The 113,332-nt window shown below is 59.8% G+C and carries 106 protein-coding genes, 4 tRNA genes, 1 pseudogene and 1 riboswitch (2 of these 112 only partly in view); of the genes and pseudogenes, 74 read left to right on the top strand and 37 right to left on the bottom strand.

Going from position 1 to position 113,332, the window contains the following annotated elements:
- Both I6L49_RS16175 and I6L49_RS16170 read right to left on the bottom strand, forming a co-directional pair.
- Positions 1-206 carry the beginning of a TonB-dependent receptor gene (locus tag I6L49_RS16175; protein ID WP_216949925.1) on the bottom strand. 1,660 nt of this gene lie to the left of the window's left edge, so only the first 206 of its 1,866 coding nucleotides appear in the window; it begins with the start codon at positions 204-206; its stop codon lies off the left edge, out of view.
- A 51-nt stretch (positions 207-257) separates the two neighbouring features.
- Positions 258-436, bottom strand: a riboswitch (cobalamin riboswitch).
- 35 nt (positions 437-471) lie between these two features.
- Entirely contained in the window at positions 472-1,374 is a 903-nt protein-coding gene (locus I6L49_RS16170; protein WP_108613328.1) for a LysR family transcriptional regulator, read from the bottom strand.
- A gap of 109 nt (positions 1,375-1,483) precedes the next feature.
- On the opposite strand from I6L49_RS16170, the gene I6L49_RS16165 reads away from it, so the two are divergent.
- The 4 genes from I6L49_RS16165 (at position 1,484) to I6L49_RS16150 (ending at position 4,411) form a co-directional block, all read left to right on the top strand.
- Complete coding sequence (locus tag I6L49_RS16165; protein WP_184237215.1) at positions 1,484-2,410, top strand: sodium-dependent bicarbonate transport family permease; 927 nt, start codon at positions 1,484-1,486, stop codon at positions 2,408-2,410.
- A gap of 4 nt (positions 2,411-2,414) precedes the next feature.
- Positions 2,415-2,717, top strand: coding sequence for a transcriptional regulator (locus I6L49_RS16160; RefSeq protein WP_069555083.1), 303 nt, complete (start codon positions 2,415-2,417; stop codon positions 2,715-2,717).
- Between the two features lie 63 nt (positions 2,718-2,780).
- Positions 2,781-3,290, top strand: a complete 510-nt coding sequence (purE, locus tag I6L49_RS16155) for a 5-(carboxyamino)imidazole ribonucleotide mutase (protein WP_201948121.1) — start codon at positions 2,781-2,783, stop codon at positions 3,288-3,290.
- A complete protein-coding gene (locus I6L49_RS16150; protein ID WP_216949924.1) occupies positions 3,287-4,411 on the top strand; it encodes a 5-(carboxyamino)imidazole ribonucleotide synthase in 1,125 nt (374 codons plus the stop codon). The genes purE and I6L49_RS16150 overlap by 4 nt, the downstream gene beginning before the upstream one ends.
- A gap of 73 nt (positions 4,412-4,484) precedes the next feature.
- On the opposite strand, the gene I6L49_RS16145 is transcribed toward I6L49_RS16150, so the two are convergent.
- The 6 genes from I6L49_RS16145 to fabV all read right to left on the bottom strand — a co-directional run bounded on the left by I6L49_RS16145 (position 4,485) and on the right by fabV (position 11,459).
- Complete coding sequence (locus I6L49_RS16145) at positions 4,485-5,681, bottom strand: MFS transporter (RefSeq protein ID WP_019446255.1); 1,197 nt, start codon at positions 5,679-5,681, stop codon at positions 4,485-4,487.
- Between the two features lie 109 nt (positions 5,682-5,790).
- Positions 5,791-6,522 (bottom strand): LytTR family DNA-binding domain-containing protein, encoded by a 732-nt coding sequence (locus tag I6L49_RS16140; protein WP_033115292.1) that lies wholly within the window; start codon positions 6,520-6,522, stop codon positions 5,791-5,793.
- Positions 6,523-6,568: 46 nt separating this feature from the next.
- Positions 6,569-8,242, bottom strand: coding sequence for a sensor histidine kinase (locus tag I6L49_RS16135; protein ID WP_071914590.1), 1,674 nt, complete (start codon positions 8,240-8,242; stop codon positions 6,569-6,571).
- Between the two features lie 77 nt (positions 8,243-8,319).
- On the bottom strand, positions 8,320-9,504 hold the full coding sequence (locus tag I6L49_RS16130) for an NAD(P)/FAD-dependent oxidoreductase (protein WP_216951671.1): 1,185 nt from the start codon (positions 9,502-9,504) through the stop codon (positions 8,320-8,322).
- Positions 9,505-9,654: 150 nt separating this feature from the next.
- A complete protein-coding gene (gene ftnA, locus I6L49_RS16125; protein ID WP_041210835.1) occupies positions 9,655-10,179 on the bottom strand; it encodes a non-heme ferritin in 525 nt (174 codons plus the stop codon).
- Positions 10,180-10,271: 92 nt separating this feature from the next.
- The gene (gene fabV / locus I6L49_RS16120) at positions 10,272-11,459 is read right to left on the bottom strand and encodes an enoyl-ACP reductase FabV (RefSeq protein ID WP_216949923.1); all 1,188 of its coding nucleotides are present in this window, start codon (positions 11,457-11,459) and stop codon (positions 10,272-10,274) included.
- Positions 11,460-11,860: 401 nt separating this feature from the next.
- Here fabV and I6L49_RS16115 point away from each other — a divergent pair, with 401 nt between their 5' ends.
- Positions 11,861-12,298 carry a universal stress protein gene (locus tag I6L49_RS16115; protein WP_005339229.1) on the top strand — a complete coding sequence of 146 codons (438 nt, stop codon included), beginning with the start codon at positions 11,861-11,863 and terminating at the stop codon, positions 12,296-12,298.
- Between the two features lie 192 nt (positions 12,299-12,490).
- Positions 12,491-13,504, top strand: coding sequence for a tryptophan--tRNA ligase (gene trpS / locus I6L49_RS16110; protein WP_103252027.1), 1,014 nt, complete (start codon positions 12,491-12,493; stop codon positions 13,502-13,504).
- On the opposite strand, the gene I6L49_RS16105 is transcribed toward trpS, so the two are convergent.
- Complete coding sequence (locus I6L49_RS16105) at positions 13,483-14,442, bottom strand: LysR family transcriptional regulator (protein WP_216949922.1); 960 nt, start codon at positions 14,440-14,442, stop codon at positions 13,483-13,485. The genes trpS and I6L49_RS16105 overlap by 22 nt on opposite strands.
- A 91-nt stretch (positions 14,443-14,533) precedes the next feature.
- Here I6L49_RS16105 and I6L49_RS16100 point away from each other — a divergent pair, with 91 nt between their 5' ends.
- Entirely contained in the window at positions 14,534-15,433 is a 900-nt protein-coding gene (locus I6L49_RS16100) for a DMT family transporter (protein ID WP_005357113.1), read from the top strand.
- Complete coding sequence (locus I6L49_RS16095; RefSeq protein WP_005339236.1) at positions 15,418-15,579, top strand: hypothetical protein; 162 nt, start codon at positions 15,418-15,420, stop codon at positions 15,577-15,579. Before I6L49_RS16100 ends, I6L49_RS16095 begins: the two co-directional genes overlap by 16 nt.
- A 124-nt stretch (positions 15,580-15,703) precedes the next feature.
- Here I6L49_RS16095 and I6L49_RS16090 read toward each other — a convergent pair whose 3' ends face one another.
- Positions 15,704-16,165, bottom strand: a complete 462-nt coding sequence (locus I6L49_RS16090) for a DUF6314 family protein (protein ID WP_216949921.1) — start codon at positions 16,163-16,165, stop codon at positions 15,704-15,706.
- A gap of 39 nt (positions 16,166-16,204) precedes the next feature.
- On the opposite strand from I6L49_RS16090, the gene I6L49_RS16085 reads away from it, so the two are divergent.
- Positions 16,205-17,059 carry a carboxylate/amino acid/amine transporter gene (locus I6L49_RS16085; protein WP_129503003.1) on the top strand — a complete coding sequence of 285 codons (855 nt, stop codon included), beginning with the start codon at positions 16,205-16,207 and terminating at the stop codon, positions 17,057-17,059.
- A gap of 6 nt (positions 17,060-17,065) precedes the next feature.
- On the opposite strand, the gene I6L49_RS16080 is transcribed toward I6L49_RS16085, so the two are convergent.
- Both I6L49_RS16080 and I6L49_RS16075 read right to left on the bottom strand, forming a co-directional pair.
- Entirely contained in the window at positions 17,066-17,929 is an 864-nt protein-coding gene (locus I6L49_RS16080; RefSeq protein WP_201959084.1) for a sensor domain-containing diguanylate cyclase, read from the bottom strand.
- A gap of 70 nt (positions 17,930-17,999) precedes the next feature.
- Positions 18,000-18,713, bottom strand: coding sequence for a 3-deoxy-D-manno-octulosonic acid kinase (locus I6L49_RS16075; RefSeq protein ID WP_216949920.1), 714 nt, complete (start codon positions 18,711-18,713; stop codon positions 18,000-18,002).
- A gap of 222 nt (positions 18,714-18,935) precedes the next feature.
- On the opposite strand from I6L49_RS16075, the gene I6L49_RS16070 reads away from it, so the two are divergent.
- The 8 genes from I6L49_RS16070 (at position 18,936) to I6L49_RS16035 (ending at position 26,902) form a co-directional block, all read left to right on the top strand.
- Complete coding sequence (locus I6L49_RS16070) at positions 18,936-19,991, top strand: glycosyltransferase family 9 protein (RefSeq protein WP_216949919.1); 1,056 nt, start codon at positions 18,936-18,938, stop codon at positions 19,989-19,991.
- A 300-nt stretch (positions 19,992-20,291) separates the two neighbouring features.
- Positions 20,292-20,918 carry a guanylate kinase gene (gmk, locus tag I6L49_RS16065; protein ID WP_005339253.1) on the top strand — a complete coding sequence of 209 codons (627 nt, stop codon included), beginning with the start codon at positions 20,292-20,294 and terminating at the stop codon, positions 20,916-20,918.
- A gap of 79 nt (positions 20,919-20,997) precedes the next feature.
- Entirely contained in the window at positions 20,998-21,273 is a 276-nt protein-coding gene (gene rpoZ / locus I6L49_RS16060) for a DNA-directed RNA polymerase subunit omega (RefSeq protein ID WP_005307060.1), read from the top strand.
- Between the two features lie 131 nt (positions 21,274-21,404).
- The gene (gene spoT / locus I6L49_RS16055; protein ID WP_005339255.1) at positions 21,405-23,522 is read left to right on the top strand and encodes a bifunctional GTP diphosphokinase/guanosine-3',5'-bis pyrophosphate 3'-pyrophosphohydrolase; all 2,118 of its coding nucleotides are present in this window, start codon (positions 21,405-21,407) and stop codon (positions 23,520-23,522) included.
- 44 nt (positions 23,523-23,566) lie between these two features.
- Entirely contained in the window at positions 23,567-24,298 is a 732-nt protein-coding gene (gene trmH, locus I6L49_RS16050) for a tRNA (guanosine(18)-2'-O)-methyltransferase TrmH (RefSeq protein WP_201996016.1), read from the top strand.
- Complete coding sequence (locus I6L49_RS16045) at positions 24,298-24,957, top strand: CatB-related O-acetyltransferase (protein ID WP_203119670.1); 660 nt, start codon at positions 24,298-24,300, stop codon at positions 24,955-24,957. Before trmH ends, I6L49_RS16045 begins: the two co-directional genes overlap by 1 nt.
- Positions 24,957-25,997, top strand: a complete 1,041-nt coding sequence (locus I6L49_RS16040; RefSeq protein ID WP_216949918.1) for an alpha/beta fold hydrolase — start codon at positions 24,957-24,959, stop codon at positions 25,995-25,997. Before I6L49_RS16045 ends, I6L49_RS16040 begins: the two co-directional genes overlap by 1 nt.
- An 89-nt stretch (positions 25,998-26,086) precedes the next feature.
- Complete coding sequence (locus tag I6L49_RS16035) at positions 26,087-26,902, top strand: Cof-type HAD-IIB family hydrolase (protein ID WP_005339262.1); 816 nt, start codon at positions 26,087-26,089, stop codon at positions 26,900-26,902.
- A gap of 34 nt (positions 26,903-26,936) precedes the next feature.
- Here I6L49_RS16035 and I6L49_RS16030 read toward each other — a convergent pair whose 3' ends face one another.
- The 5 genes from I6L49_RS16030 to I6L49_RS16010 form a co-directional block, all read right to left on the bottom strand.
- A complete protein-coding gene (locus I6L49_RS16030) occupies positions 26,937-27,452 on the bottom strand; it encodes a ricin-type beta-trefoil lectin domain protein (protein WP_216949917.1) in 516 nt (171 codons plus the stop codon).
- Between the two features lie 178 nt (positions 27,453-27,630).
- Positions 27,631-27,707, bottom strand: a tRNA-Pro gene (locus tag I6L49_RS16025).
- Between the two features lie 76 nt (positions 27,708-27,783).
- Positions 27,784-27,869, bottom strand: a tRNA-Leu gene (locus tag I6L49_RS16020).
- A 20-nt stretch (positions 27,870-27,889) separates the two neighbouring features.
- Positions 27,890-27,965: transfer RNA gene (locus I6L49_RS16015), tRNA-His, on the bottom strand.
- A 51-nt stretch (positions 27,966-28,016) separates the two neighbouring features.
- A tRNA-Arg gene (locus tag I6L49_RS16010) sits at positions 28,017-28,093 on the bottom strand.
- Between the two features lie 232 nt (positions 28,094-28,325).
- On the opposite strand from I6L49_RS16010, the gene I6L49_RS16005 reads away from it, so the two are divergent.
- The 10 genes from I6L49_RS16005 (at position 28,326) to I6L49_RS15960 (ending at position 44,945) form a co-directional block, all read left to right on the top strand.
- Complete coding sequence (locus I6L49_RS16005) at positions 28,326-28,922, top strand: TetR/AcrR family transcriptional regulator (protein WP_005339267.1); 597 nt, start codon at positions 28,326-28,328, stop codon at positions 28,920-28,922.
- Entirely contained in the window at positions 28,919-30,052 is a 1,134-nt protein-coding gene (locus I6L49_RS16000; RefSeq protein WP_005339268.1) for an efflux RND transporter periplasmic adaptor subunit, read from the top strand. The genes I6L49_RS16005 and I6L49_RS16000 overlap by 4 nt, the downstream gene beginning before the upstream one ends.
- 15 nt (positions 30,053-30,067) lie before the next feature.
- Complete coding sequence (locus tag I6L49_RS15995; RefSeq protein WP_216949916.1) at positions 30,068-33,148, top strand: multidrug efflux RND transporter permease subunit; 3,081 nt, start codon at positions 30,068-30,070, stop codon at positions 33,146-33,148.
- 118 nt (positions 33,149-33,266) lie between these two features.
- Positions 33,267-35,234 (top strand): ATP-binding protein, encoded by a 1,968-nt coding sequence (locus I6L49_RS15990; RefSeq protein WP_042054368.1) that lies wholly within the window; start codon positions 33,267-33,269, stop codon positions 35,232-35,234.
- Between the two features lie 76 nt (positions 35,235-35,310).
- Positions 35,311-36,660 (top strand): glutathione-disulfide reductase, encoded by a 1,350-nt coding sequence (gene gorA / locus I6L49_RS15985; protein WP_216949915.1) that lies wholly within the window; start codon positions 35,311-35,313, stop codon positions 36,658-36,660.
- A 562-nt stretch (positions 36,661-37,222) separates the two neighbouring features.
- Positions 37,223-38,899 carry a potassium-transporting ATPase subunit KdpA gene (gene kdpA, locus I6L49_RS15980; RefSeq protein WP_216949914.1) on the top strand — a complete coding sequence of 559 codons (1,677 nt, stop codon included), beginning with the start codon at positions 37,223-37,225 and terminating at the stop codon, positions 38,897-38,899.
- The gene (gene kdpB / locus I6L49_RS15975) at positions 38,900-40,957 is read left to right on the top strand and encodes a potassium-transporting ATPase subunit KdpB (RefSeq protein ID WP_203974136.1); all 2,058 of its coding nucleotides are present in this window, start codon (positions 38,900-38,902) and stop codon (positions 40,955-40,957) included. It begins immediately after the preceding gene.
- Between the two features lie 60 nt (positions 40,958-41,017).
- The gene (locus I6L49_RS15970; protein ID WP_201959074.1) at positions 41,018-41,545 is read left to right on the top strand and encodes a potassium-transporting ATPase subunit C; all 528 of its coding nucleotides are present in this window, start codon (positions 41,018-41,020) and stop codon (positions 41,543-41,545) included.
- A gap of 69 nt (positions 41,546-41,614) precedes the next feature.
- Complete coding sequence (locus I6L49_RS15965; RefSeq protein ID WP_216949913.1) at positions 41,615-44,203, top strand: sensor histidine kinase KdpD; 2,589 nt, start codon at positions 41,615-41,617, stop codon at positions 44,201-44,203.
- A gap of 58 nt (positions 44,204-44,261) precedes the next feature.
- Positions 44,262-44,945, top strand: a complete 684-nt coding sequence (locus I6L49_RS15960) for a response regulator (protein ID WP_033138525.1) — start codon at positions 44,262-44,264, stop codon at positions 44,943-44,945.
- Positions 44,946-44,949: 4 nt separating this feature from the next.
- Here the strand turns inward: I6L49_RS15960 and I6L49_RS15955 are convergent, their stop codons facing one another.
- Complete coding sequence (locus tag I6L49_RS15955) at positions 44,950-46,077, bottom strand: multidrug effflux MFS transporter (protein ID WP_216949912.1); 1,128 nt, start codon at positions 46,075-46,077, stop codon at positions 44,950-44,952.
- Between the two features lie 92 nt (positions 46,078-46,169).
- Here I6L49_RS15955 and I6L49_RS15950 point away from each other — a divergent pair, with 92 nt between their 5' ends.
- Positions 46,170-46,994 (top strand): helix-turn-helix domain-containing protein, encoded by an 825-nt coding sequence (locus tag I6L49_RS15950; RefSeq protein WP_216949911.1) that lies wholly within the window; start codon positions 46,170-46,172, stop codon positions 46,992-46,994.
- Here I6L49_RS15950 and I6L49_RS15945 read toward each other — a convergent pair.
- A complete protein-coding gene (locus tag I6L49_RS15945; RefSeq protein WP_005342304.1) occupies positions 46,924-47,157 on the bottom strand; it encodes a hypothetical protein in 234 nt (77 codons plus the stop codon). The two genes, I6L49_RS15950 and I6L49_RS15945, sit on opposite strands and share 71 nt — an antisense overlap.
- A gap of 293 nt (positions 47,158-47,450) precedes the next feature.
- Here I6L49_RS15945 and I6L49_RS15940 point away from each other — a divergent pair, with 293 nt between their 5' ends.
- Positions 47,451-48,701 carry a valine--pyruvate transaminase gene (locus tag I6L49_RS15940; RefSeq protein ID WP_216949910.1) on the top strand — a complete coding sequence of 417 codons (1,251 nt, stop codon included), beginning with the start codon at positions 47,451-47,453 and terminating at the stop codon, positions 48,699-48,701.
- A 72-nt stretch (positions 48,702-48,773) separates the two neighbouring features.
- On the opposite strand, the gene I6L49_RS15935 is transcribed toward I6L49_RS15940, so the two are convergent.
- Together I6L49_RS15935 and I6L49_RS15930 are read right to left on the bottom strand one after the other, a co-directional pair.
- Entirely contained in the window at positions 48,774-49,214 is a 441-nt protein-coding gene (locus tag I6L49_RS15935; RefSeq protein ID WP_216949909.1) for an Hsp20 family protein, read from the bottom strand.
- Between the two features lie 92 nt (positions 49,215-49,306).
- A complete protein-coding gene (locus I6L49_RS15930; protein WP_005339298.1) occupies positions 49,307-49,720 on the bottom strand; it encodes an Hsp20 family protein in 414 nt (137 codons plus the stop codon).
- A gap of 280 nt (positions 49,721-50,000) precedes the next feature.
- Here I6L49_RS15930 and I6L49_RS15925 point away from each other — a divergent pair, with 280 nt between their 5' ends.
- From I6L49_RS15925 to I6L49_RS15910, 4 genes and pseudogenes are all read left to right on the top strand, one after another.
- Positions 50,001-50,771: an MBL fold metallo-hydrolase gene (locus I6L49_RS15925; RefSeq protein ID WP_216949908.1), complete on the top strand. Its 771-nt coding sequence runs from the start codon at positions 50,001-50,003 to the stop codon at positions 50,769-50,771.
- A gap of 91 nt (positions 50,772-50,862) precedes the next feature.
- On the top strand, positions 50,863-51,822 hold the full coding sequence (locus I6L49_RS15920; RefSeq protein ID WP_216949907.1) for a helix-turn-helix domain-containing protein: 960 nt from the start codon (positions 50,863-50,865) through the stop codon (positions 51,820-51,822).
- Between the two features lie 65 nt (positions 51,823-51,887).
- Positions 51,888-52,592: pseudogene (locus tag I6L49_RS15915) on the top strand (helix-turn-helix transcriptional regulator).
- Between the two features lie 66 nt (positions 52,593-52,658).
- Entirely contained in the window at positions 52,659-53,036 is a 378-nt protein-coding gene (locus I6L49_RS15910) for a VOC family protein (protein ID WP_216949906.1), read from the top strand.
- A gap of 115 nt (positions 53,037-53,151) precedes the next feature.
- Here the strand turns inward: I6L49_RS15910 and gyrB are convergent, their stop codons facing one another.
- The 4 genes from gyrB to dnaA form a co-directional block, all read right to left on the bottom strand.
- On the bottom strand, positions 53,152-55,563 hold the full coding sequence (gene gyrB / locus I6L49_RS15905) for a DNA topoisomerase (ATP-hydrolyzing) subunit B (RefSeq protein ID WP_216949905.1): 2,412 nt from the start codon (positions 55,561-55,563) through the stop codon (positions 53,152-53,154).
- Positions 55,560-56,663 carry a DNA replication/repair protein RecF gene (gene recF, locus I6L49_RS15900; RefSeq protein ID WP_216949904.1) on the bottom strand — a complete coding sequence of 368 codons (1,104 nt, stop codon included), beginning with the start codon at positions 56,661-56,663 and terminating at the stop codon, positions 55,560-55,562. The genes gyrB and recF overlap by 4 nt, the downstream gene beginning before the upstream one ends.
- Before the next feature lie 2 nt (positions 56,664-56,665).
- Positions 56,666-57,769, bottom strand: a complete 1,104-nt coding sequence (gene dnaN, locus I6L49_RS15895; RefSeq protein WP_005339306.1) for a DNA polymerase III subunit beta — start codon at positions 57,767-57,769, stop codon at positions 56,666-56,668.
- Between the two features lie 83 nt (positions 57,770-57,852).
- Positions 57,853-59,223, bottom strand: coding sequence for a chromosomal replication initiator protein DnaA (gene dnaA, locus I6L49_RS15890; protein ID WP_005339307.1), 1,371 nt, complete (start codon positions 59,221-59,223; stop codon positions 57,853-57,855).
- Between the two features lie 311 nt (positions 59,224-59,534).
- Here dnaA and I6L49_RS15885 point away from each other — a divergent pair, with 311 nt between their 5' ends.
- The 8 genes from I6L49_RS15885 to mnmE all read left to right on the top strand — a co-directional run bounded on the left by I6L49_RS15885 (position 59,535) and on the right by mnmE (position 65,801).
- The gene (locus I6L49_RS15885; protein WP_216949903.1) at positions 59,535-60,293 is read left to right on the top strand and encodes an amino acid ABC transporter substrate-binding protein; all 759 of its coding nucleotides are present in this window, start codon (positions 59,535-59,537) and stop codon (positions 60,291-60,293) included.
- Complete coding sequence (locus I6L49_RS15880; RefSeq protein ID WP_158111060.1) at positions 60,294-60,962, top strand: amino acid ABC transporter permease; 669 nt, start codon at positions 60,294-60,296, stop codon at positions 60,960-60,962.
- Between the two features lie 12 nt (positions 60,963-60,974).
- Entirely contained in the window at positions 60,975-61,709 is a 735-nt protein-coding gene (locus tag I6L49_RS15875) for an amino acid ABC transporter ATP-binding protein (protein ID WP_069555114.1), read from the top strand.
- Positions 61,710-61,979: 270 nt separating this feature from the next.
- Positions 61,980-62,114, top strand: coding sequence for a 50S ribosomal protein L34 (gene rpmH / locus I6L49_RS15870; RefSeq protein WP_005307156.1), 135 nt, complete (start codon positions 61,980-61,982; stop codon positions 62,112-62,114).
- A complete protein-coding gene (gene rnpA / locus I6L49_RS15865) occupies positions 62,114-62,473 on the top strand; it encodes a ribonuclease P protein component (RefSeq protein ID WP_005339313.1) in 360 nt (119 codons plus the stop codon). Before rpmH ends, rnpA begins: the two co-directional genes overlap by 1 nt.
- Complete coding sequence (gene yidD, locus I6L49_RS15860; RefSeq protein WP_010672280.1) at positions 62,440-62,688, top strand: membrane protein insertion efficiency factor YidD; 249 nt, start codon at positions 62,440-62,442, stop codon at positions 62,686-62,688. Before rnpA ends, yidD begins: the two co-directional genes overlap by 34 nt.
- A 5-nt stretch (positions 62,689-62,693) precedes the next feature.
- The gene (gene yidC / locus I6L49_RS15855) at positions 62,694-64,340 is read left to right on the top strand and encodes a membrane protein insertase YidC (RefSeq protein ID WP_216949902.1); all 1,647 of its coding nucleotides are present in this window, start codon (positions 62,694-62,696) and stop codon (positions 64,338-64,340) included.
- A gap of 99 nt (positions 64,341-64,439) precedes the next feature.
- Positions 64,440-65,801, top strand: coding sequence for a tRNA uridine-5-carboxymethylaminomethyl(34) synthesis GTPase MnmE (gene mnmE, locus I6L49_RS15850; RefSeq protein WP_019445516.1), 1,362 nt, complete (start codon positions 64,440-64,442; stop codon positions 65,799-65,801).
- A 73-nt stretch (positions 65,802-65,874) separates the two neighbouring features.
- On the opposite strand, the gene fhuB is transcribed toward mnmE, so the two are convergent.
- From fhuB to I6L49_RS15825, 5 genes are all read right to left on the bottom strand, one after another.
- Positions 65,875-67,857 carry a Fe(3+)-hydroxamate ABC transporter permease FhuB gene (gene fhuB / locus I6L49_RS15845; protein WP_216949901.1) on the bottom strand — a complete coding sequence of 661 codons (1,983 nt, stop codon included), beginning with the start codon at positions 67,855-67,857 and terminating at the stop codon, positions 65,875-65,877.
- Complete coding sequence (locus I6L49_RS15840) at positions 67,854-68,738, bottom strand: ABC transporter substrate-binding protein (RefSeq protein WP_202004971.1); 885 nt, start codon at positions 68,736-68,738, stop codon at positions 67,854-67,856. Before I6L49_RS15840 ends, fhuB begins: the two co-directional genes overlap by 4 nt.
- A gap of 34 nt (positions 68,739-68,772) precedes the next feature.
- Positions 68,773-69,537 carry an ATP-binding cassette domain-containing protein gene (locus I6L49_RS15835; RefSeq protein ID WP_216949900.1) on the bottom strand — a complete coding sequence of 255 codons (765 nt, stop codon included), beginning with the start codon at positions 69,535-69,537 and terminating at the stop codon, positions 68,773-68,775.
- A 46-nt stretch (positions 69,538-69,583) separates the two neighbouring features.
- Positions 69,584-71,230: a multidrug ABC transporter permease/ATP-binding protein gene (locus tag I6L49_RS15830; RefSeq protein WP_216949899.1), complete on the bottom strand. Its 1,647-nt coding sequence runs from the start codon at positions 71,228-71,230 to the stop codon at positions 69,584-69,586.
- Positions 71,231-71,309: 79 nt separating this feature from the next.
- Positions 71,310-73,406, bottom strand: coding sequence for a TonB-dependent siderophore receptor (locus I6L49_RS15825; RefSeq protein ID WP_108613099.1), 2,097 nt, complete (start codon positions 73,404-73,406; stop codon positions 71,310-71,312).
- A 396-nt stretch (positions 73,407-73,802) separates the two neighbouring features.
- Between I6L49_RS15825 and mioC the strand changes: the two genes are divergently transcribed.
- The 26 genes from mioC (at position 73,803) to I6L49_RS15695 (ending at position 99,858) form a co-directional block, all read left to right on the top strand.
- Positions 73,803-74,252 carry an FMN-binding protein MioC gene (mioC, locus tag I6L49_RS15820; RefSeq protein WP_033138545.1) on the top strand — a complete coding sequence of 150 codons (450 nt, stop codon included), beginning with the start codon at positions 73,803-73,805 and terminating at the stop codon, positions 74,250-74,252.
- A gap of 508 nt (positions 74,253-74,760) precedes the next feature.
- Positions 74,761-76,650: a tRNA uridine-5-carboxymethylaminomethyl(34) synthesis enzyme MnmG gene (gene mnmG / locus I6L49_RS15815; RefSeq protein ID WP_005357220.1), complete on the top strand. Its 1,890-nt coding sequence runs from the start codon at positions 74,761-74,763 to the stop codon at positions 76,648-76,650.
- Positions 76,651-76,658: 8 nt separating this feature from the next.
- The gene (gene rsmG / locus I6L49_RS15810; protein WP_216949898.1) at positions 76,659-77,285 is read left to right on the top strand and encodes a 16S rRNA (guanine(527)-N(7))-methyltransferase RsmG; all 627 of its coding nucleotides are present in this window, start codon (positions 76,659-76,661) and stop codon (positions 77,283-77,285) included.
- 26 nt (positions 77,286-77,311) lie between these two features.
- Positions 77,312-78,115 carry a ParA family protein gene (locus I6L49_RS15805; protein ID WP_005342341.1) on the top strand — a complete coding sequence of 268 codons (804 nt, stop codon included), beginning with the start codon at positions 77,312-77,314 and terminating at the stop codon, positions 78,113-78,115.
- Positions 78,112-79,020, top strand: coding sequence for a ParB/RepB/Spo0J family partition protein (locus I6L49_RS15800; RefSeq protein WP_005342343.1), 909 nt, complete (start codon positions 78,112-78,114; stop codon positions 79,018-79,020). The genes I6L49_RS15805 and I6L49_RS15800 overlap by 4 nt, the downstream gene beginning before the upstream one ends.
- A 190-nt stretch (positions 79,021-79,210) precedes the next feature.
- Entirely contained in the window at positions 79,211-79,621 is a 411-nt protein-coding gene (locus tag I6L49_RS15795; protein ID WP_019445506.1) for an ATP synthase subunit I, read from the top strand.
- A gap of 8 nt (positions 79,622-79,629) precedes the next feature.
- Positions 79,630-80,412, top strand: coding sequence for a F0F1 ATP synthase subunit A (gene atpB, locus I6L49_RS15790; RefSeq protein ID WP_005339335.1), 783 nt, complete (start codon positions 79,630-79,632; stop codon positions 80,410-80,412).
- Between the two features lie 58 nt (positions 80,413-80,470).
- Complete coding sequence (gene atpE / locus I6L49_RS15785; protein WP_005307205.1) at positions 80,471-80,713, top strand: F0F1 ATP synthase subunit C; 243 nt, start codon at positions 80,471-80,473, stop codon at positions 80,711-80,713.
- A 54-nt stretch (positions 80,714-80,767) separates the two neighbouring features.
- Positions 80,768-81,238 (top strand): F0F1 ATP synthase subunit B, encoded by a 471-nt coding sequence (atpF, locus tag I6L49_RS15780; RefSeq protein ID WP_127008005.1) that lies wholly within the window; start codon positions 80,768-80,770, stop codon positions 81,236-81,238.
- A 13-nt stretch (positions 81,239-81,251) separates the two neighbouring features.
- On the top strand, positions 81,252-81,785 hold the full coding sequence (gene atpH, locus I6L49_RS15775; protein WP_005339341.1) for a F0F1 ATP synthase subunit delta: 534 nt from the start codon (positions 81,252-81,254) through the stop codon (positions 81,783-81,785).
- 15 nt (positions 81,786-81,800) lie between these two features.
- The gene (gene atpA / locus I6L49_RS15770; RefSeq protein WP_005339342.1) at positions 81,801-83,342 is read left to right on the top strand and encodes a F0F1 ATP synthase subunit alpha; all 1,542 of its coding nucleotides are present in this window, start codon (positions 81,801-81,803) and stop codon (positions 83,340-83,342) included.
- Positions 83,343-83,385: 43 nt separating this feature from the next.
- Positions 83,386-84,252: a F0F1 ATP synthase subunit gamma gene (gene atpG / locus I6L49_RS15765; RefSeq protein WP_005339343.1), complete on the top strand. Its 867-nt coding sequence runs from the start codon at positions 83,386-83,388 to the stop codon at positions 84,250-84,252.
- A gap of 33 nt (positions 84,253-84,285) precedes the next feature.
- Positions 84,286-85,674 (top strand): F0F1 ATP synthase subunit beta, encoded by a 1,389-nt coding sequence (gene atpD, locus I6L49_RS15760; RefSeq protein ID WP_005339344.1) that lies wholly within the window; start codon positions 84,286-84,288, stop codon positions 85,672-85,674.
- An 18-nt stretch (positions 85,675-85,692) separates the two neighbouring features.
- The gene (locus I6L49_RS15755) at positions 85,693-86,121 is read left to right on the top strand and encodes a F0F1 ATP synthase subunit epsilon (protein ID WP_005339345.1); all 429 of its coding nucleotides are present in this window, start codon (positions 85,693-85,695) and stop codon (positions 86,119-86,121) included.
- A 94-nt stretch (positions 86,122-86,215) separates the two neighbouring features.
- Positions 86,216-87,583, top strand: a complete 1,368-nt coding sequence (gene glmU / locus I6L49_RS15750; RefSeq protein ID WP_216949897.1) for a bifunctional UDP-N-acetylglucosamine diphosphorylase/glucosamine-1-phosphate N-acetyltransferase GlmU — start codon at positions 86,216-86,218, stop codon at positions 87,581-87,583.
- Between the two features lie 20 nt (positions 87,584-87,603).
- Complete coding sequence (locus I6L49_RS15745) at positions 87,604-89,007, top strand: undecaprenyl-phosphate glucose phosphotransferase (protein ID WP_100652124.1); 1,404 nt, start codon at positions 87,604-87,606, stop codon at positions 89,005-89,007.
- Positions 88,991-90,346, top strand: coding sequence for an outer membrane beta-barrel protein (locus I6L49_RS15740; RefSeq protein ID WP_216949896.1), 1,356 nt, complete (start codon positions 88,991-88,993; stop codon positions 90,344-90,346). Before I6L49_RS15745 ends, I6L49_RS15740 begins: the two co-directional genes overlap by 17 nt.
- Position 90,347: 1 nt before the next feature.
- Complete coding sequence (locus I6L49_RS15735; RefSeq protein ID WP_210403392.1) at positions 90,348-90,887, top strand: polysaccharide biosynthesis/export family protein; 540 nt, start codon at positions 90,348-90,350, stop codon at positions 90,885-90,887.
- 15 nt (positions 90,888-90,902) lie between these two features.
- On the top strand, positions 90,903-93,044 hold the full coding sequence (locus I6L49_RS15730; RefSeq protein WP_216949895.1) for a polysaccharide biosynthesis tyrosine autokinase: 2,142 nt from the start codon (positions 90,903-90,905) through the stop codon (positions 93,042-93,044).
- Complete coding sequence (locus I6L49_RS15725; protein WP_216949894.1) at positions 93,041-94,255, top strand: lipopolysaccharide biosynthesis protein; 1,215 nt, start codon at positions 93,041-93,043, stop codon at positions 94,253-94,255. Before I6L49_RS15730 ends, I6L49_RS15725 begins: the two co-directional genes overlap by 4 nt.
- A complete protein-coding gene (locus tag I6L49_RS15720; protein WP_254127485.1) occupies positions 94,252-95,631 on the top strand; it encodes a capsular biosynthesis protein in 1,380 nt (459 codons plus the stop codon). Before I6L49_RS15725 ends, I6L49_RS15720 begins: the two co-directional genes overlap by 4 nt.
- Positions 95,628-96,638: a glycosyltransferase family A protein gene (locus I6L49_RS15715; protein ID WP_216949893.1), complete on the top strand. Its 1,011-nt coding sequence runs from the start codon at positions 95,628-95,630 to the stop codon at positions 96,636-96,638. The genes I6L49_RS15720 and I6L49_RS15715 overlap by 4 nt, the downstream gene beginning before the upstream one ends.
- Positions 96,635-97,852, top strand: coding sequence for a glycosyltransferase family 4 protein (locus I6L49_RS15710; protein WP_216949892.1), 1,218 nt, complete (start codon positions 96,635-96,637; stop codon positions 97,850-97,852). Before I6L49_RS15715 ends, I6L49_RS15710 begins: the two co-directional genes overlap by 4 nt.
- Entirely contained in the window at positions 97,849-98,340 is a 492-nt protein-coding gene (locus I6L49_RS15705) for a serine acetyltransferase (protein WP_216949891.1), read from the top strand. Before I6L49_RS15710 ends, I6L49_RS15705 begins: the two co-directional genes overlap by 4 nt.
- On the top strand, positions 98,327-99,454 hold the full coding sequence (locus tag I6L49_RS15700) for a glycosyltransferase family 4 protein (RefSeq protein WP_216949890.1): 1,128 nt from the start codon (positions 98,327-98,329) through the stop codon (positions 99,452-99,454). Before I6L49_RS15705 ends, I6L49_RS15700 begins: the two co-directional genes overlap by 14 nt.
- Positions 99,451-99,858, top strand: coding sequence for a hypothetical protein (locus I6L49_RS15695; protein ID WP_216949889.1), 408 nt, complete (start codon positions 99,451-99,453; stop codon positions 99,856-99,858). The genes I6L49_RS15700 and I6L49_RS15695 overlap by 4 nt, the downstream gene beginning before the upstream one ends.
- Positions 99,859-99,890: 32 nt before the next feature.
- Here the strand turns inward: I6L49_RS15695 and I6L49_RS15690 are convergent, their stop codons facing one another.
- From I6L49_RS15690 to blrA, 6 genes are all read right to left on the bottom strand, one after another.
- Complete coding sequence (locus I6L49_RS15690) at positions 99,891-101,288, bottom strand: DUF4832 domain-containing protein (RefSeq protein WP_216949888.1); 1,398 nt, start codon at positions 101,286-101,288, stop codon at positions 99,891-99,893.
- Positions 101,289-101,422: 134 nt separating this feature from the next.
- Complete coding sequence (gene creD, locus I6L49_RS15685) at positions 101,423-102,778, bottom strand: cell envelope integrity protein CreD (protein WP_216949887.1); 1,356 nt, start codon at positions 102,776-102,778, stop codon at positions 101,423-101,425.
- Between the two features lie 117 nt (positions 102,779-102,895).
- Positions 102,896-103,375 (bottom strand): DUF1566 domain-containing protein, encoded by a 480-nt coding sequence (locus I6L49_RS15680; protein ID WP_216949886.1) that lies wholly within the window; start codon positions 103,373-103,375, stop codon positions 102,896-102,898.
- An 83-nt stretch (positions 103,376-103,458) separates the two neighbouring features.
- Positions 103,459-104,253 carry an OXA-12 family class D beta-lactamase gene (gene blaOXA / locus I6L49_RS15675; protein ID WP_216949885.1) on the bottom strand — a complete coding sequence of 265 codons (795 nt, stop codon included), beginning with the start codon at positions 104,251-104,253 and terminating at the stop codon, positions 103,459-103,461.
- An 80-nt stretch (positions 104,254-104,333) separates the two neighbouring features.
- Positions 104,334-105,755 carry a beta-lactam sensor histidine kinase BlrB gene (blrB, locus tag I6L49_RS15670; protein ID WP_216949884.1) on the bottom strand — a complete coding sequence of 474 codons (1,422 nt, stop codon included), beginning with the start codon at positions 105,753-105,755 and terminating at the stop codon, positions 104,334-104,336.
- Positions 105,752-106,426 carry a beta-lactam response regulator transcription factor BlrA gene (gene blrA, locus I6L49_RS15665; protein WP_216949883.1) on the bottom strand — a complete coding sequence of 225 codons (675 nt, stop codon included), beginning with the start codon at positions 106,424-106,426 and terminating at the stop codon, positions 105,752-105,754. The genes blrB and blrA overlap by 4 nt, the downstream gene beginning before the upstream one ends.
- A 122-nt stretch (positions 106,427-106,548) precedes the next feature.
- Between blrA and I6L49_RS15660 the strand changes: the two genes are divergently transcribed.
- Both I6L49_RS15660 and glmS read left to right on the top strand, forming a co-directional pair.
- Positions 106,549-107,322, top strand: a complete 774-nt coding sequence (locus tag I6L49_RS15660) for a DeoR/GlpR family DNA-binding transcription regulator (protein WP_005355851.1) — start codon at positions 106,549-106,551, stop codon at positions 107,320-107,322.
- Positions 107,323-107,378: 56 nt separating this feature from the next.
- Positions 107,379-109,211 (top strand): glutamine--fructose-6-phosphate transaminase (isomerizing), encoded by a 1,833-nt coding sequence (gene glmS / locus I6L49_RS15655; protein WP_005355853.1) that lies wholly within the window; start codon positions 107,379-107,381, stop codon positions 109,209-109,211.
- Positions 109,212-109,272: 61 nt separating this feature from the next.
- On the opposite strand, the gene I6L49_RS15650 is transcribed toward glmS, so the two are convergent.
- Positions 109,273-110,049 (bottom strand): LuxR family transcriptional regulator, encoded by a 777-nt coding sequence (locus I6L49_RS15650; protein WP_005357256.1) that lies wholly within the window; start codon positions 110,047-110,049, stop codon positions 109,273-109,275.
- Positions 110,050-110,259: 210 nt separating this feature from the next.
- Here I6L49_RS15650 and I6L49_RS15645 point away from each other — a divergent pair, with 210 nt between their 5' ends.
- The 5 genes in view from I6L49_RS15645 to I6L49_RS15625 are tightly spaced (each overlapping or abutting the next) and all read left to right on the top strand, a layout consistent with a single transcriptional unit that may run on beyond the window.
- A complete protein-coding gene (locus I6L49_RS15645) occupies positions 110,260-111,021 on the top strand; it encodes a DUF3450 domain-containing protein (RefSeq protein ID WP_005357258.1) in 762 nt (253 codons plus the stop codon).
- Positions 111,018-112,322, top strand: a complete 1,305-nt coding sequence (locus I6L49_RS15640) for a MotA/TolQ/ExbB proton channel family protein (RefSeq protein WP_216949882.1) — start codon at positions 111,018-111,020, stop codon at positions 112,320-112,322. The genes I6L49_RS15645 and I6L49_RS15640 overlap by 4 nt, the downstream gene beginning before the upstream one ends.
- Positions 112,319-112,849, top strand: coding sequence for a MotA/TolQ/ExbB proton channel family protein (locus tag I6L49_RS15635; RefSeq protein WP_216949881.1), 531 nt, complete (start codon positions 112,319-112,321; stop codon positions 112,847-112,849). Before I6L49_RS15640 ends, I6L49_RS15635 begins: the two co-directional genes overlap by 4 nt.
- Positions 112,846-113,247: a biopolymer transporter ExbD gene (locus tag I6L49_RS15630; RefSeq protein WP_005339369.1), complete on the top strand. Its 402-nt coding sequence runs from the start codon at positions 112,846-112,848 to the stop codon at positions 113,245-113,247. Before I6L49_RS15635 ends, I6L49_RS15630 begins: the two co-directional genes overlap by 4 nt.
- Positions 113,244-113,332, top strand: the 5' end (the start) of a protein-coding gene (locus I6L49_RS15625) for an energy transducer TonB (RefSeq protein ID WP_108611844.1). Its footprint extends 574 nt past the window's final position; the window shows 89 of its 663 coding nt (coding positions 1-89); its start codon is at positions 113,244-113,246; its stop codon lies beyond the right edge, outside the window. Before I6L49_RS15630 ends, I6L49_RS15625 begins: the two co-directional genes overlap by 4 nt.

Raw genomic sequence — 113,332 nt, 5'->3', positions numbered from 1 at the left:
AGGGTCTTGACCACATCGGTCACGGTCTGGGCTTGCAGGCGATCGATCTCGTCCCGGGTCACCACATTGACCGGGGCAAGCACGCTGGAGGCAGGTTGGGCGACGCGGGTAGCGGTCACCACCATGGTGGGATTGACGGGAATGGTCAGCTGCTGGGCAAACGCCGCCGTCGGCAACAGGGCAGCCGCCAGAAATTTCTTCGACATGAGAGATCCTTAAGTTCGCGTAAGTATCTACTTCGTGGCCGGTTTCTCTCGGCCCGAAATACGAACTCTGGCAGGTCTTCGGGCTCGGGGGCTGATAGCCTACGGCGACGGCTTCCCGCCTGATGGCAGTGCCCTGATGTCGCTTCGTTCCCCCTTACCGCTGCGCGCCAGCTCCGGATTCTCACCGGATTCCCTATTAAGCATGATGCGCCAAAGCGGGAGGATTATAGGCAGAGCAAAGCTGGATGTATAGCCATCCAGATTTCTATTTATTGCCAGCCAGCACCGCCAGCCGCTGTTGGGCTCCCTCCATCACCGCCTGTACCCCGGGATGGGAGAGATGGCGCCCTGCCGAGACCAGATAATAAGAGAGGGTAACGTCGGTGAGGGTCGCAATCCGCTCCACTCCGTAGAGGCGACCAATCTCGTCGGCCATCGCCAGCGGCGCCGGGAAGATCCCCATCCCCGCCTTGCCGAACGACTTCATCAGGGTGGAGTCATCAAACTGCCCCACCAGATGGGGATGAATGCCCTGCTGGCGATACCACGCCAGCAGCCGATCGTGGGTAGCCGACTTCTCCCCGGGGATCAGCAACGGCAGCCCCTCCAGCGAGGCGGGAAAGCCGTCCCGCGCCCGCGCCGCCAGCTCCGGGCTGGCAAACAGCGCCAGCGGGCTGCGCCCCAGCTCGTGGTTATAGCCACGCACGCCGCTGTCGGGAGGGAGCGGGCGATCGATCAGCACCATATCCAGCTTGTGACGGGCCAGTTCGCTGAACAGCTGCTCGGCCCGCTCCTCGTGGCACACCAGCCGTAGCGGCGTCGCCAGCGCCATGGCGGGAGCCAGCAGCTCGAACGCCAGGGTGCGAGGTACCGAATCGGCGATCCCCACCTGCATGGTCAGCTCCTGACTGGCGTGGCGCAGGGTGTGCTCCAGCTCAGCGCCGAGCGAGAAAATCGCCCCCGCCTGCTCCTGCGCCTGCCGTCCGGCGGCGGTCAGCACCAGACGCCGCCCCACCCGGTTGAACAGCGCCACCCCGAGGGACTGCTCCAGCTCTGCAACCTGACCGCTGATGGTCTGCGGCGTGAGATGCAGCTGTTCGGCGGCCTGCGTCACGCTGCCGCTGCGTGCCACATGCCAGAAGTAGTAGAGCTGTTTGTAGTTGAGCATGCCGTTCCCTATCAGTTTTTTCCGAACAACCATCAGCGAGAATCTGATTTTATCGAAACATTGCGAGCTCTAGCATGCAACCATTATCTGAACTGCCCTGCGAGCCATCATGCTGGACGTCGTTGTTCTCTTCTTTCTGTTTGGTCTGCTGGCCGGTCTGGTACGCTCCGAGCTCAAGCTGCCGCCTGCCCTCTACGACACTCTCTCCCTCTTTTTGCTGCTGGCCATCGGCCTCAAGGGCGGCGTCGGTCTGGCCCAGCAATCCCTGCAGCCTCTGCTGCCGCAACTGGCGCTGGTGATCCTGCTGGGCGTGGTGCAGACCCTGCTCGGCTTTGCCGTGCTGCGCCTCCAGATGAACCGGGTGGATGCCGCCGCCACCGCCGCCCACTACGGCTCGGTCAGCGTCGCCACCTTTGCGGTCGGGGTGAACTGGCTCACCGAACGGGGCATCAGCTTTGAATCCCAGCTCTCCATCTTCCTCGCGGTGATGGAGATCCCGGCCATTCTGGTGGGCATAGTGCTGGCCCGCGGCATCAGTCGCGAGACCCGCTGGCGCATGCTGGCCCACGAGACCTTCCTCGGCAAAGGGGTAACCCTGCTGCTCGGCGGCATGGCCATCGGCTATCTGGCCGGGCCGGACGGAATTGCCCCGCTCAAACCGCTGTTTGTCGACCTGTTCAAGGGGGCGCTGGCGCTGTTCCTGCTGGAGATGGGCCTCATCGTCGCCCGCCAGTGTCAGGATCTGCGCCGCCACGGCCTGTTCCTGCTCGGCTTCGCCCTGTTGATGCCGCTCGCCTCAGCGGGACTGGGATTGGCTGCTGGCCAGCTGATGGGGCTCTCCCTCGGCGGCCTGACCCTGCTGGCCACCCTGGCGGCCAGCGCCTCCTATATTGCCGTGCCGGCCACCATGCGCATCGCCGTGCCCCAGGCCAACCCGGGGCTCTCTCTCAGCGCCGTGCTGGGGGTCACCTTCCCGTTCAACATCATGCTGGGGATCCCGCTCTACCACAGCTGGGCCCGCCACTTCACGGAGTAGCCACATGCAGACCGAGACCCGCACCCTGCTGACCATCATCACGGAAGCCAATCTGGAGCCCACCCTGCTGCGCACCCTCACCCGAGAGGGGCTGCGCGGCTACACCATCACGGATGCCCGTGGCCGGGGGGATCATGGCGAGCGCAACGCCAGCTGGAGCGAGAGCGGCAACATCAGGCTGGAGGCGATCTGCAACCGGGAGCAGGCGGAGCGGCTGCTGGCCCACCTGCAGAGTCGTTACTACCCCGATTACGCCATGATCGCCTTTCTGCAACCGGTCGAAATCGTGCGACCCGAGAAATTCTGAGCCGGCTTGCCGGCTCTTTTTGTTTACCAAAAGCAAACGTTTAACAACAAGGATTCAGAGAAAATGAACACCCCTCCCCTGATCAGCCTGGTAATGGGCTCCGACTCCGACTGGCCCGTGCTGCAGGCTGCAGCCCGCATCCTCAAGGAGCACGGCGTACCCTACGAGGCGCAGGTGGTCTCGGCCCATCGCACCCCGGATCTGCTGTTCGAGTATGCCGCCACTGCCCGCGAGCGCGGCCTGCGCGCCATCATCGCCGGAGCCGGTGGCGCCGCTCACCTGCCGGGTATGGTCGCCGCCAAGACCACATTGCCGGTGCTGGGGGTGCCCATCCCCTCCCGCCATCTCAAGGGAATGGACTCCCTGCTCTCCATCGTGCAGATGCCCAAAGGGGTACCGGTCGCCACCTTCGCCATCGGCGAGGCGGGGGCTGCCAACGCAGCCCTGTTTGCGGTCTCTCTGCTCTCCGTTGCACAAGACGGCGACGCCCCCCGCTACCGGCAGCAGCTCGACGACTTCCGCACCCGCGAGCGAGATCGGGTGCTGGCACTGCAACTGGAGGAGCCGACATGATCCTGCCACCCGCCACCCTCGGCATGCTGGGGGGCGGCCAGCTCGGCCGCTACTTCGTGATGGCCGCCCATCGGCTCGGCTACAAGGTGGTGGTGCTGGATCCCGATCCAGCCAGCATCGCCGGTGCCGCCGCCGATCACCATATTGTCGCCCCCTATGACGACCAGACCGCTCTGCACGAACTGGCCAGCCGCTGCGAGGCCATCAGCTGCGAGTTCGAGAACGTGCCCGCCGCCACCCTCGCCCTGCTCGAAAAACACAAGCCGGTACGCCCGGCCGCCAGCGCGATGCGTATCTGTCAGGATCGCCGCGAGGAGAAAGCCTTTCTGCGTGGAGCTGACATCCCGGTCGCCCCCTATCTGGCGCTACTGCCGGAAACGCCCATCCCCGCACAGGCCAGCGAACTCCTCCCCGCCATTCTCAAGACGGCCCGCGAGGGGTACGACGGCAAGGGGCAGTGGCAAGTGAACAATCTAGATGAGCTGGCGACGGCGCTGGCAGCCAGTGGCGTGCCCTGTGTGCTGGAAAAACGGCTGGCGCTGGAGGGGGAGTTTGCCCTGACCCTGGCCCGCAGCCCGAGCGGCGCCATCAGCGCCCTGCCACTGGTGCAGAACTGGCACAGCGGCGGCATTCTCGATCAGACTCGCTCCCCGGCCAAGGTGCCGGCGCAGGAGCGCGAAGCCAAAGCAATAGCCGAGCGGCTGATCACCGCCCTCGACTACATCGGTGTGCTGACGGTGGAGTTCTTTCTGGTGGAAGGCCGACTGCTGGTCAACGAGCTGGCGCCCCGCCCCCACAATTCGGGTCACCCCAGTCTCGACAACGCTGCATGCAGCCAGTTCGAACTGCAGGTGCGGGCCCTGTGCGATCTGCCGCTGCCGGAGCAGATCGCCGTGCACCCCGCCCTGTTAATCAACCTTCTGGGGGCTCTCTGGCAAAACGGCACCCCCGACTGGGCAGCTCTGCTGGCACTGCCCGGCCTGCATCTGCACCTCTACGGCAAGGGCGAACCCCGCTCCGGCCGCAAGATGGGCCATATCACGGTGACCGGTGACGACTGGCCAATGGTGGAGGAGAGCTGCCGCAAGGCCCGCCAGCTGCTGGGGCTGGCGCCACGCTGATCGAGCATCGGAAATGCAAAGACCCGGGCATGGCCCGGGTCTCTGCTTTTGCTTGCTGTGGCAGGGATCCTTGTCAGGCCCGTTCGGTGGTCAGCGCCACGGGAGCCGGCAGACGGATAGTGAGGGAGAGCACCAGCGCCACCACCAGCAACACCAGGATCAGGTGGAAGGTCGCCATAAAGCCGCCAAACAGGGAGGCCACGATGGAGCCGATGATGCTGCCCAGACCAAAGCCCAGATAGATAACGCCGTAGTTCTTGGTCAGGTTGTTGAGACCGAAGAAGTCGCTCACCAGCGAGGGGTAGACGGTGATGGTGCCGCCGAAGCTGAAGGCCACACAGGCAACCGCCACGAAGAACAGATTGGCATTGAGCGGTACGAACAGCAGCAGCGCCATGCCCGCCAGGGTAATCAGCTGAGCGATGGTGATGACCCGGATGCGGGACATCTTGTCAGAGAGAATGCCCAGTACCAGACGGCCACCCAGGTTGGCCATGGCGATGATGGCAACGGCGTTGGCGGCGACCACGGCCGGCAGACCCACCATCTTCTCGCCGATATCCTTGGCCACGCCGATGACGTAGAGGCCGCTCATGCAGGCGGTGAGGAACATCAGCGCCAGCATCCAGTACTGCGGCTTGCGCATCGCCTCGGCCAGAGTGAAGTCACGGCTCTCGCTCTGCTGCACAGAGGCGGCCTGCTTGGGCGCATCCTTCATCAGCATGCCGCCCACCAGCACCATGGACATGGCGATCAGCCCCCACAGCTGGAAGGTGGTCTCAAGGCCGGAGCTGGAGAGCAGCAGCAGGTTGATGTATTTGAAACCGAGACTGCCGAGGCCATAGGCACCGATGGAACAGGCGGAGATCAGCCCCTTGCGCTCCGGGAACCACTTCACGCAGTTGGAGAGGGTCATCAGGTAGCCGGTGCCGTCGGCAAAACCGACCAGAATACCCGCGCAGAGGTAGAGCATCGCCAGATTGCTGGCATGAGCGGTGAGGAAGAAACCGATGCCGAGCAGCACGCCGGCGCCCAGGGTCACGTTGCGCACACCGAACCGCTCCTGCAGCTTGCCCGCCATGGAGGAGGCGACCGCCAGCGACAGGCTGAGCAGGCCGAAGGCGAAAGCGACCTGACTCACCGGCTCGTCCAGCTTGTCGGAGAGCTGGGCGTTGAACAGGCTCCAGGTATAGACAGAACCCAGTGCAAACTGGGTGATGATGGTACCGATCAGTGTCAGGTACCGGGTGCGATTCATCTCTTTGGTCATGATGCGTCTCGGTCGATGGCCTTAAGGAAATTGAGGCCACTATAGGCAAGACGCAGCTCGCGCCGATCGATTAAGGCATGAAATGCAGATCGGCGGGAATGAATGACAATCAGAGCCGCATCAGCTGACGGAACGCCTTGATGTTGCTGCGACTGACCGGCACCTCGAACGGCAGATCATGGAGCCGGATGAGATAGGTGCTGTTAAACCAGGGGACGATTTCGCGGATTTTGTTGATGTTGACGCAGTAGGAGCGGTGACAACGGAAGAAGCCCTCGGCAGGCAGCCGGCTGACAAACTCGCTGATGGTCATGGTCATCACGTAGCGGTCATCGCGGGTATAGACATAGGTGAGCTTCTCGTCGGCTTCCGCGTAGTAGATCTGCTCGCAGGGGGTGACGATGATGCGCTCCCCCTTCACCAGATTGACGGTGCGATTCTGCGCTGCCCCCGGCTCGCTCCCCTGCCCCGCCTGCGACTTGCCCGCCTGCTCCAGCTTTTGCAGCAGGCTGATGAGGCGCGGCTCGTTGTAGGGCTTGAGGATGTAATCGAATGCCTCCAGCTCGAACGCCTCCACCGCAAACTCCTTGTAGGCGGTGACGAAGACGATGTGGGGCGGGTGACTCGACTTGTGCAGGTTCTTGGCCAGCAGCAGACCGTCGATGGAGGGGATCTGGATATCCAGAAACACCACGTCCACCTCGTGATCCTGCAGATATTTGAACGCCTCCAGCCCATCCTCGAAGCTCGCCACTATCTCGATCTGGCTGTGCTGATTCACCAGATAGATGAGCTCCTCGCGAGCCAGATACTCGTCTTCCACAATGATCGCTTTCAGCATGACAACACCTCTCGCAGCACACACTTATCCTCAACCATGATGGCTCTCAGCATGGCATCGACTCCTGATCCGGCAGATAGAAACTCACTTCGGTACCCGGTTCCAGCCGTTTGAGGTGCAGGCCGTCGCCATAGAGCAGCTTGACCCGCTGATGCACGTTCATCAGGCCGATGCTGCGGCTCTCCACCCGCCCGGCGGCCACCCCGTCGATCACCTCCTGACTGATGCCGTAGCCGGTGTCCCGCACCGCTACCCGGATGCCGCCCGCCAGCTGCTTCACCTCGATGGTGACCCGACCCGGCGCACTGCGGGGCTGGATGCCGTGCAGGATGGCGTTTTCCACCAGCGGCTGCAACAACAGGCTCGGCACCTCGATATGCACATCATCCACATCGAACACCACCTCCAGCTTGTCGCCAAAGCGGGCCTGCTCGATGGCCACGTAGTCGCGTACCTGCTGCAACTCCTCCTTGATGTCGATGAGGGTGTCACCCTTGTTGAGGTTGTAGCGCAGGTAATCCGCCAGATTGGCGATGAGCTGGCGCGCCTGCTGGGGCCGGATGCGGATCAGCGACGAGATGGCGTTGAGGGCATTGAACAGGAAGTGCGGGTTGATCTTGCTCTGCAGGGCGGTGAACTCCGCCTTGCGGGTCATCTCTTTCAACTGCTCGATGCGCGACACCTCCATCTGGGTGGAGATGAGCTGGGAGAGGCCAACCGCCATCTCCCGCAGCGAACTGGTGATGCTGTGGGTGCGGCGGTAGTAGATCTTGAGGGTGCCGCTCACCGAGCCGTTTTCCCGCAGCGGAATAATGATGACCGAGTGGAAGTCGGCCAGATGGTACTGGCGCAGATCGTTGTTGATGATGATCTGGTCGAGCAGCACCGCCTGCTGGGTCATGCCGCTGATGGCGTGGTGCTCCTCCAGCTCGTAGTAATCCTTGCCCACCCCGACATAGGCCAGCACGTCGCGGGTGTCGGTGATGGCTACCGCGTCGGCACTGATCTCGCTGCGAATGATGGCGCAGACCTGACTCAGGGAGTGGCGGTCGATGTTCTGGAAGAAGGGCAGCGTCTTGTTGGCGATATCCAGCGCCAGCTTGGCCTGCTTGGCGGCAATCAGCTCCTTCTCGTCATCCAGATCCTGCACCAGCTTGATGATGAGACCAATGCAGAGCGCCCCGGCGATCATCGGGTAAGCGATATGGCTGACGATCTCGACCCCCACCTCGTGCGGCTCGGTCAGCAGCCAGATCAGCAGCATGGTGAGCCCTTCACAGAGCATTCCCGCCAGAATGCCGTAGAGCCATAGCCGCGACTTGCGGCAGCGCAGGTGCAGCCAGGTGGCGAGCAGGCCGGCGATGATGCTGGCGATGAGGCACGGGATCGAGGTGTGGCCATCCATGTCGATGAGATAGCGATGCAAACCGGAGATAACCCCGGCCGGAATGCCGACCCAGGGGCCAAACAGAATGCCGCCGGAGATAATGGCGATGATCCGCACGTTGACCAGCGCCCCCTCCACCGGAATGCCGGTGTAGGTACTGAACACCGCAAACAGACAGAAGATGGTGGCAACCAGCACCCGCTCTGCCGGGGTGTGATCCTGTTTCTGGAACAGCCGCTGGAACGGCCGGGTACGGGTCAGGAAGAAGAGGGTCATCAGCATCAGCGCCGCCCGTTCGAACACCGCCAGCAGCATCATCTGATTTTCAAGCATCCAGACCCCCTATTGTCACTCGTTCAATCCGCAACCATCACCAAAAACCGGGGCCGGATAAACCAGCCCCAGCGACATCAACAATATTGGCCAGCTACCCAGCCGGAGGACCAGGCCCACTGGAAGTTGTAGCCACCGAGCCAGCCGGTCACATCCACTACCTCGCCGATGAAGTAGAGGCCGGGCACCTTGCGCGCCTCCATGGTCTTGGAGGAGAGCTCGTTGGTATCGACGCCGCCCAGGGTCACTTCGGCGGTGCGATACCCCTCGGTGCCGTTGGGCAGGATCTGCCAGTCACCCAGCAGGTTGGCGATCGCCTCAAGTTCCCGTTCGTTGTACTGGCGCATCGGCTTGCTAACCAGCTGACCCAACTCCACCAGCTTGTCGACGAAGCGCTTGGGCAGCTCGCGCCCCAGCACGGTTTTCAGCTCCTGCGCCGGATGCGCCAGCGCCCATTCGCGCAGGGCAGCCGGAATATCCAGCTCAGGCAGCAGGTTGATGTGGATCTTCTCGCCGGCGTGCCAGTAGGAGGAGATCTGCAGGATGACGGGGCCGGAGAGGCCGCGATGGGTGAACAGCATCGCCTCCTTGAAGCGGGTGCCATCCTCGGCGGTCACCGCGACCGGCAGGCTGATGCCCGCCAGATCGGCGAAGGCCTCTTTCTCCGCCTGATGGAGGGTAAAGGGCACCAGACCGGCGCGGGTCGGAATGACCTTGAGGCCAAACTGCTCCGCCAGCTTGAAGCCGTATGGGGTCGCCCCCAGCTTGGGCATGGAGAGGCCGCCGGTGGCGATGACCAGCGAGTGACAGCCGATCTCCCCCTTGCTGGTCGTCAGCACGAAGCACTCGTCCTGCTTGCTGACGGTGAGGATCTCGGTCTGGAACTGCAGGGTCACCCCGGCCCAGTCGCACTCGGTAAGCAGCGCATCAACGATCTCCTTGGCGCTCTCGAGACAGAACAGCTGCCCCAGGGTGCGCTCGTGATAGTTGACCCCGTGGCGATCCACCAGATCGATGAAATCCTGCTGGGTGTAGCGAGCCAGTGCCGACTTGCTGAAGTGGGGATTCTCCGACAGGTAGGCGTGAGCGCCAGCCTGATGGTTGGTGAAGTTGCAGCGACCACCGCCACTGATGAGGATCTTGCGGCCCGGTTTCTTGGCATTGTCGAGCGCCAGCACCGAGCGACCCCGATAGCCCGCCTGCGCCGCACACATCAATCCGGCCGCACCGGCCCCGATCACCACCACATCGACCTGCTTCATCATCACTCACTTATCCAAATAGAAACGGCACCTGGCCAGAACCAAGATTGCCTCTGGCGGAACACAACCATAGTGGCTGCCCACCAGAATAAACAACGGCCCTTAAAAGGGCCGTTATTGTACTGGCTGAACACTAAGTGTCCACGACTATCAGGCGTTGCTGTCCATGATGCTGGCCGGGGCGCCCTTGGCCAGTTCGGCCAGCTCCTTGTCGATGAAGTAGAGGCCCTTGCCATCTTCCCCCACCAGACCGAGACGGTCGACGATGCTCTTGAACAGCTTCTCCTCTTCATGCTGCTCGGCCACATACCACTGCAGGAAGTTGAAGGTGGAGTAGTCCTGAGTGGTGAAGGCTACGTGAGCCAGACCATTGATGCACTTGGTGATGTGGTACTCGTGCTCCAGGGTGGTACGGAACACGTCGCCCAGCGACTTGAACTCGTGGGGAGGGGCATCGATGGCACCCAGCTTGGGCATGGCACCGGTCTCGCTCACATAGGTGAACAGGCGCTCCATATGCTGGCGCTCCTCGACGGCGTGCTGGCGCAGGAAGGTGGCAGCCCCCTCGAAACCCTTGTCTTCACACCAGGCGCTCATCTGCAGATAGAGATTGGAGGAGTAGAACTCCAGGTTAATCTGCTCGTTCAACTTCTCGATCATGGCTTTGGCCAACATCTTGTTTCTCCTCAGTGATTTGGTATCGATTGTCGCCACACTCCGGCCATGAATCAACCCGCCAGAGAGAGGGGGATCCCGTTCCTGCCGACTCAAGGTGTCAGCTCGCCAAGGGAGGCGACATCCACCGGCGCACCGTAATCGACGCCCGGCAACTCGAAGCCGTTGAGCTGCATGAAATCCTGTCGCAGCCCGGCAAAATCCCCCAGCCCGTGGAAGTTGTCCGGTGTCACCTTGGGCCAGAGCGCCGAAACGGCGGCCTGAATGGCCGGGTCGAGCTCGTGGTCATCCATCCGGATCAGCCGGTTACCATCGGCCACCACCCCATTGGGCCCGTACATCTTGGCGGCGAACAGTCGCTGCATCTGCTCAATGCAGCCTTCGTGCACACCGCGCTCCTTCATTACCCCCATCAGCAGGCCCAGATAGACCGGCAGCACCGGGATATAGGCGCTCGCCTTGGTCACCAGCGCCTTGCAGACCGACACCCAGGCGTGACCACCAATCTCGGCCAGCTGCAGGTTGATGGTCTCGGCGGTGGCGTGCAGATGCTCCTTGGCATAACCGATGGTGCCATCCCGATAGAGGGGATAGGTGGATTCCGGGCCGATATAGGAGTAAGCGACGGTTTGCGCACCGGGGGCAAGACAATCGGTCTGCTGCAACGCCTGCATCCAGAGCTGCCAATCCTCGCCCCCCATCACGGTGACGGTGTCGCGGATCTCCTCCGGCGTTGCTGGTGCCAGCGACTGCTGCACCAGGGTATCGCGCTCCAGATCCAACCCCCAACCGCTGAACGGCTGGCCGGTGGTCTTGAGCACCGAACGCACCTGCGTGCCATCGGGCAGCACCCGGATGCCGCTCGCGAGCGAATAGATCACCAGATCCACCTGCCCAAGCTGCTGGCGGATGGTGTCGATGGCCTGCTGGCGCATGCCGTCGGAGAAGGCATCACCGATCAGGTTGATGGCGATACGCCCCTCCTGCTCCGCCTCCTTGCGAAACCAGATGTTGTTGTACCAACCGGCGCTGCCCAATCCTTTGTCGGAAGAGCCACGCTCGAAGGAGATGCCGATGGTGTCGGCACCGGCACCGAAGGCGAGTGCAATGCGCGACGCCAGTCCAAACCCGGAGGAGGCACCCAGCACCAGCACCCGCTTGGGGCCGTTGAACGGGCCAGCAGCCTTGATCCGTTCGATCTGCTGCTGCACTGCGGCGCGACAGCCGATAGGGTGACAGTTGCGGGCAACACAACCTTGAATCTGGGGATGAATGATCATGGGAAGGCCTCCAAAGAAACTGGCTACAGCATAACCAAATCGAAGGAGATTAACTTGATGCCGGATCGCTATCAGTCAGAAAAGCGGCAAGAAATGAGGCAGAAAAACAAAAGGGAGCACGTGGCTCCCCAAAGCGGTATTCAGATGCTTTTTGTTGTTTTGTGTTCATTGCGAAGCACGGGCCCATCCTATGCCTCTCCCCCCAGATCGGCAAGCCGAGGGGTGTGACCGGCGTCAAACTATTGTTTAATTTATAGGCGAATAGTGGTTAATAACTGAGTGGCTGACCCTGTGTCACACGTCATTAAACTCATTTAAATCCCAAAACTGTGCCTGAGGCACCATTTTAGTTTCAGCAGAGATTGGTATAGTGGGCTGAAGGATCGGTAAGGAGAACCCCCATGAGTGGAACAACCTATTACAAGCATATTCTGGCTGCGATCGACCTCTCTGAAGATAACCGCAAGGTGATCGACAAGGCGGTGGACAGAGCCCGCTCCAACGGCGCCAAGCTGTCGGTTATCCATGTCGATGTGGACCTCAAGGATCTCTACACCGAGATGATCGATATCGACATCGACAACGTGCAGGATCAGGTGATCGCCGAAGCGAAAGAGAAGCTGGAGGCATTTCTGGCCTCGGTGGACTATCCCATCGAGAAGAAGCTGGTGATCTGCGGCGATCTGAGCGAGCGGGTCAATCAGGCAGTCAAGGAGTACGAGATCGACCTGCTGGTGTGCGGCCATCGCCAGAGCTTCTGGAGCCTGCTCACCTCCAGCGCCCGTCAGCTGATGAATACGGTGCCCTGCGATCTGCTGGTCGTCCCCTTGCAGAAGTAATGAAACCGGCGTAGTTTGATTTGCTATGAACATGACCGCATTCAATCACAACTACTGGTGGTGCTGCTCCTAAACAGGCGGCACCGCGTTTCCATTCAAGATTTCCCAAAGAAAACACCGTGACCGCCGAGAGGCGGTCAACTGTTTTTATCCCTTTGTCGCCTCCCGGCTCACCCAACTGGAGAGAGTGACATGCACAACCCCGTAATCCTTACTGGCGATCGTCCCACCGGCAAACTGCACATCGGCCACTATGTCGGCTCCCTGCGCCAGCGCGTCGAAGCTCAGCACCACTACCGTCAATTCGTGATGATCGCCGACCTGCAGGCGCTGACCGACAACGGCCACAACCCGGCCAAGGTGACAGACAACGTGCTGGAGGTGATGGCAGATTATCTGGCGGTCGGCCTCGACCCGGCCAAGACCACCTTCTGTTTGCAGAGCGCCCTGCCCGCCCTCGCCGAACTCACCTGCTACTACCTCAATCTGGTCAGCGTCGCGCGGCTGGAGCGCAACCCCACCGTCAAGGCGGAGATCCAGCAGAAAGGGTTCGAGCGCACGCTGCCGGCCGGTTTTCTGGTCTATCCGGTGAGTCAGGCCGCCGACATCACCGCCTTTCGCGCCAGCCATGTGCCGGTCGGGGAAGATCAGCTGCCGATGCTGGAGCAGACCAACGAGATCGTCCGCCGCTTCAACTCTCTGGTAGGCAAAGAGGTGCTGACCGAATGCCAACCGATCCTGAGTGACACCGGCCGCCTGCCCGGCATCGACGGCAAGGCCAAGATGTCCAAATCCCTCGGCAACACCATAGAGCTCGGCATGTCGGCGGAAGAGGTCAAACAGGCGGTGTTCGCCATGTATACCGACCCCAACCACCTCAAAGTGAGCGATCCGGGTCAGGTGGAGGGCAATACGGTGTTCGCCTATCTCGATGCCTTTCACCCCGACAAGGCGCTGGTCGCCGAGATGAAGGCGCACTACCGACGCGGTGGACTGGGGGACATGCGCTGCAAACAGGTGCTCAACGACTGCCTGCAGACCCTGCTCGCCCCGATGCGGGAGCGCCGTGCCGCGGCCATCGCCGACAAGAAGATGCTGCTGGAGCTGCTCTATCAAGGCACCGAGCAGGCTCGCATCATCACCGATGAGGTATTGGCGGAGGTGAAAAGCGCCATGGGGCTGGATTACTTCGCCAACATCCGCTGAGCGGGGGTCCCGAGCGCATCGTCGCCGTAGAGGTCGAACACCAGCTGGTGCAACAGGCTCTTGAACCAGCCTATCGCCTCGTCGTGGGCGGTGAGCGGGTGCCCCGCCATCAGGTAGACGATGGGGATTGCGGGGTCGAGCTGGTGCATCCGCAGCGGGTAGTAGCGGCAGAAGTGGCGCCCGATCATCTCGGGCACCACCACCAGATAGCGGCCGGTCGCCATCAGTGGCGGCACCGCCATAAAGCTCGGCAACCGCACGCCCAGCTCCCGCTCCACCCCGAAACGGGCCAGCCAGAGCTCCACCATCGCCTGACTGTGACCCCAGCTGGAGGTGTGGATGTGGGGGCGGCTCACCAGCTCGACCGGAGTCAGCACATCGGGCAATTCGCTGCCGAGCGGCGACAGGCAGACCAGCGGGTTGTTGAACCACTCCTCCCGCCACAAGCGGGGTGAGAGATGATTCGCCCCGGCGAAACCGATCACCAGATCCAGCTCACCCTTTTCCAACTCCCGCTCGTAGTCGCTGTCCGCCAGCTCGCACACCTCAAGCCGACAGTGAGGGGCCTGCCGATGGAGCCTCTCCACCAGCACCGGCACCAATCCATGCTCCACCGAGCCCGGGGTGGCGATACGTAAAATCCGCCGTGCAGTGGCGGGATCAAACCCCTTGGCCTGCCGCAATCCCTGCTCCAGCATCGCCAGCGCCTGGCGCACCGGCCCAGCCAGCGCCTTGGCCCGCTCGGTCGGCATCATCTCGCGCCGACTCATCACGAACAGCGGGTCATCCAGCGCCCCCCGCAGCCGCCCCAAGGCGTGACTGACGGTGGACTGGGAGAGATGCAGCCGTTCGGCGGCACGAGTGACATTGCGCTCCTGCATCAGCATGTCGAATACAGCGAGCAGGTTGAGGTCGAGACGGGCGAGCGAGCTATCCATCGATATTAGCCATAGTTAAATGCCAACAATTCATTTTTACCATAGTAACAGATTGCCTAGAATGCGCTGGCTTAATACATCGGAGATTCAAATGCGTAGCTATCTGTTATTGCTGGCCATTGGCCTGCTGTGGGGTTCCCAGTTCATTTTCATGCACCAGGCCGTCGCCGAGTTGCCCCCCATTCTGGTGGCTGCCGGTCGTGCCCTGTGCGGCAGCCTGACCCTGGGTCTGCTCTGCCTGTTCATGCGGCTCAAGAGTGAGCACACCCCGTGGCGCACCTATATGCTGATCGCCCTGCTGGATGCCACCATCCCCTTCATCATGGTCGCCTGGGGCCAACAGTATGTGGATAGCGCCATCGCCGCCGTGGTCATGGGTTGTATCCCGTTTGTGACCATTCTGGCTGCACCGCTGTTTATTTCTGGTGAAAGAATCACCAAAACCGGTCTGCTTTCCGTGATCATCGGCTTTGCCGGTGTACTCACCCTGTTCTGGCCGAAACTCTCCCAGGGCATGAACGCCGGTCTGCTCGGTGCCATGGCCATCCTGCTGGGAGCCAGCTGCTTCGCCATCGGTCTGCTGATGATCAAGCGCTTCGCCAAGGACCATCCGGTCGTGGTCGCCCGCAATATCCTGATCTCCTCGGCAATCCAGTTGCTGCTGGTCGCCCCCTTCATGGTTGATCTCGGCAGCCTGACCCTGCCGAGCACCCAGGCCCTGAGCGCGATCACCGTGCTGGGTACCCTCTGCACCGGTCTGGTCTACTTCCTCTACATGGCGCTGATCCAGAAGGCCGGCCCGACGTTCGCCTCCTTCAGCAACTATCTGGTGCCGCTGTTCGGCGTGATGCTGGGTGCCCTGTTCCTCGGCGAGCAGATCCATCCCACCACAGGTGTTGCTCTGGCCCTGATCCTCGGCTCGGTCGCCATGAACCAGTGGGCGCAACAGCGTCGCATGCAGCGCGAGGTCTCCCTATGTCAGGCATCCTGACCACACTGTGCGGTGGTCTGGTACTGATTGCCGGCTGGCAATATCGCCAGCGGCTGGCCGGGATCCTGGGCCTGCTGATGGTACTGCTGCCCTGGTTCTTCGATAGCAAGCTACAAGCCATGTTGAGCTATGCCCTGAATGCCTGAAGTCCATCTCTGAATGTGTGACGAGAGTCTATCTCTCCTGTTTTTGGGACTGTTTTAAAAAACCTCCGATTTGTCCCCCGCTACCGGCGCTCTGCGCCGGTTTTTTTATGCCTGCCAACCGGCGTCAGATCAGATAGCGATAGCTGAGTCGCTCGTTCTTGCGCGGCCCAGTGATCTGCCAGCTCAGCAAGAAACCGCCGTCGATCTCGGTCAACTCGGCACTGTAGTGATCCGCCCCGCACAGATGGGGCTCGGCGGTCAGCCAGCGGCCATCCCCCTGCGGCAGCAGCTCGAACAGTTCGACCGGCGCTTGATAACGCAGATGGGAGAGACGGATCCCCCGTTCACTGCGCTGCCACCAGAAGCGGTTGTGCATGGCGAGTTCCCTTCCATAAGGCGTGGTGTAGCGACCCTGCTCGTTAAACAGCCAGCCACCATGATGATCGGTCACCTGCACACGCCCCTCGCCCCGACCATTCCAGTCGGTCGCCGACCCCTCGCCATTACTGGCGGTAAAGGAAAATGCTCCGACCTGTGGCAATCGCGCCCATAAACGCTGGATTGCCGCTTCCATCTCGGCCATCATAGCCCCCTTAAAATTGACAACTGACGATAAATCAAACACATGAACTACTTGATAGGGGTCACCCTGCTTTGGTCATTCTCCTTCAGCCTGATCGGGGTCTACCTCGCTGGCCAGGTGGATGCCTACTTCTCGGTGCTGACCCGCATCGCCCTCGCCAGTCTGGTGTTTCTGCCCTTCCTGCGCCGCCGCTGGCTGCGCCCCGATCTGGCGGCCAAGCTGATGGCGCTGGGCGCCATCCAGCTCGGCATCATGTATCTCTTCTACTACCACTCCTTCCTGCTGCTGACGGTGCCGGAAGTGCTGGTCTTTACCATCTTCACCCCCATCTACGTCACCCTGCTCCACGATCTGCTGGAGGGGCGCTTCAAGCCCACCTATCTGTGGGGCGCCCTGCTGGCGGTGCTCGGGGCTGCCGTCATCCGCTTCGACGGCCTGACCGAAAGCTATGTGCTGGGATTTCTGGTGGTGCAGGGGGCCAACCTCTGTTTCGCCCTGGGTCAGGTGGGCTACAAGGTACTGCTGGCAAGGGAGGCGGAGCAACCGCCGCAACTGGCGGTGTTCGGCTGCTTCTATCTGGGGGCACTGGTGATCGCCCTGCCCGCCTGGTGGCTGCTGGGCAAGCCGCAATATCCGACGTCAGGGTTGCAGTGGGGCATTCTGCTCTGGCTGGGGGTGGGTGCCTCCGGCCTCGGCTACTTCCTCTGGAACAAGGGGGCGACGCTGGTCACCAGCGGGGTGCTGGCCATCATGAACAATGCGCTCATTCCGGCCGGCTTGCTGGTCAATCTGCTGCTCTGGGGCAAGGATACCGACCTGACCCGACTGACCATCGGCGGCCTGCTGATGCTGGCCTCGCTCTGGGTCTGCCAGCGTGATAAACGCGGCCAACCCTGACCGCACTCAGCCGACGACGGTGTTGTGCTCCCGTCTGGCCTGACTGTGACAGCTGGCCAGCCGGGCCAGCAGATGATCGAGCTGCTCGCCAGCCTGACTCTGCACCAGCCCGATGCTGACGGTGACCGGCCGCTGTGACAGCAGGCTGGCATCGGCAATCTCGAGGCGCAGCCGCTCGGCGATCTCCAGCGCACTCATCCGCTCGGTCTGGGAGAGCATCAGGATAAAACCGTCTTCATCCCAGCGGGCGAAGGGATCTTCCCGCCGCAGTTCGTGACGTACGATACGCGCCAGCTTGGCCAGCATGGCGTCGCAAGCCGCTTCGCCAAACAATTGCTGGATTTTGGCCATGTGATCGACCGAAAACTGCAGCAGACTGAAAGTGCCACTCTCGGTCGCCAGCCGCTCCTCCAGCAGTTGCTCGAAGCGGCCACGGCTCTCCAGTCCGGTCAGCGGATCGGTGCCATGTCGCTCCTCCACCAGCACGGCAGCGGGATCGAGGTGACGGACGACCCCCAGCAGATAACCCCGCTCATCGCGACGCATCCGCTCTTCCAGCCGGATGTAATGACCGTGATGATGCAGAATGCGGTATTCGAGGCGCAGACCGCTGCTGCGGCCGCTCTGGCAGGCGAGCAGGGCATCTTCCAGCCGGGCAACATCGTCGGGATGAACCCGATCCAGCCAGCCGAGATCATCCGGCCAGCAATCTCCCAATCCCAACAGGCGCAGGCAGGAGGGATCACGCTGCAGTCCATGTTGGGCTGACCAGCTCCAGATCCCCGCCTCCAGCAGCGCCATGGCATCAGACAGCAGACCCGGATCAAGCCGGGCAGTCACATCGACCAAAGGTGTCTTGAGCATTTCCATGGGGCGCCTCGAAACAGGATCTGAATACCTGCTCAATAAGTAACATTGGCGTTCACGCCGAGCAACAGGGTCAGAGCGCTTTTCCCTGATACCCGTTCATCAAGGTCTGCCAGTTCTCCGGTACGAAGTGGAAACTGGTATGCAGTTGAGACTCTTTATTGAATGAACGGAGCAAGCGTTCCAGATTGGCCTTCTGCCATTCGCCGGGGGAGCGGATCGCCCCCTTGTCAAAATCGATCACCCACACCTTGCCCTCTTTATCGAGCAACAGGTTATGGCTGTTGAGATCGGCGTGATAGACCCCGGCATCGTGCAACTGGCGCACCGTCTGGCCTATCTTGTGCCATACCTCGGTCGCCACCGGCCCCTGCTTGAGCAGCACCACCATATCCTTGGCACCGCGAATTCGCTCGATCAGGATATCGGCACGATAGAATGGGCCCTGTTTGACCATGCGGGCACCAAACGGACGTGGCACCGGCAGCCCCAACTCGCACAGCTTGGCCAGCAGGGTGTACTCGGCCATGGCGCGGCTCGACTCGACCCCTTCGAACCAGAAACGATCCCGCACCACCTTGCCCACCATGCCGCCACGATAGTAGTGGCGCAGCACCAGATGGCGGGACTCATCCTTGACGAACCAGGTCACTCCCCGTCCGATGGAGGTTCCCACCACCTGACGGTTGTTCTGCCACCAGGCAGGATCGAATAACTGGGGAGAAGGGTCGCGAAAGGCCCCTTCGGCATACCAGCAGATCTGGTTGTGTTCGGTCTGTACTCGCATCGTGGAGATCCCGCTCGGTGGGTCATGGATCGCAATTTTTCAATTGGCGATGAGGCTGCCGCTCTGGCATGCCCGCAATAGTGGCCTTTAATCAACAACGTGCAGAGACAGGTCATGGCGCTGGGCCCGGCCTATCCCGGCTGACGATTGTGCGCAATTTTACAATCCAGAGGGGAGTTTGCATAATGCCATCCACCCTTTTTGCCAGCCGTGCGCCACAACATGCCGCTATTTCAAACGCCCCCCTCCTCCATCTGCATCCTGCGGCTCTCCGCCATCGGGGATTGCTGCCACGCACTGGCGCTGGTGCGCGTCATCCAGCGGGAGTGGCCACAAACCCGCATCACCTGGATCACCGGCAAAATCGAGGCAACCCTGTTTGCTGATCTGCCCGGCGTCGAAGTAATCCCCTTCGACAAGAGCAAGGGGTGGCGCGGCTATCGCGATCTCTGGCATACCCTCAAGGGGCGCAAATTCGATGCCCTGCTCCACCTGCAGGCAGCGATGCGAGCCAGCATCGCCACCCTCGGCATCAGCGCCAAGGTCAAACTCGGGTTTGATCGGGAACGGGCCAACGACGGCCAGTGGCTGTTCACCAACCACAAGGTGCCTTCGCCTGCCTCTCCCCATGTGCTGGACGGTTTCCTCGCTTTCGCCAAAGAACTCGGCATCAAGGATCTGACCCCGGACTGGCAACTGCCCATCAGCGCCGAACATCAGGCGTGGGCAAGGGAGAAGATTGGCGGTAAACCGACCCTGCTGATCTGCGCTGCCGCCAGCAAGGCCTTCAAGAACTGGACGGCCGCAGGCTATGCCGCGCTGGCGGATCACGCCGCCAGCAAGGGCTTTCAGGTCTATCTCTGTGGCGGGCCGGCCAAGCTGGAGCGGGATCTGGCTGCCGAGATCCAGCGCTTAAGCCAGAGCAAGCCGGTCGATCTGGTGGGGCAGACCAACCTCAAGCAGTTATTGGCACTGATTGGCGAGGCGATTCTGGTACTGGCCCCCGACACAGGCCCCACCCATATGGCCACCATTGTCGGCACGCCGGTGATCGGCCTCTATGCCCACCACAATCCGGCGCGTACCGGCCCATATCTCTGCCGCGACTACGTGGTCAGCGTCTATCGGGAGCTGGTCGAGCAGGAGACCGGCAAGCCGCTGGCCGAATTGAGCTGGCGCACCCGTCTCAAAGACCCGGAGGCCATGCGAAAAATCACCAGCGAGCAGGTGATCGCCGTGTTCGAGCGGCTCTGTGCAGATCGCCAGCTGCCGCAGTGACAGGGCTCCTCGGGAATTCCGAGCCATCAGGCAGGGATAACCTGATAGCCTCTGCCCTCAGCCAAAGGCACAATGCAGGCTGATGTGGGTTACGCTCCCGCAGCAAGCTACGAATACTTTGATCGGCTGGAATATGATTCCGGCCGTTTTTTTATTCGCCGCATTCTGGTAAAATTCGCCGCCTTTACATCCTCCTGACTCAAGAATTTTCCGCGTTTTGCGTTTGGCTGTCTCCCTTTCGGGCACAAGACGGCGGTCTCTGCTACAACCAAAACAGCGGTTTCGATTAAAGGTAATAATATGGCGCAACAAGGCACTCTCTATATCATCTCTTCTCCGAGCGGCGCGGGTAAATCCAGTCTGCTCAATGCCTTGCTGACCAACCACAATCAAGCTGGCAAGATGCAGCTATCGGTTTCCCACACCACTCGCGCCACCCGCCCGGGCGAAGAGCATGGCGTCCACTACCACTTCGTTCAGGTGGAAGAGTTCAAGGCGCTGATCGAGCGTGGTGATTTTCTGGAGTGGGCCGAAGTGTTCGGCAACTACTACGGCACCTCCCGCGCCGCCATCGAAGCCTGTCTGGCCAAGGGGATCGACGTATTCCTCGACATCGACTGGCAAGGTGCCCGCCAGATCCGCGAGCAGATGCCGACCAAATCCATCTTCATCCTGCCCCCCAGCCGCGAAGAGCTGGAGCGCCGCCTGATTGGGCGCGGTCAGGACAGCGCCGAAGTGATTGCCGGCCGGATGGCGAAAGCCATTGCCGAAATGGTGCACTACGACGAGTATGACTATGTCATTATCAATGAAGACTTCGAGCAGGCGCTGTTCCAGCTCAGGTCCATTATTGAGTGCCAACGGCTGGAGATGCGTCACCAGCAACAGGCTCAAAAAAACTTGCTGCAACAGCTACTGGCAGAGTAAGCCAAAAACAAGTAAACTTTTGCGTCATTTTTAAACACTGCTTTTCTAAATACAGAAAGCCCAAACACTGGAGTCCTGCATGGCACGCGTTACTGTAGAAGATGCTGTAAAACAGGTAGGTAACCGTTTTGACCTGGTGCTGGTCGCCGCGCGCCGCGCTCGTCAAATCGCGGTACAAGGCAAAGATCCCCTGGTCGACGAAGAGAACGACAAGCCGACTGTGATCGCCCTGCGTGAGATCGAGCTGGGTCTGGTGAACAATCAAGTGATGGACACCCAGGACCGCTACGAACAGCAAGAGCAGGAAGCCGCCGAGCTGGCTGCCGTTGCTGCCATCGCCGAAGGCCGCGGTTAAGTTATTCCTCCGGTTGGCACCCGCCCGGGTGCCGACTGTTCATCCCCATTTACAACCGCTCGAAAACCTCGCAAACTCAGGGCTATACCCTCAATTCCACGAATTGCCGTTTCACCGCTGCGGGGACTGTCTTGTATTTATTTGAAAACCTTAAAGAAATAGCCAGTTCCTACCTGCCGCCAGAGCAGGTTGAGAAGCTCAAGCAAGCCTATGTGGTGGCCCGTGATGCCCACCAGGGTCAGATGCGTTCCAGTGGCGAACCCTACATCACCCACCCTGTTGCCGTTGCCCGGATCCTGGGTGACATGCGCCTCGATCATGAAACCCTGATGGCCGCCGTGCTGCACGACGTCATTGAAGACACCTCTGTCACCAAGGCCGATCTGGCCGAACAGTTTGGCAATGCGGTTGCAGAACTGGTGGCCGGGGTCTCCAAGCTCGACAAGCTGAAATTTCGCGATCGCAAAGAGGCGCAGGCCGAGAACTTCCGCAAGATGGTGATGGCAATGACCCAGGACATCAGGGTCATTCTGATCAAGCTGGCCGACCGCACCCACAATATGCGTACCTTGGGTTCCCTACGACCGGACAAACGCCGCCGCATCGCCCGGGAAACCCTCGAAATCTTTGCACCCATCGCCAACCGCCTCGGTATTCACACCATGAAGAACGAGCTGGAAGAGCTGGGCTTCGAGGCGCTCTATCCGATGCGATCCCGCGTGCTGCGCGAATCGGTGCGCCGCGCCCGTGGCAATCGCCGCGAGATCATCGACTCCATCCAGAGCGAAATCAGCGGTCGCCTGAAAGAAGCGGGGATCGAGCATCAGGTCAGTGGCCGCGAGAAGAATCTGTTCTCCATCTACAACAAGATGGAGAAAAAAGAGCTGCAATTTCATGAGGTAATGGATATCTACGCCTTTCGGGTCAAGGTGAAGGACATAGATACCTGCTACCGGGTGCTGGGGCAGATGCACAGCCTCTACAAGCCGCGCCCCGGCCGCTTCAAGGATTACATCGCCATCCCCAAGACCAACGGTTACCAGTCGCTGCACACCTCGCTGGTGGGGCCGCACGGGGTACCGGTAGAGGTGCAGATCCGCACCGAATTCATGGATCAGATGGCCGACAAAGGGGTTGCCGCCCACTGGGCCTACAAGCAGGATGGCGACAGTTCGGGTACTACCGCCCAGATCCGCGCCCAGCGCTGGATGCAGAGCCTGCTGGAATTGCAGCAGAGCGCCGGCAGCTCCTTTGAATTTATCGAAGGGGTCAAAACCGACCTCTTCCCCGACGAAATCTACGTCTTTACCCCGGAAGGACGCATCATGGAGCTGCCCGCCGGCGCCACGCCGGTGGACTTCGCCTACACGGTGCACACCGACATCGGCCACGCCTGCGTCGGTTCACGGGTCGACCGCCACCCCTACCCGCTCAGCAGCCCGCTGCACTCGGGTCAAACGGTGGAGATCATCACGGCACCGGGCGCCCGTCCCAACGCGGCCTGGCTCAACTTCGTGGTGACCACCAAGGCACGCTCCAAGATCCGTCAGTTCCTCAAGAACTTGCGCACCGAAGAGTCGGTGGTGCTGGGTCGCCGCCTGCTCAACCATGCGCTGGGTGCCAAAAATATCGAAGACATCCCCGAGCCGCGCATCAAGCAGGTGCTGGCCGATACCAAGCATGAGAACCTGCAGGGGCTGCTGGCCGATGTGGGCCTCGGCAACGCCATGAGTGTCATGGTGGCGCGCCGCATGCTGGGGGATGAACTGCCGCCGGAAGAGCAGCCCAAAACCAGCAGCAAGAAGATGCCGATCAAGGGTGCCGACGGCATGCTGGTCACCTTCGCCAACTGCTGCCGTCCGATCCCGGGGGATGCCATTATCGCCCATATCAGTCCGGGCAAGGGTCTGGTGATCCATCAGGAAGCCTGCCGCAACATCAAGGGCTACAGCAAGGAGCCGGACAAGTATCTGCCGGTGCAGTGGGAAGTGGACAAGGAGCAGGAACAGGAGTTCCGCACCGGCATCAGCATTGAAATCGTCAACCATCAGGGTGCGCTGGCCGAGCTGGCCAACGTGATTGCCGCCACCGGCGCCAACATTCACGCCATCAGCACCGAAGAGAAGGATGGCCGGGTCTATCAGGTCAGCCTGCTCATCACCACCAAGAGCCGCATCCACCTAGCCAACATCATGCGCAAGATCCGCGTGATGCCCAACGTGCTCAAGGTGAGCCGACAGAAGAACTGAACACAGGCGGCGCAAGCCGCCTGCTGCTTTTATAGAGACAAGCCATGACCCCCGAACGCTTCAAGCGCATCACCGATATGCTGGCCCAGCGTCAGCTCGATTTGACCGTCTGTATGGAAGAGGTACACAAACCTCACAATCTGGCCGCCATCGTGCGTACCGCCGATGCCATCGGCATCCACCGGGTACACGCCGTCTGGCCCAAAACCTGGATCCACAAGCGCAAGGGCACCGCCCGCGGCAGCCAGAACTGGGTGGATGTAAAACTGCACCCGGATATCGGCACAGCCGTTGCCGAGCTGAAAGCCTCCGGCATGCAGATCCTGGCGACTCACCTCTCAGACAGCTCGGTCGATTTTCGCGCTATCGACTACACCAAACCGACCGCCATTCTGGTGGGTCAGGAGAAGCACGGCATCGGTGAAGAGGCGCTGGCACTGGCCGATCACCATATCGTCATTCCCATGGTGGGCATGGTGCAGTCCCTCAACGTCTCGGTCGCCGCAGCCGCTATCCTCTACGAGGCGCAGCGCCAGCGCGAACTGGCCGGTTGCTATCAACGCGGCTGCCCGCTCACGCTGGAAGAGCAGAACAGCATCCTGTTCGAGGGGGGTTATCCTGTCTATGCCCAGCTCTGTAAAGAGAAAGAGATGCCCTACCCCCAGCTCGGCCCGGCCGGTGAAATTCTGGCGGACGAAGAGTGGTGGCAACGGATGCAGCTGACCCGCAAAGGGTGGGCGCAGCAAAGCGAGCAGGACGATCCGCAGGAGGAGTGATGGAGAACCCTTTTGGCAGCTGGCTGGAATCGCAAATCATTCGGGATCACCTGACCAACCCGAATATAGAGGCCGGCGACTACAGCTACTACTCCGGCTACTACCACGGCAAGCCGTTCGAGGATCACTGCGTCCGTTACCTGCTCGGCGATGGCTCGACCCGCGACACCTGGGAGAGCGGCCTCTGGGGCGAGGTGGATCGGCTGATCATTGGCAAATTCTGCTCCATCGGCTCGGGCGCCACCTTCATGCTGGCAGGCAATCAGGGCCACCGGCTGGATTGGGTCTCCACCTTCCCGTTCAACCCCGACACCTTTGGCGAAGGGGCCCGCAGCGGCTTTCAGCGCAAGGGAGACACCCGGATTGGCAATGACGTCTGGATCGGCTCGGAAGCGATGATCATGCCCGGCATCACCATAGGTGATGGCGCCGTCATCGCCACCCGCGCCGTGGTGACCAAAGATGTGGCCCCTTACACCATAGTCGGCGGCAACCCGGCCCAACCGATCCGCCGTCGCTTCAGCGATGAGCAGATCCTCATGCTGCAAGAGATGCAGTGGTGGGACTGGCCCTTGCCCCGCTTGCAAGCCAGCATGGCGCTACTCTGCTCGGGGGATATCGCCGCCCTTTATCACCATTGGCAACAGGAGTGTGCCTGATGAACCCCCTCTCTCTTTCCCTGTTGGCCCTGACCCTGTTTTCTGCCGGAGCCCTTGCCGTGACCAATACCTATCAGCTCACCAGCGAAGCCGATGTACCCAGCCTCTACCAGCAAACCCTACCCGACTTCTGGCGCCAGCATGCGGTTGAAGGAGAGTTCAAGGGCAAGGACGGGGTGACCATCCGCTATGCCGCGCTGCGGCAGGAGAAGGTTGATCGCGCCATCCTCATCGTCAATGGCCGGGTCGAAAGCTACCTCAAGTATCAGGAGCTGGCGTGGGATCTCTGGCGTCAGGGCTACAGCCTCTATCTCATCGACCATCGTGGTCAAGGGATGTCCGACCGGATGCTGGATGACCCGCAGAAGGGATATGTCGACCAGTTCGACGATTATGTGGTCGATCTCAAGCAGTTTCACGACCAGATAATCATGGCGGACCAGCCTGCAAAGCTGTTCCTGCTGGCCCACTCCATGGGCGGCGCCATCTCGGCCCGCTATCTGGAACGCTGGCCCGATGATATCAAGGCGGCCGTGCTCTCCTCCCCCATGCTGGGCATCAATCTCGGCGGTCTGCCCAAGTGGCTGGCCAAGGGATTGGCGAGCACCATAGGCACGGTCGGCGGTTGGATTGGTGAGCCTCCCTACGGCCCCGGTCAGGGAGCCTATCAGGATCACGGCTTTGCCGATAACGAGCTGACTCACAGCCAGCCCCGCTATCAAGCCTTCCGCCAACTCTACGAACAGCACCCGCAGATCAAGCTGGGTGGCGCGACCGCCCACTGGATTTATCAGGGGATCACTGGTGCCGATGCCGCCATCGCCGATGCGGGCGCCATCAAAACCCCGCTGCTGGTGCTGCAAGCTGGCAGCGACAGCGTGGTGGACAATGCCGCACAGGATCGCTTCTGCACCATTGCCAAGTGCGAAGGGGGCAAACCACTGCGCATCGAGGGTGCCTGGCACGAGCTGTTTATCGAATCCGATGACAAGCGCCAACCCGCCCTGACCGCGATGGTCGACTTTTTCGCCCGCTTCTGAGCCGGCTATTTTTTGTAACCCTAAATAAATGGGGTGACAATGCGGGCTAAGGTAAACTGCCCCTGTTTTCAATCGATGCCGAGGTAATGATGTTCAAGGTAGTTGTATCCGATCTCGATGGCACTCTGCTCAACAAGCAGCACCAGATCTCTCCCCGTACCCGGGATACCCTGCACCGCCTGGTAGAACAAGGTGTGAAATTCGTGGTCGCCACCGGCCGTCATCACGTTGACGTACGCAGCTTCCGCGATGCGCTGGGGATGGACATCTACCTCATTACTTCCAATGGCGCCGTGGTCCATGACAAACAGGATCAGCTGATTTTCAACCAGCCGCTGCCGACTGAGATTGCCGCCGAGCTGATTGCGCTGGAGCGCGACCCCTCTATCCACCTCAATGTCTATCAGGGTGATGACTGGGTGGTGGAAGAGGAGCTGCCCTGGCTGCTGCAGTTCCACGACGAGTCAGGGTTCACCTACCGTCTGGTCGATGACCTGAAACAGGAACCGAAAGAGCAGATCAACAAGGTGTTCTACATCGGTGACCACGAGAAGCTGCTGAAGATCGAGGCGCACCTCAACCAGCGCTACGGCGACCAGCTCAACGTCACCTTCTCATTGCCGGACTGCCTCGAAGTGATGCACGCCGGGGTGCATAAGGGCAATGCTGTGCGAGCCGTGCTGGAGCAGAACGGGTTCGACATGTCGGAGGCGATCGCCTTCGGCGATGGCATGAACGACTTCGAGATGTTGACCATGGTGGGACGCGGCATCGTGATGGGCAACGCCCATGATCGCCTGAAAATGGCACTGCCGGAGTATGAGCAGACCCTCACCTCTGACGAAGATGGCGTTGCCGTCTATCTGGAGAAACTGTTCGAGCTGGAGAGCGTCAGCGCCGCCTGATCCTCTTCATCCCGACATCCGATTCAGCAAAGCCTCACCATGTGAGGCTTTGTTTTTTCAGGGTCTCCAGCCAGGGATTGGGCCGCTGCCAGCTGAAGCTCTGGTTCGCCCCGCCGTAGCATTCAGCCAGCCGCAGCGGCGTGCCGGGGGTATGGCGTCGCCCTGCCACATCGAGGCAGCGGGAGACCTTGCTGTTGAACAGCTTGTCTTTCTGCCACTCCCACTGCGCCTGACCGTCACAGGGTGCCAGCATCACTTCGCTGTCGTTTTTGGCTTGCAAACAGAGATCCTGCAGGCGCAACTCACCCAGATCCCACTCGAACAGTTGATCGTCTTTTCCGCTGCAAGGTTGTGTCAACACCTTCTGTTGGGACACCGCAACGCAAAAATCACCGCTGGTCAGCAAGGGGGAGAGAGAACGCTCCTCCTGCGGTTGTGATGCAATGGAGCCCATCATCACATCGGTGGATGGCGGCTTGATGGTACAGCCACCCAGCAGCAAGGCAGCCAGCAGGGCAGGAGAGCAAGCAAAGGAAATTTTGTTATTCATGGAAAAATGCCTGAAATGGGCCGATGACATCCGGTTGTCAGTGACTCGAGGCTGAAGCATAACCGAAAGGCGGGGCGCGCAGCCCAAATAGAGTGTAAACAGACGTAACAGGGAGAGAGTACTGGCCCAGCGGAGGCCAGAAAGCAAAAACCCCGCCGAAGCGAGGTTTTTCTAAATGTGGTCGGTGATAAAGGATTCGAACCTTTGACCCTCTGGTCCCAAACCAGATGCGCTACCGGACTGCGCTAATCACCGAGGCTATTTCTTTCAAAATAGTTTACTTCAAAAAAACAAAGACGACCTTATGGCCATCCTCGTCATACAGCAAGTATGGTGCGAAGAGAGGGACTCGAACCCTCACACCCGGGGGGCACTAACACCTGAAGCTAGCGCGTCTACCAATTCCGCCACCTTCGCGTACCTGACAAGCTGTAAAATGGGGTGGCTGATGGGGCTCGAACCCACGACAACCGGAATCACAATCCGGGACTCTACCAACTGAGCTACAGCCACCACAGCTGTTTTCGTTCCACAACAACGCCCGTTTAACCGACGCACTTTTTATGGTGCGCCCGACAGGATTCGAACCTGTGACCTCTGCCTCCGGAGGGCAGCGCTCTATCCAGCTGAGCTACGGGCGCTACGCTGTCGAACGGGGCGCATTATTAATGATGGTTGCTGGTTTGTCTACACTTTTCTGTCACCGAAGCACTGTTCGTTGTTTTTTCAAGCACATTGCGCACTTTTCTTCCATTATTCCCCTGCTGCCAGCCGAAAAGGGGCAGATCGCAGTCGCAAATCGCCTTGCTGCCTTGACTTGATTTGATGCCCATCTAGAATGAATGAACGTTCATTCACTCGAAAGTCACACTGATGATTCTGGATAAAAAAGAGAGCATCTTCAACGCGGCCCATGAGGTGCTGGGTGAACGGGGTTTTCATGGTCTGTCGATTGCGGAAGTCGCCAAGAAAGCCAATGTTGCCACCGGCACCATCTATCGCTACTTCGGCGACAAGGATGATCTGATCCGGCAACTGCACCAGCACACTATCTTGCAGTGTGTGCCCATGGTCATGGCCGATGTAGCAATCGATAAAGTTTCATTTCAACAATTTCGCCAATTATGGCTCAATATTCATGCCATTTTTGTTAACGAACCCAACGCTATCCGGTGCAAATTGCAGTACGAGAGCTCTCCGCTAGGGGCAGAATTGGAGACCAATCCTGTCATTCTGGCTGCCTGGGAGCCTCTGGACCGATTTTTTGAACAGGGCGTTGAACAAGGATTGTTTATTGATTTACCGATACGGGCACTCCAGGTGTTGAGTCTGGACAGTGTCATGCATCTGGCCCTGCAGTGCAGGGTGCACAACATCACGCTGACCGAATCGCAGTTGGAAACCGCGATCCGGGCCAGCTGGAATGCCATTTTATCCCCCAATCTTTCCACCTCAGGAGCCTGTTCATGAAAAAGTGGATGGCCATTATGTTGCTGATAGCGATCGCCTTGTTTGGCAGCGTCATCGGCTTCAATTTGTTCAAGCAGAAGATGATTGCCCAATACATGGCCAACCGGCCGGAACCCGAGTTCCCCGTCACTGCCATGGTGACCAAGGCGCAGGATTGGGTACCGACCATCGAAGCGATCGGCTTCATCGAGCCGAATCAGGGGGTGACCCTCTCCACCGAACTGGCCGGCACCATTGATGCCATCACCTTCGAGTCAGGCAAACCGGTCAAGGCTGACCAGCTGCTGCTGAGTCTGGACTCTACCGTGGAGCGGGCCAATCTGCGCGCCTCCCAGGCCAAGCTGCCGGCGGCAAAAGCCAAGTTCGATCGTTTCCAGAACCTCTACAAGACCAGCTCCATCTCCAAAGAGCAGCTGGATGAAGCTGAAGCGGCCTATCGCTCGCTGGAAGCGGATATCGAGAGTCTGAAGGCGACCATTGCCCGTCGTGAAGTGCGTGCGCCCTTTAGCGGCGTGGTCGGCCTGCGCAATGTGTTCCTCGGTCAGTATCTGCAACCGGGCACCGATATCGTGCGCCTGGAGGATACCAGCGTGATGCGCCTGCGCTTCACCGTGCCCCAGACCGATATCTCCAAAATCAAGCTGGGCCAGACCATCAAGATCAATGTGGATGCCTATCCGCAAACCCAGTTTGATGGTCATATCACCGCTATCGAGCCTGCGGTCAACTTTCAGAGCGGCCTGATCCAGGTACAGGCAGACATTCCGAACAACGACGGTCAGCTCCGTTCCGGTATGTTCGCCCGCGCCAGCATCATTCTGCCGACGGTGAAAGATCAGATCGTGATCCCGCAGAGCGCTATCTCCTTCACCCTTTACGGTCAGAACGTCTACGTGCTCAAAGAGGGCGAAGAGACCGACAAAGAGGGTAACAAGGTGAAAGTGCTGCGAGCCAAGCAGGTTGTGGTCAAGGCCGGTGAGCGCCGTGGCAACGATGTGCATGTGCTCTCCGGCATCCAGGCCGGTGACCAGATCGTACTGTCGGGTCAGGTTCGCCTGAGCAACGACACCAAGGTGCATGTGGTCGAGAACGACGCCCTGGCCGTTCCGGCACAAACCCCGATGCTGTAAGCGCGGAGATCTGCGATGCGATTTACTGACATATTTATAAAACGGCCTGTGCTGGCGATCTCGCTCAGCTTCCTGATCGCCTTGCTGGGCTTTCAGGCCATCTTCAAGATGCAGGTACGGGAATACCCCGAGGTGACCAACACGGTGATCACCGTCAGCACTGGCTACTATGGCGCCAGCTCTGATCTGATCCAGGGATTTATCACCCAGCCGCTGGAACAGGCGGTCGCGCAAGCCGACAACATCGACTTCATGACCTCCTCCAGCCAGCTGGGCAGCTCCACCATCACTGCGTACATGAAGCTCAACACCGACCCCAACGCCGCGCTGTCCGACATCCTGGCGAAGGTGAACTCGGTGCGCTCCCAGTTGCCGAAAGAGGCGGAAGACCCGTCGGTCACCTCCTCCACCGGTTCAACCACAGCGGTGCTCTACCTCGGCTTTACCAGCCCGGAGCTCAACTCCAGCCAGATCACCGACTATCTGGAGCGGGTTATCAAGCCGCAGCTCTTTACCGTGGGCGGGGTCTCCAAGGTTGACCTCTACGGCGGTGTCGAGTTTGCCCTGCGGGTATGGCTGGATCCGGCCAAGATGGCGGCCTTCAACCTGACTGCCAGTGACGTGATGACGGTGCTCAACAGCAACAACTATCAGTCCGCGACAGGTCAGGCGACCGGTTACTTTACCCTGTTCAACGGCAACGCCGAGACCCAGGTCAAGGATGTCGACGAACTGAAGCGTCTGGTCGTTGCTACCCGTGACGGCAAGGTGATCCGCCTTTCCGACATTGCCAAGGTGACCCTTGAGAAGAGCCACGACATCTATCGCGCCAGCGCCAACGGCCGCGAAGCCGTGGTCATGGCGGTCAACGCCGCGCCGACAGCCAACCCCATCAACATCGCCCACGATGTACTGGCGTTGCTGCCTAGCCTTGAGCGCAATATGCCGAGCACCATGCGTCTCAACGTGATGTATGACTCAACAGTGGCGATCAACGAGTCCATCCACGAGGTTATCAAGACCATCCTGGAGGCAGCCGCCATCGTTCTGGTGGTCATCACCCTGTTCCTCGGTTCGTTCCGCGCGGTCATCATCCCGATCATCACCATTCCGCTCAGTCTTATCGGCGTAGTGATGATGATGGATATGTTCGGCTTCTCGATAAACCTGATGACCCTGCTGGCGATGGTGCTGGCGATCGGTCTGGTAGTGGATGACGCCATCGTGGTGCTGGAGAACGTCGACCGCCATATCAAGGAGGGGGAAGAACCGTTCCGGGCCGCCATTATCGGTACCCGCGAGATCGCGGTACCGGTTATCGCCATGACGGTTACCCTGGCGGCGGTATACGCGCCTATCGCCCTGATGGGGGGTATCACCGGCTCCCTGTTCAAGGAGTTTGCCCTGACCCTGGCTGGCGCAGTGTTCGTCTCGGGCATCATCGCCCTGACTCTGTCACCGATGATGTGTTCCAAGATGCTCAAGGCCAACGAGCAGCCAGGCAAGTTCGAGAGCACAGTCCATCACCTGCTGGAGCGGATGACCGATCGCTACGACAGCATGCTGCACGCCGTGATGAAAAAGCGCCCCGTCATCGTAGTGTTCGCCGTCATCGTCTTCGCCAGCCTGCCGCTGCTGTTCAAGTTCATCCCGAGCGAACTGGCACCGTCAGAGGACAAGGGGGTCATGGCCGTGCTGGGTACCGCACCGTCCAACGCCAACCTGGACTACATCGAAAACACCATGGCGGATGTGAACAAGATCCTGGACGAGCAGCCCGAGATCGCCTTCTCCCAGGTCTTCTCAGGGGTGTTCAACGCCAACCAGGCGTTCGGTATCGCCTCCATGGTGCCTTGGAGCCAACGTGAAGCGAGCCAGAAAGAGGTGCTGGACCGGGTCGCCAATCTGGTGAAAGACATCCCGGGTATGGCCATCACCACCTTCCAGTTCCCGGAACTGCCGGGTGCATCGAGTGGTCTGCCGATCCAGTTCGTCATCACCACCCCGAACAGCTTCGAAAGCCTGTTCCTGGTGGCCGGGGAAATTCTGGCAGCGGCGCAGAGTAACGGTCAGTTCGTCTATTCGGATCTCGATCTGAACTACGACTCCGCCACCATGAAGATCCGCATCGACAAGGACAAGGCGGGTGCCTACGGCATCACCATGCAGGATATCGGTATCACCATGGGCACCATGATGGCGGACGGTTACGTCAACCGTATCGACCTGGATGGCCGCTCCTACGAGGTGATCCCGCAGGTCGAGCGCAAGTACCGCCTCAATCCGGAGTCCATCAAGGGCTACTACGTGCGGGCCGCAGACGGCAAGTCGATCCCGCTCGGCAGCCTGATCAGCATTGAAGTGGTTGGCGAGCCCCGCGCCCTGCCCCACTTCAACCAGTTGAACTCCGCCACCATAGGCGCCGTTCCGGCTCCGGGCGTGGCCATGGGTGATGCGATCAACTGGTTCCAGACCACCGCTGACGAGAAGCTGCCGCAAGGCTATCGTTACGACTTCATGGGTGAAGCCCGTCAGTTTGTCACCGAAGGCAATGCGCTCTATGCCACCTTCGCGCTGGCACTGGCCATCATCTTCCTGGTGCTGGCAATCCAGTTCGAGTCGGTGCGTGACCCGCTGGTAATCATGGTCTCTGTACCACTCGCCATTAGCGGGGCCTTGATTGCCCTGGCATGGGGGATGGCGACCATGAACATCTACTCCCAGGTGGGCCTCATCACCCTGGTGGGTCTGATTACCAAGCACGGTATCCTGATCTGTGAAGTAGCAAAGGAAGAGCAGTTGCTACGCGGCATGAACCGGATGGAAGCCGTGATGCAAGCCGCCAAGGTGCGTCTGCGTCCGATCCTGATGACCACCGCCGCCATGATTGCCGGTCTGATCCCGCTGCTCTACGCCGCTGGTGCCGGTGCGGCACAGCGTTTCAGCATTGGTATCGTCATCGTGGCCGGTCTTGCCATCGGTACCCTGTTCACCCTGTTCGTGCTGCCAGTGATCTACACCTATCTGGCTTCCGAGCACAAACCCTTGCCGGTATTCGATGAAACCATTCCGCACAAAGCAAACGGCGGACATTAATCATCAATGACATGCAAAGGCCCCGTATCGGGGCCTTTTTTATGCTTCGCAGGAAAGACGACATAAGTGCATGAAGCAGTTAAACTAAAAAACACCACATCCAGACCGCAAGGACGCCATGTCAGGACTCTTCTCCAAGACCGCCAGGGCCGTAGGCCGCAACGGACTCTCATATCGCCTGCTCTCCTACATTCTGGTCTGCAGTACCGTATTGGCGATGATCATTACGGCGCTGCAACTCGCGTGGGATTACCGCAAGGATGTCGCTGTCATCGAAGACAGCATCGGCCAGATCGAGGCCTCTTTCCTGCAACCCATCGCCGCCAGCTTGTGGAACCTGGATGAAGAGCAGGTCAAAGTGCAAATTGAAGGGATCATGAACCTGCCCAACATGCAGTTCGTGATGGTCAAGGAGATGCTCGGCAACTCCGAAGTCCCGCTGCTGACCCAGGGGGTCGAGCGGGAAAGCTATGATATCTCCCGCGAATTCAACCTCACCTATCAGGGTGAAATCGTCGGCAAGCTGTTCGTTGCCGCCTCTCTCGAGCAGATCTACCAGCGCCTCATCGAAAAATCGGTGCTGATCATGGTCAGCCAGACCATCAAGACCCTGGTGGTCTCATTTTGCATCCTGATCATCATTTACTATCTGGTGGTCAGGCACATCAACCGCATCGCCAACTACGCCCAGAAGTTCAACCTCGATCGGCTCGACATGGCGCTGGAGCTGGAAGGCCGCCCGCAGCCACGCAAGAAACCCGATGAGCTGGATACCTTGGTCTCCACCCTCAACCAGATGCGTACCCGACTACGTGACGAGCTGGTTGCCCGCCATCAGGCGGTCGAACAACTGCAAAAGGAGCGGGACTTCTCCGCCACCCTGATCAACTCCGCCAACATGGTCATCTGCTGCATGGAACCGGATTTGACCATCGCCAGCATCAACCCGGCAGCCATCCTGCTGACCGGCTACCACCAGCAAGAATTGTTGCAGCACAACTGGCTGGATCTCTTTGTCAGCCCGGCGCAACGGGAAGAGCTGAACGATATTCTGACGGCGGAAGGTTCACTGTCAGACAAAGAGGTCATCATGCATGACCAGCAGGCTCATGAACTGGTACTGCAATGGACCTTCGTACCCTTCTACGATGGTCCCAACCTCAAGTACCAGATCGGCTTCGGCTACGACATCACCCAGCTGAAAAAGGTCGAGCGGGAGATAATCCAGCTCAACGAACAGCTGGAAGGCAAGGTGGTGGAACGTACCCGCAGCCTGAGTGAAGCCAACAACCAGCTCGGCAAAGCGTACGACGACCTGAAACAGGCCCAGCAGACCCTGGTGGAGTCGGAGAAGATGGCCTCCCTCGGCTCGCTGGTGGCCGGGGTGGCACACGAGATCAACACTCCGATCGGCATCAGCGTGACCGCCTCCTCCTACCTGCAGGAGCGGGTCGCCGACTTCAAGTCCCATATCGACTCCAAGCAGCTGTCGCGCACCTACCTCAACGAGTTCACCGTCAACCTCGACGAATCGATGCAGCTGCTGCAGAGCAACCTGCGGCGCGCCTCCGAGCTGATCGCCAGCTTCAAACAGGTAGCGGTCGACCAGTCATCGGAAGCACGCTACAACTTCAGCCTCGCCGACAACCTCCATCAGGTAGTGGTCTCGCTTGGCCACAAACTGAAGAAGAGCCAGTGCGAAGTGGATATCCAGTGCGATCCCAAGCTGTCGATCTTCTCCTTCCCGGGCAGTTTTACCCAGATCTACTCGAACCTGATCCTCAACTCCATCAACCACGGGTTCGACAGCTGGGATAAACCGAAGAAGATCACCATCAAGGTGGAACAGCAGGGAGAGGAGCTGTTTATCGACTATTCGGACAATGGCCGCGGGATCCCGCCCGAAATATTGCCGCGAATCTTCGATCCCTTCGTCACCTCCAAGCGGGGTCAGGGTGGCAGCGGTCTGGGCACACACATCATCTACAACCTGGTGGTGCAACTGCTGAAAGGCCGTATCAGCTGTGCCAGCGAACCGGGCCAGGGCGCCCAGTTCCATATTCGCCTGCCGATCCAACATAACTGAGCGCTGGCTCTTGTGAGCCAGCCGCTTTATCCCCATCATGCTGTGATTGCATTCTTAATGAGCGGAGAACCTCGCAATGGCACAGCATTTTGACTATATCGCCATCGGCGGCGGCAGCGGCGGTATTGCTTCTGCCAACCGGGCTGCCATGTACGGTAAGAAAGTTGCCCTGATTGAAGCCAAAGAGTTGGGTGGAACCTGCGTCAACGTAGGCTGCGTACCGAAGAAGGCCATGTGGTATGCAGGCCAGATCGCCGATGCCCTGAAATATGGCGCCGACTACGGCTTTGACACCACCCTCAACCACTTCAACTGGGCCAAGCTGGTCGAGTCCCGCCAGGCCTACATCGGCCGCATTCACCAGTCCTATCAGAACGTGTTGGGCAAGAACCAGATCACCGTCATCAAGGGCTTCGCCCGCTTCGTCAGCAGCAACACCATCGAGGTTAATGGCGAGCACTACACGGCCGATCACATTCTGATCGCCACCGGTGGCCGCCCGGAAATTCCGGCTATCCCGGGTGCCGAGCTGGGTATCGACTCCGACGGTTTCTTCGAATTGCAGGCACAACCGAAGCGGGTTGCCGTAGTGGGTGCTGGCTACATCGCAGTCGAGATCGCCGGGGTGATGCAGGCGCTCGGCTCCGAGACCCATCTGGTGGTGCGCAAGCACGCGCCGCTGCGCAACTTCGACCCCATGATCCACGAGACACTGGTCGAAATCATGGCGCAGGAAGGGCCCAAGCTGCACACCCACGCCATTCCCAAAGCCGTGCTCAAGAACGCTGACAACAGCCTGACCCTGCAACTGGAAGATGGTCGCCACCTTACCGTCGACTGCCTGATCTGGGCCATCGGTCGGGTACCGGCTACCGACAACCTCAATCTGGCTGCCGCAGGCATCGCGCTGGACGAGAAGGGCTTTATCCCGACCGACAAGTTCCAGAACACCGCCGTCGCCAACATCTATGCGGTGGGTGACAACACGGGGCGCATCCAGCTCACCCCGGTGGCCGTCGCTGCGGGCCGTCGCCTCTCCGAGCGGCTGTTCAACCACAAGCCGAACGAGCACCTCAACTACGATCTGGTGCCGACCGTGGTGTTCAGCCACCCGCCCATCGGCACCATCGGCCTGACCGAACCGGAAGCCATCGCCGAATACGGCGAGGACCAGGTGAAGGTCTACCGCAGCCAGTTCACCGCCATGTACTCTGCGCTGACCCAGCATCGCCAGCCCACCCGGATGAAGCTGGTCTGCGTCGGCCCGGAAGAGAAGGTGGTCGGTCTGCATGGCATCGGCTTTGCGATGGACGAGATCCTGCAAGGTTTCGGCGTCGCCATGAAGATGGGAGCCACCAAGGCGGACTTCGACAACTGCGTGGCTATCCATCCGACCAGTGCAGAAGAGTTCGTGACAATGCGATAAGCACGTTTGAAGCAGGCCTATCATTATCAGGCCAACTTCAACAACTGCGTTCCCACGCCTCACCCCACCAGCGCTGAAGAGTTCGTGACAATGCGATAGGTACGTTTGAAGTTGGCCTGTCAAGAGCAGCCAGCTTCTACAGCCATGTAATCCCTTCATACAAACCCGGCTCAGGCCGGGTTTTTTGATCCCTCCTCGCCATTTCTCTCGCAAATCCGTCGTTCTTTACGCCGATTTTACGCCTGCCACATGGCGCTTTATGGCGCCTTTACGCCTGTTTTACATACCCTTTTCTGCGTCAATGACACCAACAGAGTCGATATGGTCTTACATCGGCTCTCGCAGCTAATTATCTCAATGGAGTCGATATGAATTGGCTATATCTGCTGCTCGTCCTCGCCTTGATGGCCTATCTGATGCGCGCACTCACGCGCAGTCACGAGTGAGGGACTACCTATATGCAGCAAGAAATTATCTACCCGGTGGCCAGCAAACTGCCGAGCCTCGTGAGCAATCCAATGCGTGCCCTGACGCACCGTGACCACGAGTGAGGAACTAGAACATGTGGCAAGAAATAATCTATCCGGTGGCCTTCGTGCTGCTGGTTCTGCTGCCGGCACCGCTGCTTGGCAATTATCTCTACCGGGTATTTGAAGGCCAGTGCCGCTGGCTGGCCCCCGTGGAGCGTGCCACCCTGTTATGTTGCGGCACGGACGGACGGGAACAGGACTGGAAGTCCTATACCCTCAGCCTGCTGGCCTTCAATGGCGCCGGCTTCGGCCTGCTGTTCCTGATCCTGATGGCGCAGGGTCTGCTGCCCCTCAACCCGCAGCAGTTGCCCGGCCTGAACTGGCAACTCGCCTTCAACACTGCGGTCAGCTTTATGACCAACACCAACTGGCAAGCCTATTCCGGTGAGGCCAGCCTCTCCTACTTCAGCCAGATGGTGGGCCTGACCACCCAGAACTTCGTCTCTGCCGCCACAGGTGCTGCCGTAGCGGTTGCGATGTTCCGCGGTATCGCCCGCCAGCAGACAACCCACCTTGGCAACTTCTGGCTGGATCTGGTGCGTTTTTGCCTCTACGTGCTGCTGCCGATGTCGCTGATCCTGGCGCTGCTGCTGGTATGGCAAGGGGTTCCACAGAGCCTGTCAGCCTATCTGCCGTTCCACACACTGGAAGGTCAGGAGCAACTGTTGCCGCTCGGCCCGGCAGCTTCGCAAATTGCCATCAAGCAGCTCGGCTCCAACGGCGGTGGCTTCTTCGGCATCAACTCCGCCCACCCGTTCGAGAACCCGACCGCCCTCTCCAACTGGCTGGAGATGGTCGCCCTGCTGACCCTGGCCGCAGCCATGGTCTTTACCCTGGGTCGCTATGTGAAGGACATGGCCCACAGCCGCGCTATCGTCATTGCCATGACCATCATGCTTGCACTGGGACTCTTCGTTTCTATCACTCAGGAGATGAAGCTGGATCCGGGCCTGACTCATCTTGCCAGCGAAGCGGGCAACTGGGAGGGCAAAGAGAGCCGCTTCGGCCCGGTGCTCTCCAGTATCTGGGAAGTGGCGACTACCGCCGCCTCCAACGGCTCGGTTAACTCAATGCACGACAGCTTCGCTCCTCTCTCCGGCATGGTCGCCATGATAAACATGCTGCTGGGTGAAGTGGTGTTCGGCGGTGTGGGTGCCGGCATCTACGGCATGATGCTGTTTGTGCTGCTCACCGTCTTCCTGTGCGGTCTGATGGTGGGTCGTACCCCGACCTATCTGGGCAAGCGCCTCGGTATCACCGAGATGAAGTGGGTCGTCGCCAGCATGCTGGTGATGCCGGTGGGGGTTTTGGTGATCGGCGGTGTCACTCTGCTGATGCCGGATGCGGCCACTATCATAGGTCACGATGGCCCGCACGGCCTGTCACGCCTCATCTATGCCTACGCCTCGGCTGCCGGTAACAACGGCTCAGCCTTCGCCGGCTTTGCTGCCGGTGACAACTGGCAGTGCGTTGCCATCGGTCTGGCCATGCTGCTCGGTCGCTTCGGCTACATCATCCCCATCATGGCCATTGCCGGCCAGCTCGCCCGCGCTCCGCGTCAGGAGATAAGCGAGGGGGATTTCCCGATCCGCGGCCCGCTCTTCATTACCCTGCTGATCATCACCGTATTGCTGATTGGCGGCCTCTCCTTCCTGCCGGTGCTGGCACTGGGCCCTGTGGCAGAACATCTGATGCTGGGAGCTTTCTAAATGAGCAAGTCCACTTCAATGAGTCCCGACACCATGCTGGTGAAGGGCAAAAAACAGCAATCGCAGATCCTGCAGGCCATGGTTGAAGCCATCTACCGCTTCAATCCCAAGGCGCTGTTTGGCAGCCCCATTCTGTTCACCCTCTGGCTGGCAGCAGTCATGGCGACGGTGGAGTCACTGCTGGGGCAGCCGTTCTCCGGCGTTGCCCCCTCGCTGGCCTGGCAGCTGACTGCCTGGCTCTGGCTCACCCTCTGGTTTGCCAACTTCGCCGAAACGCTGGCCGAAGGTCGCGGCAAGGCACGGGCCGACAGCCTCAAGGCTGGCATGAGCCAACTCAAGGCCCGTCGGGTAGCTAATGCAAAAGATGGTCAGGGCGAATGGGTACCCGCCACCAGCCTGATGAAGGGTGATCTGGTGCTGGTACGCAGCGGCGAGATGATCCCGGCCGACGGCGAGGTGATCGCCGGTATCGCCTCGGTCAACGAGGCCGCCATCACCGGCGAATCCGCCCCCGTCATCCGCGAGTCAGGTACCGATCGCAGCGGTGTAACCGGCAATACCACCGTCGTTTCAGACGAGATCTGGGTACGCGTCAGCAACAATCCGGGCGAAAGCACGCTGGATCGGATGATTGCACTGGTGGAAGGGGCCAAGCGCCAGAAAACGCCCAACGAGATGGCGCTGGATGCCCTGCTGGTCGGGCTGACCCTCATCTTCCTGCTGGTGGTCGCCACCCTGCCCTGGTTCCTCGACTACAACGGCACCCAGGTCCCGCGCCTCTACCTGATCGCGCTCTTTATCACCCTGATCCCGACCACCATCGGCGGCCTGCTCTCCGCCATCGGCATTGCCGGTATGGATCGACTGGTGAAACTGAACGTGATTGCCAAATCGGGCCGGGCCGTCGAAGCGGCCGGTGACGTACGCACCCTGCTGCTGGACAAGACCGGCACCATCACCTTCGGCAACCGGATGGCTGACGAACTGATCCCGGCACCGGGCATCGACCCAGCCCTGCTGGCACAAGCGGCCATGCTGGCCTCGCTGGGTGACAACACTCCCGAGGGTAAATCAATCCTGACTCTGGCGGGCAAGAGCCACACCAAACCGAGCCAGCTGGATGATGACAAGGTGATCCCCTTCAGCGCCGAGACCCGTCTGAGCGGGCTGGATCGCAACGGTCACCAATATCGCAAGGGGGCTGTCGATGCGGTACTGAACTACCTCTCCCTCGACCGCAAAGCGGTGCCGGAGCTGGTGCTCAAGTCAGTCGACAACATCGCTCGTCAGGGGGGGACCCCGCTGCTGGTCTGTACCCATGAACAGCTGCTGGGGGTGGTCTACCTAAAGGACATCATCAAGCCCGGCATCAAGGCCCGCTTCCAGATCCTGCGCCATATGGGGATCCGCACCGTGATGATCACCGGTGACAACCCGAAAACGGCCGCCGCCATCGCTGCCGAAGCCGGGGTGGATGACTTCATCGCCGAAGCGACGCCGGAGAAGAAACTGGCCTATATCCGGCAGGAGCAAGCCGATGGCCGTCTGGTCGCCATGTGCGGTGACGGTGCCAACGATGCACCTGCGCTGGCACAGGCTGATGTGGGTCTGGCCATGAACGAGGGTACCCAGGCCGCCAAGGAGGCGGGCAATCTGGTGGATCTCGACTCCAACCCCACCAAGCTGCTGGACGTGGTGCTGGTCGGCAAACAGCTGCTGGTGACCCGTGGCGCCCTGACCACCTTCTCCATCGCCAACGACGTGGCCAAGTACTTTGCCATCCTGCCGGCCCTGTTCATCGCCGCCTACCCGCAACTGGGGGTACTGAACCTGATGCAGCTGGGCAGTCCGCAGAGCGCCATCCTGTCGGCCATCATCTTCAACGCCCTGATCATCGTAGCGCTGGTGCCGCTGGCCCTGCGCGGTGTCGACCTGAAGGGGTCGGCCGCCAGCCTGCTGCGCCGCAACCTGCTGATCTACGGTGTCGGCGGCCTGCTGGTGCCCTTTATCGGCATCAAGCTGATCGACCTGGTCATTACCGGCCTGGGTCTGGTGTAACGGCATAACCGGGATGCGGGTCAGCCCGCATCCACACAACGAATTCGGAGCATATTCATCATGATCGCAATCAGAACCCTGCTGACCCTGACCCTGCTGCTGGGCGTGGGTTATCCGCTGGCCGTCACCGGACTGGCCCAGCTACTCTTCCCCTGGCAAGCCAACGGCAGCCAGCTCACCGACAGCAAGCAACAACTCATCGGTAGCGCCCTGCTGGCACAGAAATTCGAGCGGGCTGACTACTTCCACCCCCGCCCCTCCGCCAGTGATTTCAACACCATTGGCGGTAGTGCCAGCAATCTGGGGATGAGCTCACCACTGCGGGCGGAGTTCGCCGAACAGGCCGCCAAGGGACAGCCTGAAACCAGCTCTCCCGCCATGCTGACCCGTTCCGCCTCTGGCCTCGATCCCCACCTGCCACTCGACGCGGTGCTGGCGCAGGTGGATCGCGTCGCCAGAGAACGTGGACTGGATCCCGCCCAACTGACGGAGCAGGTCAAGTCGGCCACACAAGCTGGTATCCTTGGCCCGCAGGTGGTCAACATTCTCCAGCTGAACCTGCAACTGGATCATCAAAAGGGCGCCTGAGGGCGCTCCTTGCCGATCTGGCGTTGACCTCCATTTTCGACGCGGGCAGTTGGCTCGATAGGGATAAGCATGCGTGATGAGGTAAGGGCTGACGCCCTGCTGGCAAGTCTGGAGCAAGAGCACAAGGGCAAGCTGAAAGTCTTTCTCGGGGCCGCCCCCGGCGTGGGCAAGACCTACGCCATGTTGCAGGCGGTACGAGAACAGGCCAAAGAAGGGGTCGACATCCTTATCGGCGTGGTAGAGACCCACGGCCGGCAGGAGACGCTGGCCCTGCTCGACAAACTCGCCATCCAGCCGCGCAAGATCCACATGCACCGTCAGCAGCGGCTGGAGGAGATGGACCTCGACGGCCTGCTGGCGCGCAAACCTGCCATCGCCGTAGTGGACGAGCTGGCCCATAGCAACGCCCCCGGCAGCCGCCACGAGAAGCGCTGGCAGGATGTGGAGGAGCTGCTCAACGCCGGTATCGACGTCTACAGCACCCTCAACGTCCAGCATCTGGAGAGCCTCAACGATCTGGTGTGGCAGCTGACCGGGGTCAGGGTGAAAGAGACCCTGCCCGATCAGGTGCTGCTGGAAGCCGACAGTCTGGTGCTGATCGACCTGCCCCCCAAGGAGCTGCTCGGCCGCCTCAAGGAGGGCAAGGTCTATGTGCCCCATCAGGCCAAGGCGGCACTGCAATCCTTCTTCTCCCTCAACAACCTCACCGCATTGCGGGAGCTGGCGATGCAGACCGCCGCCAGCCATGTGGAGGGCGATCTGCAACTGCAGTGGCAGGCTGCAGGCAAGAGCACCTTGCCGCTACGGGGCAAGCTGATGGTTTGCCTCGGCGATCTGCACGGCTCGGCGCTGGTGCGCTACGGCCACCGCTTTGCCCAGCGCCGCCAGCTTCCTTGGCTGGTAGTGCATGTCGACAGCAATGGCCGCCGCTCTGCTGATGTGGAACAAGCACTGGCGCTCGCCTCTCACCTCGGTGCCAAGGTGCTTACCCTCTCCAGTCCGGCGGTCGCCAACACCCTGCTGGAGACCGCCGAACAGCAGCAGGTCTCCCAGCTGCTGCTCGGCAAACCTCACAAGGCGCCGTGGCGCCGCTCGCTAGTGCAACACCTGCTCAAACAGGCGCAGGGGCTCGAAATCACGCTGGTCGATACCGAGAAGCAGAAGCCCGAAGTGGGAATGCGCGTCCCGACCCCGAAGGATATACACCACAGCATGCTGGCAGTGGTGATCATGGGGATCACCTCGGCCGCCGCTTGGGGGCTCTCCTACTGGCTGCCACCAGCAGCGTTGCCGCTCATCTTCGTGCTGGGGGTACTGGCGACCGCCCTCACCACCAGTCTGGTGCCCGCCACGCTGGCAGCGGTGCTGGGCTTTATCGCCCACAATCTGCTCTTCACCGCCCCCTACTTCTCCCTGAGCGTCGCCAACCACAGCGATCTGCTCACCCTGTTTGTGCTGCTTATCGTCGGCATGACGGCGGGACGGCTCGCCTCCCGCCAGCGCCAGCAGCTGATCGGTCTGCGCGAGACCCAGCAGCTGGGCAATGCCCTGCTCTCCCTCAGTCAGGGGCTGGCCACCGCCAGCAGCCCGGAGGAGGTTTTGAGACAAGGTGCCCAGGCCATTTCGCTGGCGCTCGGCCAGCCAACCGTGGTGATCGACAAGGAGTTCAACGATCGGCTCGGCAACGAGAAGCACAGGCCCGGCCAGACCGACAAGGCGGCCATCGACTGGTGTCTGGCCCAGAAGCAGAGCGCCGGGGCCCACACCGCCACCCTCAATGCCGCCGAGGCCCAGTATTACCATCTCAGCGATGACCTGGTGATCGGTATAACGCTGGCCAATCCGCTCTCCTCCTCTGCCGAGCATCAGCTGCAGGCGCTGCTCACCGACATTCGCGCCGCACTGGCGCGGATCGACCTCAACGAGCGGCTGGCCGACAGCCAGTTGCAGGCTGAGACCGACCGGATGCGCGCAGCCTTGCTCTCCTCGGTCTCCCACGATTTGAAGACCCCCTTGGCGACCATCATGGGGGCTGGCAGCACCCTGCTGGAATATGGTGACCGGATCCCCGCCGAAGACCGTGACGAACTGCTCCACTCGGTACAGGACGAGGCACGCCGCCTCCACAGCTATGTGCAGAATCTGCTGGATATGACCCGCATCGGCTCCCCCGACTTCCAGCTGAAACGAGACTGGGTCGATCTGGCGGATCTGGTGGAGAGCGCCCGCAAGCGGCTCGACTCCTCCTGGCGCCAGCACAAGCTGCTGGTCCATTTCGATCAGCATGTGCCCCAGCTCTATGTCCATGGCGCCCTGATCGAGCAGGTGCTGGTCAACATCCTCGACAACGCCTCCCGCTACTCGCCAGCTGGCACCCCCATCGAGTTCAAGGTGATGGTGGCCGAACCCGACCTTATCATCGACATCATCGATATCGGGGTCGGTATCGCCGAGTCGGATCGGGAGAAGATCTTCAACCTCTTTTACACCCAGCCGGTGGGTGATTGCGGCAGCCGTGGCACCGGGCTTGGCCTCGCCATTTCCCGCGCTATGATAGAGGCCCACGGCGGCAAGATTTGGGCCTTCTCCGGCCCCAATGGCAACGGAACCTGCATGCGCATCTCCCTGCCGCTCGCCCTCAATTCACCGGAGGTCTGATGGTTGACCGCCAGATCGGGTCACTCAGCCCCTCCCACCATTCGCCTCTGGAGGTTCGATGGCGCACATTCTGGTCATAGATGATGAAGCGGCGATCCGTCGCTTTCTGCGGATCAGCCTGATTGCCGAGGGGCATCAGGTGAGTGAGGCGGTGGGGGTCAATGAAGGGCTGGAGCAGTATCGCCACCTCAACCCCGATCTGGTGATCCTCGATCTCGGTCTGCCGGATGGCGATGGCATTCAGGTGTTGCAGGCCATTCGCGAACACCACCCCAATCCTGTGCTGGTGTTGTCGGCCCGCGATTCGGAGCAGGAGAAGGTGCGGCTGCTGGATGCCGGCGCCAACGACTACATGAGCAAGCCGTTCGGCATCGGCGAGATGATGGCCCGCATTCGCGTGCTCTTGCGCCAGCGGGCTGGTGTCAGCAGTGGCGAACGGCGCCACTTCCCCCAATGCGGCCTGACGCTCGATATCAGCAGCCACAAGGTAACCATGAAAGACGAGGAGATCCCTCTCTCCCGCAAGGAGTTCGCCCTGTTGCAGGCGCTGGTGTGCCACCCCGGCAAGCTGGTGATGCAGACCCAGCTACTCAACGACATCTGGGGGCCGAGCCACAAGGAGGACACCCACTACCTGCGCATCGTCATCGCCAGCCTGCGCAAAAAGCTGGGGGATAACCCCCAGCAACCGACGCTTATCGAGACCGAATCCGGTATCGGCTACCGCTTTATCGGCAACTGACGTTTCACGTGGAACGACGCCCGCTGCAAATCAGCGCCAGCAGACCGCAGCCACTCAGCAACAGGCCGAGATCCTGCAATCCGGCCGCCACCGCCAACCCCAGACTGAGCAGCAGGTAGTAGCCAAGCCCGAACAGGGCGCCAGCGCTGCCCGCTACTTCGCGATAGGCCAGCAGCGCCTGACTCAGCACATTGGGGATAGCCAGCCCGAAGGCCACCACCACACCCATCATGGGCAACAGGAACCAGAGGCTGGACTGACTCGCCCAGACCAGCAGCCCGGCGACCAGCGCCAGAGCGCAAGCCAGTCTGACCAGAGAGGACGGCAGCCACCCCCTCCCCAGCAGATGCTTGTTGAGCAGGCTGCCAACCAGGGTCGCCAGCGCCAGCAAGATCCCCGAATAACCAAACTCGCCAGTGCTCAATCCCAATCCGGCAAACAGGAACGGCGCCAGACTGTAGTAACCAAACAGCATGGTGTTGAACAGGGCGACCAGCATGGCACTGCGCCAGAGCCCGCCATCCTTCATCATCCGGCACGCCAGCGGCCAGAGTGCGATTTGCCGGATGGTGGCCGGACGGGTTTCCGGCAGTTGCCAACAGGTAACCAGCAGCAAACCTACTGCCAGTACCAGCAGACCGCTGAACACCCCGAGATAGCCGAACCCGCTCTCCAGCTGACCGCCACTGAGCAGCCCCAGCACCGGACTGAGTGAGAGCGCAATGCCCATCACCGAGAAGACCCGCGCCAGATCGCTGCCCTGATAGCTGTCACGCAGCATGGTCTGGGTCACCACGGAACCCACTGCAGCGCCAAAGGCCGAGATGATCCGGGCCTGCAGCAGGGTCTCAAACTGATTAGCCAGCAGCGCCAGCAAGGTGCCGACGCCATAGGTAAGCAGACCTGCCAACATGGCGGGGCGCCGTCCGATCAGATCGCAGAGCCTTCCCCAGCAGACCACGCCCACCGCAAACGCCAGAAAATAGACCGACAGGGTCTGGGATGCCTGCCCTTCGCTCACCTGAAACTGGGTAGCGATGTGGGTCAGGACCGGGCTGTAGATGGTCTCCACAATTTGGGGAAACATCATCAATCCCACCACAAGCCAGAGCGGTGGCAACTTGTTGTTCATGACAAACCTCCTTCACAAGAGGTCGCCATTCTAGAGAGATGCCGTCTGTCTGATTACAATAAGAAGGACTATAAACATCAAAAATCAGACATATGGCCTTTATTCTTCCCGATCACCCTTTTGACCCCGACCAGCTGACCGGCAGCGTGATCGGCATTGCCTCCGCCCTCGGCTGGCACGACTCGGGCCTACATCAACATCAGCGCCATCAGCTGCTGTTCGCCCAATCCGGCTGCATGACCATGGAGCTGGAAGGTCGGGTCTGCCTGCTGCCGCCTACCCGCGCCGCCTGGCTGCCTGCAGGCACCGCACACCGGATCTTGATGCGCGGTGTGGTGGCCTACCGCTCCCTCTACTTCCAGCCGCACCCCGAGTTGCCCGGCACGGTCGAAGTGCTGGCGGTCAATCCGCTGCTGCACGAACTGATCGAGCGGATGGCGCTCTGGCCGTGGGACAAACCGCAAGAGCAGCAGCTACGGACGGTGGCACTGTTTATGGAGGAGTTGGGGCAGGCGCCGCGGGAGTCGTGGCAGTTACCGCTGCCGACGGATCCCAGACTGGGCGACTGGCTACAGCAGTTGAAACGGGGGGATGCCCTGCCCGATCGGCTCAACCGGCTGGCCGAGCGGGTGGGTGCCAGTGACAAGACCATTGGCCGCATCTTCATTCGGGAGACCGGCATGAGCTATCAGGCGTGGCGTCAGCAGTGGCGGCTGTTGCGGGCCATGGAGCTGCTGGCAGAAAGCGAGTCCATCAGCAGGATTGCCGCAGCGCTGGAGTTCTCCAGCGACAGCGCCTTTATCAGCTTCTTCAAACAACATACGGGACAGACCCCCCTGCGCTACCTCAGCTCTCGGGGTGAGTCGCCACAGCCTGGCTCGCCTCCACCACCAGGGTATCCAGCGCCAGCGGCTTGAGATTGTGCAGCGCATCCTGCACCACGGCATGGGATGCCTGTTGCAACTCGCTCTGCACATCCTGCTCCAGCTGGGCACTCTCCAGCTCGGGCCGCGGGTTTTCGTTGGCCATCACGTTCAGGCTCAGGGCACTCACAATCAGGGTAGCGATCAGGCTTTTCATCTGGTTTGCTCCGGTATGGTTGAGATGACCAGATAGCTATTCCAATAGTTGTGCCAATCCTCACGCAATTCATAACATAATGATTTTGTTTAAATTAACTATATCTCGATACCAAATTGAGTCGCAAAATGCATTCCGCTCGGTCATTTTTAAACCAACAGTTGGTGCTTTTAACCACGCTTGATTTTTGCACCATGTTCCACGTGGAACGTCCCATCTTTTTGATCGACACCCGCTTTTAAACTGAGCTATGGTGCTACATCCCCGTAACTCAAATCTGGATCTGTCACTGAATGGAATTTTCCTTGTTCGGCGAGAAGTTCACTCGCCACGCCGGTATTACCCAACTCATGGATGACCTCAATCAGGGGCTGACCAATCCGGACGCCATCATGCTGGGTGGCGGCAATCCGGCCCCCATCCCCGCCATGCTGGAACGCTTTCAAGCCGAGGCCAAGAGCCTGCTCGACAACGGCGAGCTGGTCAAAGCGATGGCCAACTACGACGGCCCACAGGGCAAAGACAGGTTCACCAAAGCGCTGGCCGCCCTGCTCAGCAAGGAGCTGGGATGGGATATCTCGGCCCGCAATATCGCCCTGACCAACGGCAGTCAGAATGCCTTCTTCTACCTGTTCAACCTGCTGGCCGGTGAATTTGCCGATGGCCGCAAGAAGAAGGTGCTGTTCCCGCTCGCCCCCGAATACATCGGCTATGCCGACTCGGCGCTGACCGACGACTACTTCGTGGCCTACAAACCCACCATCGAGAAGCTGCCCGATGGCCAGTTCAAATACCACGTGGATTTCGAGAGTCTTCAGGTAGGTGACGATATCGGGGTGATCTGCGTCTCCCGTCCCACCAATCCCACTGGCAACGTGCTGACCGACGAAGAGATCGAACACCTCGATCAGATCGCCCGCGACAAGGGGATTCCGCTGCTGATCGACAACGCCTACGGCGTCCCCTTCCCGGGCATCATCTTCAGCGAAGCCAAGCCGTTCTGGAACGCCAACACCATCCTCTGCATGAGCCTCTCCAAACTCGGCCTGCCAGGCACCCGCTGCGGCATCGTCATCGCCGACGAGAAGATCATCCAGGCCATCACCAACCTGAGCGGCATCATCAATCTGGCGCCGGGCAGTCTGGGGCCCGCCATCACCATCCCGATGATCGAGAGCGGCGAGATCATCGCCCTCAGCGAACAGGTGGTGAAGCCCTTCTATCAGCAGAAAGCGGAGCTGGCGGTGCAGCTGCTGCGCGAAGCGATCCCCGACCCGCGCTTCCATATCCACAAGCCGGAAGGCGCCCTCTTCCTCTGGCTCTGGTTCGAGGGTTTACCGATCCACTGTCAGGAGCTCTATGAGCGACTGAAGGCGAAGAACCTGCTGATCGTGCCGGGTCACTACTTCTTCCCCGGCATCGACGACCCAGAGTGGCGCCACAGCCAGGAGTGCATCCGCCTCAACTACTCCCAAAGCGAGGAGCTGGTTCGCCGCGGCATCGCCATTCTGGCCGATGAAATAAACGCCCTCTACGCCGGCTAAGTCAGTCCGGCCAGCCAAAAACAGAAAGGCCTGCATCTGCAGGCCTTTATTGTTTATCGCGATCCGGTTTGCTTAGCCGGGCAGCGCCAGCTGCTCGGGTTTGCCGATGGGGATGGTGCGGGGCTTGAGCGCCTCCGGCAGTTCGCGCGCCAGATCGATGGTCAACAGACCATGCTCCAGCTTGGCGCCCTGCACTTCCACGTGCTGGCTCAGCTTGAAGGCGAGCTCGAAGTCGCGCTCGGCAATCCCCTGATGGAGGAACTGACGCTCACCGGCCGCAGCCCCTTTGCACCCCTTCACCTTGAGGGTGCCGTTTTCGGTCTCCAGCTCCAGCTCTTCGCGCTCGAAGCCAGCCACGGCGACCGTGATGCGATAGCCATCCTGATCGCGCTTTTCAATGTTGTACGGAGGGTAAGCGGCGGTCTTCTGCTCGAACAGACCTTCCAGCTCGCGGGCCATCCGCTCGAAGCCGACGGCGTTGGAATAGAGATGAGAAAAATCGAGGTTACGCATAATCCTATCCTTCTAATAAGCAACAGGTTCAACTCTCCACAGGCCCGTCATCGGCACCCGGGAAATTTTATAATTTCAGTGAATTCAGGCTATCAGCCGTTGATCTCTATCTTGCGCGGCTTCATCGCCTCGGGCACTTCACGCACCAGTTCGATGTGCAGCAAGCCGTTTTTCAGGTCGGCCCCTTTCACCCGCACATAATCGGCCAACTGGAAGCGACGCTCGAAACCACGTTCGGCAATCCCCTGATAGAGATAGTTGCGCCCGGTGTCGGCCTGCTTGTTGCCCTTCACAGTCAGCAGATTTTCCTGAAAGCTCAACTCCAGCTCTTCCTGGGTAAAGCCCGCCACCGCCATGCTGATGCGGTAGTCGTTGTCACCCAGTTGCTCGATGTTGTACGGGGGATAACCGGCATTGCCATTGCTGGCCGCAGATTCGATGAGATTGGCCAGACGATCGAAACCGATGGCAGAACGATAGAGCGGAGAAAAGTCGATAGAACGCATAGTATTACCCTCTTGTGAGCGATAACGGATTGTTTGCCCTCCTTATGGACGGGCGCCTGGTCGAAACCTCTGTCGAGCGTTCCGGCCTTGTTACCTATATAGGGGCTCACTTTTTCCTTTCAAGGGGATTTTTTCAAATTTTTTAAATGGCCGCGCCGACCTGTAGAACATCAACTTGTTGGCCCGATAGTGATGATAATCGACCCGTGGGCCACTGATGGCAACTCGCTTAGCGCCCCATAATTGGTTGCATATCCACCAGCCAACATGGAGCCATCCCATGAAGATTACCCAGGTTCGCAACGCCACCTTGCTGCTCGACTATGCCGGCACCCGCTTTCTGATCGACCCCATGCTCTCGGCCAAAGGGGCCTTCCCCGGCTTTGAGGGCACCGCCAACAGCCAGCTGCGCAATCCGCTGGTCGAGCTGCCGCTACCGATCGATGAGCTGGTCGATGTGGACGCCATTATCGTCACCCACGACCATCCCGACCACTGGGATGATGCCGCCAGAGCCCGGATCCCCAAGCATCTGCCGCTCTTGGTGCAACATCAGAAAGATGCCGATGCTATTCGTGCCAGTGGCTTTGAGGATGTGCGTCTGCTGAGCGACCAGCCCGAGTTTGCCGGCATTCGCCTGCAGCAGACCGGTGGCCAGCACGGCAACGACCAGTTGATGGCGGTACTGGATGAACGCATGGGAGAAGTGTGCGGCGTGGTCTTCTCCCATCCCGACGAACAGTGCCTCTATCTGGCCGGTGATACCATCTGGCATCCCTCGGTCGAGCAAGCCCTGCAACAGCATCAACCCGAGGTCATCATCCTCAACTGTGGCGATGCACAGGTGCCCGGGCTCGGTTCCATCATCATGGGCAAGGAGGATGTCGCCGCCGTTTATCAGGCCGCACCGCAGGCCACGCTGATCGCCAGCCATATGGAGGCGGTTAACCACGCAGTGCTGTCACGCCAGGAACTGCGCGACTATCTGGCGGAACGGAGCATGATGGATCGGGTACGGGTGCCGCAAGATGGCGAGGAGATATCGCTGTGACCCGCAGGAGGGCCCATGCCAGACATGGCCCTTCGGCTTTCACAGCCTGACGTTTATGATGAGTGTCTGCGCGCAGAGAGGAGCCAACATAATGCCCACCCCGATCGTTGCCGTGGTGACCTTCGATCACTTCAGTCCTTTTCACTGCGCCGTCCCCTGCCTCATCTTCGGCGACATCCTGCCGGGCCAGCCGCTGTTCGAGCTCAAGATCTGCTGCGGCGATGGCAACCACCACGCACACTCGGCGCATGGCTTCACCATTCAGGCTCCCTATGGGCTGGAGGTGCTGGCCGAGGCGGAGATCATCGTCATCCCCTTCTGGCACGACCCGGCAGCCCGACCACCCGCAGCGCTGCTCGATGCCCTTATCGCCGCCAGAGCCAGAGGTGCCCGACTGGTCGGACTCTGCCTCGGCACCTATGTGCTCGCCTACGCCGGGCTGCTCAATGGTCGCAAAGCATCGACCCACTGGGAGTACGAACAGGATTTCTGCCGCCGCTTTCCCTGCGTGCAGCTCGATACCAACGCCCTCTATGCGGATGACGAAGGGCTGGTCACCTCGGCAGGTACTGCCGCCGGGCTGGACTGCTGCCTCTATCTGGTGCGCCAGTACCACGGCTCGGCCATCGCCAACAAGGTGGCGCGGCGGCTGGTGATCCCGCCTCACCGGGAAGGGGGGCAGGCCCAGTTTATCGAGCAGCCGGTGCCCGCCTCCACCCGCGATGTCCGGATGAACCAGTTGCTCGACCACCTGCGTGCTCATCTGGCCGCCCCCCATACCCTGGATTCTCTGGCAGACCTAACCCTGATGAGTCGACGCACCTTTACCCGCCGTTTTCATCAGGCAACCGGCCTCTCGGTGGGTGAATGGCTGCTGGCGGAACGGCTCAGGCGCAGTCAGGAGCTGCTGGAGGTAAGCGGCCATTCCATCGATCGCATTGCCGAGCTGGTCGGCTTCAAGAGTGCCACCTCCCTGCGCAATCACTTCCGATCCCGCTTTGCCATCTCCCCCAGCGAGTGGCGACGATCTTTTCGTGGCCATAACTCCTGATGATGCCCGCTGTACCCGCTCACTCCGCTATGGCAGGCTAGCCAGAGATCCCGAGGAGTCATTCCATGTCCCGTTCCGAACGCCTGCTGACCCTGCTCCAGCTGCTGCGCGGCCACCGCTACGCCATCACTGGCTCTGAGCTGGCCAGCCAGCTTGGCATCAGCCTGCGCACCCTCTATCGGGATATCGCCACCCTGCAGGCACAAGGTGCCCATATCGAGGGTGAACCCGGGATCGGCTATGTGTTGCGTCCTGGCTTCATGCTGCCGCCATTGATGTTCAGCGAAGAGGAGCTGGATGCGCTGGTGCTGGGGTCGCGTTGGGTCGTCGCCCACGGTGACGGTGCCTTGAGAGCATAGGCCAGCAGTGCGCTGGCCAAGATAGAGGCCGTGCTGCCCGCCGACTATCGCCAGCAGCTCCAGAGCAATGCCCTGCTGATCGGCACCTCCCGCAGCAACAGCCTCACCGATGAAGCCCCGCTGCGCAGCGCCATCCGCCAGCAACGCAAGGTGACCCTGAGTTATCGGGACCTCAAGGATGAGGCCTCAGAGCGTACCATCTGGCCCTTTGCCCTCGGCTACTTCGAGCAAGTGCGGGTACTGGTGGCCTGGTGTGAACTGCGTCAGAGTTTTCGCCACTTTCGGGTCGATCGCATCACCCGGATGCAGCCGCAAGATTGCCGCTATCCGAAAAGCCGGGAGAGCCTGCTGAAGGAGTGGCGCGCCACCCAGCAGATCCCGCAACCGAAATTCATTGCTGACAGAAACTGACAGCAGGTAGCGCCATGCTGACAGGGTCGGCGCCACTGCGCCATCTCATCAGCAAGGAGCATCACCATGTTAGTCCCCCAGTTCACCATCCTCTACGTTACCAATCCGACCCGCAGCGCGCTCTTCTACCGCGAATTGTTCGGGCGTGAACCAGTGGAGGAGTCACCTACCTTTGCCATGTTCGTGTTCGAATCGGGCGCCAGACTGGCACTCTGGTCCAGCGCCACAGTCGAGCCCGCAGTAACCCAAACAGCCGGGGCCATGGAGCTGGCCTTCGCCCTCCCGGATGATGATGCCGTCGATCGCTTGTCTGCCGAGTGGCTGGCGCGCGGGCTCCCCCTGATCCAAGCGCCGACCAAGATGGAGTTTGGCTACACCTGCATGGCCCTCGATCCGGATGGCCATCGTCTGCGCCTCTACTGCCTAGCACCAGAACTGGGCTGAGTTAGAACCATCAACACCAAGCTGTTTCATGTTTCACGTGGAACGTGCAAATTCTTCCGCCCAAAAACAAAAAGCCGCTCACAAGGAGCGGCTTTTTGCTGTCTGACAGCGTCGATTAGACGTCGAGGTTGGCTACGCGCAGGGCGTTGGTCTCGATAAAGTCACGACGGGGCTCAACGGCATCACCCATCAGGGTGGAGAAGAGCTGGTCAGCACCGACGGCGTCATCGATAGTGACGCGCAGCATGCGACGGGCTTCCGGATCCATGGTGGTTTCCCACAGCTGGTCCGGGTTCATCTCACCCAGCCCTTTATAGCGCTGGATGTAGATGCCGCGCTTGCCTTCGCCCATCAGCCACTCGACGGCTTCCACGAAGTTGGCAACCGGTTTGACCTTCTCGCCACGCTTGATGAAACCACCTTCCTCGATCAGGTTGGCGATCTCCTTGCCCAGCGAAACCAGCTGACGGTACTCACCGGATTGCAGGAAGTCGTAGCTGAGCGGATATTCGCGGTCAACACCGTGCTGACGTACCACAGCGTGCGGCACGTACAGGCTGCGCTCTTCATCACGACGAACCTGGATCTGGTACTGGATACCGTGGTTGCTCTCGTTGAGCACGGCTTCCATACCCTGACACCAGGCCAGCAGATCGCTCTCGCTGTTCAGCAGCGCTTCGTTCAACTCCGGCTGATAGATCAGCTGGGTCAGCACGGCTTCCGGCGCACGACGAGACATGCGGGTGATCAGGTGAGTCACCGAGCGGTGCTGGTTGACCAGGCGCTCCAGTGCCTCGCCACCGATAGCCGGGGCAGACTCGTTAACGTGCAGAGTGGCACCATCCAGCGCCATGGCGGTCTGGTACTGCAGCAGCGCGTCTTCGTCTTTCAGATACTGCTCCTGCTTGCCCTTCTTCACTTTGTAGAGCGGCGGCTGGGCGATGTAGACGTAGCCACGTTCGATGATTTCCGGCATCTGACGATAGAAGAAGGTCAGCAGCAGGGTTCGGATGTGCGCACCATCGACGTCCGCATCGGTCATGATGATGATGTTGTGATAACGCAGCTTGTCCGGGTTGTACTCGTCGCGACCGATACCGCAACCCAGTGCGGTGATCAGGGTGCCCACCTCTTGCGAGGAGATCATCTTGTCGAAACGGGCCTTCTCCACGTTCAGGATTTTACCCTTGAGCGGCAGGATGGCCTGGTTCTTCCGGTTGCGACCCTGCTTGGCGGAACCGCCAGCAGAGTCCCCTTCCACTATGTAGAGTTCGGAGAGAGCCGGGTCTTTTTCCTGACAGTCAGCCAGCTTGCCGGGCAGACCGGCGATATCCAGCGCACCTTTGCGGCGGGTCAGTTCGCGAGCTTTGCGGGCCGCTTCGCGGGCACGGGCCGCATCGATGATCTTGTTGACCACGATCTTGGCATCGCCCGGGTTTTCCAGCAGGAAGTCGGCCAGCTTCTCACCCATCGCCTGCTCAACTGCGGTCTTCACTTCGGAAGAGACCAGCTTGTCCTTGGTCTGGGATGAGAACTTGGGATCCGGCACCTTGACGGAGATAACGGCAATCAGACCTTCACGCACGTCGTCGCCACTTGCGGCAGACTTGGCCTTCTTGCTGTAGTCCTCTTTGTCCATATAGGAGTTCAGAGTACGGGTCAGCGCGGTACGGAAGCCAACGAGGTGAGTACCACCATCCCGCTGCGGGATGTTGTTGGTGAAGCAGTAGACCCCTTCCTGATAGGCGTCATTCCACTGCATCGCCACTTCAACGCCGATACCATCCTGCTCGGTGGTGAAATGGAACACCTTCGGGTGGATCGGGGTCTTGTTCTGGTTCAGGTATTCAACGAACGCCTTGATGCCACCTTCGTAGCAGAAATGCGCCTCACGGCCGTCACGCTCATCCATCAAACGGATGGAAACACCGGAGTTGAGGAAGGAGAGCTCGCGCAGGCGCTTGGCCAGGATCTCGTAGTGGAACAGGGTGTCGCTGAAGATGGTCGGGCTCGGCCAGAAGCGAACTTCGGTACCGGTGCCGGTGCTGTCGCCAATCTGCTTGAGCGGAGCTTGCGGCTCACCCAGATGATAGGTCTGTTCGTAGACGTGGCCGTTACGACGAATAGTCAGCAACAGCTTGTCAGAGAGGGCGTTAACGACGGAGACACCCACGCCATGCAGGCCGCCGGATACCTTGTAGGAGTTGTCATCGAACTTACCGCCAGCGTGCAGCACGGTCATGATGACCTCTGCGGCGGAGCGGCCCTCTTCCGGGTGAATATCGACCGGAATACCACGGCCGTTATCACGCACGGAGACGGAGCCATCGGAATGGATCTTGACCAGAATATCGGAGCAGTAGCCAGCGAGCGCCTCGTCAATGGAGTTATCGACGACCTCGAACACCATGTGGTGCAGACCCGAGCCATCATCCGTATCGCCGATATACATCCCCGGGCGCTTGCGGACCGCATCCAGGCCCTTCAGCACCTTGATATTCGAGGAGTCGTAAGTATTTTCACTCATAGCTTACTCTCTGCCTTCTCTAACGTTTCGGAGATTTTACCCTGTTCCACGTGGAACAACTTGCAGTCATTCGCATCCATCATGTCTGCGAGCTGACCGGTGTCGATGGCGGTGATAAACACCTGGGACGCACACTGCTTCAGCCTTGCGGCCAGCAAGCGGCGCTTGTCGACATCCAGTTCAGAGGCAAAATCGTCAATTAAAAAAATACAGCCACGGCTGCTATGTTGATTCAAATAGAGCCCTTGGGCCAAGCGCATGGCACAAACCAGCAGCTTGAGCTGACCCCGGGACAAAATATCCTGAGCGGGGACCCCGTTCGCCTTGAGGCGCACATCGGCTTTCTGTGGACCGACACCGGTATAGCCCAGCGCCCGATCCCGCTCAAACCCCGCCTCCAGCAGATCGCCGAGGGGAGTATCTTTCTCCCAGCCCCGGTAAAAGCCGAGACTGATATCGAATTCCGGCAGAAAATCCGCCGTCATATCCTTGATCAGAGGCGTAATGGCCTGACAATAACTGGCGCGAAACTCGGCCAGCTCACCACCCAGCCGTACCAACTCCTGATCCCAGAACGCCAGCTGGCGGTACTGGGTGCTCTGGCGCAGCAGCGCATTGCGCTGTTTCAGCAGCCGCCGCACTCGTCCCCAGAGGGCAAAGAAGGTTGGCTCCTGATGGAAAACGCCCCAATCGAGCCAAGCGCGGCGAGCCTGAGGCCCGCCCGTCAGCAGGTTGAAGCCATCGGGATGGATCAACTGCACCGGCAACAGCTCCGCCAAATCGGCAAGCCGCTGGGCCTGTGCCCCGGCAATCTTGAGCTGGGTCTCGCCACTCTTGTCTTTGGCAAGACCGATAGGTACCTGACGCCCCTCCAGCTCGCACTGGGCAAACAGGGTAAACGCCCTCTCCCCCTGGCGGATGACCCGCCCGGTCAAATGAGTGCGAAAGGAGCGCCCCAGACCAAGGTAGTGAATGGCTTCCAGCACGCTGGTCTTGCCGCTGCCATTGCACCCGACCAGAATGTTGAGGCCGGGCGACAGCTTGAGACTGGCTTGCTGGATATTGCGAAAGTCGCTGAGCTGGAGTTTGACCAGGGACACGACTAGATCCGCATCGGCATCACCACGTACTGAGCATCCTGATGTTCAAAATCCTCAATAATGGCACTGCTGATGGAATCGCTCAGGCTAATCCGAATTTGGTCACATTTTAACGTATTCAGCACGTCGAGCACATAAGAGACGTTAAAGCCGATCTCCATCTCGCCAGCGGCATATTGTACGTCAAGCAGCTCTTCGGCTTCTTCCTGTTCCGGGTTGTTGGCGGTGATGCGCAGCAGGTTTTCCTGCAGATTGAGACGCACCCCACGGAATTTCTCGTTGGAGAGGATGGCGGCACGGGCAAACGCCTGACGCAGATCCTCACGGCCGGCGATGAGCGCCTTGTCGCTGTTGCGCGGAATGACGCGGCGCCAGTCCGGGAAGCGGCCATCCACCAGCTTGGAGGTGAAGATGAAGCCGTCCAGCGCAGCCCGCAGGTTGCTGCGACCGATCTGCAGCCGCACCGGCTTGTCTTCCGCCTCCAGCAGACGCACCAGCTCCAGTACCCCTTTGCGTGGCAGGATAACTTGATGATCGGGCAGCGATTCCCCTACTACCTCGCGGCGGCAGGTGGCCAGACGGTGACCGTCGGTCGCCACGGTGCGCAGACCGTGACCTTCGCTCTCGAACAGCATGCCGTTCAGGTAGTAACGCACGTCCTGACTGGCCATGGAGAACTGGGTCGCATCGATCAGCTTCTTCAGCTCCAGCTGGCTGATATCGAACTCGAGCACGGATTCCCAATCCTCGATGTTCGGATACTCGGTCGCCGGCAGGGTCGAGAGGTTGAAGCGGGAACGACCGGAGCGGATGATCAGGCGCTCGCCTTCGGTATTGAGACGGATCTCGGCGCCTTCCGGCAGACCACGGCAGATATCCAGCAGCTTGCGCGCCGGTACTGTGGTGCGGCCATCTTCGCTTGCCCCGTTCAGATAGACCTGACCGATCATCTCTACTTCGAGATCGGTACCGGTCAGTGACAGCAGACCGTTGCTGACATCAAGCAGCACGTTGCCGAGGATCGGCAGGGTCGGTCGGCCGCCGAGGGCGCCGGACACCAGTTGCAGAGGACGTAACAGGGCCTCACGGCTAATTTCGAGCTGCATCTGTGCTCTCCGTTGTGATTAGGAGGAAAAGATTCGGATCAGGTTGGAATATTCGCGCTGCATCTGTCCACTCGATTCCGTGATCAGGAAGAAAGGGTACGGATCAGGTTGGAATAGTCCTCCTTGATGTCATGACTCTCCTCCTTCAGCTGCTCGATTTTTCGGCAAGCATGAAGAACGGTAGTGTGGTCACGGCCACCAAAGGCATCACCTATCTCCGGCAAACTGTGGTTGGTCAGCTCCTTGGCCAACGCCATCGCCAACTGGCGCGGACGGGCAACGGAGCGGGAACGACGCTTGGAGAGCAGATCCGCCAGCTTGATCTTGTAGTACTCCGCCACCGTCTTCTGGATATTGTCGATGGTGACCAGCTTCTCCTGCAGTGCCAACAGGTCGCGCAGCGCTTCGCGCACGAAATCGATGTTGATGGCACGGCCGGTGAAGTTGGCGTTGGCGATCACCCGGTTGAGGGCGCCTTCCAGTTCACGGACGTTGGATCGCAGACGTTTGGCAATGAAGAAGGCCACTTCGTCCGGCAGATGGATCTGATTCTCGTCTGCCTTGCGCATCAGGATCGCGACGCGGGTCTCCAGCTCCGGCGGCTCGATCGCCACGGTCAGGCCCCAGCCGAAGCGGGACTTGAGGCGATCCTCGACACCGTTGATCTCCTTCGGATAGCGATCCGAGGTGAGGATGATCTGCTGGTTACCTTCCAGCAAGGCATTGAAGGTATGGAAGAACTCCTCCTGGGAGCGCTCCTTGTTGGCGAAGAACTGGATGTCATCGATGAGCAGGGCATCGACGCTGCGGTAGTAACGCTTGAACTCTTCAATGGCGTTGTTTTGCAGCGCTTTCACCATGTCCTGAACAAACCGCTCGGAGTGCATATAGATGACTTTGGCATCTTTTTTACTCTCCTTGATGGCATTGCCAACGGCGTGCAGCAGGTGGGTTTTACCCAGGCCGGTGCCGCCATAGAGGAACAGCGGGTTGTAAGCACCACCCGGATTGTCCGCTACCTGACGGGCAGCCGCACGCGCCAACTGGTTGGACTTACCCTCGACGAAATTCTCGAAGGTATAGTTCACGTTGGTGTTGCTCTTGTGGTTCGGCTCGGGCTTGGCTTCAGCCTTGCTTTCCCAGCTCTTCTGCAAGTTATTCACAGGCGCGGCACCCTGTACCGGTGCTCTGGCGACAGCAACAGGATGGGGACGATTGCCTATATCAAAACGCAGGGCGGGGCCGTCGACCCCGCAGAGTTCGTTGATGATGCCGTTAACCCGGATGAGATACTTGTCTCGTACCCAGTCCAGAACAAAGCGATTCGGTGCATACAGGGTCAGAGTATTGTCACTCAACTCCGCTTGAAGCGGCCGGATCCACATGCTGAATTCTGCCGAGGGCAACTCATCTTGCAGCCGGTTAAGGCACTGCTGCCATAGCGAAGCAGTCACTCTAAACTCCTGTCGATTGATTAACTAAAGACCGGCTATTCTACGTTTTTAGCCGCCGGATCTCCAGCCATCGCCCGGTGGATCCAGCAAATAAGATCCTTGACTTTCAAGGATCCAGCGCCTTTGGATCGGATTTCATCCCCAAAGTTACCCACAGCTTGATCCACCGTCCGGATTGGTCGATCCCGTGCTTCTCTCCTGTTATTTCATATAACCAAATGTCATTTATTTTTTAAATTTTATTCCAATAACATCAGGGCCAAACCAGTTATTACAACTACAAATACAAGACATTGAGAGAGAGAAACACCATGAAAACATCCATCAAACTGATTTCCGGCGCAGCCATCCTGCTCGCCACCCTGTCCGGTCAGGCCATCGCCCAGGAGACCATCAAGGTCGGCATGTCTGGCAAATATTTCCCGTTCACCTTCGTCAAACAGGACAAGCTGCAAGGCTTTGAAGTGGATATGTGGAACCAGATCGGCGAGCGTACCGGCTACAAGGTCGAATTCGTGACCGCCAGCTTCTCCGGCCTGTTCGGCATGCTGGAAACTGGCCGCATCGATACCATTTCCAACCAGATCACCATCACCGACGAGCGCAAGGCGAAGTACGACTTCTCCCAGCCTTACGTCTATGACGGTGCCCAGATTGTGGTACGCAAGGGCAACAGCACCATCCACGGCATCAAGGATCTGGAAGGCAAGAAGGTGGCCGTGAACCTGGGTTCCAACTTCGAAGAGCTGCTGCGCAAGAACGACCCGAACAAGAAGATCGATATCCGCACCTATGACTCCGCCTTCGAGCAGGATGTCGCCCTGGGTCGCATCGATGCCTTCGTGATGGACCGCGTCTCCACCGCCCAGCTGATCAAGGAGTCCAAGCTGCCGCTGCAACAGGCTGGCGCACCGTTCGAGACTATCGAGAACGCCCTGCCCTTCCTGAAGACCCCGGAGAAACAGGCTCTGCTGAAGAAGGTCGACGAGGCCCTGACCGCCATGCGCAAGGATGGCTCCCTGCGTCAGATCTCCGAGAAATGGTTCGCTTCCGACATCACCGACAGATAAATGATGGAATTTGACCTCGAATACACGCTGGGGCTGTTTCCCATCCTGCTCAAATATCTGGGCACCACGATGGAGATGGCCCTGTGGGGATTCGTGCTGGCACTCGTACTCTCGCTGGCCCTGGCGATAGTACGGGTGTTTCGCGTCCCCGCGATTCACTGGCTGGCGATGCTCTATATCTCGTTCTTTCGGGGTACACCGCTACTCGTTCAGCTGTTTCTGCTCTACTACGGACTGCCGCAACTGTTCCCGATCTTCGTGGGGATGGATGCCTTTACTGCCGCCATCGTCGGTCTGACCCTGCACTTCGCCGCCTACATGGCCGAGTCGATCCGCGCAGCCATCCTCGGCATTCACAAAAGCCAGATGGAAGCGGCGCTCAGTATCGGCATGAGCCGTTATCAGGCGATGCAGCGGATCATCCTGCCGCAGGCGGCCCGTATCGCCACCCCGTCGCTGATGAACTACTTCATCGATATGATCAAGAGCACCTCGCTGGCCTTCACGCTGGGGGTGGCCGAGATAATGGGCAAGGCGCAAATGGAAGCCTCCTCCTCCTTCAAGTTCTTCGAGAGCTTTATGGCGGTGGCGCTGATCTACTGGATAGTGGTGATCTTCTTTACCCGCTTGCAGCATCTGCTGGAAATTCGTCTTAACCGTGCCTATTAAAGGAGGGCTCTCATGATCAAGCTAACCGGCCTCTCCAAGGCATATCACGGCAATCAGGTGCTCAACAGCATCGATCTGGAGGTCAAAAAGGGGGAAATTGTCGTCATCATCGGTCCCTCCGGCACCGGCAAGTCGACCCTGTTGCGCTGCCTGAACCTGCTGGAGACCCCGGATGCGGGCACCCTTGCCATCGACGATCTCGAGCTGAATCTGGCCAAGGCCAGCGAACAGCAGGCGATCGAGCTGCGCAAGCGGGCCTCCTTCGTGTTCCAGAACTACGCCCTTTTTGCCAACAAGACGGCGCTCGACAACATCGCCGAAGGGCTGATCACCGTCTGGAAGCAGCCAAAAGCGGAGGCCCGCGCCACAGCGCTCGGCATCCTCAAGGACATTGGTCTTGCCGACAAGCAGGATGCCTATCCGGCCTCCCTCTCCGGCGGCCAGCAGCAACGGGTCGGCATTGGCCGCGCCATGGCGGCCCACTCCAAGGTGATCCTGTTTGACGAGCCCACCTCCGCACTCGATCCCGAGTGGGTCGACGAGGTTTTGGGACTAATGAAAGAGTTGGCCCGCCAGCACCAGACCATGGTGGTGGTGACCCATGAGATTGAATTTGCTCGTGATGTTGCCGATCGGGTGATCTTCATGGAAGGAGGGCGGATCGTCGAGCAGGGCCCGCCGGATCAGATATTGGTCGATCCCAAGGATCCCCGTACCCGGGAGTTCTTGCGGAAAGTCCTTAAATAGCTCTCTCTTTGGCGGCCTGGCCGCCTTTTTTATTGAGGGATCCCTTGTTTAACCCCGGGTTGCCAGTATAATCCGGAGCCCTTGATCCTCTGGATCCTCACGCTCGGCAGCGGCCTTTTCAAGACCACGGCAGGATGAGAGGGAACGGCGGATTGACTAAAAGCCGAACTCTGTTTAGAATTCGGCCTCTTTTGCTAGTCGTCACACGCTATAGCTGGCGCGTCGGCTAAGTGTGACAATCAAAACTGTACAGAAATACGGAATCGAATCATGAAACGTACTTTTCAACCGTCCAACCTGAAGCGCAAGCGCTCTCACGGTTTCCGCGCCCGCATGGCAACTGCCAACGGTCGTAAAGTTCTGGCCGCTCGTCGTGCCAAGGGTCGTGCCCGTCTGGTAGTTTAATGCCTACCCAGCACACCTTCTCTCGGGAGTTACGTCTGTTAACTCCCGAACACTTCAAACGCGTTTTCGCTGAGCCTGTCCGGGCTGCTTCCCCGCAAATTACGCTTCTCGCCTGCCCCAATTCACTCGAACACTCTCGTCTTGGTCTCGCTGTGCCCAAAAAAGCACTCAAGCGTGCCGTCTGGCGTAACCGTGTCAAACGGGTGGTCCGGGAAAGTTTCCGCCTCAAACAACATCAGCTGCCCGCTATCGACATCGTGGTGATCGCCAAGGCCGGTGTGAAAGAGATGGATAACGAGGAACTGTTCAAGTTACTGGAAAAGCTATGGCGCACTCTGTCACGCCGTTGCAATGGGTAGCTATCAAACTGATACGCCTGTATCAGCTAATCATTAGCCCTCTGCTCGGGCCGCGCTGCCGTTTTACTCCAACTTGTTCCCAATTTGCGATAGAAGCCATCCGACTTCACGGTTTCATAAAAGGCGTTTGGTTAGCTAGCAAACGTCTATTAAAATGCCATCCCTTATCCGAGGGTGGTTATGACCCGGTTCCGCAACCAAAGCGAAGAAACTGAAGACTATGGAATCACAACGCAATCTACTCCTGATCGGTTTGCTGTTCGTGAGCTTTCTGCTCTGGCAACAGTGGGAGTCCGACAAGGCTCCGAAGCCGGCCCCGACTACCGTGGCCCAAACCGAACATTTCGTACCTGAAGCCGGTCAGACCGGTGATATTCCTCAGGTTTCCGAGCAAGCCAACGCGACTGCCGCACGCAAGCTGATCACCGTCTCCTCTGACGTGCTCAAGCTGACCCTGGACACCCAGGGTGGCGACATCGTGTCTGCCGAACTGCTGTCTCACAAACTGGAAGAGGGCAAGGACCAACCGTTCGTGCTGCTGACCAGCAAGCCTGAGCACCTCTATATCGCCCAGAGCGGTCTGGTAGGTCGCAACGGTCCGGACAGTCAGGCCGAAGGTCGTCCTACCTATGAAGCCGCCCAGACCAGCTATCAGCTGGCCGATGGTCAGGATCAAGTCGTCGTTCCGATGACCTGGACCGACAGCAAGGGCGTGGTCTTCACCAAGGAGTTCATCCTCAAGCGTGGCGACTATGCCGTTGGCGTTGATTACAAGATCGACAACAAATCTGCCGAACCGGTTCAGGTGCAGTTCTATGGTCAGCTGAAGCAGACCGTAGCCACACCGAAGGATCAGGAAGGTCATGCCATGGTAGCCAGCGCTTACCGTGGTGGTGCCTTCTCCACTGAAGATACCCGCTACAAGAAGTACACCTTCGACGAGATGAAGGATGCCGACCTGAACAAGACCACCAAGGGTGGTTGGGTCGCCATGCTGCAACACTACTTCGTCTCTGCCTGGGCTCCGAATGCCGACGATACCAACAGCTTCTACAGCCGTGTGATCCCTGGTAAAGGCCAGGCCATCATCGGTTACAAGGCGCCGCTGGTTGACGTGGCTGCCGGCCAACAGGCTGAAGTGACCAGCAAGCTGTGGGTCGGTCCCAAGCTGCAAGACCAGATGGCCAAGGTGGCTAACCACCTCGACCTGACCGTCGACTACGGCTGGCTGTGGTTCATCGCCCAACCGCTGCACTGGCTGCTGACCGTGTTCCACGGTTTCGTCCAGAACTGGGGTCTGGCCATCATCATGCTGACCCTGCTGGTGCGCGGCATCATGTTCCCGCTGACCAAGGCCCAGTACACCTCCATGGCCAAGATGCGCATGCTGCAACCCAAGATTGCGGCCCTGCGCGAGCGCTTCGGCGACGACCGCCAGAAGATGTCTCAGGGCATGATGGAGCTGTACAAGAAGGAAAAGGTCAACCCGCTGGGTGGCTGCCTGCCGATCCTGGTTCAGATGCCGATCTTCATCGCCCTTTACTGGGCACTGATGGAGTCCGTTGAACTGCGTCACGCACCGTTTGCCCTGTGGATCACTGACCTGTCAGTGAAGGACCCCTTCTTCGTGCTGCCAATCCTCATGGGTGCCTCCATGTGGTATCTGCAGAAGATGAGCCCGACCACCATCACCGACCCGATGCAGCAGAAAGTGATGCAGTTCATGCCGATCATCTTCACTTTCATGTTCCTCTGGTTCCCGGCTGGCCTGACTCTCTACTGGCTGGTGAGCAACGTCATCTCCATCATCCAGCAGACCATCATCTATCGTCAGCTGGAGAAGAAAGGACTGCATTCACGCAGCTAATCTTCCCGTGATGACAAAAGAGGCGGCCTTCGGGCCGCCTTTTTTATTACAATGTCTCCCACTACGTTTTCCTATCAGCGAACAAACGAGCCAAGCAAGATGACAACAGATACGATCGTGGCCCAGGCCACCGCGCCAGGCCGTGGTGGCGTCGGCATAGTCCGGGTCTCCGGCCCCGCCGCCGAACAGGTCGCCGGGATAGTGCTCGGCAAGCTCCCGCGGGTGCGCTACGCCGAATATCTGCCGTTCAAGGATGAGCAAGGCCAGGTACTGGATCAGGGCATCGCCCTGCTGTTCAAAGCCCCCAACAGCTTCACCGGCGAGGATGTGCTGGAGCTGCAGGGCCACGGCGGCCCCGTCATCATGGACATGCTGATCCGCCGCATTCTGAAAATCGATGGCATCCGCCCTGCCCGCCCCGGCGAGTTCAGCGAGCGCGCCTTCATCAATGACAAGCTGGATCTGGCCCAGGCCGAAGCTATCGCTGACCTTATCGAAGCCTCCAGCGAACAGGCCGCCCGCAGCGCCATGCACTCCCTGCAGGGGCAGTTCTCCAGCAAAATCCAGCAACTGGTGGAGAGCCTGATCCGGCTGCGCATCTATGTGGAAGCGGCCATCGACTTCCCGGACGAGGAGATCGACTTCCTCTCCGACGGCAAGGTGGCGGGCGACCTCTACGCCATCATGTCCGAGCTGGACGACGTGCGCGGGGAAGCCAAACAGGGCGCTCTGCTGCGGGAAGGGATGAAGGTGGTGATCGCCGGTCGTCCCAACGCCGGCAAATCGAGCCTGCTCAATGCCCTCGCGGGCCGCGAGTCGGCCATCGTCACCGAGATTGCCGGCACCACCCGCGACGTGCTGCGCGAACACATCCATCTCGATGGCATGCCGCTGCACATCATCGACACCGCCGGTCTGCGCGACACCCAGGATAAGGTGGAGCAGATCGGTATCGAACGCGCCTGGGCCGAGATTGAACAGGCCGATCGGGTGCTGTTTATGGTGGATGGCACCACCACAGATGCGGTTGACCCGCGGGAGATCTGGCCGGAATTTGTTGATCGGTTGCCAAAAAACATCGGCCTCACCGTCATTCGCAACAAGGCCGATCTGACAGGCGAGGATCTGGCACCGAGCCAGGAGCAGGGCCACGCCGTCTACCGCATCTCCGCCAAAACCGAGCTGGGGCTGCCTGCCCTGCGCGAGCACCTCAAGGCCTGCATGGGCTTCCAGGGCAACACCGAAGGGGGCTTTATGGCCCGCCGCCGCCATCTGGATGCGCTGGAGCGCGCCGCCGAGCGCCTGCTGGTGGCCAAGGAGCAGCTGGAAGTGTTCGTGGCCGGTGAGCTGGTGGCCGAAGAGCTGCGCCTCGCGCAGGAGTCCCTCTCCGAGATCACCGGCGAATTCAGCTCCGACGATCTGCTGGGCCGTATCTTCTCCAGCTTCTGCATCGGCAAGTAACTCTCCGCACAGCAGGCAACAAAAAGCCCGGGTTCATCCCGGGCTTTTTGTTGTGCGTTTTTTGTCCGCAAACCTAGAGGCGACGCAGGCACCACATGAAGTAAGCGCCCCCTAACAGGGTGGAGACCAGCCCGACCGGCACCTCCTGTGGGAAGAGGATCTGCTGGCCGACCCAGTCAGCCGACACCATCAACAGGGCGCCGGAAGCGGCGGCCCCAAGCAGGTGCCAGCGTGCCCGCACCAACCCCATCAGCTTGGCCATATGTGGCGCCAGCAGACCGACGAATGAGAGCGGCCCGACCACCAGGGTGGCGCTGGCAGTGAGCACGGCCACCAGCAGCAGGATGGCGAGCTGGGCACGGTTGAGGCGAATGCCCAACGCGGTCGCCACCGCACTCCCCATTGGCAGCAGATCGAGCCAGCGGCTGACAAGCAGGCAGGCGGCCAGCATCAACAGCGCCAGCCCCACCAACCCATAAGCCACCGGCAGGGTGACGTAGTAGGTGGAACCGGACATCCAGGAGAGCAGTTGCTGCACCCGCATGTCGCCGTTGGCCAGCGCGATGGCCTGCAGCGGCTCAAACAGTGCCGTGATGGCGATGCCGGAGAGCAGGATCCGCTCCGGCTGGAAGCCGTGCTTGTGGTTGACCACCACCAGCAGCAACAGGCAACCAAAAGCACCTAGCAGGCCACCGGACAGCATCAGCGGCAGGGGCAACGCAGGCAGCAACAGCGCCGTGGCTATCACCCCCATAAAGGTGCCGCCGCTCACCCCCAGCAGATCCGGGCTCGCCATAGGATTGTTGCTGACCCGCTGCAACAGGGTGCCCGCCAGCGCCAGCAGCACGCCAGCCGCCCCCGCAGCCAGAGTGCGCGGCAGCCGCCACTCCAGCTGGGCCTGCCAGCGGAGCCAGCTTGGCCAGCTCCAGCCCGTCATTCCCTGACCAACCAGCAGGGAGGCGACCATGGCCAGCATCAGCCCGACCAGCAACAGGCCGACAAGGCGAGCCGGTGCCGGATGGCGGGCCACCGGCAGAGCGGCGTTTGCCTTCGGCGTACCCGACTTGATGCCAAGGCGCGGGATCAGCCAGAGCAGCAGTGGCGCCCCCAGCATGGCGGTCATTGCGCCGGTGGGGATCAATACCGGCCAGAAGCGGCTCAGACTCTGCAGCAGCAGATCGGTCGCCGCCAGCAGCAGGGCGCCGAGGATCGGTGCCCACAATAGCCGCTGGCCAAGCTGGCGGATCCCGAGCAGCCGCACCATGGCCGGTGCGGCCAACCCGATAAAGCCGATCAGCCCAACCACGCTTACCACGCAAGCGGTGACAAATACCGCCAAGCCAAGCCCCGCCAGTCGCAAGTGTTGGAGGGAGACCCCCAGACTGCGGGCGCTGGCATCATCCAACTCCAGCACCGCCAGCGGGCGTACCAGCACAACGGCCAGCGCAGCGGCTGCCAGCAGGCGGGGAAACAGGTAACTCACCCCGCTCCAGCTGTTCTGCACTAGCGAGCCACTGCCCCACACCAACAAACCTTTCAGCTCCTCCTGAAAGAACAGCAAGAGTCCCATGCTGATGGCCGCCAGATAGAGGTTGATCACCAGCCCGGCAAAGACGATGACCACCGGATTGAGCTGGCGACGCCAGGCCAGGGCAAACACCAGTGCCATCGCGAGGCTGCCACCGGCCATGGCGATCCACTCCCGCCCCAACAGCAACCAGGAGGGGGCAAACAGGGTCACCATCATCAACGCCAGTTGGGCACCGGAGGCCACCCCCAAGGTGGTCGGTGACGCGAGCGGGTTGCGCAGCACCTGCTGCATCAGGGTGCCCGCCAGCCCGAGCGCCGCCCCGGCCAACAGGGTGACAGCCAAGCGGGGCAGCCAGCTGAAATGCACCACTGCTTGGCTGGCGTCATTCAGATTGGGGGCGAAGAGGCTCTGCCACCAGAGCGCAGCGGGCAGCTGGCGAGCCAGCTCCCTATACGCGAGCAAGAGGGTCAATCCCAGCAGGATCGAGACCGGCCGCAGCAGCGGCGATGTGAGCAGTCGCTTCATCGGCTCGCCTCCATACGCTCGGCATCTTGCAACAATGCATCGCTGAGCAGACCGGCGAAACGGCGGGCGGCCAATACGCCACCAAAACTCCAGACCGCAGGCAGATGCAGCACAGGCGCCTGCCGTACCTGCGGCAGATGCTGCCACAGCCCAGGCTCCTGCAGCCGTTCGCTCACCCCGACCGGGATGGGATCGACCACCACCAGCCGCGCGGTTGGCAAGGTCATGAACTGCTCGATACTGACCACCGAGAAACCCCAGTCATTGGTCTGCTCCTGCCAGCCATTACGCAGCCCGAGCCGCGTCATCACCGCATCGAACAGGCTGTGGCGACCAAACACCCGCACATGGCGCTCATCGATAAACTGCACCACCAGCAGGGGCGGCAGATCCGTAGGCAATCCGGCCTGCATGCTGGCGAGATCCCGATCCAGCCCGGCCAGCAGCCGTTCGCCCTCGGCGGTTTTGCCCACTATACGGGCGAGGGTCAGGGTCACCTCGTGCAGTCTCTGCCACAGATCGGTTTGCCCATCATAGAGGGCGATGGTGCTCACCGGTGCAATGCGGGAAAGAGTTGGCGCCAGCGGGGCCGCCAGCGGCGAGATGAGGATGCGATCGGGTTTGAGCTCCGCCAGCAGCTCGCGGTTGGGCTGGGTGCGCAGGCCGATATCTACCACCCCAGCAGGTAGCCGTGGCTCGCCGACCCATGCCTGATAGGGGCCTGCATCCCCCACCGCCAGCGGCGTCACCCCGAGTGCCAGCAGGGTTTCGGCTATGGTCCAATCGACGGTGGCGATACGGGGTAGCGGCGCAGAAGCGATCGGGGATTTGTCGGCCTGCGCCGCAAGTGGCAGCAGCAGGCTAATAAGGCAGGGTGCCATCTTCTTCAATAAACGGTTCAAGAGAGCCCCCCGGTCAGACGATGGCGATGGGATGGGCATGAGCCGGGTGGCGAATGACCTCCATCGGAATGCCATAGATGGCGTGCAGGGTCTCGCTGGTCATGATCCCCTCAGGTTCACCGTGGGTGAGCAGGCGGCCGGAGTGGAGCGCCACCAGCCGATCACAGAAGCGGGAGGCCATATTGATGTCGTGAATGACGATGATGACCCCGAGGTTTAGCTGACGGCTCAACTGCTTGACCAGCGTCAGCACCTCCACCTGATGGGCCACGTCCAGCGCGGCCAGCGGCTCGTCCAGCAGGATGAAGCGGCTCTCCTGGGCCAGCAGCATCGCCAGCCAGACCCGGCCCCGCTCGCCGCCGGAGAGGGTATCCACCAGCCGATCGGCAAAGTATTCGGTATGGGTAAGGGTGATGGCCCGATCGACCTGACGGTGATCCTCCGCCCCCATCCGGCCCAGCAGGCCGCGCCAGGGGTAGCGGCCCATCTCCACCAGCTCCCGCCCGAGCAGATTCTCGGCGCTCGGCAGATGCTGGGGCAGATAGGCCACCTGACGGGCAAACTCCCGGTTGCCCCAGTCGGGTAGCGGCTTGCCATCGAACAGGATCTCGCCGTCGCTGAGGGGTTGCTGGCGTGCCAGCAGCTTGAGCAGGGTCGATTTGCCCGACCCATTGTGGCCGATGAGGCCATAGACCTGTCCCTGCTCGAAACGCAGGTCGGTGGGGTGCAGCAGCGTGCGGTCATTGACCGTGAAGCTGGCTGATTTCATCTCGAACATAAGCAATTCCTGTGCTGGCTTGCCGCCAGTCTCATCGGTGCCGGCATCAAGCTGGGACCTCGCAATCCAGATGGGCGATCGCATCACGGCTCACTTCGGCGCGGCGCGCCCCGGTCAGTTCGGTGAGCTGACCCTGACGCATCTCCAGCAGGCGATCGGCCAGCGGGAAGTAGTGATCGTCGTGGCTGATGGCAATCACCGTCTTGCCCATCTCCTTGAGGCGCGGCAACAGCACCTGATAGAAGATGCGGCGGAACTGGGGATCCTGATCCGCGGCCCACTCATCAAACAGCATCACCTCGCGCTGCTCGGCCAGCGCCAGCAGCAGGGCGACCCGCTTGCGCTGCCCCTGAGAGAGTTCGATATCGGCGATAAAGCCATCCTCGATGGTGAGCTTGCTGCCCATCTGCAACCGCTGCAGCCACTCGGCCACCAGCTCATCCTTGGGTTCCGGCCCCAGCAGGTGCTGGAACAGGTGATAGTCGGTAAAGATGGCGGAGAAGAGCGCCAGATAGCCGTTGCGATCGGTGATCGGCTCACCATCCAGCAGGATCCGGCCCGATACCGGCAGGTAAAGGCCGGTCAGCAGCATGGCCAGGGTCGACTTGCCGGAGCCATTGCCGCCAATGATGAAGATCTGCTCCCCCTTTTTGATGACCAGATCGATGGGGCCAACGGCAAAACCGCCCTCCCCCTGATAGTGAAAGCTCACCTGCTCCAACTCGATACGCTGCCAGGGGCGGATGGCGGGCGGCAGCGGGAAGTCCGCATCCGGCTCGGCCAGATTGAGGGCTGCGATCTTGTCAAACGCCACCTGAGCAGCAAGCAGGGTCGGCAGGGCGCCAATCCCCTGCAACAGCGGGGTGCGCAGGAACAGCAAGGTCAGCGCGAAGGTGGCGGCCACATTGGTGTTGGCCCAGCCAAGGCCGTTGGCCAGAAAGAAGACCAGACCGATGGCCCCCAGCATCATGATATTCGACCAGTTCACCGCGCTCAGGTGATAGGTGTCGGCGCGGATGATCTGCTGGCGGTAGTCACGGGCATTTTGCTCATAGAGCTGGTGGTAAACGAAGTGAGCCCGCTCGCGGTTGAGCGCCAGCTCCTTGCTGCCGGCGATGATAGCCTGATAGTTCTGATAGAGCCGATCTTCAGCCTGACGCATGTGGGAGAGATGGCGATAAACACGGTTCACCAGCAACCAGCCCACCACCATGGTGACGGTGACCCAGAGTGCGGTCACCCCGAGTAATGCAGGAGAGAGCCAGCCAAGATAGAGGGCAGAACCCAGCGTGAGCACCAGCCCCTGCACCAGCTCCGGCAGGCGCACGAAGGCGATGGTGATCTGGCCGATATCGCTGGAGAGGGAGGCCAGCAGCGGCCCCTGACCTATCTGACGAATGCGGGCGACATCGGTATCCAGCAGTTGCTTGAGCAGACGACCGCGCAACCGGTAGACAAAATGGTGACCGAGAGTGGTCAGGGCCAGCTGAGATCCGAGTGTGATCACCAGCAGCAGCACTATCAGGCCGACCAGCTGACCGAGGATCGGCAGCGGATCACCTATAGATTCGATAAGAGACTGATTGATAAAAGCAATGACGCCAATCCCGCTGACGGCACTGAGCAGACTGAGCAGAGTAATGGTGATAAAGGGCCAACGATATTGGCGATAAACCAGAGACAAGAGTTCCATAACGGACCGGTATTCCAGAGAGATCAGAACAACTGCGGGTGAAAAGAAGGGCGGGAATCCGGTTCCCGCCCGACTTCGATTACCAGCGGTAGTTGATGCTGCCCACTACGCTGCGCGGCTCGCCGTAGTAGCAGTAGTAGTCACAACTGGCCACGTAGGTTTCACCCAGCAGGTTGTTGACGTTGAGCTGGGCGCGCCAGTTCTTGGCAAAGTCATACCCGATCATCGCATCCCAGACGGTATGGGCCGGCACCTCGGCAGAGCCGTAGATGGGGGTGTAGTCCGCATTCACGGCGCCAATACCCACGCTGGAACCGATATAACGTACACCGGTACCCAGCTCCAGACCCGAAGCCACCCCTTGCTGCACCTTGTAGTTACCCCAGAAGGAGGCCTGGTGGCGCGGGATCAGGCTGGCACGGCGATCGCCACTGCCGGTGTCGTTGGTTTTGGCATCGGTGTAGGTATAAGCAGCGGTCAGACGCAGCGCATCGGTCACCTGCACGCTCCCTTCCAGCTCAACCCCCTGAGAGGTCACTTCACCCGCCTGGGTCTGCTGGCCGGAACCGGTAGAGACCAGCGAGTTGGTCTGGGCCAGATCGAACAGCGCCAGATTGATGTAACCGTCGAGGAAGGCTGGCGCATACTTCACGCCAGTCTCGTAGAGCTTGCCCTTGAGCGGCTTGTAGGAGTTTCGGGTGTTAGGATCGATCCCCGGCAGCACCTCGAACGACTCGGCATAGGCAAAGTAGGGAGAGAGGCCGTTGTCGGCCAGATACATCAGGCTGCCCGAGAGGGATAACTCGTGATCGTACTGGCGCTCATCCTTGCTGGTATTGGTGTTGTGGGTCTCCACATAGTCAAAACGGCCACCGGCAGTCAGCAACCAGCGATCGTCCCAGCGGATCTGGTGCTGGGCATAGAGACCGCTCTGGCCCTTGCTGCTCTTCTGGTGAGTGGCGGTCGACTCATCAAAACCAGGGAAGCCGCTGTAATCCGGGTTCATGGTATTGATGGTGCCCATACCGTAGTTGTCGGCCTCGACCCCTTCATTGACATGACGCTGCAGATCAACCCCCAGCAACAAGGTCTGCTCGGTGCTGTCGGTGTTCCAGTAGCCCACCATCTGGTTGTCCATGGTGGCACTCTTGGTATTGCCATCGCGGTAAACCAGGCCACGACTGGCGGTTGTGCCTTCATAGGTCGGGAAGATATAGGTCTGGCGCAGCAGCAGATCGTTGTAGTTGAAGCGGACGTTCTGCTTGAACTCCCAGGTCTGGTTGAGCTGGTGGGCCAACTCATAACCGGTGGAGATCTGGGTATTGCGGTTGCGATCGTAATCCGGCTGGCTCAGGTTGGTGGAGGGATCAATCTGGCCACCTGACGTATTCAGAGTGCCATAGACCGGGAAGAAGCCGTTGGTCGGGACCCCTTCGTCGTGCAGGAAACTGGCCAGCAGGGTCAGGCTGGTACGATCCGAAAGATCGAAGGTAACGCTGGGCGCCAGATAAACCCGATCGTTGTAAGTACCGGTAAGCACCCCATCACGCTCTTTATAAAGAGCAACCATGCGGTAGCGGCTGTTGTCGGAGAGCGCGTCAGAGACGTCCACCCCGACCTGACGATGATCCCGGCTGCCAAGCTGCAGATCCACCTGCCCTTGCGGCGTGGCGGTCGGTCGCTTGCTGATGGCATTGATCACCCCGCCAGGAGGAGCCTCACCGTAAAGGATCGAGGCTGGCCCCTTCAGCACTTCCACACTCTCCAGACCAAACGGTTCCGGCGTCCAGACGTAATAGCCGGTGCCAAACAGCCGGTTGCCATCCAGATAAGAGGCGGCATCGAAGCCACGTACCTTGAACCAGTCGGTGTTGTTGTCTGAGCCATAGAGACCGGTCAATACGCCGGAACGGTAGCGAATCGCTTCATCCAGCTGCAACACGGCGTGCTGATCCAGTTCCTCGCGATTAACCACGGAGACGGCGCGAGGGGTCTCGGCCATCGGCACTTCCACCTTCATGGCCGTACCGGTCACCACCATGGTTTCGCTGGCTTTGGGCAGCTCAGCGGTGGTTTGTTCGGCCATCAGCGGCAGGGAGACGAGCAAACCGGAGAGCGAAAGCACGCCGAAGGCGCCCTTCTTGCCGGGTCCTGTAGTGTATTTTTGCGCAATCATATTAAAGTCTCGTTTATCAATGAGTTATGTTGTTTTAATTGTTATTTGTGGTCGTTTTTCACGACATCACCCTGTTCCATGGGCGAATAAAGCAGCGCAATCCTACTACAGGAGCCGTGATCGAATCGATTCAATAATTGCTAATCATTTGCATCTACATTGTTATCTAGCTGCATCGTTGGCGGGATTTCGCGGGAGATGGGAGCCATCAGGAGAGCTATGAGCGGAGAAGAAAATGGAGAAGAATATAAAGAAGCAGAAAAAAGATCGGCAGGATGGATCCGGCGGCATTATCTGACTGGATCCATTATCCCCAAGCTTTATCCATATTTATCCACACCCTTTGGCGGTAGAATCCGGCTTTCCGTTTCTTTGTCTGAAATCAGGATCCATTCCATGGCCAAACTCAATCTCGTCGTCGGCTCCATGCTGGGCGCCGCCGAATATGTCGCAGACCACGTCGCCAACCTGCTGGAACAGGCTGGCCACCAGACCCGGATCCACAACCCGGCCAAGCTGGCAGAGGTGCTGGATGATGCGGGATCCATCCTGCTGGTGGTCACTTCCACCCATGGTGCCGGGGATGTGCCCGACAACCTGCAACCCTTCGCCAAGGATCTTGCCGAGCAGCATCCGGATCTTAATTCATTGAAATATGGCGTGATCGCCCTTGGCGACAGCAGTTATGACACCTTTTGCCAGGGCGGCAAGACGCTGGATCGCCTGCTGGCCGAGTGCGGAGCCAGCCGGATTGGCGAGCGACTCGACATCGATGTGACCCAACACGAGATCCCCGAAGATGCCGCAGAAGTGTGGATCCGCGACTGGATGACGATGATCGCCTGATCAGCGTGCGGGAGATCCTGAAAAAAAGCTTGATCTCCCCACTTATCCCCAGATCGACTATCCACCATGTTATTAACAGATTGATCCGGGGGAGTTGTTCTACAAGGTTACCCACAACGCCCAGGGGTAATGTGCATAACTACGGTGTAAAGCTCTGCAAAACCTATAGTTATCCATGTATTAGATCCAGACCGACAGACCTCTGTGTATAAAAGTCCTTGTTATCCCCTCGTTCACCGGGCCAGGATCCAAGCTTTTCCACAAGCTAGGATCGTCATTAAATTAATGATCTTTATGATCAAAAAGTGCTTATCAACAGAAAGGGCGGATCCTAATAAGAGATCCAGTAAAAGATCGATCTAAAGATCCTTAAGATCTAATTAGTGGATCCTCCCTTCATACTGAACGTTAAGTAGACGTTCCCCTCAGGACGCGAAACAGATAGAATGTTCCGCCCTTTAGCCCAGGCAAATAAAGATCTTCAGGCGTGCAGATCAAGGTGATCCCAATGCAATACCATGAACAATTTGATGTGATCGTCGTCGGTGGCGGTCATGCCGGAACCGAAGCAGCAACAGCGGCAGCCCGTATGGGCATGAACACCCTGTTGTTGACCCACAATATCGATACGCTGGGACACATGTCCTGTAATCCGGCGATCGGCGGGATCGGCAAGGGACACCTGGTCAGGGAAGTTGACGCACTCGGCGGGATCATGGCGCGTGCCATCGATCTTGGCGGGATCCAGTTCCGCACCCTCAACTCCTCCAAGGGCCCGGCTGTGCGAGCCACTCGTGCCCAGGCGGATCGCCTGCTCTACAAGGCCGTCGTTCGCCAGATGCTGGAGAACTACCCGAACCTGAAGATCTTCCAGCAGGCTTGTGACGATCTGATCATGGATGGGGATCGTGTTGCCGGTGTGGTCACCCAGAGCGGGATCCGCATCAGCGGCAAGACTGTGGTGCTGACGGTCGGTACCTTCCTGAATGGTTTGATCCACATCGGGATGGAAAACTACAAGGGTGGTCGTGCCGGGGATCCTCCCTCGATCGCCCTGGCCCAGCGCCTGCGCGAACTGCCGCTGCGTATCGATCGTCTCAAGACGGGCACCCCGCCGCGCATCGATGCCCGCAGTGTCGATTTCTCCGTCATGCAGGAACAGCACGGCGACGATCCGCGTCCGGTCTTCTCGTTTATCGGCAATGCCAGCCAGCATCCCCGTCAGGTGCCCTGCTATGTCACCCACACCAACGAGCGTACCCACGAGGTGATCCGCAATAACCTGGATCGCAGCCCCATGTACGCCGGGGTGATCGAGGGGATCGGCCCGCGCTACTGCCCGTCGATCGAAGACAAGATCACCCGTTTCGCCGACAAGACGGCGCACCAGATCTTCGTCGAGCCGGAAGGCCTGACCACCCACGAACTCTATCCAAACGGGATCTCCACCAGCCTGCCGTTTGACGTGCAGGTGCAGATCGTCCGTTCCGTGCGCGGCTTCGAGAACGCCCACATCACCCGCCCCGGCTATGCCATCGAGTACGATTTCTTCGATCCGCGGGATCTCAAGGCCAACATGGAGAGCAAGTGCATTCCAAACCTGTTCTTCGCCGGCCAGATCAACGGCACGACCGGTTACGAAGAGGCGGCGGCACAAGGCCTGATGGCCGGTCTGAACGCGGCCCTGCGTGCCCAGGACAAGGATCCCTGGAATCCGCGGCGGGATCAGGCCTACATGGGCGTGATGATGGACGATCTCTCCACCCTGGGGACCCGCGAGCCTTACCGCATGTTCACCAGCCGTGCCGAATATCGCCTGCTGCTGCGGGAAGACAACGCTGATATCCGCCTGACCGCCATCGGTCGCGAGCTGGGTCTGGTGGATGACGAGCGCTGGAGCAAATTCAACGCCAAGATGGAACAGGTCGAGCTGGAGCGTCAGCGCATGCGTTCAACCTGGATCCACCCGCAACACCCGTCACTGGAAGCGGTCAACGCCCTGGTCAACACCCCGCTGACCCGCGAACAGAGTCTGGAAGAGCTGCTGCGTCGCCCCGAGGTGACCTACGATGCGCTGATGGCCATTGAAGGGGTTGGCCCTTCCGTGACTGATCCTGCCGCGGCCGAACAGGTTGAGATCCAGATCAAGTACGCCGGTTACATCGAGCGTCAGCACGATGAAGTGGAAAAGCAGCTGCGCAACGAGAACACCTTGCTGCCGCTGGATCTGGACTATCGCGAGGTGAACGGCCTCTCCAACGAGGTGAAAGCCAAGCTGAACGATGCCAAGCCGCAGACCATTGGTCAGGCTTCCCGCATCTCCGGCATCACCCCGGCGGCCATCTCCATCCTGCTGGTTCACCTGAAAAAACACGGCCTGCTGCGTAAAACCGCCTGAGGAATCCCATGTTGGAAAGATTGAACGGCCTGCTCATGCAGGCCGGAATTGTTATCACCGATACCCAAAAGAGCCAACTGGTGCAGTTGGTCGAGTTGCTGCACAAGTGGAACAAGGCTTACAATCTCACCTCGGTGCGAGATCCGGACGCCATGCTGGTCAAGCATATCCTCGATAGCCTGGTGGTAAGCCCCCACTTGCACGGTGAGTGCTTCATCGACGTGGGGACTGGTCCCGGCCTGCCGGGATTGCCGCTGGCGATCATCAATCCGGACAAGCAGTTCGTCCTGCTCGACAGTCTGGGCAAGCGGATCAACTTCATCCGTCAGGTGATCCAGGAGCTGGGTCTGACCAATGTGACGCCGGTCAAATCCCGGGTTGAAGAGTATCAACCTGAGGTGGGGTTTGATGGTGTACTGAGTCGGGCATTTGCCTCGCTGGAGGATATGCTGAGCTGGTGTCACCACCTGCCGTCAGAACAGGGTTGCTTCCTGGCACTCAAGGGACAATATCCCGAGCAGGAGCTGGCCCAGTTGCCTGCCAATATCCGTCTGGTAGCCTGTCATGAGTTGCGGGTGCCGGAGCTGGAAGGTGAACGTCATCTGCTGGAATTCAAACATATCCAGCCCGAATAGGGTCGCAGTTTCATTTAGGGGATCGTGTGGGAAAAGTCATCGCCATAGCCAACCAGAAGGGTGGAGTGGGTAAAACCACCACCTGTGTGAATCTGGCCGCCTCCATGGCTGCCACCCGGCGTAAGGTGCTGGTGATCGATCTGGATCCGCAGGGCAATGCCACCATGGGCAGTGGTGTCGACAAGTATGACGTCGAGCGCACCGCCTATGAGCTGCTGATCGAGGATGCCCCCATCAGCGAAGTGATCATCCCCGAAACCACCGGGGGCTATCACCTGATTGCCGCCAACGCTGACGTGACCGCGGCCGAAATCCGTCTAATGGAATTTTTCGCCCGCGAAATTCGCCTGCGCAATGCGCTGGCCTCGGTGCGGGACAAATACGACTACGTCTTCATCGACTGCCCGCCCTCTCTCAACATGCTGACCGTGAACGCCATGGCCGCTGCCGACTCCGTGCTGGTGCCCATGCAGTGCGAATATTACGCGCTGGAGGGGCTCACCGCCCTGGTCGACACCATCAGCAAGCTGGCCGCCGTGGTCAATCCGGATCTCAAGATCGAAGGGGTGCTGCGCACCATGTTCGATCATCGCAACCGGCTGGCCAATGATGTGTCCGATCAGCTAAAACAGCACTTTGGCGACAAAGTCTACCGCACCATCATTCCCCGCAACGTTAGACTGGCTGAGGCCCCGAGTTTCGGTGCCCCGGCCATGCACTATGACAAATCATCGGTGGGCGCCAAGGCCTACCTGGCACTGGCTGGCGAGATCCTGCGCCGCCAGGAGCAGGAACGTCAGGCGACCATCGCAGACCGAGAGAGCATATGACTCCGAAAAAACGTGGACTGGGCAAGGGGTTGGATGCCCTGCTCAGTACCAGCACGGCTGCCCGCCAGAAACAGGTGATGAGCGATCAACGTACTGAAGAGGCCATGGCCCCCACCAATCAGGGCGAGCTGCGCAAGCTGCCGGTGGAGTGGTTGCAGTCCGGCAAGTACCAGCCCCGCAAGGACATGTCCCAGGATGCACTGGAAGAGCTTGCCAACTCTATCCGCGCTCAGGGGGTGATCCAGCCCATCGTGGTACGCCCTCTCGGCGAACAATCCTTCGAAATCATCGCCGGTGAACGGCGCTGGCGCGCGTCCCAGCTGGCGCGGCTTGAGGTGGTGCCCTGCATCGTCAAGGATGTACCCGACGAGGCTGCCGTCGCCATCGCGCTGATTGAGAATATTCAGCGGGAAGACCTCAATGCCATCGAAGAGGCGGTCGCTCTACAAAGACTGCTGACCGAATTCGAACTCACCCACCAGCAGGTGGCCGAGGCGGTGGGCAAGTCCCGCACCACGGTGACCAACCTGCTGCGTCTCAACCAGCTCAACGACGACGTGAAGCGTTTCGTCGAGCATGGCGACCTCGACATGGGCCATGCCCGTGCCCTGCTGGCTCTGAGCGGCCAGGCCCAGTCCGAACTGGCCAAGCTGGTTGCCCAGAAAGGGCTGACCGTGCGCGATACCGAGAAGCTGGTGCAAAAAGCGCTCGAACCGGCAAAAGCCAGGGTCGAACCGGCCCGTGATCCGCAGATCGGCTACCTGGAGCGCCAACTGGCAGAAAAAATTGGCAATCAGGTGCAACTTCAGCCTGGCAAGCGGGATAGCGGGAAGTTAGTAATAAGTTACGAGAATTTGTCCGATTTGGACCGTATATTGGGCTATTTTGGCGTGTCGGAATCGTGATTTTTACGCTTTTTGTAGTAATAAAACATCCATTCCTTTTGATATGACCATAACCCTGATTTGCCGCGGAAAGCCGCAAAAATTAAGGATTTTTGTCATATTGCAATAGCTGCCCTCAAGGGTATAATTTGACCGGCTTTAAGAGCTGTTAACATGGGGTCTTCGGATCCCGATTTTTTACAGTTCTGTAATGTTCAGGGGTAGGTTGGTGAAGCAGAAAATAGCCTTGGAAGGTTTGACACTGGCCTTGGTTATGCTCGTTTGTCAGCTCATCCTGATCCTGGCGATGAGTGCCGTCTGGTTTTACCTGACTGGTGCCAGCGCCGGTTATTCCGCCCTCTACGGAGGGGGGATGTACTGGGTTCCTCAAGCCTTGTTTACTGTCTGGGTGCTGCGCCGCAAGGTGACAACCGAGAGTGTGGGCCTGGTTTTGCGGGACTTTTATGGTGGGGCAGGGATTAAGCTCATTTCTACAACAGGTCTATTCGCCCTGATGTTTGGTGCGGGAGTCGAGGTCGTTACCGTCTCGTTTTTCGCCACTTATATCCTCGCCCTCGTTGTACAGTGGATGGTTTCATTCACGCTTAACAACCACTATTAGGAAAACTCATGTCTGCAACCGGAGAAGTCCTGACTCCTCAGGGATATATCTCCCACCACCTGACCCACCTTCAAGTCGGGTCCGGGTTCTGGACGGTCAATATCGACTCAATGGTATTTTCCGTCGTGCTAGGCGCCCTGTTTATCCTGCTGTTCCGCAAAGTAGCCGTTAACGCTACCAGCGGGGTGCCGGGTAAGCTGCAGTGCTTTGTGGAGATGCTGGTCGAGTTTGTGAATGGTAACGTCAAAGACATCTTTCACGGTCGCAACAAGGTCATCGCACCTTTGGGGCTGACGGTGTTTGTGTGGATCTTCCTGATGAACTTCATGGATCTGATCCCCGTTGACTTTATCCCTCACGCTGCACAATTGATGGGTATTCCCTATCTGCGTGTGGTTCCCTCTGCTGACGTTAACATCACCATGTCCATGGCTTTGGGCGTGTTCTTCTTGATCCTGTATTACAGCATCAAGGTCAAGGGTATCGGCGGGTTTGTGAAGGAGCTGACGCTTCAGCCTTTCAACCACCCGGCGGCCATCCCGGTTAACCTCATCCTGGAAACTGTTACGCTGATTTCCAAACCTGTTTCTCTGGGTCTTCGACTGTTCGGCAACATGTATGCTGGCGAACTGATCTTTATCCTGATTGCTGGTTTGTTACCCTGGTGGTCACAGTGGATCCTGTCCGTGCCTTGGGCAATTTTCCACATCCTGATCATCACTTTGCAGGCATTCATTTTCATGGTTCTGACCATCGTCTATCTGTCGATGGCGCAGGAAGACCATGGTTGATGCAACTCAAATAATCCTTTTTATACAATCAATTACATCTAAATAACTGGAGATCCTCATGGAAAACTTGAACATGGACCTGCTGTACATCGCTGCTGCAATGATGATGGGTCTGGCTGCTATCGGCGCTTCCATCGGTATCGGTATCCTGGGTGGCAAGTTCCTGGAAGGTGCTGCTCGTCAACCGGATCTGATCCCTGTTCTGCGTACCCAGTTCTTCATCGTAATGGGTCTGGTGGATGCGATCCCGATGATCGCCGTTGGTCTGGGTCTGTACGTGATGTTTGCGGTTGCTGGCTAAGTCGTTACGACTCTCCAGGCATAACCCATTAACTAACTTAAGAGGACATCGGCTGTGAATATCAATGCCACCCTCCTCGGCCAAGCAATTGCTTTTTTCTTCTTCGTAGTGTTTTGCATGAAGTACGTATGGCCGCCGCTGATGGCAGCCATCGAAGCCCGTCAGAAAGCTATTGCTGACGGCCTCTCTTCTGCCGAACGTGCCAAGAAAGATCTGGATTTGGCCAAGGCCAACGCCACCGATCAGCTGAAAGAAGCCAAGCTGCAGGCTGCTGAAATCATTGAGCAGGCTAACAAACGTAAAGCCCAGATCATTGATGAAGCTGCCGCTGGTGCCCAGTCTGAGCGGGAAAAAATCCTGGCTCAGGGCCGTGCCGAGATCGAAGCTGAACGTCATCGTGCCAAAGAAGAACTGCGTAAGCAGGTTGCTGCTCTTGCCATTGCTGGTGCAGAGAAGATCCTGGCGCGTCAAATCGACCAGGCTGCCAACAGCGACATCGTCGACAAACTGGTAGCAGAACTGTAACGGGAACGGGGCTATGTCTGAACTGACTACAATCGCTCGCCCCTACGCCAAGGCTGCTTTCGAGTTTGCCGTTGAGCACAAGGCGGTTGACCAGTGGCTGGGTATGCTCGGTTTCGCTGCGCAAGTAGTGGAAAACGAGACCATGCACAACCTGGTAAACGGCTCTGTGGCCGCCGAAGAGCTGGCAACGCTGTTTGTCGGTGTCTGCGGTGAGCAACTCGACGTGCATGGCCAGAACCTGATCCGGGTGATGGCCGAGAATGGTCGCTTGGGTGTGCTGCCGGCGGTCGTTGCTGAATTTGTAGCGTTCAAAGCTGAACTGGATAAAGAGGTTCAGGCTGACGTGATTTCGGCGATCGAACTGACCGACCAGCAGAAAGCCAATATTCAGGCTTCTCTGGAACAACGTCTCGCGCGCAAAGTGAAGCTGAATTGCAGCATCGATGCGTCCTTGATGGCCGGGGTGCTCATCAAGGCCGGTGATCTGGTAATCGACGGCACAGTCCGCGGTAAGCTGGATCGCATGGCTGACGCGCTGCAATCTTGATTGGGGTATTAGAGCATGCAACTGAATTCCACTGAAATCGCCGAGCTGATCAAGCAGCGCATTGCGCAGTTTGATGTAAAGAGCGAAGCGCGTAACGAAGGTACTATCGTCTCTGTGAGCGACGGTATCATTCGTATTCACGGCCTGGCTGATGCCATGCAGGGTGAGATGATCGAGCTGCCGGGCAACCGCTACGCTCTGGCATTGAACCTGGAGCGTGACTCCGTCGGTGCGGTGATTATGGGTTCCTATGACGGTCTGTCAGAAGGAATGAAAGTAAAAGGTACTGGCCGCATTCTGGAAGTGCCGGTAGGTCGTGGTCTGTTGGGCCGGGTGTTGAACACCCTGGGTCAGCCGATCGACGGTAAAGGTCCGATCGACAACGACGGCTTCTCGCCGATCGAAGTGATCGCACCGGGCGTTATCGAGCGTAAGTCTGTTGACCAGCCGGTCCAGACCGGTCTGAAAGCCATCGATGCCATGATCCCAATCGGTCGTGGCCAGCGTGAGCTGATCATCGGTGACCGTCAGGTTGGTAAGACCGCCATCGCGATCGACACCATCATCAACCAGAAAGATTCCGGCATTAAGTGTGTCTACGTTGCGATTGGCCAGAAGGCCTCCACCATCGCCAACGTGGTGCGCAAGCTGGAAGAGCACGGCGCCCTAGCCAACACCATCGTGGTGGTTGCCTCTGCCTCCGAAGCGGCTGCTCTGCAGTACCTGGCTCCGTATGCCGGTTGCTCCATGGGTGAGTACTTCCGTGACCGCGGTGAAGACGCGCTGATCATCTATGATGACCTGTCCAAGCAGGCCGTAGCTTATCGCCAGATCTCCCTGCTGCTGCGCCGTCCGCCAGGACGTGAAGCTTACCCGGGTGACGTTTTCTATCTGCACTCCCGTCTGCTGGAGCGTGCTGCTCGCGTTAACGCCGAGTACGTAGAGAAGTTCACCAAGGGTGAAGTGAAAGGCAAAACCGGTTCTTTGACTGCGCTGCCAATCATCGAAACCCAGGCGGGTGACGTATCTGCGTTCGTTCCGACTAACGTGATCTCCATCACCGATGGTCAGATCTTCCTGACTTCACAGCTGTTCAACTCCGGTATTCGTCCGGCGGTTGACCCGGGTATCTCCGTATCCCGTGTAGGTGGTGCTGCTCAGACCAAGATTGTCAAGAAGCTGTCTGGTGGTATCCGTACCGCGCTGGCCCAGTATCGCGAACTGGCGGCATTCGCCCAGTTCTCTTCCGATCTGGACGAGGCGACTCGCAAGCAGCTGGATCACGGTGTGAAAGTGACCGAGCTGATGAAGCAGAAGCAGTACTCTCCGCTGAGCGTGGCTCACCAGTCTCTGGTGCTGTTCGCCGCCGAGAAAGGCTATCTCTCCGATGTCGAGCTGAACAAGATCGTCGACTTCGAAGCCGCTCTGCTCTCTTACGCCAATACCCAGCATGCCGAGCTGATGGCTGAAATCAATGCCAAAGCCGACTACAACGACGCGATCGTTGGCAAGCTGACTGCGTTGCTGGATAGCTTCAAAGCAACCCAGACCTGGTAAGCGTGTGTGGCAGCGTGAGCTGCCACTTGATGGAGAGTAAGAGATGGCCGGCGCAAAAGAGATACGTAACAAGATCGGGAGTGTGAAAAACACTCAGAAGATCACCGGCGCTATGGAAATGGTGGCAGCAAGCAAAATGCGCCGTGCGCAGGAACGCATGTCTGCCAGCCGTCCGTACGCTGAAACCATGCGCAAGGTGATCGGCCATATCGCTCAGGGGAACTTGGAATACAAGCACCCCTACCTCATCGAACGTGAGGTCAAGCGAGTGGGTTACATCGTCGTCTCCACCGACCGTGGCCTGTGTGGTGGTCTGAACATCAACCTGTTCAAGGCTGCCCTCAATGATATGAAGCAATGGAGCGCGAAAGGTGCCAAGGTTGACCTGGCACTGATCGGTAACAAGGCCTCCAACTTCTTTGAACGGCACGGCGCCAAGGTTAAAGCTCATGTCGCAGGACTGGGCGATAGTCCGAGCGTCAATGACCTGATTGGTTCAGTCAAGGTCATGCTGAAGGCTTACGACAACGGTGAGATTGACAAGCTGTATCTGGTGTACAACAAGTTCGTCAACACCATGGTGCAGCAACCACGGGTCGATCAACTGCTGCCTTTGCCCGTAACTGAAGACAGCAAGCTCGCCAAGAAACACCACTGGGATTACCTCTATGAGCCGGATCCCAAGAAGCTGCTGGATACCCTGCTGGTTCGCTACGTCGAATCTCAGGTTTACCAAGGTGTAGTGGAAAACTTGGCAAGTGAACAGGCAGCCCGAATGGTTGCCATGCAAGCCGCGACTGACAACGCCGGTAACCTGATTAACGATCTGCAACTGGTATACAACAAGGCCCGTCAGGCCAGTATTACCCAGGAGCTGACAGAGATCGTATCCGGTGCTGCTGCGGTGTAAGGCAAGGGTTATCAAAGGTTTAGAGGATTTGACATGAGTAACGGTTTCATCGTCCAAATCATCGGCGCTGTGGTGGACATCGAGTTCCCGCAGAATGCCGTGCCCCAGGTGTACGATGCACTGAAGGTCGTTAGCGAAGGTCAAGGCCAGGGTCTGGTGCTGGAAGTTCAGCAACAGATCGGTGGCGGCGTCGTTCGTTGCATCACCATGGGCTCCTCCGACGGTCTGCGTCGTGGGTTGGAAGTAGTGAATAGCGGTAAATCCATCCAGGTTCCGGTCGGTACTGCGACTCTGGGTCGGATCATGAACGTACTGGGCGAGCCAATCGACGAAAAAGGTCCGATCGGTGAAGAAGAGTGCTGGTCTATCCACCGCGCTGCCCCCAGCTACGAAGATCAGTCCAACAGCAATGATCTGCTGGAGACCGGCATCAAGGTTATCGACTTGGTATGCCCGTTCGCCAAGGGTGGTAAGGTTGGTCTGTTCGGTGGTGCCGGTGTAGGCAAAACCGTAAACATGATGGAGCTGATCCGTAACATCGCGATCGAGCACAGTGGTTACTCTGTATTCGCCGGTGTAGGTGAGCGTACCCGTGAGGGTAACGACTTCTACCACGAGATGATGGAGTCCAACGTACTGGACAAAGTATCTCTGGTTTACGGTCAGATGAACGAGCCGCCCGGAAACCGTCTGCGCGTTGCGCTGACCGGCCTGACCATGGCCGAGAAGTTCCGTGACGAGGGTCGTGACGTGCTGTTCTTCGTGGACAACATCTACCGTTACACCCTGGCCGGTACTGAAGTATCCGCACTGCTGGGCCGTATGCCTTCCGCAGTAGGTTACCAGCCGACCCTGGCCGAGGAGATGGGTGTTCTGCAAGAACGTATCACCTCCACCAAGACCGGTTCCATCACCTCCGTACAGGCCGTTTACGTGCCTGCGGATGACTTGACTGACCCGTCTCCGGCGACCACCTTCGCCCACCTGGATGCGACCGTCGTACTGTCCCGTCAAATCGCGGCACTGGGTATCTACCCGGCCGTTGACCCGCTGGACTCTACCTCTCGTCAGCTGGATCCGCTGGTGGTTGGCAAAGAGCACTACGAGACTGCTCGTGGCGTCCAGACCGTACTGCAGCGCTACAAAGAGCTGAAGGACATCATCGCCATCCTGGGTATGGATGAACTGTCAGAAGAAGACAAACTGACCGTAGCCCGTGCCCGTAAGATCGAGCGTTTCCTGTCCCAGCCGTTCTTCGTAGCAGAAGTGTTTACCGGTTCTCCGGGTAAATACGTGCCGCTGAAAGAGACCATCCGTGGTTTCCAGGGCATCCTGAAAGGCGAGTATGACGATCTGCCCGAGCAGGCGTTCTACATGGTTGGCGGTATCGACGAAGTCGTCGAGAAATCCAAGAAACTGTAAGCCTCGACAGGAGGGCCCATGGCAGAGATGATCTCCTTTCACCTGGACGTGGTGAGCGCCGAAGGAAAACTGTTTTCCGGTCGCGTGCAATCCGCTCAGGTATCAGGCTCCGAAGGTGAGTTGGGTCTCCGCCACGGTCATGCTCCGTTGCTGACTGCCATCAAGCCGGGCTTGGTCCGCTTGGTGAAGCAGAACGGAACTGAAGAGGTGCTGTACATCTCCGGCGGTATGCTGGAAGTACAACCTGAATCCGTGACCGTGCTGGCGGACACTGCGATTCGTGCTGACGACTTGGATGAGGCGAAAGCCCAGGAAGCCAAGCGCGCAGCCGAAGAGCGGATCCACAGCTCCCATGGTGATATCGACTACGCCCAGGCCGCCACTGAGCTGGCCAAGGCGATGGCTCAACTGCGAGTCATCGATATCGTCAAAAAGAATTACCGCTAATAACGGTGATGTAAAAAGCGACCTTCGGGTCGCTTTTTTTTTACCCGTTGGATAGACTCCGCCGAGTATTTCCTCATGTTCCAAAGGTCAATTTATGTCCCTCAACGTCGTGATCCTGGCGGCGGGTAAAGGTACCCGCATGCGTTCTTCCCTGCCCAAGGTACTCCACCCGGTAGCCAACAAACCCATGGTTTCCCATGTGATCGATACTGCCCGTCAGGTTGGTGCCGAGCAGCTGCATCTGGTCTATGGCCACGGTGCCGAACTGCTGAAAGAGCGGATCGTGGCGGCCGATGTGAACTGGGTGCTGCAGGCGCAACAGCTGGGGACTGGTCATGCCGTCGCCCAGGCCATCCCGTTCTGGAAGGATGAGGACGATGTGCTGGTGCTCTACGGCGATACCCCGCTGATCCAGCCCGAGACCCTGCAGCGCTTGCTCGCCGCCAAGGCTGAAAACGGGATGGCACTGCTGACCGTAGTGCTCGACAACCCGACCGGCTATGGCCGTATCGTCCGTGAAAATGGTCAGGTAGTCGGCATCGTCGAGCAGAAGGATGCCAATGCCGAGCAGCTGGCGATCCGTGAGGTAAACACCGGCGTGCTGGTGGCCAATGGGGGCCAGTTGCGTCAATGGTTGTCTCGTCTCGACAACAAGAATGCCCAGGGGGAGTTCTATCTGACCGATGTGATCGCGATGGCTCACGGCGATAATTGCCCGATTGCCGCTGTGCATCCAGAGCGTGCCGCTGAAGTTGAAGGGGCCAACAACCGGGTGCAGCTGGCTGCCCTTGAACGCAGCTATCAGCAGATGCAGGCCGAGAAACTAATGATTGCTGGTGCAACCCTGATCGACCCCGCACGCTTTGATTTGCGTGGGGTTTTGGAAATTGGTGAAGAGGTTGTTATTGATGCAAACGTCATCATTGAGGGCAAGGTGACTCTCGGCAATCACGTTCGTATCGGAGCCGGTTGCGTACTGAAAGATTGTGTCATTGGCGATCACACCGAGGTGAAACCCTACTCGGTTATCGAGGGTGCACAGGTGGCAGATCAGTGCTCAGTGGGTCCGTTTACCCGCTTGCGTCCGGGGGCGGTTCTGGAGCAGGATGCGCACGTTGGCAACTTCGTCGAGATGAAGAAGGCCCGTCTGGGGGTTGGTTCCAAGTGCGGTCATCTGACCTATCTGGGTGATGCCGAGATCGGAGCCGGGGTGAATATCGGTGCCGGTACCATCACCTGCAACTACGACGGGGTCAACAAATTCCAGACCATCATCGAGGACGATGTGTTCGTCGGTTCTGATACCCAACTGGTAGCGCCTGTTCGCATCGGCAAGGGGGCCACCCTGGGTGCCGGCTCTACTATTACCAAGGACGTGGGTGAAAATGAACTCGTGATTACCCGGGTACCCCAGCGTCACATCAAGAACTGGGCTCGTCCGGTCAAGAAAACTGATAAGTGATATCAGTATGAAGGCGACCCATGAACAAGCGAATCATCAAGCTCGCAGACGCGAGCCACAGTCTGTTTTCCCGCTTTGTCGATCTGGTGGGAATTTCAGTCTCAATGGTGCTACTCGCACGGCACTTTGGCTTGTTTCATGGGTTGGACGAGATGTCCCTGGTCACGCTGGGCATGGTGGTCTTCTTTCTGGTCTCCCAGAATACCGGGCTCTATTGCAGCCGCGTTCGTAAACATCTGGCGCAGTCTCTGCTGCGCCTTATCTTCTCCTGGTTGGTAACTGCTACCCTGCTCTACCTGCTGGTCTATCTGGTTCCCATCTTTAAACCCTACCACCCCTTCCCGCTGGAGCTGGCGGTGCTCTGGCTTGCCATGGCCTGCCTCATTTCCACCGGCTATCGGGTGTTGTACCGACTGGTGACCCTCTGGTTCAGCTATGCCTCCTGCTGTCGGCGTGTGGCCATCATTGGCGTGACTCCGGCCGGACTGGCGCTGGAAAAATCCCTGTGGGAGAGCCCGCGTCACGATATTCAGATGCTCGGATTTTTCGATGCCCGTAGCGAAGAGCGCTTCGGTTACCCGACTCGCAGTCCTCTGTTGGGTGATGTCGATGAGCTGCTCGAGCTGGCACGCAAAGGGCTGGTCGACGAAATCTATCTGGCGCTGCCTCTGACCGCCCGGGAGCGTATCAATCACTACCTCTACGAACTCTCCGACACCACGGTTAATACCTATCTGGTTCCCGATTTCTACGAGTACGGCCTGACCGTATCCCACATCGATCGGGTGGGCGATATCTATACCTTCAGCTTTTTCGATTCCCCGTTCGAAGGGGGCGCCGCCCTGCTCAAACGCATTGAAGATCTGGTGCTGGGTTCACTCATCCTGCTGCTCATCTCTCCGGTTATGGCGCTGGTGGCGCTCGGGGTGCGTCTCTCTTCACCCGGACCTGTGCTCTTCAAGCAGGATCGCTACGGCCTGGGGGGGAAACGGATCCAGGTCTGGAAATTCCGCTCCATGCGCGTCATGGAGAATGATGCCGTGGTGACTCAGGCAACCAGAGGCGATCCCAGAGTGACGCCATTCGGTGCGTTTTTGCGTCGTACCTCGCTGGATGAGCTGCCGCAATTTTTCAATGTGATTCAGGGTTCCATGTCGATCGTTGGGCCGCGTCCCCATGCCGTGGCGCACAACGAGCAGTACCGCTCACTGGTGGAGCGTTACATGCTGCGCCACAAGGTGAAACCGGGGATTACCGGGCTGGCCCAGATAAATGGATTTCGTGGTGAAACCGACACCCTCGACAAGATGGAGATGCGGGTCAAGTTCGATCTCAAGTACATCCAGTACTGGTCACTCTGGCTGGATTTCAAAGTCATTTTCCTGACTGTATTCAAGGGGTTTGTCGGTGCATCCGCTTACTAGCCTCATTTGCGCTGGAGTGCTGCTCTCACCCTCTCTTTCAGTCCGTGCCGAGGTTTCTCCCGTATCCCATCAGGGGCCGCTGGGTCTGGAGATCCAGACCGAAGTGGAGAGTCGTTATGGTCACGACAGCAACCTCTTGTGGCAGCGTGACAGTGGTCAGGCGATTGACTCCGATTTCGTCGGGATCTCCCCGGAATTTCGCATGGTGGGTGAACGCGGCCTGGATCGTTATCAGTTCAGCTATCTGGGTGATTATCGTCGCTATGGCAGCAGCCATGCGGATGACTATGCCGATCACCAGTTCCAGTTTGACGGCAGCTGGCGCTTCTCCCTGCGCAACGCCTTCAAACTGATGTACCAGTATCGGCTGGGCCATGAGGCGCGTGGCGAGGGGCTGACCGAAGGCTTTATGTTGCAGGGAGATGCCTCTCCTTGTCCCAGCGACGCTGATAAGAAAGGTCGTGCGCTCTGTGGTGATGCCACATTCGGCAGATTTCAGATAAATGAGCCGCTGCGCTTCAAACGCAGCGAAGTGGGTGGCCGCTACAGTTACGGCGCTCCCGATGCCAGAGGAAAGCTGGAGCTGGCGCTCTCCCACAAGGAGCTGGGCTATCTCGACAAGCACCTCTACCTGCATGACTTTGAACGCTATATGGCCGAGCAGGAGTGGCAGGAGAACACTGCTATTGTCGAGCTGTTCGATCAGGTGAGCCATGTCAGCCGTTTTCGTTACACCCTGCAGACCAATCTGCGACGCTATCCGGCCAATCCGCGCAAGGATTCCGACGAGTTTTTTCTCATCACCGGGGTGATGAGCCAGCTGACTGGCAAGACCCGGATCGATGCCAATATCGGCGGGATCTACAAGCGTTTCGTCAATGATCCACAGGCAGAGAGTTTCAAAGGGCTGAACTGGGATCTGCGTCTGGAGTGGCAACCGCTCGATTACAGCAAGCTCGCGCTGCTCTCCAGCCGGACCATTCGTGATCCGGGTGGTGACGGCGGCTATGTCAGCAGCCAGCTATATGGCGCCGAGTGGCTGCACCACTGGTCACCCGGAGTGGCGACCACGCTCTCTTATCACGATATCCGGGATGATTATCACCAGTCGGTGGTCTGTGGTAACGACAACCGCCACCGTCAGGACGATATCCATCGCTGGGGCATGGGCATCAGCTACGACATTCGTCCCTCCGTCAATCTGGGGCTCCACTACCAGCAGGCCGACTCCGGCTCCAGCTTTGCCGGGCAGCCCATCGACATCGGTGGCAATTGCTATGGCCGTGCCCTCGGTTACGACAAACAACAGCTTTCTCTTTCACTCAAGGTAGCCATTTAACATGAACAAAAGCGTAATGGTGCTTCTGCTTGGCTGGTTGTTCAGCCTGTCGGTCTGGGCTGGCCAGAGCCCGCAAGGCAACGATTCCGCCTACCGGCTGGCACCGGGGGACGAGGTCGAAATCCGGGTGTATGGCGAGCAGGATCTGTCGATGAAGTTCAAGGTCGATACCAGTGGCCAGGTCAATTACCCCTATCTGGGTCAGGTGCTGCTGATGGGCCATACCACCGCTGAGGTGGCCGAGCTGCTGACCAGAGGGCTCAAGCACGGTGTGCTGCTCGACCCCATGGTGACGGTCAACGTGACCACTTTCCGCCAGGTGTTTGTTGCTGGCGAGGTGGCTCACCCGGGTGGCTACGAATACCAGCCCGGCCTGACGGTGGAGAAGGCCGTCGCGCTGGCGGGTGGTTTCACCGATCGCGCCGCCAGACGGGATATCAGCCTGCGCCTCAATGGCAGCGATCAGTTGCTGGAAGAGGTGAGCCTGCAACGGCAGCTCAATCCGGGCGACATCATCACCATCGAACAAAGTTTCTTCTGATCCAGGACGCTCTTCATGACTTCATTGTTGGTTGAAAATGGCCGTGCGCTAGAGAGTCGCCTCGATTTCAGCGGCCCCTGGCGGGTGCTCAAGGCAAACTGGTGGAAGGTGGTATTGTTTGCCGCCGTGGTGACCCTGGCGGCAGCCCCCTTTATCCTCAGCATGCCGCCCTATTATCAATCCAGTGCGACCCTGCTGCTGAAGGCAGATGCCAACAGCGCTTCCCCTATCGAGCCCGTCTACCGGGTCGATACCAGCCGCCGCGAGTACTACAACACCCAGTTCGAGCTGCTCAAGTCACGCCGGGTAGCCGAGAAGGTGGTTACTCATCTGGGCTTGGCCGAGCTGCCGGAATTCAACGGACAGCCCAATCCCGACAGCTGGCTGAGCCGCATCAAGGGGCTCTGGAGTGCCGCACATCAGGAGGATGCTTCCTCACGCCACCAGCATGCGCTGGAGTATCTGGCCAGACACCTGACCGTCTCGCCGGTGCGCGATACCCAGCTGGTCAGCATAGGGTTCGAATCCCGCTCTCCCGAGCTGGCCGCCAGCGTCGCCAATGAGGTGGCCCAGACTTACATCGATCTCAATGTGGAGGAGCGGGTCGATGCCAACACCACGGCATCGCACTGGAACCAGAGCCGGCTGGTGGAGATAAAGGCCAGTCTGGAGAAGCAGGAGAAGCAGCTCGGCGATTTTCTTGCCCGCAATGATCTGCTGACGTTTCGCGGCGTAGATGGTCTGCAAACCGAAGAGCTCGGTATCATCACCAACAAGTACGCGGATGCCCGCGAGCGGCGGCTGGCGGCACAGGCCGAATTCCAGTCCATTCAGGAGTACGGCCGCAATCCGGCGGCGCTGGCCTCCCTGCCCGAGGTCTCCAACCACCCCCAGATGCAGGATCTGCGCATCGCCCTCATCAAGGCCCAACAGGAGCTCTCCGAGCTGGCCAAGCGTTATGGCCCCAAGCATGACCGTATTCTGCAGGCCGAAGCACGCATCAAGGCGCTCAATACCCAGTCAAACCAGCTGATGCGGGAGATTGCCGACGGTATCGAGGATCGCTACCAGAGCAGCCAGCGCAAGGAGCAGGAGTACCTCGCCCAGCTTGACGAGAAGAAGCGGGAGTTCTCCTCGCTGGCAGTCAAGAAGGATGAGTACAACAACCTGAAGAACAATATCGACAAGACCCGTCAGCTTTATAACGAGCTGTTCCGCCGTCAGGAAGAGACCCGCCTGAACGCTCAGCTGCACGAGTCGAATGCCATCCTCTACGACGCGGCATCGGTACCCTTGCTGCCTGCCAAACCAAACAAGATGCTGTTTCTGCTGATGGTGGTGATCATGGCGGGCATGGTTGCCGTGCTGGCCGTCATCACTGCCGGAGCGCTGCGCAATACCCTGGATCGTCTGAGCCAGCTGGTCTCCCAGCTCGGTGGTCGGGTGCTTGGTGAAATCCCGCGGCTGGCGGCCCTGCAGGATCAGAGTGCTCTGCTGCGGGTGGGGGTGGTCAATCCCAGAGTAGGTGCCAGTGCCGATGACCTCTACGCCATCATGCGGTTGGAGCCGGGTCAGCTGCAGCGCATCATGATCACCTCGACCCGTGCTGGTGAGGGCAAGTCGACGCTGGCGGCTCTCTGTGCCGCCAGCTTTGCTCGCCATGAGCGAGTGCTGCTGGTGGATGGGGATCTGCGCCGGGGCTCCCTTGGTCGCCAGTTGCTGGGGCAGGCAGCCAGACCGGGGTTGGCCGAGCTGCTCGCAGGCGAAGCCGATTTGGCTGCCTGTCTGGTGCCAAAAGAGGGATTGACCCTGCTGCCGGCTGGCCAGCCGGTCTCCTCCCCGCTGGCACTGCTTGGCTCGCCACGCTGGAGCGAACTGCTGGCAACCCTTGCCGGGCAGTTTGACCGCATCATAGTGGACACTCCTGCGCTGGAGGTCGGCAAGGATGCTCTGCTGCTGGGGCAACCGCTGGATGGGGCCATTCATGTGATCCAGTCCGGGCAACTGCCGGCCAGCCGGGTGCTGAGCGTGATGGCACAGCTGCGGGATGCCAGAGTTGCGGTTCTGGGGACTGTGCTGACCCAGGTCGCCGAGCGCGATCTGGAAGGGGCGGAGAACCTGAGATTCTGTGGTGCACCCACCCGGGGCGCGCTATGAAACTGCTGCGCAGCATCACCACCATTGGGGGGGCTTCCGTGCTATCCCAGCTGATCGGAGCGTTCTCGGTCTGGTCACTGTCGCACAAGTTCGACATGGCTGCGGTCGGGCTCTATGCCCTCAGCTACAGTCTGGTGCTGATCGGTGCCCAGCTTGCCACCTTTGCCTCGCAACTGCTGTTACCCAAGCTGGAGGAGGCCGAGCTGCCCGGCAACCTGATCTTTTCCCTGTTGCAGGTCTTGCTGCTCCCCATCCCCTATGTGCTGGTGGTGGTCTGCTTTTTCTCGCTGCCGCTCTGGCCGCTCTACCTGCTGACCGTAGCCCACGGGCTGATCCTCATCGCCGAGAATCTGGCCCTGCGGGCCGGCCACTACCAGCGGCTCGGTCTGCAGCGTATCTCGGCCTCTGCCGTGGTGTTGCTCTGCCTGCTGCTGGCCCCTGACATGGCGTACTTCTATCAGTTATGGGCCTGTCTGTTGCTGGTGGTGATCGGGGGCTGGTTGTGGTCTGCCTTTACCTGGCACAGTGCCATGCTGAGGGAGGCTGCCCCGCGCCACCTGCTGCACTTCTTCTCCCGCCATAAAGCGCATCTGGCTGGTGTCGGCAGTGCCGAGGTGCTGGCGATGGTGACGGCCAATCTGCCGACCGTGCTGATCAACTTCTGGTTTTCCCCTCTGGTGGCGGGCTACTTTGCCGTGGTCAACCGCTTCTGTCTGGCGCCCGTGGTGATTGTCGGCAACGCCATCCGCCACTCCATCTTCTCGCGATGGTCGGAGGATTTTCGCCAGCGCCGTTTCAACGGAGAGGAGTTTCGCAAGGTGAAGCGGCTGCTGCTGGCGATGGGCAGTGCGGCCACCCTCGGGATCCTCATCTGCTATCCGCTGGTGATGAAGTGGTTCTTCAATGCGGAGTGGATCGCCTCCATCGATACCTCCCGCTACATGTTGCCCTATGTCTTTACTGCGGTAGCCATCTGCCCGCTTACCGTAATCGAGCTGGTGTTCGGCTCGCCCGGCTACTTTTTGCGGATCCAGCTTGAGCAGTTGCTGGTCGTGGTGATCGCCTTCGTGCTGTTGCCCTGGCTGCAACAGGAGTACGAGCTTTGTGTGCTGGCCTTTTCTTTGCTGACTGCGGTGCGCTACGGCTTCGTCTTTTTGCGGGTCAACCGCCGGGCTGCAGAGTTGCAGGGGCGGATGGAGCTGGCACAGTGAACAGTGCCTTTATCATGCAGGCCAATCTGCTGTTGTCGCTGGTGATCTGCGGCCTGGCCCAGTACGTCACCGGTATTACAGCCTTCCTCTGGCTGCCCTTCCTGCTGGCGATTGCCACCTTGATGTTGCTGCCGTTGCAGACGCGTTACAGCCCGTTGCGGCTCGACTATCAGGAGAAGGTGCTGCTGCTGCTCTACAGTGGCTTGCTGGTGCTGGCGCTGCTGGGCACCCTGCTTCAGCAGGGGGGCATGGTGACTATCATCGGTTTCAAGAACGAGCTGGCGCTCTCTCTGCTGCTCCCCTGCCTGTTACTGGGCTTCTGCCGCGAGTCACAGATTTACCGCATCATGAAGCTGGTGGAGTGGGTCTTCTACCTGCAGATCCCGGTGGTGCTGTTTCAGGTGCTGGTGGTGGTGCCGAAACGAGTGGCACTGCGTGGCGAGTTTGAAAAGTGGGACTCGGTGGTCGGCACCTTCGGGGGGGATCCCATGGGGGGCGGCAATACCGGTGCTCTCGGCTTCTTCTGTCTGCTGGTGATGCTGATCAAGCTATCCGAGTTTCGCCACGGCCTCATTTCGCGTCGTTCGGTTGCTTTTCACATTCTTGCCGCCTTTGCCATCTGCGTGCTGGCCGAGGTGAAGTTCGTTATCCTGCTGTCCCCCTTGCTGCTGGCCTGGGTCTGGCTCTCGCCAAGCTATGTCAGGGGGATGAAAAGCTATGACCTCAAGCGTCTGCTGCTGATTGCGCTGGCGATGACGGCGTTGGTGGCAGCGGCTGTTCTGGTGCTGGCTGCCTCCTACTCATCCGCATTCGAGGGGGCCGGACAACAGGGGGCCATTGAGCTGTTTATCGACTCCCTCGGCTATATCTTCGATCCCAACCACATCAACCCGGAAACCGGCGAGCTGGGGCGGGTGACGACGCTCTTTTTCTGGGCCAACAACGGTGATCACCACGGTCTCAGCAATCTGCTGTTTGGTTATGGCCTCAACACCACCAACCATGGCAGCACCCTGCCCGGTTTTCTCAACCCCCTGTTCAACGTGCTGCTCGACTCCACTTCCCTCAGCGTGTTGCTGTGGGAGGTGGGACTGATGGGCACCCTGATCTTCATCGCGCTGATCGTTCTGCTGCTCTGGTGCTGTCGTCCCCGCCCGTTGCTGGATCGCCAGCTGCTGAGTACGGCAGATGTACGTCTGCTCAGCTACCAACCCGCTTTCATCGCGTTCGGGATCGCCTGTCTGCTGAGCTTGCCTTACAGCCAGCTGCTGATGCTGATCCCGGTGCAGCAGTTCCTCTTCTATTTTGTGCTGGGTGCCGCCCTGGTGATCCGTTCTTCGGTTCGGCAGTCCACCCGTTCCTGTGAGGTGTCATGACTCCATCCCCCCTTATCTCCGTCATCATCAAGACCTACAACGAGGAGGCAGGGATTGCCGACACCATAGCCAGCATAAGGAGCGCTCTGGCCGACTATTCCCACCAGATTATCGTGGCGGACAGTCTCTCGACCGACCGCACCCAGGCGATTGCCTGCCAGCTGGGGGTGACTGTGGTGAGCCTGACCGACCCGGCCGATCGCTGTTGCGGCGTGGGGCCACAACTTGGCTACCTCTTCAGCGAAGGGGAGTTCCTGCTGCTGCTCGATGGCGACATGAAGCTGGAGCCGGAGTTTGTGCCGGCCGCCCTTGCGCACATGCACTCCCACCCCGAATGCGGTGGCGTGGCCGGGCGGGCCGAGATGGATGATGCCCACAGCTATGAGTTCAAGTCGCGCAAGCAGCGCATCAACCAGATCTATCCGCTGGGCGAGTCGCGCTGGCTGTGTGGTGGCGGCCTGTTTCGACGCAGCGCCATCGAGCAGATCGGCTATCTCACCAATCGCAACCTGCACGGTTACGAAGAGGCGGAGCTGGGCATCCGGCTGCGTCAGGCTGGTTATCGGCTGGAACGGCTCGATGTCCCCTTCTTCTTTCACACCTCCCACACCATGGACTCCCTTGCCCTGATCCGTTACCGCTGGCGCATGGGGTATCTGTTTGCCAGCGGCGAGCTGGTGCGCTCGGCGTGGGGGCAGCCCTATTTTCGCGAGGTGCTGTCGGTGATCCGCTCCGAGCTGCTGTTCGGACTCTACCTGCTGGCACTCCTGTTCTGCGTGCTGCTTTTCGTAGCCGGGCTGCCGTTCTGGTTGCCGCTGCTGGCGCTGGCACCGCTGGGTGGCTTCATCGCTCTCAAGTGGTTGAAGAACCGCTCCCTGCAAGATGCCCTGCGCAGTGTCATGAACCTCTCCATCTATGCAGCCGGGCTGGTGCGCGGCCTGCTGTTGCCCCAGCGCTCCCCGCGCGAGGCGCCCGCCCATCGTCTGATCCAGGAGTCATTGCCGTGAAGGTGCTCTTTGCCAACAAGTTCTTTTTCATGAAGGGAGGTGCCGAGACCGTCCTCTTTCAGGAGCGGGAGATGGTGCGTCAGGCGGGTCATCAGGTGATCGACTTTGCCATGCAGCATCCGGATAACCTCCCCTCACCCCAGAGCGGCTACTTTCCGGCCAACGTCGATTATCACCAGCGGCACGGGCTCTTCGATCGGCTGAAGATCGCCGCTCGCTTCATTCACAATCAGGAGGCCTGTGATCGGCTGGCGGAGCTTATCCGTGCCGAGCGGCCCGATATCGTTCACTTTCACAACATCTACCACCAGCTCACCCCGGCGATCATCCGGGTGGCCAAATCCCTGGGCTGCAAGACGGTGCTGACAGCCCACGACTACAAGGTGGCCTGTCCCAATTACAGCATGCTGGTCGATGGCGAGCCGTTCGATCTGACCCGGATCGAGGGTTCCTGGCTCAAGCTGTTTCGCCATCAGTGGCAGGAGGGGTCGTGGGGCAAGAGCCTGCTGCTCTCTGCCGAGGCGGCCTGGCAGCAGTGGCGTCGCAACTACGAGCAGGTTGATGCATTGGTTGCGCCGAGCGCCTTCATGGCCGGGATGCTTCGCACCCGGCTGCCCGCTTCCCGCATCGAGGTGATCCTCAATGGCATAGATGTCGAGTCGAGCCGCGAAAGCGGAGAGGATCGGGGGTACTTTCTGTTCCTCGGCCGCCTGATGGCCGAGAAAGGGGTCGAGACGCTTGCCCATGCCCATCAGCGCATGACGCGGCCGGCGGGCCTCAAAATTGTGGGCGGTGGCCCGCTGCTGGCGCACCTCGGGCAGCATTATCCCAATGCCGAACTGCTGGGGTTCAAGCAGGGTGAAGAGTTGCTCGATCTGCTGCGCCACGCCAAGGCCGTGGTGGTGCCGTCCGAGTGGTACGAGAACTGCTCCATGTCAGTACTGGAGGCGATGGCCTATGGCAAACCGGTGATCGGGGCTCGAATTGGCGGGATTCCGGAGCAGGTCCGCGACGGTCTCGATGGCTTGCTGTTCGAGGCGGGCAATGCCGACGAGCTGGCCCGCTGCATGGACAGGCTGGTGGCAGAGCCGGAGCAGACGGCAGCCATGGGGCGTTCGGCCCGCCAGCGGCTGATCGACAACTACTCCCTCGCCAGCCACCAGAAAGCCCTGCTGGCGCTCTACCAGTCGTTGCTGGAGGAGAAACAGAGATGAGTTTCTGGCACGAATTGAAAGCCGAACTGGAGCTCAATCCGAGCAAGACGGCGCGCCTGTTCCTGCTCTGCTACCGGCTGGCACAGGGAGGCCGCTTTATGAGGTTGCCCGGCTTGCTGCTGCTCAAGGGATTCAAGCTGCTGTGCGGCCTCGATATCTCGCCAAGAGCCCGGCTGGGTTGGGGTCTGCGCCTCTATCACCCGCAGAATATCGTCATCGGTGACGGCGTGCAGATGGGGCGTGACTGCACCCTGCGCCACAACTGCACCCTGGGCAACAAGCCTGATCGCCAAAGCGGCGAGCTCCTCTCGCCCACCGTGGGGGACGGGGTCGAGTTTGGCACCGGCGCCATCGTCATCGGGGCCATCGCCATTGGTGATCATGCCAGTGTCGGTGCCGGCGCCGTCGTTACTCGTTCCGTCCCGGCTCGCGCCGTTGTTGCGGGCAATCCCGCCAGAATCATTCGAGAAGATCATGACGCAGATTAGTGTGACCGTGCTCGGTACCCGGGGGATCCCCCATGTACTGGGCGGTGTCGAAACCCATTGTCAGTTCCTCTACCCGGAACTGCACCGCCAGTTCGAAGTGGCGGCGACCGTGCTGGCTCGCGCCCCCTATGTGAATTACCGAAGCGGCGAGTTTGAAGGGGTAGCTCTCAAGGCGTTGCCCGCCCCCAAAAAGAAGTCGCTGGAGGCAATCCTCCACTCTCTGCTCGCGGCTTTTTACTGCCGCAGCCATGCCTGCGATCTGGTGCATGTCCATGCCATCGGCCCGGGGCTGGTGGTGCCGCTGCTGAGGTTGCTTGGCAAACGGGTGGTCTTTACCCATCACGGCCCCGACTATGACCGCCAGAAGTGGGGGGCGCTGGCCAAGTGGGTATTACGCCTTGGCGAGCGTTGGGCGGTACGCTATGCCAGCGAGGTGATCGTCATCTCCGAAGTGATCAACGAGGCGATCCGCCGCCAATACGATCGCCAGGACGCCCACCTCATCTACAACGGGGTGAAACGGGTCGAGCTGCCGGCAGCGGACAAGAGGGAACTGACGCTGACCCGTTTCGGGCTGACCGCTGGCAGCTATCTGGTGGCGGTGGGCCGCTTCGTCGAGGAGAAAGGGCTGCACGATCTCATCGCAGCCTATCGCCAGCTCGATACGGAGTTGCCGCTGGTACTGGTGGGGGACACGGATCACCCTACCCCCTACAGCGAGCGCCTGCAGCGAATAGCGGATGAAACACCGGGGGTGATCCGTACCGGTTTCCTCAATGGCGAGGCGCTGATCAGCGTCTTTTCACAGGCGGCCCTGTTTGCCATGCCCTCTTATCACGAGGGGTTGCCGATAGCCCTGCTGGAGGCGCTCTCCTTCTCCCTGCCGGTGGTGGTGAGCGACATTCCCGCCAATCTGGCGGTGGCGCTGCAACAGGAGTGCTATTTCCCGGTCGGCGATGTGAGTGCGCTGGCAGAGCGACTCAACGCCCAGCTGACCCGCGGCAAGGTCGATTACAGCGACTATCTGCAGCGGTATGATTGGCAGCGGATCGCCGGCCAGACCATGGAGGTCTACCGCAAGGCCGTGGGCCAGCCGCAAGGAGAGAAGCAATGAACTCGCTACAGCAGAAGTCGCAGGGGGCGATCGACCGCTTCTACCGTGCTCTCTCCCCCGAGGTGGCCGAGAGCCTGAGTGAAACCCAGCGCGACGGTATCGAGCAGGCGCTGCGGCTGATGAGTGATGGCAAGTCGCACGCCATCAACGTCAACAGCGCCTTCGGCATCGGTCGCTGGCGCTGCTATCTGGTGGTGTTGATGGGACGGGATCGCCGTCATCGCGGGCGGGAGAGCGGTTTTCGCTTTCACCTCAAGGTGCTGCTGACCACTCTGCTGTTGCTGCTGGGGCTCTGCGGCATGGTGCTGCTGCTCTATCTGGTGAAGTCGGCCCTTGGCATCGACATTTTCAAGCACTTCTCGTTCGGGGTGTGGGATCTGTTCAAAAAGAGCGTGCTGATGTGATGAAAGAGGGCTCCTGCGGGAGCCCTCTTGCGTTACTGGATGTCGATCTCGGCCAGACGATACCAGCCACTCTCTTCCAGACCGGCAATACCGAGCTGCAAAGCGGGCTGCTTGTCCTGACCGATGAATGCCAGCTCGAGATAGTAGTGACCGCGTGCCATCCGGCCCGGCAGGGTCAGGCTGTCGCGAGTGGTAGCCTTGCTGCCCGGGATCCAGCGGGTCATGTCGTTGCGGGTCACCAGCATGGCGCCGACCTGCCCTTCCTCGTTGACCAGCCGGTAGGTGAGCGGCCAGTTGCGATAGGCCGGCGCTACCCCGTCGTTGTGCCAGTCGCCGTTGAGGGTAAGGGTAGCCCCCGGCTTCATGGTTCCCTTGAGGGTCAGCTGGTCCAGCACGATGCGATAGCCCATCTTGCGCAGGGCATTGTCGACGATGGGGCGATATTGGGACGGAACCGGATCCGACTTGAGGTTGATGGTGGAGGCGTGTTGGGCCAGCGCCCAGTCAAAGGTGGCCTTGACCTCCTCCATGGTGTACTGCTGCTGGCCTGGCCACTCGCTCAGCTTGCCGCACACCTCGAAACTGACCGGCGCCCGCTGCCAGCTGGAATCGAAGTTCGCCACATCGGCGCGGGCGCTCGCCAGTCGTTCCGGGTAGGCATTGCGCATGTGACTCCAGTTTTGGGAGAAGTGGTGCCAGTCACCGAGGCAGTCTGCCCGCCAGCCGGCTCCCTTGCCCACGGCATACTCGAACATGGGCAGGTTGTTGATCAGCATCAGCTTGGGGGTTCGCGGAAAAGCGGCCATCTGCAGGTCAACATAGGGTTTGAGCTGCTCGCTGCTGTAGCGCTGCTCCAGCGTCGGGCCGGGGAAGTTGCTCATGTGCCACTCTCCCCATGAACCTATCATGCCGATGTCGACATGACTCAGCGCCGGGTTGCCATCGTAATGGTCTCCCAGCGCCTGGAACAGCCGGGTGGCCCGGGCGAGGAACTGCGGGTCGCTGTAGTCGGGCACAAAGGTCTGGTGGTTGTTCACCCACTCTCCCCGAATCCCCTTGTTGATGAGCCACTCCGGGATCTTGCTGCCAGAGAAGGGCTCATCAAGGGTCATGACCCTGAGGGCAATCGACTGTTTCGGGGTGGCGTGCTGTGCCTGATCGATGGCCCTGTCGATCAGGGCAAAGTTGTATTCGCCCTCCCGTGGCTCCAGCTCGCTCCAGTAGAAGCGGAAGTAGTCGACCGTGCTGACCGGATGTTCAGCCAGAGAGAGGGGATGACCCCAGCTGTTGTGAAACTCTTCGATACCGACGCCGGGATTGTGCAAGAGGTCTTCGACCGGTTCGGGATGAATGGTGAGGGTACCGGCCAGAGCTCCCTGAGCCCATAGCAAGCCGGAATAGAGCAGGATCCTGCCCGGATGCATTTTCATGTGATCGTCCGCCTGTGGAACATGGTTGCATGCTAGGAAATTGGCGGACAAAGGCCCAGCCGGTTCCGCTGTTTTCGAGAAGAACCGACTGAAGCCTTTGTTGTCTAGGTCAGAGATTGACGGAGGTTGTGCCCTCAGTCGTCATTGTCATGTCCGGCTGTGCCGGGCTCGGCAGCCTGTTGCCCCATCACCTGATACCAGTCGAGCTTGCGGGTCAGCAGCATGATCAGCGCCAGGGTGGCGAACAGCAGCAGGGCGCCGAGCAGCAGGGCGATCTCTTCGGCCTGCAGCAGGCTGTAGAGGATGGCATAGACCAGCCCGAGCAGAGCTGCGAAGCCGATCCCCTGTTTCGGGCCACCCAGCACATGACTGAGGTAGAAGCCGTTGAGCAGCACGCTGGCCAGCGCGGCTACCAGATAGGCCCAGCCAAAGCCGAGGTGCTCGGTTAGGGCCAGCAGCACCAGATAAAAGATAGCCAGCCCCATGCCCACCAGCGCGTACTGGATCGGGTGGACCCGCAGCCCCTTGAGCAGCTCGAACATGAAGAAGCTGATAAAGGTGAGGCCGATGAAGAGCAGGGCATATTTGGCCGCCCGTTCGTTGAGCTGATAGTGATCCACCGGCTGCACCAGACTGACGCTGAAGGTGGAGAGATGGCTATCACCCCCGTTCATCATCCGGTTGAAGCGGGTCTCCATGTCGCTGGCGAACCAGCTGGTTTGCCAGTTGGCCTCAAACCCTTGTGGGCTCAGGGTGCGACTGCTCGGCAGAAAGTCACCGATAAAGTTGGGGTGGGGCCAGCTGCCCGCCAGCTGCAGGGTGCTCTCCTTGCCCAGCGGCACTATGTCGAGGGTGTTCATCCCCTGCAGATTGAGCTCCAGATGAAAGGTGCCATCCTGTTGCGGCAGGCTGTCGAGCGGGGCATGGATACCCGCCAGCGCATCACCGAGGCGGGCGCCGGGGGCAAACGGAATCCGCTGTGTGCCGAGTTGCAGTTCGGGGACGCTGTTGATACCGCGGGCATCGGAGAGCACCAGGCTCAGGTAGGGTTTGCCCGCCACCAGCTCGGCCGTTTCACCGAGCGGTGAGGTCGCGTCATTCAGCAGACTCTGCCGGGTTGGCAGGCGGCCCGAGAGGGAGAGCCGGGTCTGATAGACCTGCGCCTGATAGATGCCCAGCTTGCGCGGGGTGACCTCCATGTTGGCCTTGATATCCAGTTGCTCCGGCAGCTGGTAGCGGTAGATCTGCTCCTGACGGACGAAGCGCTTGCCCTCCTGCTCGACCGTCACCGAACGGGTATAGGGCTGCACGATAATGGGCCCCATCAGTCGTTGCGGGCCGCTGCTGCTGGCCATGATGCTGTGAATGGCCTGACTGCGGTAAGCCTGACGCTCCCGGTTGAGCTCCATGATGGATTGCACCGGTACCATCAACAGCAGGCTGAGCAACAGCAGCAGAAATATCTTGTGGGTGAATATCTGTTTGACCATGACACTTCTCCTTGTTTGATGGAGTGAGTCTGTCAGTCCGGTGTGAAGTGGTGATGGGCTTGTGTGAAGTAGCGGTGAACTGTTGAAAAACGGCGCCATCAGGCGCCGTGGGATTGTTCAGGGGCGGGAGCGCACCAGTCGGGCGGCTTGCGCAAAACGATCGGTGTGGCCGTCGATGAGCCCGTGCATAAAGTCGATGTAATAGACCAGTTCCGGCATCTCCTCAATGGAGCTGGAGGTCCAGTAGGGGGCTGCATTTTCCCCGTTGTCATGGATATCGGAGAAGAAGCGCGGGTCTGTCATCGGCGCCCGGCAATTTTCGTCGAGCAGGGTGAAGAGCTCCTCGATGGTGGGGAGTCGCCACCCCTCGCCAAGGCGGGCTGCTTCATCCTTGGCTTCAAGCAGCGTCAGCAGGGCCGGAGTGCCCACGCACCCTTTCCCCTCCAGCCACTGGCTGCCGAGGCTGCACGCCTGCCATTCTAGCTGGTTGAGCCGATCATGGATGACTTCTCCCTGCCGCGTCAGGCGGTCGGAGAGATCACAGGCAGCCAGCGCCATGCTGGCCGGAAGCCAGAGCAGCAATAGAAATAATTTCATGTTTGTCTCGTTTACGAATGGCGGTCAGCCCGTCGCTGGTGGGCTGACCGTGGTTATCGGGGTTTATCTGGCGGGAAGCGAGATCACTGCTTTTTAAGTTGTGCAGGTAGGGCGGCCAGCACCTCCTCTTTCGCCTTGAGGGAGGCGAACTGCTTGCCGGGCTTTTGCACCACGGTATGGACGAAGATCAGCTGCTTGCCCGGTTTGCTGGCCCAGCCGACGAACCAGCCGATCTGCTGATCGCGGTTGAGGCTGCCATCCAGCTTTTTCGGGTAGCCCATGCCGGTCTTGCCGTGGATCTGCCAGCCGTCGATCTCGCTCACCTTGAGGATATTGGCGGTGTACTGCAGGGTTTGCGCCGAGACCGGCAGCTTGCCGCTCACCATCTTGCCGAGGAAGCGAGCCTGCTCCTCCGGACTGATGGCGAGGCTGGAACTGAGCCAGGCCTGGGTCAGACCGTCATGTTTGCCCGGATTGCCGGAGAGATCCCGGTTGCCGTAGTCGAAGCGGTCGACGTATTGCTGGAAGCGCTCCATCCCCAGCCATTCGGTGATCTGCTGGGAGAACCAGACCACCGAGTAGGTTTCCCAGCGGCGCGGGGTAGTGGTTTCGCGCCAGGCGGGTAGCCAGCCGTCATAGCTCGGCTTGTAAGGCAGTGCCGGATGCTCTTCATCCACCAGATAGCCACTGTCGTAACCCATCAGCGCCAGCGGGATCTTGAAGGTGGACGCGGGCGGCAGCTGGCTGGAGCAGTCCCCTTCGCTGGAGAGGGTCTGGCCGTTGCCGTCAGCATAGAGAAAGCAGCCGCTGGCGGCGGAGGCTGGCAGGGCTGCGAGCAGACCGGCAGCCAGCAGGCTGGAGAGAAGCTGGCGGGACATAGCATTTCCTTGAGCAAATGGATGAGAGAAAGCGGCAGTCTAATGCCGCTTTGTGTGGGGAATGTGAAGTTGCGGGGGGACTAGGTGAATGGCAGCCAGAGTTCCGCCAGCGCGCCCCCTTCCGGCCGGTTGCTCAGGGTTAGACGGCCGCCATGCTGGTGGGCCACCTCATGGGCGAAGCTGAGCCCCAGACCACTGCTCTTGCCCTTGTCGGGGCGCGGTAGGGAGTAGAAGCGCTCGAAGATGCGCGGCAGGGCGTAGTCGGGAATGCCGGGGCCGCAGTCGGTGACCCGAAAACAGTAGCCCTCCTCCTGCTGGCTGCCGCTCAGGGTGACTTGCCCGTTGGCGGGAGAGAAGTCGATGGCGTTATCCAGCAGGTTGCCGATGGCCTGCTCCACCAGCAGCGGATCCCACTTCTGTTTCGGCGCGCTGGCCAGCTCGGCCACCAACTCGACCTGACGGCGCTGGGCGATGATCTGGCGGGCGTCGAGGGTGCGCATGCCCAGTTTCGCTGGCTCCACCGACTGGCGATCCAGCCCCTGCCCCGACTCCAGCCGCGCCAGTTGCAGCATTCGCTCGATCAGCTGCTGCATGCGCGCGGTTTCCAGATTGATGTTGCCGATAAACCGTTTGGCGACATCGGGGGGCGGCGTTTCGGCCAAAATCTCCCCTGCCCCGCGAATGGCGGCCAGCGGGCTCTTCAGCTCGTGGGTCAGGCTGTGCACATAGGCTTCGATGTAGCTTTTGCCATCGAGCTGGTGGCGCATGGTCTCCAGTGAGCGGCCGAGCCGATCCAGCTCGACGGTGTGCAGCCTTGGCAGCGGTGCCGCCTCCCCCTTGCTGACCGAGTCGGCATAGTGCACCAGCTTGCCGATGGCGCGGTTGAGCCACCACACCAGCAGGCTGCCGATCAGCAGCGAGATGAGCAGCATCTGGCCGCCGGCCCGCAGCAGCTCCTGTTCCCCCCGCTCGATGGCTGGCATCAGGGTGCGATTGGGTTTGGCGACGGTGAGGGAGCCGATGATCTCCGCCCCCTCCCGCAGCGGCGCCGCCACATACATGGTCGAGCTGGCGGCATCGTCGGGAGCGGTGCGGGTGCTGCGGGCGCCATATTGGCCGCGCAGGGTGCGGTAGACATCGTTCCAGCGGGAATAATCCTTGCCCAGATCCGTGCCGTCGGAGTCGTAAATCACCATGCCCTTCTGGTCAGTGACATAGATGCGGTACTCCGCCTGCTGCTTGAGGTGGCCGTCGATCATCGCATTGATGGGATTCTGGTTGAGGCGGGCGAAGGCGCTGGCCAACCGCCCGTTCATCATATTGCCCTCTTGCAGATCATCGAGCGCCAGCGGTGCCAGCAGCTGGGTCATGTCTACCAGAGTATCCTCGGTGGCGCTGCGCACCCCAGGTTTTATCTCCTCGACGAAGATCTCCAGCACGAACCAGGCGGCCAGCGCGAAGATCAGCAGCAGGCCGCACAGCAGTTGCAATCCGAGTCTCATGCCAGCTCCAGGCTGTAGCCCAGCCCGCGATGGGTGAGGATCAGGTTGGCTTCGGGATCATGTTCGCGCAGCTTGGCGCGGATGGTCTTGATATGGGTATCGACGGTGCGATCCAGGCTCTCTTCCGCATCCTGCCACACCAGATCCATCAGCTGTTGGCGGGAGTAGACCCGGCCCGGCGCCAGCATCAGGGTCTTGAGCAGCAGATATTCGTAGCGGGTGAGGGCCAGCGGTTGGCCGCGAAAATGGATGCGGGCCCGCTCCTCATCCAGTACCAGCAGGGCGCTGGGCTGGGGGGCGACGGGCTGACTGCGGCGCAGAATGACCCGCACCCGGGCACACACTTCCCGTGGCGAGAAGGGTTTGGCCACATAGTCGTCGGCACCGATCTCCAGCCCGATCAGCCGGTCTATCTCCTCGCTGCGGGCGGTGAGGAACATCAGGGGGATATCGGTCAGCGCCCTCACCTGCTTGCAGAGTTCGAAGCCGCTGATGTCGGGCAGCCCCACATCGAGGATCAGGAAGTCGGGTCGCGTCTGTTCCAGTCGTGTCAGCAACTGCAGGCCCAGCATGAACCACTCCACCTCGAACCCGTCGGTCTGCAGGGCATAAATCAGGGTGTCGGCGATGCTGGCCTCATCCTCCACCAGCCAGATGACTCTCTTTTGCATGGCATCCTCGTCGCAAATTGGCACCCCATTCTGGCATCGAACCAAATCGGATCCTATTTGCTGTTTTATTTTTCCGAAAAAGGGGCTAATATTTCGATGTTCTTTCGAATCGAAACTTAAAAATGACCAAACGTAATACTCAACAACGCCGCCACACCATAGTGACCCTGGTACAAGAGCAGGGTGAAGTGAGCGTCGACGCCCTCGCTAAACACTTTTCTACCTCCGAAGTGACTATCCGTAAAGATCTGGCGGTACTGGAGACCGGCGGTCTGCTGCTGCGCCGTTACGGTGGTGCTGTCCCTTTGCCGAGCGAGATGGTGGTCGAGGTCAACCCTGAACAAGTTTCGAACCGAAAGTTAGCCATTGCCCGTGCGGCGGCCGAGCGGCTGCGTGATCACAACCGCGTCATCATCGACAGCGGCAGCACCACCAGCGCCATGATCCCCATGCTGGGCAACAAGCGCGGCCTCATCGTGATGACCAACTCCCTCAATGTGGCCGGTGCCCTGCGCGAGCTGGAAAATGAGCCTACCCTGTTAATGACCGGTGGCACTTGGGACCCTCACTCCGAATCCTTCCAGGGGCAGGTGGCGGAACAGGTGCTGCGCTCCTACGACTTCGACCAGCTCTTTATCGGTGCCGACGGTATCGACCCGGAACGTGGCACCACCACCTTCAACGAGCTGGTGGGCCTGTCGCGGGTCATGGCCGAGGTATCGCGGGAGGTCATTGTGATGGTCGAATCGGAAAAGATCGGCCGCAAGATCCCCAATCTCGAACTTCCCTGGTCGAGCATCCATACCCTGGTGACCGACGAGGGGCTGGCCAGCGAGGCCAGAGAACAGATTCAAGCCCAGGGGGTGACGCTTATCTGCGCCCCGGTCACTTGCTGACATCGAGCTCTGAACCATCCAACTGACTTTACGATTTGCATCTCAAGGAGAAGTGTATGTGTGGCATCGTCGGGGCTGTTGCCCAACGTGATGTGGCTGAAATTCTGGTAGAGGGCCTGCGCCGTCTGGAGTACCGCGGTTATGATTCCGCCGGTGTGGCCGTGTTCAGCGCCAACCAGCCGTTGCAGCGGGTTCGCCGTCTGGGCAAGGTGGCCGAGCTGGCCAAGGCGCTCGACGAGCAGTCCGTTCATGGTGGTACCGGCATCGCCCATACCCGCTGGGCCACTCACGGCGAGCCCTCCGAGCGCAATGCCCACCCCCACGTCTCCGAGCATATCGTGGTGGTACACAACGGCATCATCGAGAACCACGAAGAGCTGCGGGAAGAGTTGAAGGCGCTGGGCTATGTGTTCAGCTCCGACACTGACACCGAAGTGATTGCCCATCTGGTCCATCACGAGCTGAAGAGCGCCGGCAGCCTGCTGGCCGCCATGCAGACTGCGGTGAAGCAGCTGCGCGGTGCCTACGGTACCGTGGTGATGGACAGCCGCGACGACAGCCGCGTGGTGGTGGCCCGCTCCGGTTCACCGCTGGTGATCGGCCGCGGTATCGGCGAGAACTTTATCGCCTCCGACCAGATGGCGCTGCTGCCGGTGACCCGTCGCTTCATCTTCCTGGAAGAGGGTGATGTGGCCGAAGTGACCCGTCGCGATGTGCATATCTTCGATACCAACGGTAACGCCGTGGTGCGTGAAGAGCAGGAGTCCGAACTCTCCCACGATGCCGGTGACAAGGGCGAATACCGTCATTACATGCTCAAAGAGATTCACGAGCAGCCCAAAGCGATCACCAACACCCTGGAAGGGCGTCTGGGCAGCGATCACGTGGTGGTCGAATCGTTCGGCAACGGTGCGCGCGCCATCTTTGACAAGGTCGAGCACGTGCAGATCGTCGCCTGCGGCACCTCCTACCACTCCGGCATGGTGGCTCGCTACTGGTTCGAAGAGATCGCTGGCGTCTCCTGCGATGTGGAGATCGCCTCCGAGTTCCGCTATCGCAAATCGGTAGTGCGCCCCAACAGCCTGCTGGTGACCCTCTCCCAGAGCGGCGAGACTGCCGATACCCTGGCGGCGCTACGTCTGGCCAAGGAATCCGGCTACATGAGCTCGCTGGCTATCTGCAACGTGCCGGGCTCCTCGCTGGTGCGCGAATCGGATCTGGCCTTTATGACCCGTGCCGGTGCCGAAATCGGCGTGGCCTCCACCAAGGCGTTTACCACCCAGCTGGCTGGCTTGCTGATGCTGGTGGCCTCGGTCGGTCACTGTCGTGGCCACCTGAGCGCCGCCGCCGAAGCCGAACTGGTCAAGGCGCTGCAAGCCCTGCCGCTGCGTATTAAAGAGAGCCTGGCACTGGCCAAGGATATCGAAACCCTGGCCGAAGAGTTTGCCGACAAGCAGCACAGCCTGTTCCTCGGTCGTGGCAGCCAGTACCCCATCGCCATGGAGGGGGCGCTCAAGCTCAAAGAGATCTCCTATATCCACGCCGAAGCTTACGCGGCTGGCGAGCTGAAGCACGGCCCGCTGGCGCTGATCGATGCCGAGATGCCCATCATTGTGGTGGCGCCAAACAACGATCTACTGGAGAAGCTCAAGTCCAACGTGGAAGAGGTGCGCGCCCGTGGCGGTATCCTCTACGTGTTTGCCGATGCCGATACCGGCTTCAAGAGCGACGAGACCATGCGGGTCATGAACCTCAACCATGTGGAAGAGGTGATCGCCCCCATCGTCTATACCGTGCCGCTGCAGCTGCTCTCCTATCACGTTGCCCTGATCAAGGGGACTGACGTCGACCAGCCGCGAAACTTGGCAAAATCGGTGACCGTTGAGTAAGTCACTTTCTGAAATGAAAAAGAGCCGCAATTGCGGCTCTTTTTGTTGCTGCTGCTGAGGGTTACGACAGCCGCAGGTTGGTGATGGTGACCTCGTCGAGGGAGGGCACTATGATGCCGCTGGTGATCCCCTTGGCGATGGCCTGACTGCGGTTCTTCGAGTCGGTCTTGTTGGTCACCTGGGTCAGGTGGAAGTTGACCGTCCGCTCACTGATGCCGAGGATGGTGGCGATCTCCCAGGAGGTCTTGCCCTCGCTGGCCCAGAACAGGCACTCCTTCTCCCGATCCGACAGTTCGGTCAGGTATTTCATCATATCCGGTCTGCTTTTGATCAGTTGCAGCGCGGAGTTGAAGATATAGCTGGCGCAGAACGACAGCAGCGGGACATTTTCAAACATCAGGTCGGAGTTGGATTTCTCCTTGGTGATGAATGAGAGGATGCCGTGCTCCCCCTGCGGGGTGTGCAGCGGAAAGGAGACGCCATTGCGTACACCGAAATCGGCGGCCAGGTTCATCACGTCGCGGCTGGCGCTGGGCAGCCAGGGCGAGTCGCAGTCGAGCTTGTTCCAGAAGATCGGCTGGGTCTGTTTCAGCCCCAGATAGACCACCGGATCCTGGGTCAGATACTGGTTTTCGCTGTAGGCGTCAAACCAGGTGGTCGGACAGTTGTTGAACAGCGCCACGTGGGATTTTTGCATGCTGATGGGGAAAATAATCAGCAGCCGAAAGTAATCAAAGCCCATTTGATGACTGAAGCGCTCCAGCAGTTGCTGGATATCGCTGGTTTTTGTTGCCTTGGTGAACTTGTCGATATGTTCCCAGATCGCATCGTTGAGCATTACTTTCTCCTTTTTCGATCTCTATCACACTGATCGAAAAGATTTTTTATCGTTATTTATATTTGTGCGGTGGCTATTGGCGCCACTTATTCCGTGCGTGCTTAAAAATTATCCTGTTTTTGTGCATAAAGGCCAAGAAAATCCTCTCGTTGCCAGTCCGCCCTGCATTTGAGATAATGATAATAGTTATCATTAGTAAGATGTATTTCAATGAACAAATTATGGGGTGTGGCCCTGCTGCCACTGTCAGTCCACTTTGCTGCCATCGGGGATGAGCTGGTTGCTCCCGCCCTCAAGAACAGCATAGCTGCCGGGAAAGCTTCCCAGCAGCGGGTGGAAAAAGCCGCCGATGCCGCTGTTGCCGCACGACTGGAGCTGCAAAATGCTCAACTGCAACTGCGTGACCTCGAAGCCTACAACCGCTACATGCAATCTCTGGTGGCCGATCAGCAAAATGAGTTGGGTAAATTGAGCCAGCAGCTGGAAGCGGTGCAAGAGACCCGTCAGGGCTTGATCCCGCTGATGCTGCAGATGCAGGCAGATCTGGAACAGCTGGTGCAAAACGACATCCCGCTGCGCAAGGAAGATCGGCTGGCGCGGGTTGAACAGTTGAAAGCGACCCTGGCTCGCGCAGACGTTAGCGAGGCAGAGAAATTCCGTCAGCTGCTGCAGGCCTATCAGATTGAAGCCGAGTACGGCAGCCGGATGGACAGCTATTCCGCCGAGCTGGAGCTGGATGGTGCTCCGCGTCGGGTCGATGTGCTGGCGCTGGGTCGGGTCTCCCTGCTGGCAATGACGGCCGATCGCAGTCAAGCATGGCGCTGGTCCGCCGAGGCGAAGCAATGGCAAGCCCTCGATAGCCAGTGGCTCTCCCCTATTGCCGAGGCGATGGATGTGGCCGCCGACAAGAAAGTTCCCCAGTTGCTCAATGTCCCCCTCTCTGTCAGCCGCAGTCAGGAGGCCCAATCATGAGAGTCACCATGAAGTGGTTCCCCCTCCTTATTGCCCTCTCCTGCGGTACCAACGCTGCTGTCGCCGATGAGTGGCAGCAGCAGGAACAGGCTCGTGAACAGCAGGCTCAGCAAGACCTGGCGACCGTTGCCAAGGAGCTCGGCACTGCCCGCGCCAGACTGGCCGAGGCCCAGCGCTTGAGCAAGGAGCTGGCTGGCAAGTTCGCCAGCAACGAGAAGCAGCTGGTCGAGCTCAACGCCCAGTGGGAGCAAGCCTCCGGCGACATGAACGAGATCTTCGCGGTCACCCGTCAGGGCGCCAGCGATGCGGTCAAGCTGCTGAGCGAATCCGCCGTCGAGGGCCAGTACCCGGAGCGTCTCGCCCCGCTGAAAGCCATGGCACAGGATAAACAGGTGCCGGATCGCGCCGCCCTCGCCCTGCTGCCCGCCACGCTGCTGCAGGAGATCCGTGAATCTGGCCGGATTGCCCAGTTCAACGGCAAGGTGCTCGATGCCCAGGGGGCTGCCAGCGAGCAGTCGCTGACCCGGGTTGGCAGTTTTGCCCTGCTGGGGAGTGACGGCTTCCTGCAACCGACAGCCGAAGGCTTGAGCCCGGTACTGGGTCTGCCCGGTAGCGTGCTCTCTGCCGTTGCGGCTTATCAGGGTCAGGAAGGGGAAGCGCTGCCGCTGGATCCTTCTCATGGCACTCTGCTGGCGATGCTGGCACAGGCGCCCACCTTCTGGCAGCAGGTACAACAAGGTGGTCAGGTCGGCGCCATTATCGTGCTGCTGGCCGCCATCGGTTTGGGTATCGCTGCGGTACGGCTGTGGAGCCTCTCCCGCGAACTGAGTCGGGTGCGCCGCCAGCTCAAGAGCGGCGAGTATCACGCCGACAACGCCCTCGGCCGGGTACTGACAGTGGCGGACAAACACCCCGAGCTGAGCATGGAGACCCTCGAGCTGCGTCTTGATGAGGCGATCCTGCAGGAGACTCCTCGCATGGAGCGCGGCATCGGCATGGTCAAGGTAATCGCGGCCATCGCCCCCATGCTGGGTCTGCTCGGTACCGTAACCGGGATGATCGGCACCTTCCAGGCCATCACCCAGTTTGGTACCGGCGATCCCAAGATCATGGCGGGCGGCATCTCCATGGCACTGGTCACCACGGTACAGGGTCTGGTGGCGGCCATTCCGCTGATCCTGGCCCACAGCCTGCTGCAATCGCGCTTCACCGAGCTCTCTAATGTGCTGGAGCAGCAAGTAGCCGGCATTCTGGCCGAGCGCGCCGAGAGCAATAACGGCGGGATGGAGCGAGCAGCATGATGCTCGACATCTGGCAACAGCTGCAGAGTTTCATGGGCCGTGGCGGCCCGGTGCTCTGGGTCATTCTGGCCCTGCTGGTGCTGATGTGGATTTTGATGATCGAGCGGTTGCTCTACCTCAATCTGGGTTTTGGCCCCCTGCAGCAACAGCTGCTCGGCCGCTGGCAGGCCCGCAGCGAGCGCCACAGTTGGCACGCCCGAGCGATCCGCAGCCGCTGGCTGGCGCAGGCGGAGCTGGAACTGAACCGTCATCTGATCTTCATCCGCACCCTGGTGGTGCTCTGCCCCATGCTGGGGCTGCTGGGCACTGTGACCGGCATGATCGGCGTATTCGATGCGTTGGCCGCGGCCAACCGCTTTAACCCGGAGAGCATGGCGGGCGGGATCTCTCGTGCCACCATCCCCACCATGGCAGGCATGGTGGTGGCGCTCTCCGGCGTGTTGTTACTCAGTCGGCTCGAGAGTCAGGCCAAGCGTGCGCTGGCCAAGACCCGGGACGGCATGCGAGAAGAGAAGGTAATGCAATGAGACGGCAATCCAAACGCCAGCGTGACGAAGTGCAGATCGACATGACTCCCATGCTGGATATCGTGTTCATCATGCTGATCTTCTTTATTGTCACCACCTCCTTCGTGCGCGAAGCCGGGCTCGAGGTGCACAGACCCCAGGCCAGTCAGGCCAAGGCGCAGAAATCCTCCAGCATCATGCTGGCGATCGGGGCTCAGGGTCAGATCTTCCTCGACCGCAAGCAGATCGATGTGGAGCGGGTGCAGGCCACCATCGCCCGTCTGCTGGCGGAGCAGCCCGATGCCAGCCTGGTGATCCAGGCCGACGAGCGAGTGCCCCATGGCAAGGTGGTGCGGGTGATGGATGAGGCCAAGGCGGCGGGTATCGCCAATATCGCCGTGGCGGTGGCGCCGAAATGAAATACAAGCTGATGAGCCTGGGGCTGGGGATCGCCCTCAGTCTGGGCATCCTGCTGTTCATGGCCACGCTGGTTGAACCGCCCCG

Source organism: Aeromonas sp. FDAARGOS 1419, from assembly GCF_019047045.1.
In the GTDB taxonomy this organism is placed as follows: domain Bacteria; phylum Pseudomonadota; class Gammaproteobacteria; order Enterobacterales; family Aeromonadaceae; genus Aeromonas; species Aeromonas veronii.
The sequence above is the reverse complement of the archived record's forward strand: the minus strand, read 5'-3'. Positions and strand labels throughout refer to the sequence as shown.

Excerpts from the sequence above, each read along its gene's own strand:
- I6L49_RS16075 (WP_216949920.1), bottom strand. The coding sequence starts at position 18,713 with ATGCGAGTACAGACCGAACACAACCAGATCTGCTGGTATGCCGAAGGG.
- mnmG (WP_005357220.1), top strand. The coding sequence starts at position 74,761 with ATGCAATACCATGAACAATTTGATGTGATCGTCGTCGGTGGCGGTCAT.
- I6L49_RS16030 (WP_216949917.1), bottom strand. The coding sequence starts at position 27,452 with ATGAATAACAAAATTTCCTTTGCTTGCTCTCCTGCCCTGCTGGCTGCC.
- I6L49_RS16070 (WP_216949919.1), top strand. The coding sequence starts at position 18,936 with ATGCCGCTATTTCAAACGCCCCCCTCCTCCATCTGCATCCTGCGGCTC.
- dnaN (WP_005339306.1), bottom strand. The coding sequence starts at position 57,769 with ATGCAGCTCGAAATTAGCCGTGAGGCCCTGTTACGTCCTCTGCAACTG.
- I6L49_RS15910 (WP_216949906.1), top strand. The coding sequence starts at position 52,659 with ATGTTAGTCCCCCAGTTCACCATCCTCTACGTTACCAATCCGACCCGC.
- I6L49_RS15940 (WP_216949910.1), top strand. The coding sequence starts at position 47,451 with ATGGAATTTTCCTTGTTCGGCGAGAAGTTCACTCGCCACGCCGGTATT.
- I6L49_RS15690 (WP_216949888.1), bottom strand. The coding sequence starts at position 101,288 with ATGAAAATGCATCCGGGCAGGATCCTGCTCTATTCCGGCTTGCTATGG.
- purE (WP_201948121.1), top strand. The coding sequence starts at position 2,781 with ATGAACACCCCTCCCCTGATCAGCCTGGTAATGGGCTCCGACTCCGAC.
- I6L49_RS16105 (WP_216949922.1), bottom strand. The coding sequence starts at position 14,442 with ATGGATAGCTCGCTCGCCCGTCTCGACCTCAACCTGCTCGCTGTATTC.
- yidC (WP_216949902.1), top strand. The coding sequence starts at position 62,694 with ATGGAATCACAACGCAATCTACTCCTGATCGGTTTGCTGTTCGTGAGC.
- I6L49_RS15925 (WP_216949908.1), top strand. The coding sequence starts at position 50,001 with ATGAAGATTACCCAGGTTCGCAACGCCACCTTGCTGCTCGACTATGCC.
- fhuB (WP_216949901.1), bottom strand. The coding sequence starts at position 67,857 with ATGAAGCGACTGCTCACATCGCCGCTGCTGCGGCCGGTCTCGATCCTG.
- I6L49_RS15715 (WP_216949893.1), top strand. The coding sequence starts at position 95,628 with ATGACTCCATCCCCCCTTATCTCCGTCATCATCAAGACCTACAACGAG.
- I6L49_RS15660 (WP_005355851.1), top strand. The coding sequence starts at position 106,549 with ATGACCAAACGTAATACTCAACAACGCCGCCACACCATAGTGACCCTG.
- I6L49_RS15755 (WP_005339345.1), top strand. The coding sequence starts at position 85,693 with ATGGCAGAGATGATCTCCTTTCACCTGGACGTGGTGAGCGCCGAAGGA.
- I6L49_RS15725 (WP_216949894.1), top strand. The coding sequence starts at position 93,041 with ATGAAACTGCTGCGCAGCATCACCACCATTGGGGGGGCTTCCGTGCTA.
- I6L49_RS15735 (WP_210403392.1), top strand. The coding sequence starts at position 90,348 with ATGAACAAAAGCGTAATGGTGCTTCTGCTTGGCTGGTTGTTCAGCCTG.
- gyrB (WP_216949905.1), bottom strand. The coding sequence starts at position 55,563 with ATGAGTGAAAATACTTACGACTCCTCGAATATCAAGGTGCTGAAGGGC.
- I6L49_RS15795 (WP_019445506.1), top strand. The coding sequence starts at position 79,211 with ATGTTCAGGGGTAGGTTGGTGAAGCAGAAAATAGCCTTGGAAGGTTTG.
- I6L49_RS15945 (WP_005342304.1), bottom strand. The coding sequence starts at position 47,157 with ATGAAAAGCCTGATCGCTACCCTGATTGTGAGTGCCCTGAGCCTGAAC.
- I6L49_RS15680 (WP_216949886.1), bottom strand. The coding sequence starts at position 103,375 with ATGAAATTATTTCTATTGCTGCTCTGGCTTCCGGCCAGCATGGCGCTG.
- I6L49_RS16140 (WP_033115292.1), bottom strand. The coding sequence starts at position 6,522 with ATGCTGAAAGCGATCATTGTGGAAGACGAGTATCTGGCTCGCGAGGAG.
- I6L49_RS15960 (WP_033138525.1), top strand. The coding sequence starts at position 44,262 with ATGGCGCACATTCTGGTCATAGATGATGAAGCGGCGATCCGTCGCTTT.
- I6L49_RS16160 (WP_069555083.1), top strand. The coding sequence starts at position 2,415 with ATGCAGACCGAGACCCGCACCCTGCTGACCATCATCACGGAAGCCAAT.
- I6L49_RS15640 (WP_216949882.1), top strand. The coding sequence starts at position 111,018 with ATGAGAGTCACCATGAAGTGGTTCCCCCTCCTTATTGCCCTCTCCTGC.
- I6L49_RS16085 (WP_129503003.1), top strand. The coding sequence starts at position 16,205 with ATGAACTACTTGATAGGGGTCACCCTGCTTTGGTCATTCTCCTTCAGC.
- I6L49_RS15835 (WP_216949900.1), bottom strand. The coding sequence starts at position 69,537 with ATGTTCGAGATGAAATCAGCCAGCTTCACGGTCAATGACCGCACGCTG.
- creD (WP_216949887.1), bottom strand. The coding sequence starts at position 102,778 with ATGGTCAAACAGATATTCACCCACAAGATATTTCTGCTGCTGTTGCTC.
- I6L49_RS15930 (WP_005339298.1), bottom strand. The coding sequence starts at position 49,720 with ATGCGTTCTATCGACTTTTCTCCGCTCTATCGTTCTGCCATCGGTTTC.
- gorA (WP_216949915.1), top strand. The coding sequence starts at position 35,311 with ATGGCACAGCATTTTGACTATATCGCCATCGGCGGCGGCAGCGGCGGT.
- I6L49_RS15840 (WP_202004971.1), bottom strand. The coding sequence starts at position 68,738 with ATGGCACCCTGCCTTATTAGCCTGCTGCTGCCACTTGCGGCGCAGGCC.
- I6L49_RS15730 (WP_216949895.1), top strand. The coding sequence starts at position 90,903 with ATGACTTCATTGTTGGTTGAAAATGGCCGTGCGCTAGAGAGTCGCCTC.
- rnpA (WP_005339313.1), top strand. The coding sequence starts at position 62,114 with ATGCCTACCCAGCACACCTTCTCTCGGGAGTTACGTCTGTTAACTCCC.
- rpoZ (WP_005307060.1), top strand. The coding sequence starts at position 20,998 with ATGGCACGCGTTACTGTAGAAGATGCTGTAAAACAGGTAGGTAACCGT.
- rpmH (WP_005307156.1), top strand. The coding sequence starts at position 61,980 with ATGAAACGTACTTTTCAACCGTCCAACCTGAAGCGCAAGCGCTCTCAC.
- fabV (WP_216949923.1), bottom strand. The coding sequence starts at position 11,459 with ATGATCATTCATCCCCAGATTCAAGGTTGTGTTGCCCGCAACTGTCAC.
- trpS (WP_103252027.1), top strand. The coding sequence starts at position 12,491 with ATGCACAACCCCGTAATCCTTACTGGCGATCGTCCCACCGGCAAACTG.
- ftnA (WP_041210835.1), bottom strand. The coding sequence starts at position 10,179 with ATGTTGGCCAAAGCCATGATCGAGAAGTTGAACGAGCAGATTAACCTG.
- I6L49_RS15875 (WP_069555114.1), top strand. The coding sequence starts at position 60,975 with ATGATCAAGCTAACCGGCCTCTCCAAGGCATATCACGGCAATCAGGTG.
- I6L49_RS16130 (WP_216951671.1), bottom strand. The coding sequence starts at position 9,504 with ATGAAGCAGGTCGATGTGGTGGTGATCGGGGCCGGTGCGGCCGGATTG.
- I6L49_RS15830 (WP_216949899.1), bottom strand. The coding sequence starts at position 71,230 with ATGGAACTCTTGTCTCTGGTTTATCGCCAATATCGTTGGCCCTTTATC.
- blrB (WP_216949884.1), bottom strand. The coding sequence starts at position 105,755 with ATGAGACTCGGATTGCAACTGCTGTGCGGCCTGCTGCTGATCTTCGCG.
- I6L49_RS16040 (WP_216949918.1), top strand. The coding sequence starts at position 24,957 with ATGAACCCCCTCTCTCTTTCCCTGTTGGCCCTGACCCTGTTTTCTGCC.
- atpG (WP_005339343.1), top strand. The coding sequence starts at position 83,386 with ATGGCCGGCGCAAAAGAGATACGTAACAAGATCGGGAGTGTGAAAAAC.
- I6L49_RS15645 (WP_005357258.1), top strand. The coding sequence starts at position 110,260 with ATGAACAAATTATGGGGTGTGGCCCTGCTGCCACTGTCAGTCCACTTT.
- I6L49_RS15745 (WP_100652124.1), top strand. The coding sequence starts at position 87,604 with ATGAACAAGCGAATCATCAAGCTCGCAGACGCGAGCCACAGTCTGTTT.
- I6L49_RS15825 (WP_108613099.1), bottom strand. The coding sequence starts at position 73,406 with ATGATTGCGCAAAAATACACTACAGGACCCGGCAAGAAGGGCGCCTTC.
- I6L49_RS15880 (WP_158111060.1), top strand. The coding sequence starts at position 60,294 with ATGATGGAATTTGACCTCGAATACACGCTGGGGCTGTTTCCCATCCTG.
- I6L49_RS15885 (WP_216949903.1), top strand. The coding sequence starts at position 59,535 with ATGAAAACATCCATCAAACTGATTTCCGGCGCAGCCATCCTGCTCGCC.
- I6L49_RS15950 (WP_216949911.1), top strand. The coding sequence starts at position 46,170 with ATGGCCTTTATTCTTCCCGATCACCCTTTTGACCCCGACCAGCTGACC.
- I6L49_RS16080 (WP_201959084.1), bottom strand. The coding sequence starts at position 17,929 with ATGGAAATGCTCAAGACACCTTTGGTCGATGTGACTGCCCGGCTTGAT.
- blrA (WP_216949883.1), bottom strand. The coding sequence starts at position 106,426 with ATGCAAAAGAGAGTCATCTGGCTGGTGGAGGATGAGGCCAGCATCGCC.
- I6L49_RS15700 (WP_216949890.1), top strand. The coding sequence starts at position 98,327 with ATGACGCAGATTAGTGTGACCGTGCTCGGTACCCGGGGGATCCCCCAT.
- I6L49_RS15635 (WP_216949881.1), top strand. The coding sequence starts at position 112,319 with ATGATGCTCGACATCTGGCAACAGCTGCAGAGTTTCATGGGCCGTGGC.
- yidD (WP_010672280.1), top strand. The coding sequence starts at position 62,440 with ATGGCGCACTCTGTCACGCCGTTGCAATGGGTAGCTATCAAACTGATA.
- I6L49_RS16035 (WP_005339262.1), top strand. The coding sequence starts at position 26,087 with ATGTTCAAGGTAGTTGTATCCGATCTCGATGGCACTCTGCTCAACAAG.
- I6L49_RS15920 (WP_216949907.1), top strand. The coding sequence starts at position 50,863 with ATGCCCACCCCGATCGTTGCCGTGGTGACCTTCGATCACTTCAGTCCT.
- I6L49_RS16045 (WP_203119670.1), top strand. The coding sequence starts at position 24,298 with ATGGAGAACCCTTTTGGCAGCTGGCTGGAATCGCAAATCATTCGGGAT.
- I6L49_RS15990 (WP_042054368.1), top strand. The coding sequence starts at position 33,267 with ATGTCAGGACTCTTCTCCAAGACCGCCAGGGCCGTAGGCCGCAACGGA.
- atpE (WP_005307205.1), top strand. The coding sequence starts at position 80,471 with ATGGAAAACTTGAACATGGACCTGCTGTACATCGCTGCTGCAATGATG.
- rsmG (WP_216949898.1), top strand. The coding sequence starts at position 76,659 with ATGTTGGAAAGATTGAACGGCCTGCTCATGCAGGCCGGAATTGTTATC.
- I6L49_RS15800 (WP_005342343.1), top strand. The coding sequence starts at position 78,112 with ATGACTCCGAAAAAACGTGGACTGGGCAAGGGGTTGGATGCCCTGCTC.
- I6L49_RS15630 (WP_005339369.1), top strand. The coding sequence starts at position 112,846 with ATGAGACGGCAATCCAAACGCCAGCGTGACGAAGTGCAGATCGACATG.
- atpD (WP_005339344.1), top strand. The coding sequence starts at position 84,286 with ATGAGTAACGGTTTCATCGTCCAAATCATCGGCGCTGTGGTGGACATC.
- I6L49_RS15970 (WP_201959074.1), top strand. The coding sequence starts at position 41,018 with ATGATCGCAATCAGAACCCTGCTGACCCTGACCCTGCTGCTGGGCGTG.
- gmk (WP_005339253.1), top strand. The coding sequence starts at position 20,292 with ATGGCGCAACAAGGCACTCTCTATATCATCTCTTCTCCGAGCGGCGCG.
- I6L49_RS15965 (WP_216949913.1), top strand. The coding sequence starts at position 41,615 with ATGCGTGATGAGGTAAGGGCTGACGCCCTGCTGGCAAGTCTGGAGCAA.
- I6L49_RS15695 (WP_216949889.1), top strand. The coding sequence starts at position 99,451 with ATGAACTCGCTACAGCAGAAGTCGCAGGGGGCGATCGACCGCTTCTAC.
- I6L49_RS16170 (WP_108613328.1), bottom strand. The coding sequence starts at position 1,374 with ATGCTCAACTACAAACAGCTCTACTACTTCTGGCATGTGGCACGCAGC.
- I6L49_RS15935 (WP_216949909.1), bottom strand. The coding sequence starts at position 49,214 with ATGCGTAACCTCGATTTTTCTCATCTCTATTCCAACGCCGTCGGCTTC.
- I6L49_RS16135 (WP_071914590.1), bottom strand. The coding sequence starts at position 8,242 with ATGCTTGAAAATCAGATGATGCTGCTGGCGGTGTTCGAACGGGCGGCG.
- I6L49_RS16150 (WP_216949924.1), top strand. The coding sequence starts at position 3,287 with ATGATCCTGCCACCCGCCACCCTCGGCATGCTGGGGGGCGGCCAGCTC.
- mioC (WP_033138545.1), top strand. The coding sequence starts at position 73,803 with ATGGCCAAACTCAATCTCGTCGTCGGCTCCATGCTGGGCGCCGCCGAA.
- atpB (WP_005339335.1), top strand. The coding sequence starts at position 79,630 with ATGTCTGCAACCGGAGAAGTCCTGACTCCTCAGGGATATATCTCCCAC.
- I6L49_RS16005 (WP_005339267.1), top strand. The coding sequence starts at position 28,326 with ATGATTCTGGATAAAAAAGAGAGCATCTTCAACGCGGCCCATGAGGTG.
- I6L49_RS16165 (WP_184237215.1), top strand. The coding sequence starts at position 1,484 with ATGCTGGACGTCGTTGTTCTCTTCTTTCTGTTTGGTCTGCTGGCCGGT.
- I6L49_RS16000 (WP_005339268.1), top strand. The coding sequence starts at position 28,919 with ATGAAAAAGTGGATGGCCATTATGTTGCTGATAGCGATCGCCTTGTTT.
- I6L49_RS16090 (WP_216949921.1), bottom strand. The coding sequence starts at position 16,165 with ATGATGGCCGAGATGGAAGCGGCAATCCAGCGTTTATGGGCGCGATTG.
- I6L49_RS16095 (WP_005339236.1), top strand. The coding sequence starts at position 15,418 with ATGTCAGGCATCCTGACCACACTGTGCGGTGGTCTGGTACTGATTGCC.
- I6L49_RS16145 (WP_019446255.1), bottom strand. The coding sequence starts at position 5,681 with ATGACCAAAGAGATGAATCGCACCCGGTACCTGACACTGATCGGTACC.
- blaOXA (WP_216949885.1), bottom strand. The coding sequence starts at position 104,253 with ATGTCCCGCCAGCTTCTCTCCAGCCTGCTGGCTGCCGGTCTGCTCGCA.
- atpA (WP_005339342.1), top strand. The coding sequence starts at position 81,801 with ATGCAACTGAATTCCACTGAAATCGCCGAGCTGATCAAGCAGCGCATT.
- kdpA (WP_216949914.1), top strand. The coding sequence starts at position 37,223 with ATGTGGCAAGAAATAATCTATCCGGTGGCCTTCGTGCTGCTGGTTCTG.
- I6L49_RS15650 (WP_005357256.1), bottom strand. The coding sequence starts at position 110,049 with ATGCTCAACGATGCGATCTGGGAACATATCGACAAGTTCACCAAGGCA.
- I6L49_RS15955 (WP_216949912.1), bottom strand. The coding sequence starts at position 46,077 with ATGAACAACAAGTTGCCACCGCTCTGGCTTGTGGTGGGATTGATGATG.
- mnmE (WP_019445516.1), top strand. The coding sequence starts at position 64,440 with ATGACAACAGATACGATCGTGGCCCAGGCCACCGCGCCAGGCCGTGGT.
- glmU (WP_216949897.1), top strand. The coding sequence starts at position 86,216 with ATGTCCCTCAACGTCGTGATCCTGGCGGCGGGTAAAGGTACCCGCATG.
- I6L49_RS15705 (WP_216949891.1), top strand. The coding sequence starts at position 97,849 with ATGAGTTTCTGGCACGAATTGAAAGCCGAACTGGAGCTCAATCCGAGC.
- kdpB (WP_203974136.1), top strand. The coding sequence starts at position 38,900 with ATGAGCAAGTCCACTTCAATGAGTCCCGACACCATGCTGGTGAAGGGC.
- I6L49_RS16115 (WP_005339229.1), top strand. The coding sequence starts at position 11,861 with ATGAGTGGAACAACCTATTACAAGCATATTCTGGCTGCGATCGACCTC.
- I6L49_RS16100 (WP_005357113.1), top strand. The coding sequence starts at position 14,534 with ATGCGTAGCTATCTGTTATTGCTGGCCATTGGCCTGCTGTGGGGTTCC.
- trmH (WP_201996016.1), top strand. The coding sequence starts at position 23,567 with ATGACCCCCGAACGCTTCAAGCGCATCACCGATATGCTGGCCCAGCGT.
- glmS (WP_005355853.1), top strand. The coding sequence starts at position 107,379 with ATGTGTGGCATCGTCGGGGCTGTTGCCCAACGTGATGTGGCTGAAATT.
- I6L49_RS15995 (WP_216949916.1), top strand. The coding sequence starts at position 30,068 with ATGCGATTTACTGACATATTTATAAAACGGCCTGTGCTGGCGATCTCG.
- atpH (WP_005339341.1), top strand. The coding sequence starts at position 81,252 with ATGTCTGAACTGACTACAATCGCTCGCCCCTACGCCAAGGCTGCTTTC.